Source organism: Delftia sp. WSY_16, assembly GCF_043104415.1.
In the GTDB taxonomy this organism is placed as follows: domain Bacteria; phylum Pseudomonadota; class Gammaproteobacteria; order Burkholderiales; family Burkholderiaceae_C; genus Comamonas; species Comamonas tsuruhatensis.
Window position 1 is genome coordinate 1 of sequence record NZ_JBICKS010000037.1, and the last position, 111,351, is coordinate 111,351.

Below are 111,351 nucleotides of genomic sequence, written 5' to 3' on the forward strand. Positions count from 1 at the left end.
TCGAGCAAGGGCGGTGCCGCAGGCGCGGGCATGAAGAACGGCCCGGGCGACGCCAACGCCATCCGCTTCGAGGACAAGGCCGGGCAAGAACAGCTGTGGCTGCATGCGCAAAAGGACCAGCTCACCGAGGTCGAGAACGACGAGGACAAATGGGTGGGCAACGACCGGCGCAAGACCATCGACCGGGACGAGACCAGCGTCATCCACCGCGACCGCACCGAGACCGTGGACCGCGACGAGACCATCACCGTGCACAACAACCGCACGGAGCGGGTGGACCACGACGAGAAGATCAGCATCGGCGACAACCGCAATGAAGACGTTGGCATCGACGAGAACATCTCCATCGGCAAGAACCGCAGCAAGACCATCGGCAAGACCGAGACCGACAAGATAGGCCAGAACTGGCACGTCACGGTCGGCCTGCTCAAGACCCAGACCATAGGCATGGCCTACATGCAGAACGTGGGTGGGATGAAGATGATGAACATCGGCGTCAACTACATGGAAAACATCGGCGTGGCCATGCAGACCCATGTGGGCATGAACCAGAGCCTCACCGTGGGGCAGGAGCGCCAGGTCAAGGTCGGCAGCAAGCAAAGCACCGAAGTGGGCTCGAAGTATTCGCTGACCGTGGGAGGCGGAGGTGGCGGCGGCGCGGGAGGCGGAGCCGGTGGCGGCATGGCCATGAACATCACGGCGCCCGGTGGCGGTGGCGGTGGCGGTGGTGGAGGCAAGGCCTCCCAGCTCACCATGGATGGGCAAAGCATTGAGCTCAACGCCGCCAAGATCCGGCTCGAAGCCCAGCAGGAAATCCTGCTGACCTGCGGCGAAAGCACCATCCGCATCACGCCCGGCGACATCCAGATCCTCTCGCCCATGGACCGGCTCAACTGCTGAGGCCCGCATGTCCTGCAGCCCCTGCATTCCCCGCATCTTCCGCATCTTCCGCATCTTCCGCATCTTCCGCATCCGCCGTCCCGTTCTCTCTCACCTCTCCAGGAGCAGCCTCGCATGAGTGGCCAACCCGCAGCCCGCATCACCGACAGCGTCGTCAAGGGCAAGATCGTCACCGGCTCGCGCACCGTGCTCATCGGCAGCCAGGGCGGCCTGGCCTGCTCCGTCTGCCCGGACGGCATCACCGTCGGATCCCCCGTCAACCCCCAGCTGGGCGCCAAGGTCCTGCTGGGCGCACAAGACCTGGACTTTGCCCTGCCCTCGGCTGCGCTGCCCGTGGCCTGGCAGCGTCAATACAGCAGCTACGTCAACCCCGAGCACGGCGCGGCCTGCGGCCTGCTGGGCCATGGCTGGCACCTGCTGCAGGAGCTCAGCATCCGCTTGCAGGAAGAGTCCACCTTGCTGCTGGATGCCAGCGGCCGCGTCATCACCTTCGACCAGCCCCTGGCCCCGGGCGGCCAGCTGCACAGTGCCAGCGAAGACATCTGGCTGCTGCGCGGCGGCAGCCCGGAGCCGGACGGCGGCACAGCGCCCTGGGCTGCGAACCCGCGCTGGTCGCATGTGGAGGCGGCGCTGGCGTGCAATCCCGAGGCCATCCTGGCCTTTAGCGGCGATGGCGACACCCTCTGGGGCTTTGGCCCCCCGCCCGGTGAGTCGGTCGATGGCCCCTGGCGCCTCATGGCCCAGATCGACCGCTTCGGACGCCGCCAGCTCTACCACTACAGCGACGGCAAGACCACGGCCCCGGACGTCAACGGCAGTCCGGAACCGCTGCCCGCAGGCCGCCTGGTCTCGCTGAGCGACGGCACAGGCCGGCGCTACCGGCTGCTGCACCAGCGCATCCATGGTGGCAGGGATGCGCAGGGCCTGAACGGACTGTGGGGCGCCGACGACGGCTGGCGAGTCACAGGCGTGGACCTCACACAGGACCCGTTGAACCCCCTGTCCGCGCCCATCGCCCTCGTGCGCTACGGCTACAGCAGTGCAGGCGATCTCATCACCGTCCACGACCGCGCAGGCCAGCTCGTGCGCGAATTCGAATGGGACCACCACCGCATCAGCGCCCACCGCCATGCCAGCGGACCCTGGCACCGCTACCGCTACGAGAGCGCCCAGCCCGGCGCCCGCGTCATCGAACACAGCAACCAGGAAGGGCTCAGCTACCGCTTCGACTACCTCAGCCAACCGCCGGGCCCGGACGGCCAGCCGCGCGCGGCCACCCGCGTCAGCGACAGCCTGGATCGCATCGAGACCTACTACTTCGAAGGTGCGGCGGGCCTGTCGCGCCTCATCGCCCACCACAAGGCCGACGGCAGCCGCTGGCTGCAAAGCTACGACAGCTTCGGCCGCCTGGCCTCGCGCACCGACCCGCTGGGCCGCAGCGTCCACCTCAGGCGCGACGGCCAGGGCCGGCTCATCGGCGTGCAACTGCCCGACGGGCGCAGCACCCAGCAGGAACACGACGAAGCCACGGGCCGCCTGCTCGCCTCCACCGACCCGGCAGGCGCCACCACCGGCTACCAATACGACGCCTGGGGACGCCTCACCCAGATCACCCAGGCCGACGGCAGCACCGAGCGCTACCACTACCCCGACCCCCAGGAAGCGCCGCTCACCTGCGACAGCCCCCGGCGCATCGAAGACGCCCAGGGCGGCAGCAAACAGCTGGCCTGGAGCGACGCGGGCCAACTGCTCAGCTACACCGACTGCTCGGGCCACAGCACGCACTACCACTACGACCGCTGGGGTGCACTCATCGAAGTGGGCAACGCCCTGGGCCAGCGCCAACGCCACCAGCGCGACGGCCAGGGCCGCATCGTGGCCAGCGAACTGCCCAACGGCCAGATCGAGCGCTACCACTACGACAGCGCAGGCCACCTCACGCGCATCGAACCGGCCCAGCCCCCGCTCACCCCTCTCATGGGGGGGCAAAGCCCTGCTGCACCGGCCGCCGACCCCAGCATCCACCTGCGCTACGACCTCTGGGGCAGGCTGGTCCAGCGAACACATGGCGGCCTCACCCTGGCCTTCGAATACGACAGCGCCGGCCGCCTCACGCGTCTCGTCAACGAAAACGGAGCCCAAAGCCGCTTTGCCTGGGACGCGCTGGACAGGCTCGTGCAGGAAGAAGGGTTCGACCAGCGGCTGCAGCGCTACCGCTGGGATGCGGCAGGCCAGCTCATGGAAGCCACGGACGGCAACGCCGCACGGCAAAGCAGCAGCCACTACCGCTGGGACGAAGGCGGCAGATTGGTCGAACGCCAGCTGCCCGCCACGGCCCATGCGCCGGCCCAGACCCACCGCTACGAATGGGATGCGGCCGGACGCCTCATGGTCGCCAGCGTCTGGCAGCACACCGTCGAGAACACCGCGGAGAACACCACCCAACTGCAAAGCCGCATAGCACTGGAACGCGATGCCCTGGGCCGCATCACGGCAGAAGTGCAGCAGCTGTACCGGCCCGGCAAGCACAGCAACGGGGGCGGCGGCGCAGACCAGATCGAATACGAACACCGCATCGCCCACAGCCTGGATGCGCTGGGCGCACGCCAGCACAGCCAGCTGCAAGGCCTGGGAAAGATCGCCTGGCTCACCTACGGCTCAGGCCATGTGCACGGACTGCAGCTCAACGGCGCCGGCCTCATCGACTTCGAACGCGACGCCCTGCACCGCGAAGTCCGCCGCAGCCTGCACCCACCCACCCCCGCAGCAGAAGCAGATGCAGACGCACACCACCCCCTGCAGGTGCAACGCCAATGGGACAGCATGGGCCGCCTCACGGCCCTGGGCACCACAGGCCTGCAAAGCATGGAAGGCAGGGAACACCTCGTCCAGCCCCTCATCGGCCAGATCCTTGGCCGCCGCTACCACTACGACAGCCTGGGCCAGCTCGTTGCCATCGAACAGGCCGGCGCCCCGGGCCAGGCCGCACAACTGCTGCGCTACGGCTACGACAGCGCCGGGCGCCTCAGAGCGGCCACCGACAGCCAGCAGCCCCAGACCACCACCCGCTGGCAGATCGACCCTGCGGGCAACCGCCTGCCCGCACCGGGCACACCGGGTCAAGCCAGCCCTCAGGACAGCTGGGCCGCCCAGGTCCACGCCCACTGGCGGCACACCGACTTCAACCTCATGGGCCTGGGCCACCTTGCAGGCCAGCGGCAAGGCCCCGTGCAGCGCTGGGAAGACAACCGCATCGGCTTCAGCGAAGACCGCGTCTGGCGCTACGACCCCTGCGGCAACCGCATCGCGCAAATGCAGGCAGACCACAGCCAGCAGCAACTGCACTACGACGGAGCACACCAGCTCATTGCCGTGTGCAGCAGCCAGATCCAGGGCAACGCCGAGCAGTTGCGCCACCACAGCCGCTACACCTACGACGCCCTGGGCAGGCGCCTGAAGCAGCAGGTCGAAAGCGCGGACTCCACAGAATCCACCCGCACCCACTACTACGGCTGGGACGGCGACCACCTCATCCACACCGAACGCCTGCAGCACGGCAGCGACACGCGCCACATAGAGCACACCATCTACGAACCCGGCAGCTTCACCCCCCTGGTGCGCCTGAGCACCACGGCCAGCGGCGACCCCCAAGACGAGCCCCACCTGCTGGTGCAAGCCATCACCGCAGGCCTGCCCGACCCGGACGACCCCAACCACGCGCCGGCCCTGGCCCTGATGCAAACCATGCTCGACGCCATGCCGCGCGACATGCAGCAAGACGCGGCCCGCCACCTGCGCCACACCCTGGACCACGGCCTGCCGCCCGGCGCCCAGGCCATGCTGGGCGAACAGGCAGACAGCACCGCACGCCTGCTCACCGGCATGCAGACCCAACTGCAGAAACAGGAAAAAGAACAGCACGCCCTCATCGCCATCCACCACTACCACTGCGACCACCTGGGCACACCCATGGCGCTGACCGACCAACGGGGGCTAGTCACCTGGGCGGCCAAGCTGGACGCCTGGGGCAATGTGCTGCAGGAGTACAACCCGCAAGGCATCCACCAGGCGATCCGGCTGCCAGGGCAGCACCATGACAGGGAAACGGGGCTGTATTACAACCGGCATCGGTATTACGATCCGGTGGTGGGGAGTTATGTGAATCAGGATCCGATCGGGTTAGCGGGGGGATCTCATAATACTTCATACCCAAAATCACCAACTATCGCTATGGACCCTCTCGGTCTTTTTGATATTGCAGGAGGCGCTTTAGATTTGTGGGGTGTTGTTTCCGGAAGGAAATCCGCAAAAAAGAGATCGTGTAAATGTGATGCAATTTTAAAGAGAAAGCAGGCATATGAAGAGTTGGTAGCAAAACTCTCGCGAGGTACCCCGATGAGTGAATGGGATAACGAGGCACTAAGATATTTAGACAAACAAAGAAAAATAGATGCACTCACGGCCGCAGAGATCGGGTTTGAGTTTGGCTCAGACGCATTGATCGCTGCGGGAACTTCTGGTGGATTATCGGGAGCGAAAGCTGTTGCCGCGGAATACGGCGCAATGGTTAGCGCCACACCCAAAGGTTATGACAATTCAGCTCATGCAGCAGGGCGAGGGAATTGGACCATTTCAACATCTGATGAATGTGAATAAAATGAAAAAATATATTGCTGGTATTTTGCTGACTTCTTTCACGGTCACGGGTGCTATATATTTCTTTTACTCAAATACCAAAACCTCCGAATTCTGCATACCCAATAGCAAAAAATGCATAACCGTAAAAGGCAAATGGACTCTGCCTACTCAATTCGCAGGCAAAGAATCACTACTTATTGTGAGCACACCATTTTTCAGCAAAAAGAATAGAAAAACTCTCGATATATATTTTCCTGCAGGAGAATTTGGCGGGCTTCTTGAAAGAAAAGACGCATTGATTGACTACAAATCCTATGACTGGGGAAGAGTTATGCAGTTCAATTTAAAAAACGAAGCCGTAAAAAATTTTAATTCAAGCGGCTTCTTTGAAGGAAAATTTTATGTGAAAGACAAACACGTAGTATTATCGTGCAACAACAATGACTGCTTGAACGATATAGTCTCTATTCACAATCCGAAATTGACAAAATAATTAATCAGCCTGCCTTCGCTGAACAAGCCCCAAGCATTCCAGGATGAACATGCTAATGCCGCATGAACCTCAGTCATACAGTTGCCCAGCAAAAATTGCTTATCCATAACATACGCAATTGAATTTCTGAATAATTTATTTACCATGCTGGTCGATAATTAATCGCATGGAGCCTGGCGCTCACCATTCGATGCCGAATTTATCTTGATGGATATATTGTCTTGAGAAAGACAAATATATCTAACATTGATTTTGAAAATTTTTGAATAACACATTCCATTTCCAAGAGGGACGCACATGGCCTCCAACCCCACCCAAACCCTGATCCGCATCCTGCTCGCAACCCTGTCTCTCTCCGCAGCCACTGCCACTTACGCCGCGCAGTGCCCGCTGATTCCCGATGGCAATGCCACTCTGGAAGAGTCCGAGAGGGCTGCACTGCTCAGCGAGTTCAAGTTCGAGGCGCTGGACAAGGAACTGGCCCGCAAGCACAAGAAGAATCTTTCTTCCTCGGGCGGGGACTTGTTGACCATGCGGGATCTGCTGGGACTGCAGCAACTGAGCCTGCAGGAAGAGAACGTGATGCGCATGTGGGCGGATCAGCAGCCCAAGTCGTTCTTTGCCCAGCTCAATGCGGGCCTCTATTACGGCAACAAGGCATTTGGCGCCCGTGGCGAGGCGCCGGCCTCCAGGGTGACGGGCAGCCAGTGGAACAGTGTCAAGCAGCTCAGCGCGAAGGCCCAGCCGTATCTGCAAAAGGCCATGGCGCTGGATGCCCGCTCGGCCTTGCCGCAGACGATGCTGATTGGATTGGCCGCGATGGAAAACCAGGTGGGTGGGCGTACTGCGGCGCAGTGGCTGCAGGCGGCCGATCAGGCCGATCCCAAGAACCTGGCGGCCCGCGTCAATGCCCTCAATTACCTGAGCCCGCGCTGGGGCGGGTCCTTGGAGGGCCTGGACCAAATGGTGTCACAGGCCGTGAAGTCGCTGCCATCGGCCAGCGCCGGCTATCTCCAATACAACCTGGTGCTTGCCAAGGCCAGCCATTACGAAGTCGTCGACAAGGACAAGAGCAAGGCCCAGGCCCTCTACAAACAGGCCAAGGACATGTGCGACAACTCGGAGGCCGCACGGGCGGGCATGGTCAGGACGTACCAGTAATCAGGAAACAAGGCAGGCCCAAAGGCCTGCCTTGTTTTATCGCCCACAGCCTGCGGGCACACACACCCTCAAAACGTCGCCGAAGGCAGATCCTGCCGACTGAACACCAGCGACACCTTGGCTTCTTCCGGAATGGGCGGCAGTGACGCATCCCATTGCTGCCAAGCCTGGCGCAGCTCAGCCAGGCGCTGGGGCTCGCGGTCGCGCAGGTTGGCGCGTTCGCGCGGGTCCTGGGCGACGTTGAAGAGGTATTCCACGCCTTCGATCTGCAGGTATTTCCAGTCGCCGCGCACCAGGGCGCGCTGGGCGCGGTGCTTCATGCGCCAGCACAGGTCGCGCTCGGGGTTCCAGGTACCGTCTTCCATCAGGGGCAGCAGGCTGACGCCGTCCAGCGGGTAGTCGGCGTGGCCGTCCACGCCCGCGGCGGCCAGGAAGGTGGCCGACCAGTCCATGGTCAGGTTGGGCGTGTCGCTGACGGCGCCTGCCGGCATGCGGTCAGGCCAGCGAGCCAGCAGGGGCACACGGATGCCGCCTTCGAGCAGGTCCATCTTCTGGCCGATGAAGGGCCAGTTGTTGGAGAAGCGTTCGCCGCCGTTGTCGCTGGTGAAGACGATGAGCGTGTTCTCGGCCATGCCCTTTTTCTCGAGCGCGTCCAGCACCCAGCCAATGCCTTCGTCCATGTGGTGGATCATGCGCTGGTAGGTCTCGATGGTGCCGCCGTCGGTGTGCTTGCCGAAGCCGCCGATGCGCCGCGATTCCGCCAGGTCGTCGCGCGTGAGCCAGGGCCAGTGCGGGGCGCTGTAGTGCAGGGACAGGTAGAAGGGCTTGTCGGCCGTCTGGCGCTCGACGAAGTCCACGGCGCGGCGGCTCAGCAGGTCGGTGAGATAGCCCTCTTCCTCGTGCGGCTCCTCGTTGATCCAGAAGTCGGGGCGGCCACGCGGGTCGCAGTGGGCGAAGTAGTCGGCGCCGCCTGCGTGAAAGCCGTAGAACTCCTCGTAGCCCGACATGCGCGGGCCGAAATGCGGCGGGTAGCCCAGGTGCCATTTGCCGACCAGGGCGGTGGCGTAGCCGGCGTCGCGCAGCAGCGAGGCCACGGTGGGATGGTCGGGCGGCAGGCCCAGCACCTTGTCGCCGTGGACGCTGGCGATCGGCTCCTCGGCCGCGCCGCGCAGGCGGTACTGCCAGCGGCCCGTGGCCAGGGCAAAGCGTGTGGGCGAGCACACGGCCGAGTTGGAATAGCCGCGCGTGAAGCGCATGCCCTGCGCGGCCATGGCGTCCAGGCGGGGCGAGACATCGGTGGCGCGGCTGTGCGCATCGCGCGCGCCCGTGCAGCCGAGGTCGGCATAGCCGAGGTCATCGGCCAGGATGAAGATCAGATTGGGGCGCTGGGTTGCCATGGGAGCCAGGAGACAGTGGATGCGTTGGGAAAGGGAGTATCGCCAAAACGGCGGTGCCTCAGGGCCACAGGCCCTGGTGGCGGCTTCAGTCGTTGGTCAGGTGGATGCGCTTGACCAGGGCGGCCCACTGCGCGGACTGTCCCTTGGCACGCGCCTGGGCCTCGGCCACGGTGGAGCCGACCATCTCGATGTCCAGGGCCTTGGCGCGTTCCTTTTGCTCGGGTGCGCGGATGGCCTCGTTCATGGCGTCGACAAAGCGCTTTTGCACGGCAGGCGGCACGCCCTTGGGTGCGGCCAGCAGAATCCAGAAGGTGCCGTCGAACTCGGGAAAGCCCGACTCGGCAATGGTCGGCAGCTCGGGCGCCAGCGCCGAGCGCGTCTTGCCCGAGGTGGCCAGGGCGATCAGCTTGCCGCTCTGGACCTGGGGCAAGACCGTGGGGCCGGCCAGGAAGCCGCAGTCCACCTGGCCGCCCAGCAGGTCCTGCATGGCCGGCGCGGGGCCCTTGTAGGGCACATGGACCATCTTGGCGCCCGAGGTAGCCAGCAGCGATTCCATGACCAGGTGGCCCGGCGAGCCCGCGCCGCCCGAGGCATAGGTCAGCTCGCGCGTCTTGCTGGCGGCCACCATATCCTTGACGGACTTGAAGCCCGTGCCCGGGCCGCAGACCAGGGTCTGCGAGAAGCGCGCGGCCACGACCAGGGTTTCCAGCGCGTCGGCCTTGTAGCCCATGTTCTTGTAGACATGGGGGTTGACGGTGAGCACGGGGTCCATGGCCCACAGCCAGGTGTAGCCATCGGGCGCGGAGCGCGCGACCTCGGCCGCGCCGATGTTGCCGTTGGCGCCCGGCTTGTTGTCCACGACCACGGCCTGGCCCAGCGCCGCCTGCATGGCGGCGGCCACGGGGCGCAGCGAGATGTCGGACGGGCCGGCCGGCGGATTGGGCACGACGATGCGGATGGGCTTGGCCTTGGGCCATTCCTGGGCCAGGGCGGGCGCCGCGCACAGGCCGGCGGCGACCAAAGCCAGGGCGGCACGCGCCAGGGCTGCGAGGGGGCTGGGCATACTTGTCTCCTTGTCGTTGTCTTGCGGCCAATGTACGCAGGCCGCCGACAATGCATCTAATCCATCATCCCTAGCGTAAACCCGAAACCGGCCCGCGAGTCCATGACCGACCTCCACCGCTGGCGCCACCCCGCCGTGCTCGACGACATGTTCCTCTACCACCTGGCGCGGCTGCAGGCGGCCGCTGGCAGCCGCGTGGTGCGCCTGTGCGAGGGCCGCTACGGCATCACGCGGCGCGAGTGGCGCATGCTCTGCCTGCTGGCCGAGGCCGGGCAGCTGCAGCCCTCGCAGCTGGCCGAGCAGGCGCAGCTGGACCGCACGCGCACCTCGCGCGCGGTCACGGCGCTGCTGGCCAAGGGCCTGGTGTGGAAAGAGAGCCAGGTGGGCGATGCGCGCCGCGCACTGCTGCGCCTGAGCGACACGGGCCGCGCCCTGCATGCCGAGCTGTTCCCGCAGGTGCAGGCCATCAACCGCGAGCTCATGGACGCCGTGCCCGAGCCAGAGCTGCAGGCCATGGCCAGCGCCTTTGCGCGCATCCGCGCCCGGGCGCGGGAGCTGGAGGCCAGCAGCCCGCCGCCCAAGGCGCCGCGCAACCGCAAGCGCACGGCCTCGACCTGACAGGGCCGACAGACAAGCATGCTCCAATGGCACGCAGATCAACTCTGCGGCCTTTCCCATGAAAGCTCTACTCCTCGGCCTGGCGGCCGCCATCTGCGCAAGTACCACCATGGCCGCACCGGCCACGGCCGTCCTTGGCGAAAAGCCGCTGCAGGCAACGGGGCCACTTGACCCACTGCGGGGTGTTCTGCTGATGCCGAGCCAAAGCGCGCCGCCGGTCGTACTGATCGTCCCCGGCTCAGGCCCCACCGACCGCAACGGCAACAGCCCGTTCGGCCTCAAAGCCTCGACCTACCAACTGCTCGCACAGGAACTGGCCACCCAGGGCATTGCCACCGTACGCATCGACAAACGTGGCATGTTCGAAAGCTACAAGGCCGTGGAGGACCCCAATGCCGTGACCATCCAGGCCTATGCCGAAGATGTGCACCACTGGGTGGACGCCATCCGCAGCGAGACCGGTGCCCAATGCGTCTGGGTGCTGGGACACAGTGAAGGTGGACTGGTCGCTCTGGAGGCTGGTCAGGGCCGCTCCGATATCTGCGGACTGATATTGGTAGCAGCTCCTGGTCGCCCAATGGGGCAGACGCTTCGGGAACAGCTCAAGGAAGACCCCGCCAATGCACCGATCCTGGACCAGGCGTTACCGGTCATCGATGCTCTGGAAGCAGGCAGGCGCGTGGATACCCGCCAGATGGACAGGCCGCTCAACACCATGTTCCATGCCAGCGTACAAGGCTTTCTCATCAACACCTTCGCGCTGGACCCCGCTCGCCTGATAGCGGGCTATTCCAAACCCGTGCTCATCATTCAAGGTGAGCGCGACCTGCAGATCAAGCCAAAGGATGCTCAGCGTCTGGCCAAGGCTGCACCGAACGCCAAGCTTGTGCTGTTGCCCGCCACCAACCATGTGCTCAAGAAGGTGGAGACCAACGATCGCGCTGCCAATCTTGCAACCTATGACAAGGAGGGGCTGCCGCTAGTGCCCGGGGTTTCCAGCACCATTGCCCGGTTCATAACGTCAGCCACCGTGAAGCGATAGGCGAGCCGTTGGCTCACCCCTGCAGGTACACCACGTGCGTGTGCGTGTACTCGTACAGGCCGTGCTTGCCATCAGCCCCGCCCACGCCCGACTTGCGCACGCCCGCATGGAAGCCCTGCATGGCCTCGAAGTTCTCGCGGTTGATGTAGGTCTCGCCGAAGTCGATCTCGCGCATGGCCTGCATGGCCTTGGACAGGTCGCGCGTGTACAGAGAAGAGGTCAGGCCGTACTCGCAATCATTGGCCAGGGCGATGGCCTCGTCCAGGTCTTCCACCACCTGGATGGGCAGCACGGGGCCGAAGATTTCCTTGCGCATGATCTCCATGCCGGCATGGCAGCCGGCCAGCACCGTGGGCTGGAAGTGAAAGCCCGCGCCCAGGTCTGCGGCCTGCCCGCCCGTGACCAGTTGCGCGCCGTCGGCGATGGCCTGGCGCACCTTGGCCTGCACGCTGTCCAGGCCCTTTTGGTTGATCAGCGGGCCCATTTCCACGTCGGGCCGCGCAATCGGGTCGCCGTAGCGCGTGGCGGCCATGGCCTGGGCGATGCGGGCCGTGAACTCGTCGGCCACCTGGCGCTGCACGTAGACGCGTTCGGCGCAGTTGCAGACCTGGCCGGTGTTGATGATGCGCGAGTCGCGGATGGCGCGCACGGCCAGGTCCAGGTCGGCATCGGCCAGCACGATGGCCGGGGCCTTGCCGCCCAGCTCCAGGTTGAGCTTGGTGATGTGGGACGCGGCGGCTGCGGCGATGCGCTCGCCCGTGGCCACGCTGCCCGTGAAGCTGACCATGTCCACGCCCGCATGGCCGGCCAGCGCAGCGCCCGTGCCGCCCTGGCCATAAACCACGTTGAACACGCCGGCCGGCAACTCGCACTGGGCCAGCAGCTCGGTGAAGGCGTGGCAGTTGATGGGCGTTTCCTCGCTGGGCTTGATGACGATGGTGTTCCCAGTGAGCAGGGCCGGCGCCATCTTGCGGGCGATCAGGAAGAAGGGGAAGTTCCAGGGCAGGATGCCCGCGACCACGCCCAGCGGCTTGCGCAGCAAAAAGATCTGCTCGTTGGCCCGGTCGCTGGTGATGACTTCGCCCTCGATGCGGCGCGCCCATTCGGCCATGTAGTCCAGATAGTCGGCGGTGAAGTTCACCTCCACCTCGGCCAGGCCCAGGACCTTGCCCTGCTCCTCGGTGATGGTGCGCGCAATGCGCGCGGCGTTGTCGCGGATGCGGGCCGCCACGCGGCGCAGGTACTGCGCGCGCTCCACGGCCGGGCGGCGCGCCCAGGCCTTGTGGGCGCCGCGCGCGGCGGCGATGGCGCGGTCCACATCGGCCTGGCTGGACAGGGGCGAGCGCGCCAGCACCGCGCCCGTGGCGGGGTTGGTCACCTCATGCAGTTCGGCGCTGTCGGTGAAGCTGCCGGCGATGAAATTGCGCAGCACGGTAGGGGATGCCATGGAGTTCTCCTTGGGTTCAGTAGGTGCGGGATGCAGGGGGGGCCGCCTGGTCCGTGGCTTGCGTGGCGCGATAGCGCCCCAGGTTGGCCAGCGCGGCCTGGCGCAGCAGGCTGATGTCTATGCCCACGGCGATGAAGCGGCAGCCCCAGTCCGCATAGCGGCGCGCATCCTCCTCGCGCGGCGCGAGGATGCCGCAGGCCTTGCCGGCGGCCAGCGTGGCCTGGACGGTGCGGCGTATGGCGTCCTGCACCTCGCCCTGGCTGGCGTCGCCCGCATGGCCCATGCCCGTGGACAGGTCGGCGGGGCCGATGAAGACGGCGTCCACGCCATCGACGGCCGCAATCTCGGCGGCATTGGCCACGCCCCGGGGCGACTCGATCTGCACGATCAGGCACAGCTGTTCATGCGCCGTGCGGATGTAGTCGGGCACGGCATCCCAGCGCGTGGCCCGCGTCAGGCCGCCGCCCACCCCGCGCACGCCATGGGGCGGGTAGCGCATGGCGTGCACGAGTTCGCGCGCCTGCTCAGCCGTCTCCACCATGGGCACCATCAGCGTCTGCACGCCCACGTCCAGCAGTTGCTTGATGAGCACGGTGTCGCCCTGCACGGCGCGCACCACCGGGTGCGTGGCGTAGGGCGCCACGGCCTGCAGCTGGCCCAGCAGCGTGGGCACGGTGTTGGGGGCATGCTCGCCATCGACCAGCATCCAGTCGTAGCCCGTGGTGGCGATGATCTCGGCCGCATAGGGCGTGGCAAAGCCGGCCCAGATGCCGTACAGCGGCTCGGCGCGCCGCAGCGCGGCCTTGAAGGGGTTGTCAGGCAGTTGCATGGCGGACTCCTTCAGTGCGTGTACGGGCGGTGCAAGGCGCACTCGGGATTGAGCTCCACGCCGAAGCCAGGCCTGTCCAGCGCCGACAGGCGCATGCGGCCGTTGACGGGCACGGGCTCGCCCAGCAGCTGCGGATGGAACATGGGCACGACCTCGTCGGCCTTGGGGGCCATCATCAGGAACTCGGCAAACGGGCTGTTGTGGCGCGTGGCCACGAAGTGGTAGCTGTAGACGCTGGAGCCATGCGGGATGACCAGGGCCTGGTGGGCATCGGCCAGGGCCGAGATCTTGAGCAGCTCGGTGATGCCGCCGCACCAGCCCACGTCGGGCTGGATGATGTCGCAGCAGCCCATCTCCAGCAGCTGGCGAAAGCCCCAGCGCGTGGCCTCGTGCTCGCCCGTGGTCACCAGCATGCCGGTGGGCACGTTCTTGCGCAGGGCCGCGTAGCCCCAGTAATCGTCGGGCGGCAGGGCCTCCTCGATCCACTTGAGGCCATGGGCCTGCGCACCCTGGGCCAGGCGCGTGGCGTAGTTCACATCCAGGCTCATCCAGCAGTCCAGCATGAGCCAGAAGTCCGGGCCCACGCGCTCGCGCATGGTGGCCAGCTCCTGCAGGTTGCGGCGCAGCCCTTCCTCGCCCTCGGCCGGGCCGTGGTGCAGCGGCATCTTGCCGCCGATGAAGCCCATCTTCTGTGCCAGGTCGGGCCGCGCGCCCGTGGCGTAGAACTGCAGCTCGTCGCGCACGGCGCCGCCCAGCAGCTGGTGCACGGGCTCGCCGCGCACCTTGCCCAGCAGGTCCCACAGCGCCAGGTCCACGCCCGAGATGGTGTTGATGACGATGCCCTTGCGGCCGTAGTACAGGGTGGACAGGTACATCTGGTCCCAGATGCGCTCGATGTCGGTGACCCGGGCGCCTTCGAGGAAACGCGCCAGGTGCTTTTCGACGATGTAGGCCGCAGGCTCGCCGCCCGTGGTCACGGCAAAGCCCACGCGTCCGGCGCTGTCCTCGATCTCCACCACCAGCGTGCCCAGCACGTTGATGCCGAAGCTGCGGCGGCTTTGCCGGTACTCGGGGTACTTGGCCATGGGCGTGGCGATGTGGTCGTCGATCCAGTGGCCGTCGGACTGGTCGTGGTAGTCGGCGCCGCCGCCCTTGAGCGTGAAGGCGCGCACCTGCTTGATGGTGGGGATCTGTGTCATGGGATGGTTGTGCTCCGTGTGCAAGTGGTTCAGGCGGCCGACGGTGCGGCCAAGGCCGGCGCCAGGCGTGCGCGCACGCCCAGCACCAGGGCCGCAGCCAGCAGCGTGGTGCCGGCCAGCAGGTACAGGCCGGCCGCCGGGGAGTGGAAAAAGCCCTCGGCCCAGTTCTTGACGATGGGGGCGATGAAGCCCCCCACGGCGCCGAGGGAGTTGATGAAGGCGATGCCGCCAGCGGCCGCAGCGCCGGCCAGCGTGTTGGCAGGAAAGGTCCAGAACACGGGCTGCACGGCGATGAAGCCGGCCGCCGCCAGGCACAGCGCGGCCACACCCAGCAGGGGGCTGGAGAAACTCACCGATGCAGCCATGCCCACGGCAGCCATCACCAGCGTCAGGCTGGCGATGCCGCGCGGCTGGCCTGTCCGCTCGGCATGGCCCGGAATCCACCACGCGGCCAGCAGCGCGCACAGCCAGGGAATGGCCGAGACCACGCCCACCAGCAGGCCCACCTTGGTGCCCAGCAGGCCCGCCACCTGGCTGGGCAGGTAGAACACCACGCCATAGACGCTGGCCTGGATCAGCAGGTAGATCAGCGCCAGGTAGAGCACGCGCGGCTGGCACAGCGCGGCCAGCAGGCTGTGGCCGTGGCCGCCCTTGGCGCGCTCTTCGCTGTCGAGGATGTCCTGCAGCAGCGCCTTGTCCTCGCGGCTGAGCCAGGTGGCGTCGGCGGGGCGGTTGTCCAGGTGGAAATACGCCCAGATGCCCACGGCCACGGCCATCAGCCCCTCCACCGCGAACAGCCACTGCCAGCCGTGCCAGCCACCGATGCCGTCCAGCTCCAGCAGCAGGCCCGATAGCGGGCTGCCGAAGATGAAGGCCAGCGGCGCGCCGAAGTAGAAAAAGCCCATGGCCTGCGCGCGGTGCGCTGCCGGGAACCAGTAGGTCAGGTACAGGATGACGCCGGGGAAGAACCCCGCCTCGGCCACGCCCAGCAAAAAGCGCAGCACATAGAACGTTGTCTGGTCGTGGGCGAACATCATGGCCGCCGACACCAGGCCCCAGGTGACCATGATCCGGCACATCCACATGCGGGCGCCCACGCGGTGCATGATTAAGTTGCTGGGCACTTCCAGCAGCGCATAGCCTGCGAAGAACACGCCCGCGCCAAAGGCGAAGGCCGCATCGCTGATGCCGGTATCGGCCTGGAAGGCCACCTTGGCAAAGCCCACGTTGGCCCGGTCCAGGAAGGCCATGATGTACATGAGCAGCAAGAAGGGCAGCAGGCGCCAGGAGATCCTGGCGAGCAGGGGAGCGGGGAGTTTTTTCATGACTTTCCTTGCAGGCAATGAGAGGCCGTCACGCCCGGTCGTCCGGAGCGCTGAAGGCGTGCTTTGATGAAGGTGCGAGCGCGGCCGCGGCGTTGGTGCCGGCCGCGTCGGCGCGTCATGAAACAGGCGATGGGCTGTGCATGTCTTGTCTCCTGGATTGGGTCTGTTTTTTCTTGTCGCAGGGCCAATGTACGGCGCATGATCGATGCTCAACAAATCGAATTTCGGTCACATCCGATACCTTGCGCTTATGCCTGACAAGCCGCCCGAATCCGCCCCGCCCGTGCTGCACCGCAGCCTGCTCAACCGTCTGCGCTACAAGCACCTGCACATGCTGGTGGCGCTGGGATCGAGCCTGAACCTGCACCGCGCATCGCTGAGCCTGGCCATGTCCCAGCCTGCAGCCACGCGCATGCTGCGCGAGATCGAGGACATGTTCGGCTGCCAGCTCTTCGAGCGCCTGCCGCGCGGCATGCGGCCCACGGCGCTGGGCGCGCAGCTGGTGCGGTTTGCCGAGGCTTCGCTCAACAGCCTGGACCGCTGCGCCGAGGACCTGGCCGCGCGCCGCCAGGGCGGCTACGGCTACCTGTCCATCGGCACCATCATGGGCGCAGCACCCGACCTGGTGATGACTGCCGTGGCCCGCATGAAGGCGCAAAGCCCGCAGCTGCGCCTGCGCATCATGGGCGACACCAGCGACCAGATCCTGCGCCTGCTGGACCAGCGGCGCATCGACCTGGCCATTGCACGGCGCAGCCCCACGGCAGACAGCAGCGGCTACGGCTTCGAGGAACTGGGCAACGAGCGGCTGCTGCTCGTCGTGCGCAGCGGCCATGCGCTGGCGCGCCGGCGCAAGCTCGACTGGGAGGAACTGGTGCGCGACTGGCCCTGGATCCTGCAGCCGGCCACCAGCCCCGCGCGCATCGCGCTCGACCAGCTGCTGCAGCGCCTGGAGCTGCCCGCGCCGGCCGACATCATCGAATGCAGCTCGGTGTACTCCATGCAGCAACTGGTGCAGCTGACCGATGCCGTGATGCTGCTGTCCGAATCCGCGCTCAAGGACTATCTGCGCATGGGCCTGGTCAGGGCGCTGCCGGTCTGCATCGACGTGCCCATGGCGCCCTTCGGCATCCTCACCCGCACCGACGACGCGCCCACGCAGGAGCAGCAGCGCTTTATCGCGCTGCTGCGTGCGCAGGCCCGGGGGCTGGCTCAGGCGGGTTGAGCCAGCACCGCTCGCGTTTCGACCTGCAATCTCGCATGGCGCAGGGGAACGGCAGTTGCCGGGCCTGCTCGGCGGCCTGCCGTCACGCGGCCTGGGTTTCAACACCGGCGTGCAGTTCATGGGCTACTACACGGCCGTGCTGAGCGTGCCGGCGCCGGTGAAGCTGTTCTGATTTTTGCGCTGCAAGGGTCAGAACATTCTGAGATTTGGGTTCAGCGCCGCGCCCGCCGTCCACAAGGCCCAAGGCCGTTGCCATACTGGGTTACCGAAGCCGCCGCACCGCTGGCGGCTTCTTGCTTTGTGTGGCTTTGTGTCTGTCGTTCCTGCGAGGTGCCCATGGGTCTGGCCCTGGTTCAAAGTCGTGCGCTGCTGGGGCTGGCCGCCCCGCGTGTCACCGTGGAAGTGCATCTGGCCAACGGCCTGCCGTCGTTCACGCTGGTGGGTCTGGCCGATGTCGAGGTCAAGGAAGCGCGTGAACGCGTGCGCTCGGCGCTGCTGAACTCCGGGCTGGAGTTCCCGAGCAACAAACGCATCATCGTCAACCTGGCACCCGCCGACCTGCCCAAGGATTCGGGGCGCTTCGACCTGCCGATTGCGCTGGGCATTCTCGCGGCCAGCGGCCAGATCAATGGCGATGCGCTGGCCGACTATGAATTCGCGGGCGAGCTGTCGCTGTCGGGCGCCCTGCGGCCCGTGCGCGGCGCGCTGGCCACAGCCCTGGCCCTGCACCGCCAGCAGGACGGCGCCCGCCTGGTCCTGCCGCCGGGCAGCGCGCAGGAGGCGGCCTTCGTGCCGTCGGCCCAGGTGTTCTGCGCGCACCACCTGCTGGACGTGGTGCGCCGCTTCATCACACGCTCGGCCAATGCCCTGGTGCAGGCGGAGCAGGAACCGGACGATACCTGCTGCAGCGACGAAAGCGAGGACACCGAAGAGACCGACGAAACCGACGCCTTGCCGGCAGCAGGCGACACCCAGACATGCCCCGGCCCGGGCTGGCATGCGGTGCAGCCGCAGCCCGCCGTCGCCGTGCGCAGCAGCCTGGACCTGGCCGAGGTGCGCGGCCAGGCCCAGGCGCGGCGCGCGCTGGAAATCGCTGCGGCCGGAGGCCACGGCCTGCTGCTGGTGGGGCCGCCGGGCTCGGGCAAGTCCATGCTGGCCCAGCGCTTTGCCGACCTGCTGCCGCCCATGAGCGATGACGAGGCGCTGGAGGCCGCCGCCATCGCCAGCCTGGCCGGCCGCTTCACGCCCGAGCGCTGGCGCCAGCGCCCCACGGCCAGCCCGCATCACACGGCCAGTGCCGTGGCCCTGGTCGGAGGAGGCTCGCCACCGCGCCCCGGCGAGATTTCGCAGTCCCACCACGGCGTGCTCTTCCTCGATGAATTTCCCGAGTTCGCGCGCAGTGCGCTGGAGGCGCTGCGCGAGCCGCTGGAGACAGGCCAGATCACCATCGCCAGAGCCGCCCAGCGCTGCGAATTCCCCGCGCGCTTCCAGCTCGTCGCGGCCATGAATCCCTGCCCCTGCGGCCATTGGGGGTCGACGGTGCAGCGCTGCCGCTGCACGCCCGACAAGGTGGCGCGCTACCAGGCGCGCATCAGCGGCCCGCTGCTGGATCGCATCGACCTGCATGTGGAAGTCGGCGCCCTACCCCCGCAGGAGCTGCTGGCCGCGCGCTCTGGCGAGGCCAGCGACACCGTGCGCGAGCGCGTGGTCCAGGCCCGCGCGCTGGCCCTGCAGCGCCAGGGCAGTGCCAACCACCAGCTCCAGGGCCAGGCCCTGGACGACCACCTGGGCCTGTCGCCCGAGGCCCTGGCCTTCGCCCACAAGGCCGCCGCACGCCTGGGCTGGTCGGCCCGCAGCACCCACCGCGCGCTCAAGGTGGCGCGCACCATTGCCGACTTGGCCGGCAGCGCGGCAGTGGAGACCGGGCATGTGGCCGAGGCCATGCAGTATCGGAGGGTGTTGCGGTTGCCTTCATGAGGATCTGCGTTGGGCGCGGTTGCCTGGTTTGTTGGAACTGTTTCTGAAATTCCGAAATTTCCGGCGTTTCAACCAGAAATTTGACTGAATTTCGGAATTCCATAAATCACTCGGATCCTCCCATGCCATCTTTCCAACGCCCCCAAACTCCGGCCCATGAGGTAGCTATACCCCGTGGCGCCGAAGTCATCGTGAGCTTGCAGGGACTCGGCGCCCTGATCCGCTCCATGCGCAAGGCGCAGCATCTGCGCATTGATGACACGGCCGCCCTGTGCGGCGTATCCCTAGACTTGCTTTTTCGCCTCGAAAAAGGACAGGGCGGTGTGGGCTCTGACAAGCTGCTGACCGTTCTTGATGGACTGGGCCTCGCCATGATCATTGCGCCCAAGCAAGATTCGTTGATGGCAGGACTCCCTCAAGCCTGAATTTCCGTGGAGGTGTGTATTGGGCTCAACTATGCTGGTGGACATCGCCCAAAAGGCAGCAGCCTTGCCTTCCGACCTGTTCTGAGTCTCAGGCAGACGCTGCCGGGACGGCTTCCATGCCCAGGGCCTCTTCGCCCTGCACACCCTCGATCCCCAACACCTCCACGCACGCATGCAGCGCAGGCGACCAGCCCTGGCGCGCGGGCACGACGAACCAGGTTTCCACGCGGGCGACTTCCTGGGCGAGTGCCCCGGGCAAGGCCGTGATGTGCACGCCGAAGCGGTGCTGCTGGGCCTGGACCACGCTGCGCGGCAGCAGGCCGTAGCCCATGCCGGCGGCCACGCAGCCGAGGATGGCGTCCAGCGATCCCATTTCCATGATGCGTGCGGCCACGCCGCGCGTGGCCAGCAGCAGTTCGATGCGCTGGCGGTAGCTGCAGCCCTGGCGGAAGGCCAGGAAGGGCACGGCGCTGAGCTGGGCGGCATCGGGAAAGCGCGGCAGCGCGAATGCGGTGACCAGCACCAGTTCCTCCTCGAAAACCTTCCAGCCCTGCAGCCGCGACTGGGGCGGCATGCCCGAGACGAAGGCGCAGTCCAGCCGCCCTGCCAGCAGGTCAGCCAGCAGCTCGGCCGTGGTGGCCGTGCGCAGCTCCAGGTCCAGGCCGGGCCGGGCCTGGTGCAGGCGCGCCAGCAGCGGCGGCAGGCGCAGCGCGGCCGTGGTTTCCATGGAGCCTATGCGCAGCGCGCCGGCGGCCCGGGCGCTGCCCTGCAGCAGGGCCAGCGCCTCGTCATGGTCGGCCAGCATGCGCCGCGCGTATTGCTCCAGCAGGCGGCCGGCAGGCGTGGCGTGCACGGGAGCGCTGCGCTCCAGCAGTTGCACGCCGGCCTCGTCCTCGAGCTTTTTCACATGGGCCGTCACGTTGGACTGCACGGTGTGCAGTTGCTGCGCGGCAGCGCCGAAGCTGCCGCTGTCGCAGACGGCCAGGAACATGCGCAGGGACTTCAGTTGCATCGCGGCTCCAGTGGCATTCATCTTCAATCGAGATCGACGCCATCATTTTGAATCATTGGACATGATGACTCCGGCGGCTTAAGGTATGCCCATCCTCCCCGCATGGCGCCCACTCCCGTGATCCAACGCAACGAAACTTCCCTGCTGCTGACCGGCTTCATGGCCACGCTCAGCGGCGTCGGCCTGGCGCGCTTTGCCTACACGGCGCTGATGCCGCAGATGGTGCATGCCGGCTGGTTCAGCGGCGAGCAGGTGGCCTACCTGGGCGCGGCCAATCTGCTGGGCTATCTGATCGGGGCGCTGGCGGCCGCGCCGCTGGCCGAACGCCTGGGCGCGCTGCGCGTGCTGCTGTGGTGCTGGGTGGCCCTGGCGCTGAGCTTTGCGGCCTGCGCCTGGCCGCTGCCCATGCCCTGGTTCTTTGCCTGGCGCTGCATCTCGGGCATTGGCGGCGCCATCCTGATGGTGCTGGGCCCCTCCGTGGCCCTGGCGGCCACGCCCGTGCAGCGGCGTGCGGCCCTGGGGCCGCTGATGTTCTGCGGCATAGGTGCCGGCGCCCTGCTGTCGGCCACGCTGATACCGCTGCTGGCGCGCCAGAGCCTGGGCGCCGTCTGGTGGGCGCTGGCGGCGGTCTGCGCCTGGGCCGGCTGGCTGGGCTGGCGCCATGTGCGGCGGCTGCCGGTGCCTGCGCCCATCGCCATCACGCCCCATGCCCGGCCCGTGCCCGCCGCGCCCCTGTGGACGCTGCCCGTGGTGCTGGTGATGCTGGCCTATATGACGGACGCCTTCGGCTTTGTGCCGCACACGGTGTTCTGGGTGGACTACCTGGCGCGCGAGCTGCAGTTGGGCGATGCCTACGCCTCCACGCAGTGGGCCGTGTTCGGCCTGGGCGCCATTGCCGGGCCGCTGGTGGCCTCGCTGTGCGCCACGCGCTTTGGCTGGTGGGGCACGACCACGGGCGCCTATGCGGTCAAGACCCTGGCCATTGCCATGCCGCTGTTCTGGGTGGGATTTGCGGGGCATGCGACCTCGTCCTTCCTGGTGGGCGCGCTGTCGCCGGGCATGGCGGCCATCACCTCGGGCTACCTGATGCAGCTGATCGGCCCCGTGCAGCACAAGCGCATGTGGGGCTATGCCACGGCGGCCTTTGCGCTGATGCAGGCCGTGTCGGGATATTTCATGGCCTGGAGCTATGCGGGCCTGGGCTCGTACCAGCGCCTGTTCGTCATCGGCAGCGTGTCGCTGCTGCTGGGCACGCTGATGATCGCCGCCAGCCGCGCCAGCGCACGCCGGCAGGCCGCCGCATGAGTGCGCGGATTCGAGGCAGGAAACAAGGAGTCGTATGAGCACCGCAAAGACCGCGTGGATGGCCCGACTGGGCATGCGCCATCCCATCATCCAGGCCCCCATGGCCGGCACGTCCACGCCCGCGCTGGCGGCCGCCGTCACCGAGGCCGGCGGCCTGGGCTCGCTGGGCATTGGCGCCAGCGGCACGGAGCAGGCACGCCAGCAGATCGTGCAGACGCGCGCGCTGACTTCGGGCGCCTTCAACGTCAACCTGTTCTGCCACCGGCCGGCCCGGGCCGATGCGCAGCGCGAGGCCGCCTGGCTGGCCCATCTGGCGCCCGAGTTCGCGCGCTTTGGCGCCACGCCGCCTGCCACGCTCAACGAGATCTACGCCACCGCCGTCGGCAACGCCGCGCTGCAGGCCATGCTGATGCAGGAGCGGCCCGCCGTGGTGAGCTTTCATTTCGGGCTGCCTGAGCAGGGCTTCATCGACGCGCTGCGCGCAGCCGGCGTCGTGACCCTGGCCAGCGCCACGTCGCTGGACGAGGCGCGCCAGGTGGAGCAGGCCGGTGTCGATGCCATCGTGGCCCAGGGCGTGGAGGCCGGGGGGCACCGCGGCACGTTCGATCCCGCGCAGGACCGCATGATGGGCACCTTCGCCCTGGTGCGCGTGCTGGCCCGCAACACGGCCCTGCCGGTGATCGCGGCCGGCGGCATCATGGACGGCGAGGGCATTGCGGCCGCGCTGGGCCTGGGCGCCTGTGCGGCGCAGCTGGGCACGGCCTTCATCCTCTGCCCTGAATCGTCCGCCAGCCCGGCCTACCGTGCCGAGCTGCGCAGCGAACGCGCCCACCACACAGGCATCACCGCCGCCATCTCGGGCCGGCCGGCGCGCGGCATGGTCAACCGACTGCATGCGCTGGGCGCCAGCCATGGCCAGCCCCTGCCCGACTACCCGCGCGTCTACGACGCAGGCAAGGCCCTGCACCAGGCGGCGTCCGCCCAGGGCAGCTCCGACTACGCAGCCCACTGGGCCGGCCAGGGTGCGCCGCTGGCGCGTGAGATGCCGGCCGCTGCGCTGGTGCAGACGCTGGCCGGCGAACTGGCGCGCGCTCAGAGGGCCTGATCGCTCAGGCAGGCATGTCCAGCGCCGCCAACCCCTGCTCCAGGTCGGCGATGAGGTCGCGCGGCGACTCCAGGCCGATGTGCAGGCGCACCACGGGCCCGCGCGCACTCCAGTCGGTGACGCTGCGCGCCTGCGCCATGTGCGCGGCCGTCGCCAGGCTCTCGTAGCCGCCCCAGGAGGCGCCGATGCCGAAGAGGCGCAGGCCGTCGATGAAGCGGTCCACGGCGGCCTCGGCGGTGCCGGGCTGCAGCTCCAGCGACACCAGGCCGTTGGTGCCCTGGCAGTCGCGCAGCCACAGCGCATGGCCGGGGTGCGTGGGCAGCGCGGGGCAGAACACGGTGGCCACGGCCGGGTGCTGCTGCAGCCAGTGCGCCACCTCCAGCGCATGCGCCTCGTGCATCTGCAGCCGTGCGGCCAGCGAGCGCATGCCGCGCAGCACCAGCCAGGCATCGTCGGGGCTGACCGCCATGCCGAAGGCATCGCAGCGCGCGGCCAGCGGCTCCCAGGCGGCCTCGGTGGTGGCCACGGTGCCCATCATCACGTCGGAGTGGCCTGACAGGTACTTGGTGGCTGCCATCACCGAGACATCGGCCCCCAGCGCCAGCGGCCGGTACTGGCAGCCCGATCCCCAGGTGTTGTCGGCCACGACCAGAGCGCCGCGCGCATGGGCCATGGCCGCCAGCGCGGGCAGGTCGCACATTTCGTAGACCAGCGATCCCGGGCATTCGGCATAGACCATGCGGGTGTTGGGGCGCATGCGCGCCTGGGCGTCGCTGCCATCGGCCGCGAAGAAGTCGTACTCGATGCCGTAGGGCCGCAGCCATTGGCCGGCCAGGTGGCGCACAGGCTGGTAGGCGCTGTCGGTCAGCAGCACATGGTCGCCGGGGCGCAGGTAGCTGAGCAGGGCCATGCCGATGGCCGCCAGGCCGGTAGGCAGCAGCCGCGTGCGGTGGGCGCCTTCCAGCTCGCTGACGGCATCTTCCAGCGCAAAGCCGGTGGGTGTGCCGCGCGCGCCGTAGCTGAAGATGCGCTCGCCGGCGCGGCGCTCGCGCATCTCGCGCTGCTGTGCCGTGCTCTCGAACAGCACGGTGCTGGCGCGCACCAGGGGCGGGTTGACGGCCGTGCCGCCCGCATAGGTCGGGCGCTTGCCCGCATGCAGCAGCCGGGTCTGCAGGTCCAGCGCGGGGGCGCCAGAGGCCGATGATCCAGGCACGGGGGCGTGTTCGGCAGCCATCAGTCGATCTTCGCGCCCGAGAGCTTGACCACGCGCGACCAGCGCTCCATGTCCTGGCGCAGCTGGGCGGCAAAGGCTTCGGGCGTATTGGCCACGACTTCGCTGCCGCCATCGACGACCAGCTTGGTCACTTCCGGCAGTTGCAGGGTGCGCACGATGGCGTCGTGCAAGAAGGCCACGCGCTCGGGCGGCGTGCCGGCGGGAGCGAAGAAGCCGTACCAGTCCTCGAAGCGCGCATTGCGCAGGCCCAGTTCCTCCAGCGTGGGCACCTTGCCGAACACGCCGATGCGGCGCGGGCTGGTGACGGCCAGCGCACGCACCTGGCCCGCCTGGATCATGCCGGCCACGGACGAGGTGGAGGTGATCAGCACATCGACCTGCTGGCCCAGCAGATCGTTGATGGCCGGCCCCGCGCCCTTGTAGGGCACATGGGTCATGGGCACGCCGTTTTCCTTGGACAGCACCACGCCCACCAGGTGCGACAGCGTGCCGTTGCCGGGCGTGGCATAGGTGACGCGGCCCGGCTCGCCCTTGCTGCGCGCCACCAGGTCGGCAAAGCTCTTGAGGGGCGAGGCCGAGGCGACCACGATGGCCAGCGGCGCCGCGTTGATCTGCGTGATGGGCACGAAGTTCTTGAGCGGATCAAACCCCGGCGCGCTGTACAGCGCGGGGTTCACCGCCATCAGCGAGACCTGGCCCGTGAGCACGGTGTAGCCATCGGGCTTGGCCTCGGCCACGGCCTTGGCGCCGATGTTGCCGCCTGCACCGCCCCGGTTTTCCACCACGGAGGGCTGGCCTGTGGCCTCGGTCAGCCGCGTGGTGACCCAGCGCGTGCTGGCGTCGTTGCCGCCGCCCGGCGGGAAGGGCGAGATGAAGCGGATCGGCTGGGCCGGATAGCCGTTGCGTGCGGCCAGCGGCTCGGCCGTGGCCTGCGAGAGCATGGCCAGGGCCGCGAGGCTGGCGGCCAGCATCCTGGCCAGGGTGGGGATTGCGAACATGTCTTGTCTCCTGTCGTTATGTGATCTGATTTATGTCGCTCTACGGCAAGTCAGCGATATATGGCGCTGCCTTTGCAACTGACGTGACTTTGGCCAGGGGCACCAAGCAAGGGCCGCCCCCGCAGCGAGGGTGCCGTCCCCCTCCCGCGCAGCGAGAGAGGGGGAAGCGGCGAAGCCGCTCAGGGGGAGCTTCATGCACTCGGCAGGCGGAAGGCGGCCAGTTCCTGGGCATCGAGCTGCGGCACCAGGCCCGTCTCCCAGGCCAAGTAGCGGCGTGCCGCTTCCTTGTTGCCGTCGTGGCGGTCGTGCACGAAGAACAGGTAGTCGATGCACTCGGCGTCGGTGGGGCTGTCGGGCGTGGCCTCGACGGGCAGGCCGGCCTGCTGCCATGCGGCCAGGCCGCCTTCGAGCAGCAGCGGCGCGGCGCCCTGCAGTTCCAGCGCGGCCCATTGCGCCATGCCGTGCTCATCGGCCACCAGCACGATCTGGCGCGTCTCGCCGGACAGATCGCTGGCCAAGCACGGGCGGATGGACCAGCGGGCCCCGGCGATGTGGCCTGCGCGGTACTTCATGCCCGCGCGCAGATCGACCACGGCCACCTCGCCCTGGCGCATGCGCTCATGCAGGGCCTGCGCCGTGATGCCTGCCAGTGCGGGGGCCTGGGGCGGCTGGGCCGGTGCCAGGTCCAGGCCGCTGTGCAGGCCGCCCCGCAGCACGCAGGCGTCATGGCCGAGCTGGCGCAGCCAGCTGGCCACCACGGGGGCGCGCACGCCATCGCTGTCGAACAGCACCAGGCGCGCACCGCGCACGCCCACGTACTGGTCGCCGGCCTGCATGAGCTGGCCGCCGGGCGTGTGCTGGGCGCCGGGCAGCGAGCCGGCCTTGAATTCCTCGGGCGTGCGCACATCGCACAGGAACAGCGTGCGCGCAGCATCCTGGCTCCAGGCGCGCACGGTGTCGGCATCGACCTCGGGCACGTCGAAGCGTTCGGCCAGGGCGCGGGCCTGTGCTTGCAGCGCGCTGCTGGCCGAGTCGTCGCCATAACGCTGCGTGCCGCCGTGCTCCAGCGGCAGGTCGGCCAGGTACCAGCCCTGGGTGCCGTTTTCCAGCGCGTAGACGGGGTTGGGAATGCCCAGGTTGATCAAGGTCTGCGCGCCGATGATGGAGCGCGTGCGGCCCGCGCAATTGACCACGATGGGCGTGGCCGCATCGGGCACCAGGCGGCTCACGCGCAGCGCCAGCTCGCCATTGGGGCAGCAGATGGCGCCGGGGATGTTCATCTTGTGGAACTCGGAGACGGGCCGGCCGTCCAGCACCACCAGGGGCAGGCCCGCCGCCTGGCGCGCCGCCAGCTGCTGGGCCGTGATGCGCGGCGTGCCGTAGGCGTGTTCGGCCAGTTCGCCAAAGGTCTTGGAGGGCAGGTTCACGCCGGCGAACAGCGTGTAGCCCGCAGCGCTCCAGGCCTTGGCACCGCCTTCGAGCACGGCGACCTGGGTATAGCCCAGGTCTTCGAGGCGGCGCGCGGCACGCCCGGCCACGCCCGCGCTGGCATCGCCCTCGCCACCGTCGTAGGTGACGACGCGCACCTGCCTGCGCGGCACCAGGCGGGGCACATCCAGCTCCAGCCGGCTGTAGGGCAGGGGCGTGGCGTAGAACAGGTGCGACTCGCCGTACTGGCCGTGCTCGCGCACGTCGAGCAGCGCGATCTCCTGGCCGTCGTGCAGCCAGGATTTGAGGGTGTGGGCGTCAATGGATGCGGTCATTGCATGCGGTCCGGGAAAAAGATCGGCAAGGAATTTCGGGCAAAGCCCTGCCACGCGCGCCCCGTGGGGCGCGCTGCGGCACGGACAGTGAAAAGGCAGGAAGCGGGAGGTAGCGGCCGGAAGGCCGGGGCTCAGCGGCGCGTCTGCACGCCGATGGCCATGGTCTGGCAGGTGCCGGCGGCCAGGTCGTAGCTGGTGCGCTCGTTGAGCGTCTCCAGCGCGCGGCCGTACATGTGCAGGTGGCGGATGACCTGCTCGCCCTGGATCTCCACGGAGTGGATGTTCTCGGGCATGAGGGCGATGCCCTGGCCTGGCGCCACCACCACGAGATCCGTCTCACGCAGCGTGGCCTTGCCGGGGACGGAGCCGTCGTCGGTGCGCTCGTAGACGCGGTTGTGCTCCGTGCCTTCCACGGCGGCAATGCAGGCCCAGGTCGTGTGGTTGTGCGGCACGATGCGCTTGCCCGGGCGCATGACGTTGAGGTACAGCGCATAGCTCTGGTCGGCGTCCTCGGCGATCAGGTAGCGAGCCTGGTGCTCGCCCTCTTCGGGCGCGGCGTAGTCGGCCTGCTGCCAGAAGTCTCGGCGCGCGGCCAGGCCCAGCAGCTGCTGGAGCACGGCGTCCAGGCTGGCGCGCGTGGCAGCGCCTTCGCCAATGGCCTGCTTCATGTGGTCGATGGCCGCTGTCACGGCGGCGCTGCGCTGTTCGGTGATGGTGGTGGTAGTGGTGGTGTTCAAAGGGGACTCCTTGTCGTCGTTGAAGCCCACTGTAGTGAGGCGTCCGGCCCGCAACAATCCACGCACCCTCAACAAATACTTCAATAAAATTGAAGTATGGAGACGCTTGACCTGGACCTGCTGCGCACCCTGGCCGCCATTGCCAGCCACGACAGCTTTGCCGCCGCCGCCGTGCAGATGGGGCGCACGCAATCGGCCATCACCCAGCAGATGCAGCGGCTGGAGGAGAAGATCGGCCACGCGCTGTTCGAGAAGCAGGGCCGGCAAAAACGCCTCACCGACCACGGCCAGCGCCTGCTGGGCTATGCGCGCCACATGCTGGCCATCCACGACGAGGCGCTGCGCAACCTGCAGCACCGCCAGGTGCAGGGCCTGGTGCGCATTGGCGCGCCCCACGACGCGGCCGACAACATGCTGCCGCCCGTGCTGCAGGAGATCGCGCTGAACTTTCCGGGCATGCAGATCGACATCCATGTGGGGCGCAGCCCGTTCCTGATGGAGTCGCTCAAGCAGGGCGAGCTGGACCTGGCCATCTCCAACCGGGAGGATGAAGGCTTCGAGGGCTTTGCCCTGCGCTCCACACCCACGGTGTGGCTGTGCGGCGCGGGCTATGCCCATGACCCGGGCAAGCCCGTACCCCTGGTCATGGCCGACGGGCCCAGCATCTTCCGCCGCCTGGGCTGCGATGCGCTGGATGCGGCCGGCATCGCCTGGACGCCGCGCCACACCTGCACCAGCCTGGTGGGCATACGCGCGGCGCTGCGCGCCGGCCTGGGCGTGACGGCACGCGGCGTGGAGCAGCTCGACCCGGGCCTGCGCGTGCTGGGCGCGGGCGACGGCATGCCGCCGCTGCCGGACCTGGTCTACCGCCTGTACATCCGCAGCCATGTGATCAGCCCCGTGACACGCCAGATCTTCGAGAACCTGCAGGCCCGCATGCGCCAGCCGGCGGGCTGAGCGCCGGGGCGCTTGGCGCGCGGCAGCGCTGGATGTGGCGGCGCACTTGACTGAACCGCTTGTAATGGGACTTATTCTCAAATAACATCCGCGCCACCGCCGCCCCCTCCAGCCGGCGTTTTTCGAGCCTTTCCAGGCCCCGTGCCATGCCATCTCCCACTCTTGCCCGCACCCATGACTGGTTCCGTGACTGGTTCCGTGACTACGGGCCGCTGATCTCCCGCATCCTCGCCGCGCTGTTTGGCGGCTACGCCGTGGCGGCGCTGGCCAGCGTGGCCGTTGTGGCCCTGCCCGCAGACCGCACGCAGGCGGCGATCTCGGGCACCTTGCTGAGCTTTGCCGTCTACGCGGGCGCGGTGATCTGGGTGTTTGCCGTGCGCAGCGCCACGCGCGCCTGGGCCGGCCTGCTGGTCGCCGCCCTGGTGCTGGCGCCTGCCGCGTGGTGGACCTGGGGCAAGGGGCTGGGCGCATGAACACGAACGCCACGAACACCACGGACACCACGAACACGGCCGGCAAGTCTGCCAAGCCCGGGAAAGCCGCCAAGGCGCCCGGCATCCGCCAGACCATGTCCGACCTGCACACCTGGGTCGGCCTGCTGCTGGGCTGGTTCCTCTACGCCATGTTCCTCACGGGCACGGTGAGCTATTTCAGGAACGAGATCACGCAGTGGATGCAGCCCGAGCAGCCGCACCAGAGCCAGGCGAGCGAGCCCGCGCTCGTGGCCCAGCGGATCGGCGACGCCATGGCGCATGTGGCGCCGCAAAGCCCGCAATGGCTGATCAACCTGCCCGATGCGCGCAGCACGGTGGCCACGGTGTTCTGGAGCCCGCCGCAGACCGAAAAGGGCGCCAGGCGCCGCTTCGAGAACGGCCGCTTCGACCCGGCCACCGGCACGCGCCTCGAAGGCCCGGTGCGCGAGACGCGCGGCGGCGAGTTCTTCTACCGCTTCCACTTCCAGTTCCACTACATGCCCGTGCTCTGGGGCCGCTATCTGGCGGGGCTGTGCGCCATGTTCATGCTGGTGGCCATCGTCAGCGGGGTGATCACGCACAAGAAGATCTTTGCCGACTTCTTCACCTTCCGCTGGGGCAAGGGCCAGCGCTCCTGGCTGGACGCGCACAACGCGCTGTCCGTGCTGGGCCTGCCCTTCCACCTGATGATCACGTACACCGGCCTGGTGACCCTGGCCCTGATGTACATGCCCTGGGCCAATCTGGCCACGACCATGACGCCCGAGCAGCGCGTGGTGGCAGGCCAGCAGCTCAGCGCCTTCGTTCCGGCTGGCAAGCCCTCGGGGCAGGCCGCGCCCCTGGCACCGCTGGCCGACATGGTGCGCCAGGCCGAGCAGCGCTGGGGCGCGGGCCAGGTGGAGCGCCTGAACGTCAATCTGCCCGGCGATGCCAAGGCCAGCGTGGTCGTGGTGCGCGGCGACAACGGCCGCGTCTCCATCAGCCCGCAGTTCATGACGTTCGACGGCGTCAGCGGCCAACTGCTCAAGGCCCAGGACAGCGTGGGCGCCGCCGCCGAGACGCGCGGCGTGCTCTATGCGCTGCACATGGGCCGCTTCGGCGACCTGCCCACGCGCTGGCTGTACTTCATCGTCAGTCTTGCGGGCACGGCCATGGTGGGCACGGGACTGGTGCTGTGGAACGTGAAGCGGCGCAGCAAGCTGCCCGACCCGGAAAGGCCGCATTTCGGCTTCCGGCTCGTGGAACGGCTGAACATCGCCACCATCGCCGGCCTGTCCATCGGCATGGCCGGCATGCTCTGGGCCAACCGCCTGCTGCCGGTGGAGATGGCGCAGCGCGCCGAGTGGGAGGTGCACGCCATGTTCATCGCCTGGGGTGCCACCCTGTTCTGGGCGATGGGCCGGCCCGCCAAGCGGGCCTGGATCGAGTTGCTGTGGGCCGGCGCCGCCGTTCTGGCCCTGCTGCCCGTGGTCAACGCGCTGACCACGGATCGCGGCCTCTTGGCCAGCCTGCGCGCGGGCGACTGGGTGTTTGCCGGCATGGACCTCATGCTGCTGGCCCTGGCCGCACTGCATGCCCATCTGGCCCTGCGCACCCAGCGCCACCAGCCCAAGGCCAAACCGGTGCGCGCCGCCCGGCCCGCGCCCAAGTCAGCCGCCACTGCAGCAGCCGCCACTGCAGCAGCCACCACGGCAGTGGCCGCCGCAGCAGCGGCCGCCGCAGCGGAGACCAGCGCATGAGCATGGCCCATCTGTTCTGTCAGCTGCTGGCCCTGGGCGCCTTCGCCTGCCTGGCCCTGGCCATGGACCGCCACCAGAGCGACCTGTTCGGCAAGGAACTGCCACCCGCCCGCACACGGCGCCTGCGCGCGGCCGGCTGGGTGCTGCTGGCGCTGTCGCTGTGGGCGGCGCTGCAGGTGGAGCCCTGGTCGCTGGGGCTGGTGGCCTGGTTCGGCCACATCAGCGCAGCCGCCGCCATCGTGCTGCTGTCCATGGTGGCGCGCGAGCGGCTGCGCTGACGCCCCTCCCGGCGCCTTCAGAGAAACATGCCGCCCGAGGCCTCGATGCGCTGACCCTGCACCCAGCCCATGCCGGGCTGCAGCAGGGCGGCCATCACGGGGCCGATGTCGTCGGGCTGGCCCACGCGGCCCAGCGCCGTCTGGCTGGCCAGGGCGGCGCCTACCTGTGCATCGTCGCGCACACGGCCGCCGCCAAAATCCGTGGCAATCGCCCCCGGCGCCACCGTGTTGACGCGAATGCCGCGCGCCCCCAGCTCGCGCGCCAGGTAGCGCGTCAGCACCTCCACGCCGCCCTTCATGGCCGCATAGGCCGCATAACCGGGCTGGGTGAAGCGCGTGAGCCCGCTGGACAGGTGGATGATGCTGCCGCCGTCGCGCAGCAGGGGCAGCAGGTGCTGGCTCAGGAAGAACGGCGCCTTCAGGTGGATGGCGACCAATTCATCGAACTGCGCCTCGGTGGTGGTGGCGAATGGCGCATTGATGCCGATGCCGGCGTTGTGCACCAGCGCATCGAGGCGGTCGGCCTGCCAGGTCTCGGCCAGGGCCCGGCGCACGCGGGCCGCAAAGTCCGCAAAGCCCGCGCTGCGCGCCACGTCCAGCTGCAGGGCGGCGGCCCGCCCGCCCAGCGCCTCGATGGCGGCCACGGCGGCCTGGGCCTGGTCGGCACGCTCGCGGTAGGTCAGCACCACGTCCAGGCCCTGGCGCGCCAGGTGCTCGGCCGTATTGCGGCCCAGGCCGCGGCTGCCGCCCGTGACGAGGACGATGCGGCGGGCGGCAGGGGAAGAAGCGGTCGAAGGAGAAGCTGTCATGGCGGACCTCGTTAGGTGGTTTGCAATGACAGCGACTGTATTGAAGGTCTATTTTTGGATAAATTGGCTGTTTCTGATTTATTTGTTCTCCCCATGCAAACAATCAAGCTTCTGGAGCAGATGCAGATCTTCAGCCGCGTGGCCGAGATGGCCAGCTTCACGCGTGCGGCCGACAGCATGGGTTTGCCCAAGGCCAGCGTCTCCCAGGCCGTGCAGCAACTGGAGGCGCGGCTGGGTACGCGGCTGCTGCACCGGACCACGCGGCGCGTGCAGCTCACCCAGGACGGCCAGGCCTGCTACGAACGCTGTCAGGACCTGCTGGCCGACGTGGACGAATTCCAGGGCCAGTTCCAGCAGGCCGGCGACGCGCCGCTGCAGGGCAAGGTGCGGCTGGACATGACCACGGGCCTGGCGCGCCACGTCGTCATGCCCTTGCTGCCGCAACTGCTGCAAAGCCATCCGGCGCTGGAGCTGGAACTGAGCTGCACCGAGCGCCGCGTGGACCTGGTGCGCGAAGGCTTCGACTGCGTGCTGCGCCTGGGCCCCGTGGACGAGCCCGGGCTGGTCGCCCGCCCGCTGGGCCGGCTGGCGCTGGTCACCTGCGCCAGCCCCGGCTATGCGCAGGCCCACGGCCTGCCGGCCACGCTGGCCGACCTGGGCGGACACCGGCTGGTGCACTACCAGCGCACGCTGGGCGCGCGGCCGCTGGGCTTCGAGTACGAAAAGAACGGCCAGGCACTCAGCCTGCCCATGGCGGGCGCGCTCACCGTGAACAACGCCGAGGCCTATCTCTCGGCCTGCCAGGCCGGCCTGGGCCTGATCCAGGTTCCGCGCCTGGCCGTGCAGCCGCTGCTGGATGCCGGGGAGCTGATCGAGGTGTTGCCCCGCCATCCGCCCCCGCCCATGCCCTTGCACCTGATCTATGCCCACCGCCGCCAATTGCCACGCCGCGTGCGCGTGCTCATGGACTGGCTGGCACAGGCCATACAGCCCTGGACACTCGACGCTGGCCTGCCCGAAAAGCAATAGGCGATGGCCCGCCGGACTCGGCCAGCGTCATTTTGCTTATCACTAATCCGTATCAAGACAAAGGTTCGCGCCTGCCCCTTTTGACGCCATTTACCGGACAATAGCGACCTTGCCCCGGTCACCGGCCGCCACGAAGCAGCGGCAACGCGCACACCGCGCCTGCCCCCTGCGCTTCCCGCCACCGCGTGCCTGCATGGCACTGACCTCTCATTGCAACGTCCCGGCGGGCACTGTCCGCCCCGAATTCACCGTATTGCCAACATGAGTGCTTTTCTTGAAGAACGCGTGCTGTCCGTCCACCACTGGACCGACCGCCTTTTCTCCTTCACCACCACCCGTGACACTGCGCTGCGCTTTTCCAACGGCCATTTCACGATGATCGGCCTGAAGGTCGACGGCAAGAACCTGCTGCGCGCCTACTCCATTGCCAGCCCCAATTACGAGGAGCACCTGGAGTTCCTGTCCATCAAGGTGCCCGACGGCCCGCTGACCTCGCGCCTGCAGAACATCAAGGTGGGCGACACCATCATCGTCGGCAAGAAGCCCACGGGCACGCTGCTGATCGACTACCTGCTGCCCGGCAAGAACCTGTACCTGATCGGCACCGGCACGGGCCTGGCCCCCTGGCTGGCCGTGGCGCGCGACCCCGAGACCTACGAGCGCTACGAGAAGGTGGTCGTGGTGCACGGCGTGCGCCATGCCAACGAGCTGGCCTACCAGGAGCTGTTCGAGAAGGAACTGCCCGAGCACGAGTTCCTCGGCGAGATCGTCAAGGACAAGCTCATCTACTACCCCACGGTGACGCGCGAGCCCTTCCGCAACCAGGGCCGCATCTCCAACCAGATCACGGCCGGAACCTTCCCGCAGAACATCGGCCTGCCCGAGCTCAACCCCGAGACCGACCGCGTCATGCTGTGCGGCAGCCCCGCCATGCTGAACGAACTCAAGGAGCTGCTGGAGCACCGCGGCTTCAAGGAAGGCAACACCACCACGCCCGGCGACTTCGTGGTCGAGCGCGCCTTCGTCGAGAAGTAAAGCCCACGACACCCCGTGGCGGGGCGGCTGCCGATAATCGGCGCATGCCGCCCTCCTCCCTTCCTTCAGCCCCGCCAGGCGACGAAGACCGCAACTTCATCGTCGCACTGGCGCGCGGGCTGGACGTGCTGTCGTGCTTTCGCTCCGGCGAGAAGCTGCTGGGCAACCAGGACATCGCCAGGCGCTGCGGACTGCCCAAGTCCACGGTCTCGCGCCTGACGCACACGCTGACCACGCTGGGTTACCTCATCCATGTGCCCGAAGAGGGCAAATACCGCCTGGGCACGGCCACGCTGGCGCTGGGCAGCGCCATGCTCTCGCGCCTGGACGTGCGCCAGATCGCGCGCCCGCTGATGCGCAAGCTGGCGGCCGCCACCGATGCCGAGGTGGCCCTGGCCACGCGCGACCGGCACAACATGGTCTACATCGAGCACTGCCCCAGCGCGCGCTTCATGCACCGCGACCTGGACATGGGCTCGCGCATTCCCCTGGCCACCACGGCCGTGGGCCGTGCCTGGCTGGCCGCCAGCCCCGCGTCCGAGCGCCAGCGCGCGCTGGACTATCTGCAGTCTCACGCGCCCGAGCAATGGGCCGCCGCACAGGCCCAGCTGCCGCTATGGCCGGAGGCAGGCAACCAGCCCCAGCCCTGGCTGTCGCGCTCGTTCGGCGACTGGCAGCCCGAGGTCAACGCCATCGCCCTGGCCTTCTCGCCGGGGCGCGGCCTGCCGCTGATGGCCGTCAGCCTGGGCGGACCCTCGCGCTTCGTCACGGCCGACGCGCTGCGCCAGGACGGCGTGCCCGCGCTGCAGCGCATGGTGCGTCGGCTGCAGCAGGACATCGACAGGGCCTGAACGCCTATCCCGCAGGTGCCCGCGCGGTACCGCTCAGCACGGCGCAGCACGGCAAAGTAGCCAAGACGACAGCGTGCACGGTGCCGGCGCCCTAGCATGCAGGTGTTGCTCAACCACCAGAAACCCAAGCCAGGAGACATACAGCATGAGCGTGAAAGCATTGTTCGACCTCACGGGCAAGACCGCCCTGATCACCGGAGGCTCGCGCGGCCTGGGCCTGCAGATGGCCGAGGCGCTGGGCGAGATGGGCGCCCGCCTCGCCATCACGGCGCGCAAGTCCGATGAACTGGCCGAGGCCAAGGCCCACCTGCAGGGCCTGGGCTACCAGGTCGAGACCTTCACCAACGACCTGCAGAAGTTCGACACCATCCCCGCCCTGGTCGAGGACGTGCTGGCGCGCTGCGGCGACATCGACATCCTCGTCAACAACGCGGGCGCCACCTGGGGCGCCAAGGCCGAGGAATACCCGGACGAGGCCTGGAACAAGGTCATGAACCTCAACGTCTCCGCGCCCTTCTTCCTCACCCGAGAAGTGGCCAGGCGCGTGATGATCCCCAAGGGCCGGGGCAACGTGATCATCACGGCCTCGGTCGCGGCCTTCAAGGGCACGCCGCCCGGCATGAACACCGTGGCCTACAACACCTCCAAGGCGGCCGCCGTGCACCTGGCGCGCACCCTGGCCTCGGAATGGGGCCACTACGGAATCCGCGTCAACTCCATCTGCCCGGGCTTTTTCCCCAGCAAGCTGGCCAACGGCCTCATCGACAAACTCGGCGACCAGCTCATCGCCCGCGCCCCGCTGCGACGCATCGGCGGCGAGGAGGACCTCAAGGGCGCCGTGGTCTACCTGGCGTCCGATGCGTCTCGGCACATGACGGGGCAGGCGTTGGTGCTGGATGGTGGAGCGAGCTTGTTGTAAACAACGCAGCCCTGCCATGAGAAAGGCCCCTGTACCGCGGTGCAGGGGCCTTTCTTACGTGAGCCGCTGCGCAGCGACTCAGCATGTCTTCTTCAAGCCTGCAGAGCAAAGGGCTCGATGGACTCCAGGTCGTCGCCTATGGCCTCGCGCGCGATATCGGCGTCGTACTGGCTTTGCAGATTCATCCAGAACTCCACGGACGTGCCAAAGAAGCGCGCCAGGCGCAGCGCCGTATCCGCCGTGATGGAGCGGCCGTTCTTGACGATGGCCGCGATGCGTGTCTGCGGGACATGGATGGCCTGGGCCAGGCGGTATTGCGTCAGGCCCATGGGCTCCAGGAATTCAGTGGCCAGGATTTCGCCTGGCGTGGGGAGGTTCAAAGGTTTGTTCATGGTCAGCACTCCTGCGCCAGATCCAGGATCAACGCTTTCGCTTCAGTGGTAATCGACGATCTCCAGCTGACTCGGGCCTTCATGGGTCCACACAAAGCACACGCGCCACTGGTCATTGATGCGGATGCTGTGCTGCCCCTTGCGGTCTCCGTGCAGCGCCTCCAGCCGGTTTCCGGGCGGGACCCTCAAGTCCTGAAGCACATGAGCGGCATGCAGCATCCGAAGCTTGCGCAGCGCAACCACTTCAATGCTGCTCCACCGACGCACCCGCCTCTGCTGGAACAGTTGCTCGGTGTCGGGGCACTTGAATGACTGGATCGTCATGGAAGCAAATAATAACGTGCCGCGTCAGTAACGTCAAACGCAAGTACCGGACAACTGAGTCCACAAGAAAGCGCCTGGGCCAGATCAAGCTGGCACCTGGCGCTTTCGGTCGAAAAACTGAGCGGCGCTCTACTTGTTCGCCACCGTCATCACCGCCTCGATCTTGCCGTCGCGCACAGCGGCGCCGCGCTCCGTGGTCAACGTGCCGCCGCGATCATCCACGCCCTTGACGCCGCCGGGGTTCACGTCGGGGCGCAGGGATTTGTAGGCCTCGTCGAGCTTGGCGTGGATGGCCTTGGTGTCCGAGGCCGAGCCGGCCAGCTGCATGGCCTTGACGGTGGCGTGCACGGCCGTGTAGTTCCACTGCGCCTCCGAGCCCGGGATGCGGCCCGGGTAGACCTTGCCGAAGCGTTCGACGAAGGCCTTGTTCTCGGGCTTGGTGTCCTCGGAGACGGGCATGACGCCGATGGCGCCTTCCAGCGGCGCATAGCCGCCGACCACACGGGCCATTTCGTCGAGCTTGGCCTGGTCCATGACCACGAAGCCGCCCTTGAAGCCCAGCTCGCGAGCCTGCTTGACGACCAGGGCCGTGGGCTCGGAGGCTCCGCCCACGAAGAGCACGTCGGGCTTCTCGGCCAGGGCCTTGCTCACGCCGCTGTAGAAATCGGTGGCGCGGTTGTAGCTCATGGCGTTCTCGGCCACCACGGTGCCGCCCAGCTTTTCCCAGCCGGGCTTGAAGGCGGCGACCCAGGCCTTGGCGTAGTCGTGGTCGGCGCCCACCAGGGCCACCTTCTTGCCGAAGCGGCCCATCACGTACTTGGAGAACGGGTCGATGTACGAGGTGAACTCGGGCGGGATGCGCAGGGTCAGCTTGTTGCCCCGGTTGGTGATCTGCGGCACCGAGCTGTAGGCCAGCACGATGAAGTTGCTGCGCTCGTTGGTGGTCTGCAGCGCGAAGATGCCGCCCGAATGCGGCACCAGGATGGCCGCCGTCTTGTGCTGCTGCACCAGGCGCTGGGCGTTGATCGCGGTCTCGGACGGGTTGTACTTGTCGTCCAGCGGAACGATCTCGATCTTGACCTTCTTGCCACCGATCTCGGGCGCTGCGGCATTGATCTCGGAGACGGCCATCTGCATGCCGTCGAGCACGTTCTTGCCGTACTGGGCAGCGCCGCCCGACAGCGGGCCGGAGTAGCCGATCTTGACCACCTCCTGCGCCAGCGCGGGGCCGGCGGCGGCCACGGCGGCGCAGGCCAGGGCCAGCGTGCCCACCCTGCGGCGGGTCAATGGTGCGAATGCTGTCATGTCTGTCTCCTTGGATCGTTGGTGGTGGTGGCTTGGGTAGAGGCAAGAGGCGGCGTCATGCGCCGATGTAGGCCTTGCGGATGGAGTCGTCGGCCAGCAATTCGGCGGGCCTGCCCTCGCGCACGATGCGGCCGCTTTCCATCACATAGGCGCGGTGCGCGATCTTCAGCGCCGCATAGGCGTTCTGCTCGGCCAGCAGCACGGTGGTGCCGGCCGCGTTGATGCGCTGTATGGCCTCGAACATCTGCTTGATGACCAGGGGCGCCAGGCCCAGCGAGGGCTCGTCCAGCAGCAGGGCCTGGGGCCGGCCCATCATGGCGCGGCCGATGGCCACCATCTGCTGCTGGCCGCCCGACAGCGAGCCGGCCGGGTCGTGCTGCTTCTCGCGCAGGATGGGAAACAGCTCCATCACCTCCTGCAGCGTCTTCTGGCTGGGACCGGGGTCGCGGCGGTGCACATAGGCGCCCAGCTGCAGGTTGCGCAGCACCGACATCTGGGGGAACAGCTTGCGCCCTTCGGGGCACTGCACCACGCCGGACTGCACGATGGCCGAAGGCTTGCGCCCGGCCAGCTCCTGCCCGTTCCAGACGATGGAGCCGCCCGCGGCCTTGTGGATGCCGCTGGCCGTGAGGAACAGCGAACTCTTGCCTGCGCCGTTGGCGCCCAGCAGCACCACCAGCTCGCCCCGGTCGGCATGCAGGCTCACGCCGTCCAGCGCCAGGAAGCTGCCGTAGCGCAGCGACACGTTCTCAAACTTCAGCATGCTCGCTCCCCAGGTAGGCATCGATGACGGCGGGGTTGCGGCGTATCTCCTCGGGCGTGCCCTCGGCGATCTTCTCGCCGTAGCTGAGCACCAGGATCTTGTCGGCCAGGCTCATGATCATGCCCATCTTGTGCTCGATCAGCGCCACCGTGATGCCGTGGCGCACCAGCTTGCGGATCAGCTCGGCCAGGCCCTCGGTCTCCTCGGGGTTGACGCCGCCGGCGGGCTCGTCGAGCAGCATCAGCTTGGGGTCGGTGGCCAGGGCCAGCGCGAAGGCCACGCGCTTGCGCTCCTCCTGCGTGATGTCGCCCGCAATGCGGCCGGCCACATGCGACAGGCCCACGAAGTCCAGCGCGTCGCGCGCCTTTTCGCGGCACACGCGCTCTTCCTCGCGCAGGCGGCTGGAGCCGCGCAGCACGTCCCACAGGCCTGAGCGCGTGCGCAGCCGGTGGCCCACGATGAGGTTGTCCAGCACCGTGGCGCGGTCGAACAGCGCCGTGGTCTGGAAGGTGCGCGCCACGCCCAGTTTCGCCACCTGGTCGGTGCGCAGCGAGGTCACGTCCTGGCCATTGAAGGTGATGGTGCCCGAGGTGGGCTTGTGCACGCAGCTGATCAGGTTGAAGAACGTGGTCTTGCCCGCGCCGTTGGGGCCGATGATGGCGTTGATGCGGCCTTCCTCGATCACGGTGCTGACATCGCTCACGGCGGCCAGTCCGCCGAACCGCTTGGTCAGGTGGTCAATCTTGAGCATGCGGCTTGCCCTCCTTGGCATTGCGGCGCGCGCGCCAGGCGGTGACGCTGCCCACCACGCCGTAGGGCATGAAGATCACCAGCATCACGAGAATGGGGCCGAAGACGATGAAGCGGTAGTCCTGCAGGAACTGCAGGTACTGCGTGATCCAGGGCATGCCGATGGCGCCCAGCAGCGGCCCCAGCACCGTGCCCATGCCGCCGACCATGGCGAAGATCATCATGTCGAAGGTGTGGTGCACGCCCGCCATGTCCGGCCCGATGAAGCGCACGAAGCCGGCGTACAGGCCGCCGGCCACGCCCGCGTAGACCACGCTCAGCATGAAGGCCAGCACCTTGTTGCGCATGAGGTTGATGCCCAGGGCCTCGGCCAGCTCGTCGCTGTTGCGGATGGCCATGAAGGTGCGGCCCAGCAGCGACCGGACGATGCGCCGCATCACCCAGACCGAGGCCACGAGGAAGGCCAGCACCAGGTAGTACAGCGCCAGCGGCGTCTCGAAGCTCAGCGCACCCAGGGCCTCGGGCGCGGGGATGCCCATGATGCCCACCGTGCCGTGGGTCAGGCCCTCCCACTTCTCGATGACGAGGAACATGATGTAGCCCACGCACAGCGTGAAGATGGAGAAGTAGTGGCCCTTGAGCCGCAGCGAGACGATGCCGATCAGGTAGCCCAGCACCGCGCACACCACGCCCGACATCACCAGCCCGCCCCAGAACGGCCAGCCATGGTCCACCGTGAGGATGCCCACGGTATAGGCGCCCGCGGCCATGAAGCCCGCATGCGCCAGATTGAGCTGGCCCGTGTAGCCCGTGATCAGGTTCAGGCCCAGCGTGGCGATGGCGAAGATGTAGGCCGTGCTCATCACCGTGAGGTGGTAGTCGTTGCCCGCCAGCCAGGGAAAGGCGATGCCGGCGGCCAGCAGCAGGCCCCAGGCAACGCGGGAGTCGATGAATCCGTTCATTCAATGACTCCTCTTGGCGAACAGGCCCTGAGGGCGCAGCGACAGGATCACCACCAGCAGCACGAAGGCGATGATGTCCTTGTAGTCGGTGGAGATGTAGTAGGCGCCGAAGCTCTCGGCGAAGCCGATGATCAGCCCGCCCAGCACGGCGCCCGGGATGCTGCCCATGCCGCCCAGGATGATGATCACGAAGGCCTTGGTGATGACCAGGTGACCCATGGCCGGATAGACCAGGTTGATGGGCGCATACAGCGTGGCCGCCACGGCCGCGAGCACGCCTGAGATGGCAAAGGTCAGCATGGATACGCGGTTGGCGTCGATGCCCACCATCGATGCGCCCTCGCGGTTCTGGGCCATGGCGATGATGGTCGAGCCCGTGGTGGTGCGCGTCAGGAACAGGTGCAGCGCCACCATCAGCGCAAAGGCCGCGACTATGATCAGCAGGCGCTGCGCAGGCGCCGTGATTCCGCCCATCTCCACGATGGAGGTATAGGGCGTGGGCATGCGCTGGAAGTCCGCGCCCCACAGCGCCTGGGCTCCGGCCTCCAGGAACAGCAGCAGCCCGATGGAGGCGATCTTGGGATGCAGGGGCGAGGCCTTGCGCAGCGGATGGAAGATCAGCCGCTCGCTGACGATGCCCAGCACCGCCACCGCCACCGCCGCCACCAGCATGGCCGCCCAGTAGCCCCAGCTCCAGGCCACCATGGCCTGGAAGGCCACGAAGGCGCCGATCATGTAGAAGCCCCCGTGCGCGAAGTTGGGCACGTGCAGGATGCCGTAGACCAGGGTCAGGCCCAGGGCCACGAGGCCATAGATGCCGCCCAGGGTCAGTCCGTTGAGCACTTGCTGCAGGAAGACGTCCATCACCGCCTCCCGCCTGCCGCCGCCGGTGGCCGCCACCGGACCAGGGTCTGTTCTCGCATTGCCTTGCCTCCTTGTTTGCTGTGAACCAGCTTAGGAGGCGGTGCCGTGCACCATCAACCCGAAGATTCCGCACAGCGGAATTCACCTGGGAAACCCCGAGGCGCAAACCGCTGCGGCAGTAACCTAGATGACAGGCGCAGGCCGGCAGGAGCGGGGAACGCTAGATGGACAGCGCCGGCAGGTTCTCGGGCAGGCCCTGCATGGAGCGCTGCGTGTGCTCGGCCACGAAGTCAAGGAAGCTGCGCACGCGCGCCGGCATGAACTTGCGCGTGGGCAGGGTGGCGTAGAGCGTGAATCGGCCCGTGGTCCATTCGGGCAGCACATGGCGCAGCCGGCCCGAGCGCAGGTGGCGCGCGATCAGGTCCAGCGGCTGGGTGCTGATGCCCGCGCCGTCCAGCGTGGCGCGCAGCAGCGTGCCCGTGTGGTTGGCCACCAGCACGGGGCGCACGGCCACCTCGACCTCGCCCGCGTTGCCGTCGAGCCGGCGCATGCGCAGCATGTCGGAGCGGCCCTGGATGCGCCGGCGCAGCAGGCACTGGTGGCCGGCCAGGTCCTCGGGCACGACAGGCACGCCATGGGCGTCCAGGTACTCGGGCGCGGCGCAGGCCAGGCCGCAGGTGGTGACGATGGGCCGGGCCACCACGTTGCCGTCGTAGCCCTCCTCGGCATTGACGAAGGTGATGTCGTATTCGCCCACGGCCGCCTCGCTGGCCGACTCCACGAAGACCTCGATGCAGATGCGCGGATGCAGGCGGTGGAAGTCCGCCACCAGCGGCGCCAGCACATGCTCGGCGAACACGGGCGGCGTGAGCACGCGCACGGCGCCAGACAGCTCCAGCGTGTGCGCCTGGGCCAGGCTGAAGGCATCCTCCACATCGGCCAGGATGCCACGCACGCGCTCCAGGTAGGCCTCGCCAGCCTCGGTCAGCGAGACGCTTCGCGTGGTGCGCTGCAGCAGCCGCGTGCCCAGGTGCTGCTCCAGGTCGGCCACCAGGCGCGTGACCGTGGGCACGGACATGTCCAGGCGCCGCGCCGCCGCCGAAAACCCGGCCTCGTCGGCCACGGTCTGGAATACCCGCATGGTCTGCAATCGGTCCATCTTGTCCTTGGCCCCCGGCCTTGGTGCCAGGGGACTTTGCTGCATTGTTCCATTGCCCAAACGCCTGCGCCGCGGCTTTGCGGGCCGCGGCGCAGGCGTTCATCTTCGTCGAAATGCGGGAACTCAGCCCTTGCCGCCCGGAGTGTCCCCGGCGCTGGCCGCCTCGGCGGGCGGCGCCCAGCGGATAGGGTGGGTGAAGCGCACGCCGGCATCGCTGAAGGCCTTGGCCGTGGCGGCCGACAGCAGCAGGATGGCCGAGGAAAAGTAGATCCACATCAGCAGCACCACCAGCGAGCCCGCCGCGCCATAGGCCGAGACCACGGCCGCCGTGGCCAGGTACCAGGCCAGGGCCTGCTTGCCCAGCGTGAACAGCAGGGCGCCGATGATGGCACCGAAGATCAGATAGCGCAGCCGGGGCTTGGGGCCGCCGCCTATGCGCATCAGCCCCACAAAGAGCAGCACGGTGATGCCGAAGGACACGCACTCGTTGATCAGGCTGACCAGCGGCCCCAGCGGCTGCATCTGCAGCTTGGTGCCGGCCCAGTTGGTGATCAGCTGGATGGCCGTGGACAGGGCCATGGACACCAGCAGCAAGAAGCCCAGCGCCAGCACATAGGTCAGGCCGCGCAGCCGCAGCGCGGCCATGCGCCACCACACGGCCTTGGGCGGCGGCGGCTCGCCGTTGGAGGTCCAGAGCCTTTCCAGCGCGGACTGCAGCTCCACGAAGACACCTGTGGCGCCCGACATCAGCAGGATGAAGCCGAACAGCGAAGCCAGCCGCCCCTCGTCGGGCCGCTGGGCGCTTTCCAGCGCGCCGCGCACCACCTGGGCGCCGCGCTCGCCGATCACGTCCTGCACCTGATCGATGAGCTGGTGCTCCACATAGCTGCGGTCCACCCACCAGCCCAGCACGCCGACCAGCAGCAGCAGCAGCGGCGCCAGGCTCAGGATGCCGTAGAAGGACATGGCGGCGCTCATGCGCAGGCCATCGGCGTCCAGCCACAGCTGCACGGCGTTCCACATGGCGCGCAGCGGGTTCAGTTCCAGCAGCCGGTCCAGGCGCGCGGACCAGGACGAGGCGGGGGGAGTTTCCGGGGTATCTGAGGGCATGGCCCCCATTGTGCGCAGCGGCGCACCGGCGCCCTGTCAGCCTGTGCCGACAGGGGCCTGTGCGCGCGGCTCAGGTCACGGGCGCTGGATTGAACAGCACCAGGGCGTTGTGCAGCTTCCACTGCTCGGCCCAGGTCTTCCTGCGGCCGCTGGCCACGTCCAGCATCAGGCGGAACATCTCCCAGCCCACGTCCTCGATGCTGGCCTGGCCCTCGGCAATGCGGCCCGCGTTCACGTCCATCAGGTCATGCCAGCGCCGCGCCAGGTCGCTGCGCGTGGCCACCTTGATCACGGGCACCTGGGCCAGGCCGTAGGGCGTGCCCCGGCCCGTGGTGAACACATGCAGGTTCATGCCGGCGGCCAGCTGCAGCGTGCCGCAGATGAAGTCGCTGGCCGGCGTGGCCGCGTAGACCAGGCCGCTTTGGATGCCCCGGTCGGCCAGACGCTGGCCCGGCGACAGCACGCCGGTGATGGGCGCCGTGCCGCTCTTGATGATGGAGCCCATGGCCTTCTCGACGATGTTGGACAGGCCGCCCTTCTTGTTGCCCGGCGTGGTGTTGGCGCTGCGGTCCACGCGGCCCTTGTCCAGGTAGGCGTCGTACCAGGCCATCTCCTCGATCATGGCCTGGGCCACCTCGGGGCTGGAGGCGCGCGAGGTGAGCTGGTCGATGCCGTCGCGCACCTCGGTCACCTCGCTGAACATCACGGTGGCGCCTGCGCGCACCAGCAAATCGGTGCAAAAGCCCACGGCCGGATTGGCCGTGACGCCGCTGAACGCATCGCTGCCGCCGCACTGCACGCCCACCACCAGGGCGCTGGCCGGCACGGTCTCGCGCCGGCGCGCGTTCAGCCGCTCCAGATGCACCCTGGCGCTGCCCATGATGGAGTCCACCATGGACATGAAGCCCACATGCGCCTCGTCCTGCAGGCAGACCACGTCCAGCGCGGGCTCTCGCTCATCGACGATGGGGAAGGACCCCGGCGGCAGCAGCCGCTCGGGCTGCAGCTTCTCGCAGCCCAGGCTCACCACCATCACCTCGCCGCCGAAATTCGGGTTGTGGCTGATGTTGCGCAGCGTGCGCTGCGGAATCTCGGCGCCCACGGCATCGATGGCCACGCCGCAGCCATAGCTGTGCTCCAGGCCCACCACATCGTCCACATTCGGATAGCGCGGCAGCAGCTCGGCCTTGATGCGGCCCACCGCGAAATCCAGCACCCCGGCCACGCACTGCACCGTGGTGGTGATGGCCAGGATGTTGCGCGTGCCCACCGTGCCATCGGCATTGCGGTAGCCCTCGAAGGTGTAGCCCGTCAGCGGCGGCAGCTCGGGCGGCTGCACCGTGGCGATCGGCAACCCCTCGAGAGACAGCGCCCCCGGCATGCGCAGCAGCCGCTCATGCACCCAGCTGCCCGCGGCAATGGCCTGCAGCGCATAGCCGATCACCACGTTGTAGCGGCGCACCTCGCCGCCCTCGGCAATGTCCACCAGCGCCACCTTGTGCGCCTGCGGCACCTTGTCGACCAGCACCAGCCCCCCGGGCATCACCGTGCCCGCAGGCAAACCCCCGTCATTGGCCACGATGGCCACGTTGTCGGCCGGATGCATGCGGATGGAAAGAGGAAGTGGGGTACTCATGGCAATGTCTCAATTTTCTAGGGGCCTGTCGCAATCGGAGTGCGGCCCTCGCAACCGTCACGTCCCAACTCAGGAACGCCGAGCAAGAGCCGCCTCGCGGCGGGGGCGCCCAGCCGAAGGCGTTGTCCCCCTCCGCGAAGCGAGAAGGGGGAAGGCGCGAAGCGCCTCAGGGGGTCACTCTGCTTTAATTCCAGCAGCCTTGATCACCTTCCCCCACTTGACCACCTCGGCCTTCTGGAACTCGCCCAGCTCGGCCGGTGTTATCTGCGAAGGCAGCATGCCGAAGTTCTTCAGGCGCGCCTGCACCTCGGGCGTGGCGACGATCTTCATGATCTCCGCATGCAGCCGGTCCACGATGGGCCCCGGCGTGCCTGCGGGCGCGAACACGGCCTGCCAGGAGCCCATGTCGAAGCCCTTCTCGCCCGCCTCGGCGATGGTGGGCACATCGGGCAGCGACTCCAGGCGCCGCGAGCTGGTCACGGCGATGGGACGCAGCTTGCCGGCCTGCACATGGGGGCCGACGACCAGGGCGGTGTCGAACATCATGTCCACCTGGCCACCGATCACGTCCTGCACGGCCGGGCCACTGCCCTTGTAGGGCACGTGGGTGAACTTCACGCCCGTCTGGTAGCCCAGCAGCTCCAGCGCCATGTGGTTGGAGGTGCCGCTGCCCGGCGAGGCCGAGGTCAGGCCGCCCGCCGCTGCCTTGGCCTTGCTGGCGGCCAGCACGTCGGCCAGCGTCCTGTAGGGGCTGGAGGCCGGCACCACCAGCACCAGCGGGCCCGAGCCCAGCATGGCCACCGGCGTGAAGGACTTGACCGGGTCGTAGTCCAGCTTGGCGTACAGGCTCACATTGATGGCGTGCGAGCTGATGGTGCCGCCCAGGATGGTGTAGCCATCGGCCGGTGCGCGCGCCGCGATGGCCGAGCCCACGCTGCCGCCCGCGCCGCCCTTGTTCTCGATCACCACGGGCGTGCCCAGGGCCTTGCTCAGCGGCTGGGCGATCACGCGCGCCAGCGTATCGGTATTGCCGCCAGGCGGGAACGGCACCAAGTAGGTGATGGGCTTGCCCGTGGGCCAGTTGCCCTGCGCGGCGGCGGGCATGGCAGCCAGGGCCGTGCCCAGCAGCAGGGCGCTGGCGAGGGAATGTTGGATGAGTGTGCGGCGTTGCATGGTGCTTGTCTCCGGGAAGGGCTTGTCGTTGGAATGGTGTGAAAGCGGGTTCAGAAGCGCGGCTGGTGGCCGGTGAACGCGGGGTCGTACTTGCGCATCTGCCCCAGGTCGTCGCGGTTGCGGATGCCGCAGTGCAGGTAGTTGTCGTGCAGGCGGGCCAGGGCCTCGCGGTCCAGCCGCACACCCAGGCCGGGCGCCGTGGGCACGCGCAGGCTGCCCTGCTCGAACTGCAGCCGGCCGCCCTCGACCACTTCCTCGTCCTGCCAGGGGTAATGCGTGTCGCAGGCATAGGTCAGCAGGGGCACGCTGGCGCACAGGTGCGTCATGGCCACCAGGCTGATGCCCAGGTGCGAGTTGCTGTGCATGGACAAGCCCAGGTCGAAGGTGCGGCACAGCGTGGACAGGCGCTGCGTGGCGCGCAGCCCGCCCCAGTAATGGTGGTCGCTGAGCACGATCTTCACGGGGCAGCCCATGTCGGCGTTGCGGCGGAACTCGGCAAAGTCCGTCACCACCATGTTGGTGGCCAGGGGCACATCGCACTCGCGTGCCACGGCCGCCATGCCGTCCAGGCCGGGCGCCGGGTCCTCGTAGTACTCGAGCACGCCCTGCAGCTGCTGCACGATCTTCAGGCTGGTCTCCACCGTCCAGTTGCCATTGGGATCGATGCGCAGCGGCGTGCCTGGAAAGGCCTCGGCCAGCGCCAGGATGCCGGCCGCCTCCTGCTCGGGCGGCAGCGCGCCGGCCTTGAGCTTGATGCTCTGGAAGCCGTACTGCGCAATCATGCGCCGCGCCTGCTCCACCAGCTGCTGCGGCGCCAGGGCTTCGCCCCAGGCGTCGGGCGAAGAATCTGGCCCATAGGGCCTGTCGATGTGCTCGGCGTACTTGTAGAACAGGTAGGCCGAGAACGGCACGCTGTCGCGCGCCGCCCCGCCCAGCAGGTCCACGATGGGCGCCCCGGCCATCTGGCCCTGCAGGTCCAGCATGGCGACCTCGAAGGCGCTGACCACCTTGGCCACGGTCTTGGACACATGCGTGCCCGGCGCCAGCGACACCTGCTGGCCCAGGAACTCCGACGCCGTCAGCGCAGGCGGCGCCACCAGGGCCGCGACGCGGGCCTCCATCTCGTTGAGCGCCCAGGGCGACAGCCCCACCAGCGCGGGCGCGGCCTTGGCCAGCGCATCGAGCATGGGCTGGTCGCCGTAGCTTTCGTTGATGCCGACCAGGCCCGAGGCCGTCTCGATCTCGATGATGGAGCGCAGCGCCCAGGGCTCGTGGATGCCGGCCGCATTGAGCAGCGGCGGATCACGGAAGGCAATGGGCGTGATGCGGACGTGGCGGATCGCGTGGGTCGCTTGGGAGGTGCTCATCTGGACTGCGGACGGGGTCGGAAAATCGGAAAAATCTGCGAAAGCGTTGACGTCTTGTGATACGTTGTCGTACAACTTGGAGCGATTATGATCAGCACCATGGAAAGTTCGGCAAAGGGATTTCCCGCATCACCCCCAACGATCGAGCTTCCCCTGCGAGGAAAGTCCGGTCGCAGCGGCCGCAATCTGGCCGCCCTGCTGTTCGACGAGTTCGCGAGCAAGATCCGCAACGGCCTGTTGGCCGAAGGCGAGAAGCTGCCTACGGAATCGTCGCTGGTGCAGACCTACGAAGTCAGCCGCACCGTGGTGCGCGAGGCGCTGTCGCGCCTGCAGGCCTCGGGCCTGGTGGAGACGCGCCATGGCATAGGCACCTTCGTGCGCGCCGCCCAGCCCGCATCCACGCTGATGCTCAATGCCGACGAGCTGACGGCCGCCGTGGACGTGATGGCCGTGCTGGAGCTGCGCATCAGCCTGGAGACCGAAAGCGCCGGCCTGGCCGCGCTGCGCCGCAGCCCCGAGCAGCTGCAGGGCATACGCATGGCGCTGCAGGCCTTCGAGATCGCCTTTGCGCGCGGCGAGGACACGGTGGCCCATGACCTGGCCTTCCACACCCAGATCGCCGAGGCCACGGGCAACCGCTACTTCGGCGACATCCTGCGCCACTTCGGCGCCCAGCTGATTCCGCGCACGCGCATCGCCTCCATCCACCAGCCCCAGCGCGACCCCGACTACCTGCGCCGCGTCAACCGCGAGCATGAGGAAATCCTCGCCGCCATCGAGCGCCAGGACGCCGACTCGGCCCGCGCGGCCATGCGCATCCACCTGACCAACAGCCGCGAACGCCTGCGCCTGGCGCAAAAGACCAGCGCCTCCTGACGCCTTCTGTGCATCCTGGACCGCCCCGCGCCCTGCGGGGCAGATGGCGCCGGCACAGGAATTCAGACAACCAAGGGAAAACCCTTTATCACGGCATGCATGTCTCGGTTGAAAATTCGCTCCAGTTGTACGACAACTGACAACATAAAACCCGGAGACAAGAGCATGACCCTGAGCCGAAAGCAATTCCTGCGCGCCGCTGGCGCCACCGCCCTCGTGGCCACCGGCGCCGGTGCGCTGGCCCAGAGCAACTGGCCCACGCGGCCGCTGCGCCTGGTGGTGCCCTACCCGCCGGGCGGCAGCTCGGACATCATTGCGCGCGCCATCGGCCCGCTGCTGTCGGCGGAACTCAAGCAGCCCGTGGTCATCGAGAACAAGCCTGGCGCCAACGGCAACCTGGGCGCCGACATGGTGGCCAAGGCCCAGCCCGACGGCCACACGCTGATGCTGTGCGACCTGGGTGCGCTGGCCATCTCGCCCTCGCTCTACACCAAGCTGTCCTTCGACCTGTCCCGGGACCTGCGCGGCACGGCCATGCTGGCCTACTCGCCGCACCTGCTGGTGGTCCATCCCTCGGTGCCGGCCAACAACCTGCAGGAGCTGGTGGCCCTGTCCAAGAAGGAAGACCTGAGCTTTGCCGTCACTGCCACGGGCAGCGCCCCGCACCTGGCCGGCGTGGAACTGGCGCGCGCCACGGGCGCCCGCTGGGAATACGTGCCCTACAAGGGCGGCGTGCAGTCCATCCAGGACACGGTGGCAGGCCAGACCCAGGTGCTGATGAACGGCATGCTGGCCACCTACCCCCATGTGCAAAGCGGCAAGCTCAAGCTGCTGGGCCTGTCCAAGGGCACGCGCATGCCGCTGGCCGCCAACGTGCCCACCATCGCCGAGCAGGGCGTGCCCGGCTTCGAGACCGGCACCTGGCAAGGCGTGGTCGTTCCGGCCAAGACGCCCGAGGCCGTGGTCCAGCGCCTGCATGAGGCCCTGATCACCGCCATCCGCTCGCCCGAGGTGCGCGCCCGCCTCACGGGCCAGGGCGCCGAGGTCGTGACCATGAACCCCGCCGAGACCGCGCGCTTCCTGGCCACCGAACGCCAGCGCTGGCAAAAAGTGGTTCAGACAGCCGGTTTGAAGCTCGACTGATTCCACCCCTTTTTCTTTCTTCCCCACCCTTGTTCCCGAGAGCACCATGACCCCCCAAGACCTCAAAGACGTGATGAGTTCCGGCCTGCTGTCCTTCCCCGTGACGGACTTCGACAGCAACGGCAACTTCAATGCCAAGGGCTATGCGGCCCGCCTCGAATGGCTGGCCCCCTACGGCGCCAGCGCGCTGTTCGCGGCTGGCGGCACGGGCGAGTACTTCTCGCTGTACGGCGAGGAATACGGCCAGATTATCAAGACCGCCGTGGACACCTGCCGCGGCAAGGTGCCCATCATCGCGGGCGCCGGCGGCCCCACGCGCACGGCCATCGCACACGCCCAGGAGGCCGAGCGCCTGGGCGCCCACGGCGTCCTGCTGCTGCCCCACTACCTGACCGAAGCCGGCCAGGAAGGCCTGATCGCCCATGTGGAGCAGGTCTGCAAGAGCGTGAAGTTCGGCGTCATCGTCTACAACCGCGACCGCACCCGCTTCACGCCCGAATCGCTGGCCATCCTGGCCGAGCGCTGCCCCAACCTGGTGGGCTTCAAGGACGGCATGGGCAACATCGAGACCATGTCCTCCATCTTCATGACGATGGGCGACCGCTTCGCCTACCTGGGCGGCCTGCCCACGGCCGAGGTCTATGCGGCCGCCTACAAGGCCCTGGGCACGCCGGTGTACTCCTCGGCCGTCTTCAACTTCATCCCCAGGACGGCGATGGCGTTCTACGAAGCCGTGCGCACCGACGACATGGCCACGCAGCACAAGCTGCTCAAGGAATTCTTCATGCCCTACCTGAAGATCCGCAACCGCGTCGAAGGCTACGGCGTGAGCATCATCAAGGCCGGCGCCAAGCTGGTGGGCCACGACGCCGGCCCCGTGCGCGCCCCGCTGACGGACCTCAAGCCCTCCGAGCTGGAAGAGCTCAAGGCCCTGATCGACAAGCTCGGCCCCCAATAAGCCACAAGACCGGGCGCAGGGGCCAGTCCGGCCCTTGCGCCCCCCAGGAGACAAGAACATGAAAAAGATTCTGATCGCGCTGAGTGCCGCACTGGCCCTCACGGCGCAGGCGGCCGGCAGCTTCCCGGACAAGGCCGTCAACATCATCGTGCCCTTCCCGGCCGGAGGGTCCACCGACACCGTGGCCCGCGCCATGGCCCTGAGCATGGGCGAGCAGCTGGGCAAGCCCTTCGTGGTGGAAAACCGCCCCGGCGCCACGGGCACCATCGGCGCGGGCGCCGTCAAGCGCGCACCGGCCGATGGCTACACCCTGCTGGTGGCCTCGCTGGGCCCCTTCGTGGTCACGCCGCACCTGGTCAAGAACGTGCCCTATGACGCAGGCAAGGACTTCGACTACATCACCATCCCCGTGCAGGCGCCCAACGTGCTCGTGGCCAGCCCCGCGCAGAAGGCCCGCACCGTGGCCGAGGTCATCGCCGCGCTCAAGGCCAACCCCGGCAAGATCAGTTTCGCGAGCTCGGGCAACGGCTCCTCGGACCATCTGTCGGCCGAGCTGTTCTGGCAGCAAAGCGGCACCGAAGGCATGCACGTTCCCTACAAGGGCGGCGCCCCGGCCATCACCGACCTGATCGGTGGCCAGGTGGACTTCTCGTTCCAGAACGTCAACGCCGTGCTGCCCCATCTGCGCAGCGGCAAGCTGCATGCGATTGCCGTGACCGGCAGCCAGCGCTCGCCCGTGCTGCCCGATGTGCCCACGCTGGCCGAGGCCGGCGTCAAGGGCGCCGAGGTCTATTCCTGGCAAGGCCTGGCCGCACCCAAGGGCCTGCCCGCCGATGTGAAGGCCAAGCTGGCCAAGGCCGCCATCGCCTCCGTGCAGCAGCCCGACATCCGCAAGCGCTTCGTGGAGCAGGGCCTGGAGATCGTGGGCAACACGCCCGAGGAATTCACGCGCTACCAGGCCCAGGAATCGGAGCGCTGGAGGCAGCTCATCCAGACAAGAAAGATCACGGCAGATTGAGCTGGAAACAACGGGCCGGCCCCGGGGCCTTTGCCCGCCGGCCTTTGCCCGCTGGCCTGCGCACCGCAGGCCCTTTTCACCGGGGCTTGCAGCCCCTGCAAGTTCCAAGGATTCCAAGGCATGGCGACCTCCCGTCCACGCGTTCTCCAGTTCGGCAAGATGCCGCTGCCCCAGCTCGATGCCGAGCTGGCCCAGGCCTATGAGGTGACGCTGCTGTCCGAGCAGCCCGACCGCGAGCGCTTTCTCGCCGAGCACGGCGCGCAGTTCGAATACCTGGTCACCTCGGCCGCCATGGGCGTACCCGCGAGCGTGGTGCAGGCCCTGCCCAGGCTGCGCTTCGTGAGCAGTTTCGGCGTGGGCTTTGACGCGCTGGACCGCGAGTCCCTGCTGCGCCAGGGCGTCCGCGTGGGCTACACGCCCGGCGTGCTGGACGACTGCGTGGCCGACATGGCCTTCGCCCTGCTGCTGGACGCCGCGCGTGGCCTGAGCGAGTCCGACCGCTTCGTGCGCCGGGGCGACTGGAGCCAGGGCCGCTTCGGCATCCGCACGCGTGCCAGCGGCAAGCGCCTGGGCATCTTCGGCATGGGCCGCATCGGCTCCACCGTGGCGCGCCGCGCGGCCGGCTTCGACATGGAGGTGGCCTACCACAACCGCCGCCCGGTCGAGGGATCGCCCCACCTCTACCAGCCCTCGCTGCTGGAGCTGGCGCGCTGGGCCGACTTCCTCGTCATCACGGCCGCAGGCGGCGACGGCACGCAGCACCTGGTCAACGCCGAGGTGCTGGACGCGCTGGGCCCGCAGGGCTTTCTGATCAACGTGGCGCGCGGCAGCGTGGTCGACGAGGCCGCACTGGTCCAGGCCCTGCAGCAGGGCCGCATCGCGGGCGCGGGCCTGGATGTGTTCGAGGACGAGCCCCGCCCCCATGCCGAGCTGCTGTCGCAGGACAACGTGGTGCTTGCGCCCCACATCGCCAGCGGCACGCATGAAACCCGCCGCGCCATGGCCGACCTCGTGCTGCGCAACCTGGCGCAGTTCATCGCCACGGGCCGGCCCGAGGCCGAAGTGCCCTGGTCGGCCGCGCAGCAGCCGGCCACCGCCACCACCGCATAGCCCTTTTTTTCCCAGAGACCGATCCAACGATCCAAGAGCACGCCATGTCCTCCACCCCGACCATCACCGAGATCGAAGTCATTCCCGTCGCCGGCCGCGACGGCATGCTCATGAACCTCAGCGGCGCGCATGCGCCCTACTTCACGCGCAACATCGTGCTCATCCACGACAGCGCGGGCCACACCGGTGTGGGCGAAGTGCCTGGCGGCGAAGGCATACGCAAGGCGCTGGAGGACAGCAAGGCCCTGCTCATCGGCCAGTCCGTGGGCAACCACCTCAAGCTGCTGCAAAACGTGCAGCAGGCCCTGGCCGGCCGCGACACGGGCGGGCGCGGCCTGCAGACCTTCGATCTGCGCATTGCCGTGCATGCCGTCACCGCCGTGGAGTCGGCCCTGCTGGACCTGCTGGGCCAGCACCTGGGCGTGCCCGTGGCGGCCCTGCTGGGCGAAGGCCAGCAGCGCGACCGCGTGGAGATGCTGGGCTACCTGTTCTTCACCGGCCCCACCGACAGGACCGACCTGCCCTACGTCCAGCCCGGCGAAGACCAAAGCGGCAGCGACGACTGGACGCAGGTGCGCCACATGACCGCCATGGACCCGGCCGCCATCGTGCGCCAGGCCGAGGCGGCGCACGCGCGCTACGGCTTCAACGACTTCAAGCTCAAGGGCGGCGTGCTGGCCGGCGAGCAGGAAGTGGAGGCCGTCACCGCGCTGGCCAGGCGCTTCCCGCAGGCGCGCGTCACGCTGGACCCCAACGGCGGCTGGCTGCTCAAGGACGCCATCCGCCTCATGCGCGACATGCACGGCGTGCTCGCCTATGCCGAAGACCCCTGCGGCGCCGAGAACGGCTTCTCGGGCCGCGAAGTCATGGCCGAATTCCGCCGCGCCACCGGCCTGCCCACGGCCACCAACATGATCGCCACCGACTGGCGCCAGATGGTGCATGCGCTGTCGCTGCAGTCCGTGGACATCCCGCTGGCCGACCCGCATTTCTGGACCATGGCCGGCTCCGTGCGCGTGGGCCAGACCTGCCGCGACTGGGGCCTGACCTGGGGCTCGCACTCCAACAACCACTTCGACATCTCGCTGGCCATGTTCACCCACGTGGCCGCCGCCGTGCCCGGCAAGGTCACGGCCATCGACACGCACTGGATCTGGCAGGACGGCCAGTACCTCACCCAGAACCCGCTGCAGATCAAGGGCGGCTTCGTCGAAGTGCCCAAGACCCCGGGCCTGGGCGTCACCGTGGACCGCGCCGCGCTGCAGCGCGCCAACGCCCTGTACCTGGAGCACGGCCTGGGAGCGCGCAATGACGCCATGGCCATGCAATACCTGATCCCGGGCTGGACCTTCGACAACAAGCGCCCCTGCATGGTCCGCTGACCCCTTCCTTCCGTTACCCCTTTCCCGGAGCACCTCATGTCCCGCTACGACAACCTCATCAACGGCCAATGGAAGGCCGCCGACGGCTACAGCGCCAACACCAACCCCAGCGACCTGTCCGATGTGATCGGCGAGTACGCCCAGGGCAATGCCGCCGATGTGGAAGCCGCCATCGCCGCGGCGGCCGCGGCCTTTCCCGCCTGGAGCACCTCGGGCATCCAGGCCCGCCACGACGCCCTGGACAGGATCGGCAACGAAATCCTGGCCCGCAAGGAAGAGCTGGGCGACCTGCTGGCGCGCGAGGAAGGCAAGACCCGCCCCGAAGCCATTGGCGAAGTCGGCCGCGCAGGCCAGATCTTCAAGTTCTTCGCGGGTGAATGCCTGCGCCTGGCCGGCGAGACCCTGCCCTCCGTGCGCCCCGGCATCGGCGTGGAAATCACGCGCGAGCCCGTCGGCGTGGTGGGCCTGATCACGCCGTGGAACTTCCCCATCGCCATTCCCGCCTGGAAGATCGCCCCGGCCCTGGCCTTCGGCAACTGCGTGGTCCTGAAGCCCGCCGACCTCGTGCCCGGCAGCGCCTGGGCGCTGGCCGACATCATTCACCGCTCGGGCATTCCGGCCGGTGTCTTCAACCTCGTCATGGGCCCGGGCCGCGTCATCGGTGATGCCCTGGTGCGCCACAGCGACGTGGCCGCCATCAGCTTCACCGGCTCCGTGGGCGTGGGCCGCGGCATTGCCCGCGCCTGCGTGGAAAGCGGCAAGAAGGTGCAGCTGGAGATGGGCGGCAAGAACCCGCAGATCGTGCTGGACGACGCCGACCTCACCCAGGCCGTGGATCTGTCCGCGCAAAGCGGCTTCTACTCCACGGGCCAGCGCTGCACGGCATCGAGCCGCCTCATCGTCACCGACAGGATCTACCCCGCCTTCATCGAGGCCCTGCAGGCCCGCATGGCCAGGATCAAGGTGGGCGACGCCCGCGCCGCAGGCACCGACATGGGCCCCGTGGTCAGCCAGGCCCAGCTGGAGCAGGACCTGAGCTACGTGGAAATCGCCAAGGCCGAAGGCGCCGTGCTGGCTGCCGGCGGCGCAGCCGCCGCCTGCCACACCGGCAGCGGCAACAAGGGCTACTACATGGCGCCCACCCTGTTCGTGGACACCCAGGCCGCCATGCGCATCAACCGCGAGGAAGTCTTCGGCCCCGTGGCCAGCGTCATCCGCGTGAAGGACTACGAGGAAGCCCTGGCCGTGGCCAACGACACGCCCTTCGGCCTGGCCGCAGGCATTGCCACCACCAGCCTCAAGCACGCCACCCACTTCAAGCGCCACAGCCAGGCCGGCATGGTCATGGTCAACCTGCCCACGGCCGGCGTGGACTACCACGTGCCCTTCGGCGGCCGCAAGGGCAGCAGCTACGGCCCGCGCGAACAGGGCCGCTATGCGCAGGAGTTCTATACGACGGTGAAGACCGCCTACACGCTGGCCTGAACAGCATCCGGCTGACGAGAAAAAAGCACCTTTCGAGGTGCTTTTTCATTGGGCGGATTCCGGGAGTCAACAGCCCGGGGCGCCCTGGCAAGCGGACCAGCGAATCAGCGCTGGAACGCCACCGCAGCAGCCGCCATCCGCCGCAGATACGCCGGGTCTTCCTGCAGGCAATGCACGTGGTTGACCTCGTCCTCCACCAGCTCCTCCATCCGCTGCGCGGCCCCGCAAATGGCCTGCAGCGCATTGGCCACCACCTCCAGATTGCGGTAGCCCTCGGGCCGCTCCAGCCAGGCCAGCGCCAGCTGGCCCAGCGAGTACACCTCGCTGCTGCCTTGCAGCGTCAGCCGGCCGATTTCGGTCACGGCATGGCTCAACTGCTGCGGTGTGGGCTGGGTGGGGATTGTGGATGCGGTATTCATGGCGCGACCTCTCTCATGGCAGGCACGCCTGGACGGCGCGCACACTGGATGGAGAAGGCCGAGAGAAAAACGGCGTACATGGTTTCGTGCTCCTTGCTGAGATCGAACCCACCGACCCGTGTTCTTACGCACAGACAGGTGGACGGGATGTTAAGAACACAGAGCAAGCCGTGCGGACGCCCTTGCGGGTAGCCCCATCCCGCCCAAAACCGCATGGACGAGCGGGCGCTATGCCCACTCTTTCCGAGTGATCAGACGTGACAAGGCCTCGCTAACGGGGAGGCAGCGCCGCTTACTCTAAAGGTGTTCTTACGCACCAGCCCCTGAACAGAGGGCCGCCGCAATGATAGAGGCATTCAGGAACGCAAGCGCCCCGAAGCCCCAGGCCGAGCGCAGCGAAGGCCCGCACCCACTCCCCGTATGTCCGCGCCTGCGCCGTGGCGGTTGCGGGGTTGCAGTCCTGCCGAAGGACAGGACTGCTTCGTCATCTGACTCGCCGTGATTGTTTGAACGTAGCTCGCAGAGCGAAGTGAGTTTCACGGCGAACCCCGCAACCGCCACGGCGCAGGTTGCCCCGCAGCGAAGCGAAGGGGTCGCGGACATTCGGGCGCTTTTCTTTGCTCACTTTCTTGTAGCGAGACAAGAAAGTGAGTCGGCCGCCGGGCCGAGACCCGGCCTCGAAAAACAACCACCTGGCAGGGGCAAAAAATGCACCTAAGCCAAAAGCAAACAAGGTGGGCGGGAGTCAAGACCATGTGCAAGGCATGCGGACGCCCTCACGGGCAGCCCCATCCCGCCCCAAACCCAAAGACAGCCGGGTCCCCAAAAACCCCAGCCATCAAACCTCGGTCACGGATGGCAGCTCCCGCATCACTTCAGCAAATCACTTCAGAAAAACAGCACCCTCACCCAAGGCGCCACCACCACATTCAACGCCCCCGCAATCATCATCACCAACGAAGCAACCACCGCCTGCACATCCCCAAACTGCCGCGCCTTCGCCACCCCGCTGCCATGCGCGGCACCACCCAGAATGGCGCCCGCAGCCAGCTTGCTGCGCACGTGCGGCAGCAGCCGCAGGATGGTCTCGCCCATGAGCATGCCGCTGACGCCCGTGAGCAGCACGAACAGCGCGGCCAGGTCGGTGGGCCCGCCCAGCACGCGCTCGGCCTCGATGGCGAAGGGGGTGGTCACCGAGCGCACGGCCAGGCCCTTTTGCAGGTCCACGGGCAGTCCGAAGGCCTGTGCGAACCAGATGGTGGTGGCAATGGACACGCCACTGGCCACGAGCACGCCGGTGGCGATCGACATCCAGTGCTTGCGCAGCAAGTGGCGGTTTTCGTGCAGGGGCAGCGCAAAGGCCACCGTGGTGGGGCCCAGCAGCCAGACCAGCCAGTGCGTCTGGGCGATGTACTGCGGGTAGCGCACATGGGTCAGCAGCGCCAGCGCGATCAGCACCATGGGCGTGGCGACGATGGGCATGAGCAGCGGATGCGGATGGCGGCGGTACACGCGCTTGTTGGCCGCATAGCAGGCCAGCGTGGCCAGCAGCGACAGCAGGCCTATCGTCTGGTCGGACATGGCGTTCATTCCTGCTCCCTGTGCAGCCCGGCGCGCGTGGAGCGGCGCCGGGCCAGCCACAGCTCCAGCCGGTAGACGCGGTCCACGGCCAGCGCCGTGGCGGCCATCACGCAGGCCGTGCTGGCCACGATGACGCCCAGGATGCGCAGGCCCTGGTGCTGGATCAGCTCGGTGTATTCGGTGACGACCAGCATGGCGGGCACGAAGAACAGCAGCATCTCGGCCAGCAGCCAGTTGGTGCCGCCCTGCAGCCAGCGGGCCTTGACCAGCCCGCTGAACAGGCCCGTGGCCAGCAGGGCGAAGCCGATCAGCCCGGCCGGCATGCCCCAGCCGAAATGGGCGCGCACGGCCTCCATGGCCACCCACAGCGCACTGAGCAGCCCCACCTGCAGCACGCCGCGCAGCAGCGGCCAGCAGCGGTGCTGCAGGCCCTGAAACACCTGCGGCCGCAGGACGGGCATGGCGGAAATCTTTGACATGGGGCAATCCTAGGGTTTCCACTCAGATTCGTAAAATGAATAATCTCCATTTTTCCCATGCACAAAAGGAATCCTCATGGACCTGCGCGCGCTGCGCTACTTTGTCGAGGTGGTGCGCTGCAACAGCTTCACGCGTGCGGCCGAGGCGCTGCATGTGACCCAGCCCACCATCAGCAAGATGGTGCGGGCGCTGGAGGAGGAGCTGGGCGGCCCGCTGCTGCTGCGCGAGGGGCGAGGTGTGCAACTGACCGACGCAGGCCAGGTGGTCCATGCGCGCGGCCTGCAGGTGCTGGAGCAGTCACGCCAGCTGCTGCAGGAGGTGGCCGAGGTGGACGGCATTGCGCGCGGCAGCCTGAGCGTGGGCATCATGCCCACGGCCGGGCACTACATGGCGCCCGTGATCGCGCGCTTTCAGCAACTGCATCCGGGCGTGGAACTGCATGTGCAGGAGCAGGGCGCACGCGCCCAGCGCCAGCTGCTGCTGGACGGCAAGCTGGACATGGCGCTGGGCCTGCACGGCGCGGGCGAGGCGGGTGGTGACCTGGCCGGAGAGGGCCTGGAGTACTGCACCATCGCCCACCAGAAGACACGCGTGGCCTTTGCCGCGCACGAGGTGCCCGACCCGGACGCACCCGTGCACTGGAGCGAGCTGGCCCGGCGGCCCTTTGTGTTCTACACCTCGGACTTCGCCCTGCACCAGGCCGTGCTGGAACATTGCGCGGCGGCAGGCTTCAGCCCACAGGTGCGGCTGCAGACGCGCTACTGGGACTTCATCGGCGACCTGGTGGCAGAAGGCGTGGGCGTGGCCGTGATGTTCGAGCACGTGATCGCGCGGTTCGACCCCCGGCGCGTGTCCAGCCGCCCGCTGGTGGGGCCTGAACTGCACTGGGACGTGGTGCAGCTGTGGCGCAGCGGCTATCTGTCACGCGCGGCGAGGGCCTGGCTGGAGTGCGTGCGTGCGGTCTATCCCGACGACAATCGCTGAGTCCATGCAACCCAGAAAACGCCCTCCCTCGCGCTCCTTTGCGGGCCCATCCCGGCGCCTGCAGACCGCCTTCGCCGACCGGCCCGACACCGGCCCCTCACGCCTGCTGTGCTTCAACAAGCCCTACGGTGTACTCAGCCAGTTCACCCCCGAGGGCCGCTGGCGTGGCCTCAAGGAATACATCGACGTGCCGGGCGTGCATGCGGCAGGCCGGCTCGACGCCGACAGCGAAGGACTGCTGCTGCTGACCAATGACGGCCCGCTGCAGGCGCGCATCGCCGATCCGCGCTTCAAGATGGAAAAGACCTACTGGGTACAGGTCGAGGGACTGCCCGACGAGGCCGCGCTGCAGGCCCTGCGCCAGGGCGTGCAGCTCAACGACGGCATGACGCTGCCCGCGCAGGCGCGCCGGCTGGAGCCGCCGCCCGTGCTGTGGCAGCGCGACCCGCCCATCCGCGTGCGCCAGAACATTCCCGACTGCTGGATCGAGCTGGTCATCCGCGAAGGCCGCAACCGCCAGGTGCGCCGCATGACGGCGGCCATTGGCCACCCCACGCTGCGGCTGGTGCGCGCGGCCATCGGGCCCTACACGCTGGACGGCCTGGAGCCCGGCCAGTGGAAGGATGTGGAGCCCGCCTAGGGCTCCGGATTGTCGGGGGGTGCCACAGCCTGCCAGCGCTGCAGGCCGAGCCACGGATGAAAGCGCCGCGCCTCGCCCACTTCCACGCGCTCCACGCTGCCGGCCAGCAGCGGCCACAGGCGCTGCAATTGCGCCGAGCGCTGCTGCGTGCAGCGCCGCGCGCGGGCCAGCAACTCGCTGCCCTGGCCCAGCAGGCGCGACAGCTCGCGCAGGCGCGGCGGCGGCAGGCATTGGGCGCTGGCCAGCATCAGCCAGGACGGTGCCTGGCCCGCCTGGGCGGGGCCGCTGGCGGCGAACTGCTCCAGCAAAGCGACATGGGCGCTGAGCAGGGGCGCGGGCGGCTTCTCGGCCAGCATGACCTCCAGCAGAGTGCCCTCGATGCGCCAGCGGGCGGGCACCACGGCGTGCTCTACCGAGTTGCCGAAGCGCGTGGACTGGCGATGACTGACGGCACGGCTGCCCTGCTCCAGCAAGGGCTGCAGCAGTTCGGCCAGGGCCTGCTCGCGCTGCGCCGTGGGCGCTTCGGCCAGCGTGATGCGCAGCGGCACGGCCTCGTAGCCGCGCAGCTGGTCGCGCCAGGCCATCCAGCCCGCCGTGTCGGGGCCGCCCAGCAGCAGGGCGAGGAAGGCGCCCAGGCCGGCCAGGGCCGACCCGGTCCACCAGGACACCGGCACAGGCTGCCGCCCGGCGATCAGCCAGCCCGTCAACCAGACCAGCGCCCCGGCGCAGATGGCTGCCAGCAAGCCCATGCCGAAGGCGAGGAAGGGCGCGCCATCGAGCCGGTCGGGCAGCAGCACCAGCATGGCCACGCAGGCCGCGCCGGCGCACAGCGCAACGGCCCACCAGCCCGCCACGGGCAGGGTGCGCGCGGTGCGGCCAGTGAGACCCGTGAGACCCGTACGGCCGGCCAGTGCCAGCAGCAGCAGTGCCACCACCGCGCCAGCGGTCAGCGCAATGAACAGGGGCGCAAACACCCACAGCGCCAGCAGCCCGAGGACCGCCGATACCGCAAGCGACAGCGCCAGCATGCTCAGGCCTTCTTGAGGAACTCCGACTTGAGCAGCATGGAGCCCAGTTCGGTCTTGCAGTCCACGTTGTGGCCGTCGGCGCCATCGACCAGGCGGATGCCCTTGATCTTGCTGCCCTTCTTGAGCACGGTGGACGAGCCCTTGACCTTGAGGTCCTTGACCAGGATCACGGCATCGCCGTCGGCCAGCGCATTGCCGTTGGCGTCGCGCACGATGCCGTCGCCAGCGGCGGCTTCGCCGGACTCTTCTTCGGCCTGCATGGGCCATTCGAAGGCGCAGTCGGGGCAGATGTAGCTGGTGGCGTCGGGATAGGTGTTTTCAAGGCCGCACTGGGGGCAGGCGGGAGTGGTCTGGGGCATGGGATGGACAGATTCGGTGAAGACAAAGAGCGCGGCGGGCGCGCCGTACCTGGCGATTGTCGCCCCTGCCCCCGCAGGCATGCCCCGGCAAACCCGAGCGGCCTGCTACGCTGCGCGCCACTCTTTGCTTTTTCCCCATGGATACGCTGACCCCCTTGCGCGCCTTCCGGCGCATCGTAGAACTGGGCTCCATCGCCAAGGCGGCCGACGCGCTGGAGCTGTCCTCGGCCGCGCTGAGCAAGCAGCTGCGCGCGCTCGAAGCCCATCTGGGCGCCGTGCTGCTGCAGCGCACCACGCGCCGCATGAGCCTGACCGACACGGGCCAGGCCTACTACGCCGAGTGCTGCCGCCTGCTCGATGAATTCGATGCGCTGGAGCAGTCGGTGCGCGCGCAGTCGCAGCAGGTGGCCGGCCGGCTGCGCGTGAATGCGCCGCTGTCGTTTGCGCTGAGCACGCTGTCGCCGCTGCTGGCGCGCTTCATGCAGCGCCATCCGCAGCTGCAGATCGACCTGTCCATGGAAGACCGGCTGGTGGATGCGGTGGGCCAGGGCTTCGATGTGTCCATCCGCCTGAGCGCGGAGCTGGCGGACTCCTCGCTGATCGCGCGGCGCCTGGCCTCGCTGTCGCAGATGCTGTGCGCGGCCCCGTCCTATCTGCAGGCGCATGGCCGCCCGGCCAGTGCCGCCGGGCTGCGCGGCCATGCGCTGCTGAACTACAGCCTGGCGCATGCGCCCCGCGAAGCGGGCGAGAGCCCACAGGCGCCGTCCGAGGCGCGCGCCAACGTCAACAACAGCCTGATGCTGCGCGACCTGCTGGTGGCGGGCCTGGGCATTGGCGCCCTGCCCTCGTTCCTGGCGCGGCCGGCGATTGCGGCAGGCCAGCTGGTCGCACTGGACCTTGCGGACCAGGCCGCGCAGGCCCGCCATGTCTACGCGGTCTATCCCACGCAGCGCCACCTGCTGCCCAAGGTGCGCGCCTTCGTGGACTTCCTGGCCGAGGAGCTGCCCGCCGCCATGGGCGAGGATTGTTGACGCCGCGTTAAGAGTTCCTCAAGCGCGCGCCCCTTTTTCGCGCCGGGCCTGCGGCCTACGCTTGCCGTCCATCACAGCCATGAAGGACACAAGCATGACGCAATGCAATGATTTTTCCTGCGCCCTGCCCGCGCAGGATGCGGCGGCCGCCTCGCCGCAGCAGGCCCTGCAGGCGGCGCCCGCAGCGGCGCCTGCGGTCGCCCCCGCCATCGACTTCTTCCATGACGTGGTCTGCGGCTGGTGCTACGTGATGTCGCCACGCCTGCGCCAGGTGGCGCGCGAGCTGGGCCTGCGCGTGCGCCACCGCAGCTTCGTGCTGCAGGCCTCGCGCGCCGAGATGGTGGCGGCCTTCGGCTCCATGGAGCGCGCCAAGCAGGTCATCCTGGAGCACTGGCAGGCCTGCGCGCAGCATGACGACGAGGACCGCATCGACATCGAGGGCATGCGCCGCGAGGCCTTCGAGTACCCCAGCGGCATGGCCGGCGCACTGGCCTGCCAGGCGGCCCAGATCCTGGGCGGCGATGACGCGCACTGGGATCTGTTCGACGCCATCCAGCATGCCCACATGAGCGAGCACCGCAACATCGGCGACGCCGAAGTGCTGCTGGACATCGCCACGCGCACGGGCTTCGAGCGCAACGCCTTCGCAGGCTGCATGGAAGGCGCCCAGGCGCTGGAGCAGGTGCGCCAGGACCGCGCTCTGGCGCAGCGCATGGGCCTGCGCTCCATTCCCACGCTGATCGCGCCGGGCCTGCCGCCGCTGCAGACCCAGTCGCTGGCTGCGCTGCGCGAACGGCTGCACTTCCTGGCGGCCTGAGCGCCCCCGTCTTTGCTTTTTTTCATCGGCGTTTTCCGCCTTCCCTTGCGCGCGGCATGCGCGCCCTTTATCAGCAGACCAAGGACTCTTGCATGACTCTCCAACGCTTCGCTCGCCGCATGGCGCTGCCCTCTCTCGTGATCGCCCTGGCCGCCGCCTTCGCGGGCACCGCAGCCCAGGCCCACGGCGGCCACGAGCCCCCGGCCGGCGCACGCCAGGACGTGGGCACCAGCCCCTGGGGGCCGGCCGATGAGATCGGCCGCCTGAACCTGATCACGCCGGCCTCGCGCGCGGCCATCCTGCAGCGCATCACGGGCGGGCAGGTCTATGACCTGGCCACCGAGTACTACGTGGGCATGCCCAGCTGGCAGGACGCGGGCGATCCGCACTACCAGTTCTGGATGACGCACACGCCGCGCGGCACCGTGGTGGACGACCCGATGAACGTGGGCAAGGACATGAACGCCACGCGCAGCTACACGGGCACGGCGTTTTCCATGTACAGCCATACGGGCACGCACATCGATGCGCTCAACCACTTCGGCATCCGCGGCAGGATCTGGAACGGCTTCAGCGCAGACCAGCACCTGGGCGACCGGGGCTGGCAGCGCACGGGCATCGAGAAATTCCCGCCGCTGGTGGCGCGCGGCGTGCTGATCGACGTGGCGGCCGCCAAGGGCCTGGAGATGCTGCCCGACCAGTACCGCATCACGCGCCAGGACCTCAAGGATGCGCTGGCACGCCAGAAGGTGACGCTGCAGGAGGGCGACATCGTGCTGGTGCGCACGGGCCGCATGAAGCTGTACGGCCAGCCCCAGGCCTACATGGCCAAGCCGCCGGGCCTGGGCCTGGATGCCGCGCGCTTCCTGGTGGAGGAAGGCGGCGCCATGATCGTGGGCGCCGACAACCTGAGCCTGGAGACGTTCCCGTCCGAGGTGGACGACGACTACGTACCGCTGCACAGCTACCTGCTGGCGCAAAAGGGCGTGCCCATCATGGAGCTGGTGGCGCTGGACGATCTGTCGCGCGACAAGGTCTACGAGTTCGCCTTCATCGGCGGCCCGCTCAAGATCCGCGGCGGCGACGCCGCGCCGCTGCGGCCCATCGCCATCCCGGTGCGCTGAGCGGGGCAAGACGAGATTTCTTGAGCTTGACCTCGAAACTCCCGCGCCCCCAAGGCGAGGGACACCGAGCAAGGGCCTACGCCGGCCGCGCCGCCCCGCAGCAAGGGTGTCGCCGGCTGCCCGTACGCCCCCCTCCGAAGAGAGGGGGAAGGCGCGAAGCGACTCAGGGGGTGATCACAGACTCGTGCCCATTTTGCTGAGGAAGCGCTCGCAGGCGTCGAGCTGGGCCAGCTCGACGAACTCGTCGGGCTTGTGCGCCTGCTCGATGGAGCCGGGGCCGCAGACCACGGTGGGAATGCCGGCGTTGTGGAACAGGCCGGCCTCGGTGCCGTAGGCCACCTTGCGCTTTTCCTGGTCGGCGGTCAGCGCGCGCACCAGCTGGGTGATGGCGGCTTCTTCCGAGGCTTCCAGCGCGGGCGCGCTGGCGCCGGTCTCGATCTCGATGCGCGCGTCGGCGAACTCGGCGCGCATGCGCGGCAGCAGTTCGTCGCGCACATAGGACTCGACCTGGGCCTGGATGCCGTCCACCGACATGCCGGGCAGGTTGCGGAATTCATAGGCGAATTCGCACAGCTCGGGGATGGTGTTGACCGCGATGCCGCCCTGGATCTGGTTGGTGGTCATGGTGGTGAAGGGCACGTCGAAGAATTCGTCGTAGGGGCCGTGCGCCTTGAAGTGGTCGGCGATGTCCCGGATGCGACAGATCAGCCGCGCCGCGTATTCGATGGCATTGCTGCCGCGCGGCGTGAGCGACGAATGCGCGGCCTTGCCGTGCACGCGGCAGCGGTAGAGGTTGATGCCCTTGTGCGCCACCACGACCTGCATGCTGGTGGGCTCGCCGACCACGCAGCCGTCGAAGCGCGCGCCCTCGGCCTTGAGCTGGTTGATCATCACGGGCGCGCCCGCGCAGCCGATTTCCTCGTCGTACGAGAAGGCCAGGTGCACGGGCCTGGCGCGCTGCGTGGCCAGGAATTCGGGCACCAGCGCCAGCGAGGCGGCGATGAAGCCCTTCATGTCGCAGCTGCCGCGACCATAGAGGCGCCCGCCCTTTTCGGTGAGCGCAAAGGGGTTGGTGCTCCACTGCTGGCCATCGACCGGCACCACGTCGGTATGGCCGGACAGCACGATGCCACCCTGCGTTTCGCCATTGCTGGCCGGCAAAGTGGCGAAGAGATTGGCCTTGGCGCCGTCCGGAGAGTGGAACAATCGGGCACTCACGCCCAGCGTGGCCAACTCATCGCGTACACACTCGATCAGCGCCAGGTTGGAGTTGCGGCTGGTGGTGTCGAATGCGACCAGTGTTTCCAGCCAGTCGCGGGTGTTTTTCCAGGTAGTCATGTGGTTCCATCTGCGCCATGGCCTGCGCCGCCCTTCGTGGACGACGCAGGCCATGGCATAGGCATTGCATATGGCGAAGCAGTGTACGCCCGGGTTGCGGCCCGGGCAGGCACGCCGCCCCATGCCCCGGGCGTGACTGCCGTCTTTTCAATCCCTTTTCGGAAATGGACCCTGCTTTGACCAAGCAAACCGTCTCGACCCGCAACATCGTGGCTGCCGTCATCGGCAACGCGCTGGAGTGGTATGACTTCCTGGTGTTCGCCTTCATGACACCCATCGTCGCCAAGCTGTTCTTCCCCAGCAATCCCGACAATCCGGACGACAACATCAACCGCATCCTGATGACCACGGCCGTGTTCGGCGTGGGCTTTTTCATGCGGCCCGTGGGCGGCATCCTGCTGGGCCTGTACGGGGACCGCAAGGGCCGCAAGGCGGCCATGGTGATGGTGACCGGCCTGATGGCCGTGGCCATCGCGCTGATCACGCTGGCGCCCACGTATGCGGCGGTGGGCATCCTGGCGCCGCTGTTCATCGTGCTGGCACGGCTGCTGCAGGGCTTTGCGGCCGGCGGCGAGTTCGGCACGTCCACGGCACTGCTGATCGAGCTGGCACCGCCCGGCAAGCGCGGCTTCTATGGTTCCTGGCAGATGGCCGGCCAGATGCTGGCCCTGCTGATCGGCGCGGCCACGGGCACGCTGATCACCGAGATCTTCACCGAGGAGGAACTGATGGCCTGGGCCTGGCGCGTGCCCTTCGCCGTGGGCCTGCTGATCGTTCCCGTGGCGCTGTACATCCGCCGCCATGTGGAGGAGCCCGAGGTCTTCAAGGAAATGCAGGCCGCGCAGGCCAGCGGCAAGGCGCGCCAGATCGGCATCATGGAGATGCTGCGCACGCATGCGCGCGAGACGCTGGTGGGCATGGGCCTGGTGGTCACGGCCACGGTGTCCATCTACATCACCTTCACCTATCTGGTGACCTATGCCACGGTGACGCTGAAGCTGCCCATGCGCGATGCCTTCATGGTGCAGATGGCCGGGGCCGCGCTGATGGTGGTGATCATGCCGTTCTTCGGCGCCCTGTCGGACCGCGTGGGCCGCCGCATGCTGACCATCGGCTCGCTGATCGGCTACCTGGTGGTGCTCTACCCGCTGTATGCCTGGCTGACCGACGGCCCCACGGTGCAGAAGCTGCTCATCACCCAGCTGGTGGTCTGCGTGTTCGTGGCCGTGTTCTTCGGCGTGTTCAGCACGGTGATGGCCGAGCTGTTCCCGCCCCAGGTGCGTTCGGCCGGCATGTCCATGGCCTACAACGTGGCCGTGATGATCTTCGGCGGCTTCGCGCAGTTCATCGTGACCTGGCTGATCCGCTCCACGGGCTCGCCCATGGCGCCGGCCTTCTATGTGATGTTCGGCGTGACGCTGGGCCTGCTGGCGGCCTTCTTCATCAAGGACCGCGCGATGGAGCGCAACCTGCGCTGATCCCCCCGGGCGGCGCGCCCTGCGCCGCCCTCGCGCATGCCCCGGCACGGGGCCTGCGCAGCCTTGCCGCACGCCGCGCGCACCATGCGCGGGCATGCCGGCCCCCGCCCTGCACCACGGCGGGGAGGCCCACCCGCATCTGCCGATTTCATGCAGAAAAGTCAGGGCTGAACTTCTCTGGAGTGCCGCAAATCCGCAGGGAATACCCTCTGCTGGCACGCGTTTCGCTTGTCTACATTCTTGCATGCAAGTTGCAGAGCCACTTGCATACAAGATTCCACAACTTGCGAAAGACGACTATGCGCCGCTTTGCCAGATCACTGTTCGGACAGGTGGTGATCGCACTCATCCTGGGTGTGCTCGCCGGAATATTGGCCCCTGAATGGGCCGTGAAGCTCAAGCCCCTGGGAGATGGCTTCATCAAGCTCATCAAGATGATCATTCCCGTGCTGGTGTTCTGCGTGGTGGTGCACGGCATCGCGGGCGCGGGCGACCTCAAGCGCGTGGGCCGGGTCGGCGTCAAGTCGCTGATCTACTTCGAGGTGCTGACCACCATCGCCCTGGTGCTGGGCCTGGTGCTGGCCTTCGTGTTCCAGCCCGGCGCGGGCATGAACGTGGACCCGAGCAAGCTCGACGCCTCGGCCATGAGCGCCTATGCCAGCAACGCCGACAAGCTGACCAGCGGCGGCACGGTGGACTTCCTGATGAAGCTCATCCCCACCACCGTGGTGCAGGCCTTTGCCACGGGCGACGTGCTGCAGGTGCTGCTGTTCGCCGTGCTGTTCGGCTGCGCACTGACCATGCTGGGCGAGCGCGGCGCGCCCGTGCATGCGCTGATCGACACGCTGTCGAACGTGCTGTTCAAGATCATGGGCATCCTCATCAAGCTGGCGCCGCTGGGCGTGCTGGGCGCCATCGCCTTCACCGTGGGCCAGTACGGCATAGGCTCGCTCAAGCAGCTGGGCATGCTGGTGCTGCTGTTCTACGTGGCCGTGATCTTCTTCGTCTTCGTGGTGCTGGGCCTGGTGATGCGCTTTTCGGGCTTCAGCCTGATCAAGCTGCTGCGCTACCTGCGCGAGGAGCTGATGGTGGTCTTCGCCACCACCTCCTCGGACAGCGTGCTGCCCCAGATCATGGCCAAGCTGCGCAACCTGGGCGTGCGCGACTCCACCGTGGGCCTGGTGATTCCCACGGGCTACTCGTTCAACCTGGACGCCTTCTCCATCTACATCACGCTGGCGGCCGTGTTCATCGCCCAGGCCACGAACACGCCCATCGGCATGGCCGACCTGCTGACCATCCTGGCGATTGCGCTAGTGACCTCCAAGGGCGCCCACGGCGTGCCGGGCTCGGCCATCGTGGTGCTGGCGGCCACGCTGCATGCGATTCCGGCCATCCCCGCCATCGGCCTGGTGCTGGTGCTGTCGGTGGACTGGTTCATGGGCATTGCCCGCGCGCTGGGCAACCTGATCGGCAACTGCGTGGCCACGGTGGCCATCGCGGCCTGGGAAGGTGACATCGACCGCGAGCGCGCCCATGCCGTGCTCAACGGCCTGGCCGACAATCAGGGGCCCGACGCCGAGCCCTCCGGCGCCGCCGCCGTCCCCGCAACCGTGACTCCTGCCCACCCTGCAACGCAATGACACCTGTAAGCCCCCAGCACATCGCCGAGCGCGTCGTCGAAGCCATCCTGGCCCAGAAACTGGCGCCCGGCGAACGGCTGGGGGAGCAGGAACTGGCCGACAACTTCGAGGTCAGCCGCACCATGGTGCGCGAGGCGCTGATGCAGCTGCAGGCGCGCGGCTTCGTGCAGGTGCAGCCCCGGCGCGGCTGGTACGTGGTCCAGCCCTCGGCCGAGGAGGCGCAGGACGCCTTCGCGGCGCGCCGCATCATCGAGACCGGCATCCTGGGCGAGGCCGGGCGCCCCCTGCAAAGCGTGATCGGCCAGCTGCGCCGCCACATCGCCCAGGAGCAGGAAGCCATTGCCGGCGCCGACGCGGCCACGCGCGCCTTCCTGCTGGCCGACTTCCACGTCTGCCTGGCCGAGCAGATGGGCCACCGGCTGCTGGCGCTCACCCTGCGCGACCTCACGGCGCGCACCACGCTGGCGGCCACATTGTTCCAGTCCACCCACAGCGCCAGCCAGTCCTGCGCCGAGCACGAGCGCATCGTCGAGGCCCTGGAGCGCGGCGACACCGAGGGCGCCAAGGCCCTGCTGCTGGAGCACATCGGCACGGTGGAGCGTTCGCTGGAGATCCGCCCGAGCGAGGCGCCCGACGCCGGCGACCGCCTGCGTGCCACGCTGGCGCCCCTGTTCGGGGATAACCCTGTGTCGGTGGGTCGGCAAATTTCCACCGACCGTCGCTAAAACGCCAATCCGGGCCCTACGGGGCGCACTGTCATGGTGCCGACACGGCTGACTGCATACGCTGCTGAGCTGGCGCATTGCGCGCCGTTCATCAACCCACCACTGCTTCGGATATGACCCAACGTCCTATGTCCTTTTCCCGCACTCCCCTGCTCGCGTCCCTGTGCGCGGCTGCAGTCCTCACGGCCTGCGGCGGCGACGGCGGCTCGTTCTACCTCACGCTCGACGGAAAGCAGCCCCAGGTGATCGCCCACCGCGGCTTCTCGGGCAAGTTCCCGGAGCAGACGCGCATGGCCTACGAGGCCGCCGCCGACGCGGGCGCGGACATGCTCGAACTCGACATGCACCTGACGAAGGACTGCCAGCTGGTCGCCCGCCACAACGCCTGGCTCAGCGACAGCACCAACGTGGCCGACGTGGCCAAGACCAATGCCGAAGTGGCGCGCCGCCAGCGCACTGCGGCCGGCGTGCTGGTCAACGTGAAGTACCCCGCCGTGCCTGCCAACGGCCCCTCGCAATACCTGAGCGACCAGCTCGATGCCAACGATCCCAAGTCCGTGCTCAAGGCCCTGGTGGTCGATGGCGAGGACCACCGCAACGACTGGTCCATCAGCGACTTCACGATGCAGGAGCTGCGCACCTGGCTGGGCGGCACGATCCTGGACAACCGCAGCGAGCGCCCCACCGAGTGGAACGGCAAGCTGCCCCTGATCAGCGCCCAGGACGTGCTGGACATCGCCGCCGCCAAGGGCAAGGCCCTGGGCCGCACCATCCCCGTCTACGCCGAGACCAAGAACCCGTACTGGAACAACCAGCAGGCGATCGCCAACGGCTGCGGCGCGCCCGGCTCGCGCCCGTTTGAAGACGCGGTGATCAAGCTGCTGGACCAGAACAAGCTCAACGCCAAGGATTCGCCCATCTACATCCAGAGCTTCGACCCGGCCAGCCTCAAGTACCTGCGCCAGGCCGGCATGAAGGCCAAGGGCGTGCAGCTGATCGACGGCAACGACTTCAATCTGCGCGACGGCTCCATGGTCTACATCACCAACGATGAGTGGACCTTCATCAGCGGCCGCCCCTACAGCTGGACCCTGGCCGGCGACGCGCGCACCTTCGCCACCATGCTCACGCCCGCAGGCCTGGCCGAGATCAAGACCTATGCCGACGGCATCGGCCCCTGGAAGCCCCAGGTCCTGGCCCACTCCGTCGTGCCCTACAAGGACGGCGCCGGCCTCAAGGACGTGAACACCGTCAAGGACACGGGCCTGATCCGCGACGCCCACAAGGCCGGCCTGATCGTGCACAGCTTCACCTTCCGCAACGAGCCGGGCCGCCTGGCAGGCCTGTACAAGGGCGACCCCGTGCAGGAATACCTGGCCTACTACCGCCTGGGCATCGACGGCGTGTTCACCGACTTCACGGACACGGCCGTTGCGGCGCGCAAGGCGTACAACAAGGAAATCGGGCTCTGATCGAGCGCTGAATGCCGCTGCGGCGGCGTCCATAAAAAAGCCAGGGCATGCCCTGGCTTTTTTCTTGCAACGCGCGGCACCAGTCCGCGCGGACAAACGTTCTCACCCCAGATTCGGCGCCAGCAACCGGCGCAGTTCCTCGATGTCCATGCCCCGGCGCGCGGCCATGTCGGCGAGCTGGTCCTCGCCGATCTCGCCGACGTTGAAGTAGACGGAGTCGGGGTGGCCGATGTAGAAGCCGCTGACGCTGGAGGCCGGGTTCATGGCCAGGCTTTCGGTCAGGCTCATGCCGATCTCGTCGGCCTTGAGCACGGCGAACAGGTCGGTCTTGGCGCTGTGGTCGGGGCAGGCCGGGTAGCCAGGCGCGGGGCGCACGCCCTTGTACTGTTCCTTGATCAGCGCTTCGTTGCTGAGGTCCTCGTCGGGCGCATAGCCCCACAGGTCCTTGCGCACGCGCTGGTGCAGGCATTCGGCGAAGGCCTCGGCCAGGCGGTCGGCCAGGGCCTTGAACATGATGCCGGAGTAGTCGTCCAGCGCGTCTTCGAACTCCTTGTCCTTCTTCTCGGCGCCGATGCCGGCCGTGACGGCGAACAGGCCCGCGTAGTCCTGGATGCCCGATTCCTTGGTGGCCACGAAGTCGGACAGGCAGCGGCTGGGGCGCATCACGGGCTGGCCATCCGGGCCTTCCACCATCTGCTTTTCGGTTTGCTGGCGCATGCCGTACCAGGTCATCAGCACCTGGCTGCGGGACTCGTCGGCGTAGAACTCGATGTCATCGCCCACGCGGTTGGCAGGGAACAGGCCGATGGCGCCGTTGGCCTGCAGCCAGCGGCCTTCGATGATTTTCTTGAGCATGGCCTGGCCGTCGGCCAGCACCTGGCGGGCCTGCACGCCCACGATCTCGTCGTCGAGGATGGCCGGATAGGGGCCGGCCAGGTCCCAGGTCTGGAAGAACGGGCCCCAGTCGATGTATTCGGCGATCTCGGCCAGGTCGAAGTTGCGGAACACGCGCCGGCCCAGGGCGCGCGGCGCCACGGGGGCCTGGGAAAAGTCCACGGGCGTGGCGTTGGCGCGGGCCTTGTCCAGCGGCCACAGCGGCGTCTTCTTCTTGTTGGCGTGCTGGGTGCGGACCTTGTCGTAGTCGGCCTGGATCTCGGCCAGGTAGTTGCCCTTGTTCTCGCCCAGCAGGCTCTGGGCCACGCTGACGCTGCGCGAGGCATCGGGCACGTAGACCACGGGGCCTTCGTACTTGGGCGCGATCTTGACGGCGGTGTGCACGCGCGAGCAGGTGGCGCCGCCAATCAGCAGCGGAATCTTCTTGATGCGGAAGTAGTCGTCCTTGTGCATCTCGCCGGCGACGTATTGCATCTCTTCGAGGCTGGGCGTGATCAGGCCCGACAGGCCGATGATGTCCGCGCCCTCGGCCTTGGCCTTGGCCAGGATCTCGTGGCAGGGCACCATCACGCCCATGTTGATGACCTCGAAGTTGTTGCACTGCAGGACCACGGTGACGATGTTCTTGCCGATGTCGTGCACGTCGCCCTTGACGGTGGCGATGACGATCTTGCCCTTGCTGGACACGTCCAGGCCCGCCGCTTCCTGCTGGCGCTTTTCCTCTTCGATGTAGGGCACGAGGTGGGCCACGGCCTGCTTCATCACGCGCGCCGACTTGACCACCTGGGGCAGGAACATCTTGCCGGCGCCGAACAGGTCGCCCACGATGTTCATGCCGTCCATGAGCGGGCCTTCGATCACGTGCAGCGGGCGGCCGCCGCCCTGCACCACGATCTGCTGGTAGGCCTCTTCGGTGTCGACGACGATGAAGTCGGTGATGCCGTGCACCAGGGCGTGCGACAGGCGCTCGCCCACGGTCTTCGGGTTCTCGGGCGTGCCGCGCCATTCGAGCTTCTTGCTGTCGTCCTTGGCGGCGCCCTTGGCGGCGTCGGCAATCTCCAGCAGGCGTTCCGCAGCGTCAGGGCGGCGGTTGAGCACCACGTCTTCCACGCGCTCGCGCAGTTCGGGCTCCAGGTCGTCATAGACGCCGACCATGCCGGCGTTGACGATGCCCATGTCCATGCCCGCCGAGATGGCGTGGTAGAGGAACACGGTGTGGATGGCCTCGCGCACGGGGTCGTTGCCGCGGAAGCTGAAGCTCACGTTGGAGACGCCGCCCGAGACCTTGGCGCCGGGCAGGTTCTGCTTGATCCAGCGCACGGCCTCGATGAAGTCCACGGCGTAGTTGTCGTGTTCCTCGATGCCGGTGGCCACGGCGAAGATGTTGGGGTCGAAGACGATGTCCTCGGGCGGGAAGCCCACCTCGTCCACCAGGATGCGGTAGGCGCGCTCGCAGATCTCGATCTTGCGCTGGTAGGTGTCGGCCTGGCCCTTCTCGTCGAAGGCCATGACCACGGCGGCCGCGCCGTAGCGCTTGATCAGCCGGGCCTGGCGCTTGAATTCATCCAGGCCTTCCTTCATGGAGATGGAGTTGACGATGCCCTTGCCCTGCAGGCAGCGCAGGCCGGCCTCGATGACCTCCCACTTGGAGCTGTCCACCATGACCGGCACCTTGGCGATGTCGGGCTCGGAGGCGATGAGGTTCAGGAAGCGCACCATGGCGGCCTTGCTGTCGAGCATGGCCTCGTCCATGTTCACGTCGATGACCTGGGCGCCGTTTTCCACCTGCTGGCGCGCCACGGACAGCGCTTCCTCGTACTGCTCGTTGAGGATCATGCGCGCAAAGGCCTTGGAACCCGTGACGTTGGTGCGCTCGCCCACGTTGACGAACAGCGTGCCCTCGCCGATGGTCACCGGCTCCAGTCCGGACAGCTTCATGGGAGGGGGAGTGAAAGAGGACGACATCAAGCTCACCTGCAAAAACGGCATGGCAACAGGTGAGCGTCGTTGGCACCGTGGGCGCGGTCCGGCCGGGAACCTGCACCTGGCCCAAGCCTGACGCGGCACGCGATCCGGTGTACGGATGGGCGGGTGCCGCGCTGCAACGCTCCTCGGGCCAAAGCCCGGGATTCTACGGCGGCTGGCGGCGGCCTGCAGTGCGGGTTTTACGCCCGCATTCGGGGCAGGCCTGCACAAAGCCATGCGGCACTGCACCAAAGCGCGGCAGCGCGGGCCGCTGGCGGCGCCTTCGGGACGGATTGTCTATGCCCCATCGCCCCGGATTCTTTGCAATGCCTGAGGACAACGCTCCTTTTTTTGCATCTGGCACGCAATTCGCTATCTGCTGGGTACGTGGTCTGACCAGTCAGGCCAAAACCCTCCACCCGCGCCAGCCCATGCAAAGCATTCCGATCTCGATGGCCCAGACGCTGCAGCAGCACATCCTGAGCGGCCACTACCCCGGCGGCAGCCAGCTGCCGCCGCAGCGCGAGCTGGCCCGGCAGCTGGGCATCAGCCGCGCTTCGCTGCGCGAGGCGCTGTCCATGCTGGAGGCCCTGGGCCTGGTCGAGATCCAGCCGGGCAAGGGCGTGCGCATCAACGGCCCGCACAGCGGCCGTGCACGCATGCACCGCGCCTATGCCACCCCGGCGCTGGGCACGCTGTCGCCGCGCCAGCTGATCGAGCTGCGCCTGGTGCTGGAGCCCGGCTGGGCCGCGCTGGCGGCCGTGCGCGCCGACGACAGCGGCCTGCGCCAGCTGCAATGGACCCAGTCCCAGCTGGCCCACGCCCTGGACCGCAGCGACCTGCTGGCCGCCGCCGACGCCGATCTGCAGTTCCACCTGCTGCTGGCCCAGCTGTCGGGCAACCCGGGCCTGGTGGCCATGGCGCGCCAGCTGGAGCTGGCCATCAGCCACAGCCTGCGCCTGCCCTTTGCCTGGAGCGGCGCCGACGACCAGCCGGTGCGCGAGCACGACGCCATCGTGCAGGCCGTCTGCGCAGGCGATGCGCCGGGCGCGGCGGGCGCCATGCGCGCCCACCTGCTGTCGGCTGCCAGGCGCAGCGGCATCGATCTCGACACACCGGACGACGCGGCGGCGCCCGACGCGACGGCGCCCGACGCAACGGCGCCCGACGCAACGGCGCCCGATACATCTGCGCCCGACCCTGACCCGCTTTCCTTTCGCCTCATCCCACCTTCCGAAGGAGCTTTCGCATGACTTCCCCCCTGACACCCCGCCGCGCATTCATCCGCACCGCCCTGGCGGCCGCCACCCTGGCCGCTGCCGGCCTGGGCGGCGCCGCTCATGCCGATATGCTGGCCAACATCCAGAAGGCCGGCGTGCTGCGCGTGGCGATTCCGCAGGACTTCCCGCCCTTCGGCTCGCTGGGCACCGACCTGAAGCTGCAGGGCTATGACATCGACATGGCGGCCCTGGTGGCCCAGGAGCTGGGCGTGAAGGTGGAGCTGGTGCCCGTGACCAGCACCAACCGCATCCCCTTCCTGACCACGGGCAAGGCCGACATCGTCATCTCCAGCCTGGGCAAGAACGCCGAGCGCGCCAAGGTGATCGACTTCACCCAGGCCTATGCGCCCTTCCCCAAGAGCGTCTATGGCCCCAAGGACATGAGCATCAAGGCCCCTGCCGACCTGGCCGGCAAGACCGTGGGCGTGACGCGCGGCTCCACCGAGGACCTGGCCCTCACGCAGGTGGCGCCGGCCTCGGCCACCATCAAGCGCTACGAGGACAACAACGCCACCGCGCAAAGCTACCTGACGGGCCAGGTGCAGCTGGTGACGCTGGGCAACATCGTGGCCAACGCCGTCAACGAGCGCACCAGGCTGCGCCAGCTGGACGTGAAGTTCGCGGTCGAGGACACGCCCTGCTACATCGGCGTGGCCAAGGGCGAGCCGGCGCTGCTGCAGAAGGTGGACGCCATCATCACCAAGCTCAAGGCCGACGGCCGCCTGACCGGCCTGTCCCAGCGCTGGATGAAGATGCCGCTGCCCGCCACCCTGTAACCGCTGCGCCCCTGCTCCCGGAAATCCTTCCATGGCCTATCAATTCGACTTCGGCGCCGTGTTCGACTACAGCGGCCTGCTGGCACAGGGCGCGGGCTTCACGCTGGCGCTGACGGCGGCGGGCGCCGTGCTGGGCGGCGCCATCGGCGTGGCCGGCGGCGTCAGCCGCGCCTGGCGCATTGCGCCGCTGCACTGGCTGTTCAAGGTGTACGTGGAGGGCATACGCAACACGCCCTTCCTGGTGCAGCTGATGTTCGTGTTCTTCGGCCTGCCTTCGCTGGGCGTGCAGATCAACGAATGGCAGGCCTGCCTGCTGACCACGGTGATCAACCTGGGCGCCTACATCACCGAGATCGTGCGCGCCGGCATCCAGGAGACGCCGCGCGGCCAGCTGGAAGCCGCTGGCGCGCTGGGCATGGGCCGCTGGGCGGTCTTCCGCCATGTGGTGCTGCGCCCTGCGCTGCAGCGGGTCTGGCCCTCGCTGAGCAGCCAGATCGTGATCGTGATGCTGGGCACCTCGGTGGTCTCGCAGATCGCGGCCCAGGACCTGACGTTTGCGGCCAACTTCATCCAGTCGCGCAACTTCCGCGCGTTCGAGACCTACCTGGTGGTGACGGCGGCGTACTTCGTGCTGGCCCTGGCACTGCGCCAGTTGCTGGCCTGGATAGGCCAGCGCTTCGTGGTGGGCCGCCGCACGCCGCGTGCAGCCAGGCCCGCTGCACCCGCTGCACCTGCAACCACTGCCGGAGACGCCGCATGATTGCCGACATTCCCCTGCTGCCCATCCTGGCCAAGCTGGCCGAGGGCCTGCTGGCCACGCTGGCGCTGTCGCTGCTGGCCTTCGTGCTGGGCGGCGCCACCGGATTGCTGGTGCTGTTCGCCCGCGTGGGCCGCAGCCTGAACCTGCGCCGCCTGGCCAAGGCCTATATCCAGGCCTTCCAGAACACGCCGCTGCTGATGCAGATGTTCATCGTGTTCTTCGGCTCGTCCATGGCCGGCCTGGACATCTCGCCCTGGACGGCGGCCGCCATCGGCCTGACGCTGTACACCAGCGCCTACCTGGCCGAGGTCTGGCGCGGCTGCGTGGAGTCCATTCCCCGCGGCCAGTGGGAAGCCTCGTCCAGCCTGGCCATGGGCTACCTGCAGCAGATGCGCCATGTGGTGCTGCCGCAGGCGCTGCGCCTGTCGATAGCGCCCACGGTCGGCTTCTCGGTGCAGATCATCAAGGGCACGGCCGTGGCCTCGATCATCGGCTTCAGCGAGCTGACCAAGCTCGGCTCCATGCTGGCCAACGCCACCTTCCAGCCCTTCCTCATCTACGGCCTGGTCGCCGCAGGCTACTTCCTGCTGTGCTGGCCCCTGTCCCTCTACGCATCCCATCTGGAGAAGAAACTCTATGCCGCTCGTTGATGTGCGCGCCGTTCACAAGCATTACGGCAACAACCATGTGCTCAAGGGCGTGGACCTGAGCGTGGACAGCGGCCAGGTGGTCGCCATCATCGGCCGCAGCGGCTCGGGCAAGAGCACGCTGCTGCGCTCCATCAACGGGCTGGAGGCCATCCAGTCCGGCCAGATCGTGGTGGACGACGCCGTGCTCAAGGGCTCGGAGGGCAGCGCGCCCTCGCCCGCCCAGCTGCGCGCGCTGCGCCTGAACGTGGGCATGGTGTTCCAGCAGTTCAACCTGTTCCCCCACCTGACGGCGGGCGAGAACGTGGCCCTGTCGCCCACCGTGGTCAAGGGCGTGAAAAAGCCCGAGGCGGCGGCGCTGGCGCGCCAGATGCTGGCCAAGGTCGGCCTGGGCGACAAGTACGACAGCTACCCCGACCAGCTCAGCGGCGGCCAGCAGCAGCGCGTGGCCATCGCACGCGCGCTGGCCATGCAGCCCAAGGTGCTGCTGTGCGACGAGATCACCTCGGCCCTGGACCCGGAGCTGGTCAACGAGGTGCTGGCCGTGGTCAAGCAGCTCGCCGCCGAGGGCATGACGCTGATCATGGTCACGCACGAGATGCGCTTTGCCCGCGACGTGGGCGACCAGCTGGTGTTCATGCACCAGGGCCTGATCCACGAAAGCGGCCCGGCCAAGCAGCTGTTCGCCAGCCCGCAGACGCCGGAGCTGGCCGGCTTCATCGGCGCCGTGCACTGAGCGGTACGGCCAGGCAGGACAAAGGCCCGCGTCGCGGGCCTTTTTTGCATCGGTGCGGCGCAGGGGCCGCGGTCAGTGGCTGATCATCCAGGGCCGCTTGGTCGGGAAGGTCTTGGCGCCGTTGGGCGCCGTGACCGTGGAGCCGCGCTTGCTGGCGCCGCTGCAGCAGCCGCAGCCCGAAGGGTGGCGCATGCGCGCGTAGCTGCCCTCGGCCACATCGCGTGAGCGCCTGGGCTCGTGCCGTGCGCGCTCGTTGGTGTCGTGGGCGCGGCGCTGCTCGGGGCTGGTGCAGGCCAGGCGCGGCGCGCTGACGAAGACGCGGGGCGAGGCCGCCTCGCAGATGGGGCAGGGCGCGGGCTCGTTGCGCTGCGAGAGGCTGCGCAGCGCGTCGAAGCCGCCGCATGCGGCGCAGTGGTAGTCATAGGTGGGCATGGGCGGCCTCTGGCGGATGGTGGATGGCGGGTGTCGTATGCCGGGCTTACTTGTCCTGGGCGATGGGCAGGTCCACCCCGCCCGTGATGATCTTCTGTGGTCCCTCGGCCGTGGGATTGATGTCGAAGTCGAAGATCTCCGTGGGCAGCCACAGCGTGGCGCAGGCATTGGGCACGTCCACCACGCCGCTGATGTGGCCCTGCACGGGCGCCGTGCCCAGCAGCGAGTAGGCCTGGGCACCGCTGTAGCCGAATTTCTTCAGGTACTCGATGGCGTTCAGGCAGGCCTGGCGGTAGGCCACGGTCACGTCCAGGTAGTGCTGCTTGCCCTTTTCGTCCACCGAGATGCCTTCGAAGATCAGGTAGTCCTTGTAGTTGGGCGTCATGGGGCTGGGCTTGAAGATGGGGTTCTTGATGCCGTACTTGGCCATGCCGCCCTTGATCAGCGAGACCTTCATGTGCACCCAGCCGGCCATCTCGATGGCGCCGCAGAAGGTGATTTCGCCATCGCCCTGGCTGAAGTGCAGGTCGCCCACGCTCAGGCCCGCGCCGTCCACGTAGACGGGGAAGAACACGCGCGAGCCGCGCGAGAGGTCCTTGATGTCGCAGTTGCCGCCATGCTCGCGCGGCGGCACGGTGCGTGCGCCTTCGGCGGCGGCCTTGTCGCGCGCCTCGCCCTGCATCTGGCCCATGTGGGCGGTGGTGGCGTTGGGCGGGTTGGCCAGGCCGGGGATGCGGTCGGGGTCGGTGGCGATGAGGCCGGTCTCGCGCTCATTCCAGCTGGCCAGCATCTTGGGGTCGGGCAGGCAGCCGATCAGGCCCGGGTGGATGAGGCCTGCGAAGTTGACACCGGGGATGTGGCGGCTCTTGGTGAACATGCCGTGGAAGTCCCAGATGGACTTCTGGGCCAGCGGGAAATGCTCGTCCAGGAAGCCGCCGCCATTTTGCTTGGAGAAAAAGCCGTTGAAGCCCCAGAGGCTGTCGTCGCGCGCGCCGATGTCCAGCAGGTCCACCACCAGCAGGTCGCCGGGCTCGGCGCCCTTGACGCCCACGGGGCCGGACAGGAAGTGGACGGTGGACAGGTCCACGTCACGCACGTCTTCGGCGCTGTCGTCGTTCTTGATGGCGCCGCCGGTCCAGTCATAGGTCTCCAGCTTGAACTCCGCGCCCGGCTCCACCCAGACCGCCATGGGGATGTCGGGATGCCAGCGGTTGTGCACCTGCGGGTTGTCGTAGGGGGACTGGTTGAGATCGACCTTGATCAGGGTTTCGGCCATGGTGTGCTCCTTGCGATGGCAGTGGGAAAAAACGGATCAGACGGAGAGGTAGGACTTGATGCGCTGTTCATCCGTATCAGCACGGGCCGTCTCATGGACCAGGCGGCCACCCTCGATGACGAACAGCCGGTCGGCCACATCCATGGCGAAGGAAAGCACCTGCTCGCTGACCACGATGGTGATGCGGCGCAGCTTGCGGATCTCGTTGAGCGCCTTGGCGATGTCCTTGATGATGGAAGGCTGTATGCCCTCGGTCGGCTCGTCCAGCAGCAGCACCTTGGGGTCGGTGACCAGGGCGCGCGCAATGGCCAGCTGCTGCTGCTGCCCGCCCGAGAGGTTGCCGCCCTTGCGCCGGCGCATGTCCCAGAGCACGGGGAACAGGGCGTAGATGTCGTCGGGCACCTGTCGCGACTTCGCGTTCTCCAGGCCCGTCTGTATGTTCTCCTCCACGGTCAGCGTGGGGAAGATCATGCGGCCCTGGGGCACGTAGGCAATGCCCTTGGCCACGCGCCGGAAGCTCTCGTCCTTCGTGACGTCCTGGCCGGCCACGGTGATCTGGCCGCTCTTGGCGGGCATGACGCCCATCAGGCTTTTGAACAGCGTGGTCTTGCCCATGCCGTTGCGGCCCATGATGGCCACGGTTTCGTTCTCGCGGCCCTCGAAGCTGATGCCGTGCAGCGCCTCGCTCTGGCCATAGGCCACGTACAGATCCTTGACTTGCAGCATGTGAATTCCTTGTGCGTGCCTCAGTGGCCGAGGTAGACGTCGATGACCTTGGGGTCGGCCTGCACCTTGTCCATGGGGCCCTCGGCGAGGATCTTTCCCTGGTGCATGACGGTGACCTTGTGCGCGATGCGCGCCACGAACTCCATGTCGTGCTCGATGACGATGACGGAGCGGTTCTTGCAGATGCGCTGCAGCAGCTCGGCCGTCAGCTCGCGCTCGCGGGCGCTCATGCCGGCGATGGGCTCGTCCAGCATCAGCAGCTCGGGCTCCTGCATGAGCAGCATGCCGATCTCCAGCCACTGCTTCTGGCCATGGCTGAGCAGGCCGGCCTCGGTGTCCAGGCGCTCGTCCAGGCCGATGTCGGCGGCCACGGCCTGCACGCGATCGCGCACCGCCTCCGTGCACTTGAAGGCCAGCGCGCCGAAGACCGAGCGGCCTTCGGGGTAGGAGACCTCCAGGTTCTGGAAGACCGACAGGTTCTCGTAGATGGACGGCGTCTGGAACTTGCGCCCGATCCCCAGGCGCACGCGCTTGTGCTCTGCCATGCGCGTGAGTTCCTCGTTCTTGAACTTGATGCTGCCGCCCGTGGCGCGGGTCTTGCCGCAGATCAGGTCCAGCAGCGTGGTCTTGCCCGCGCCGTTGGGGCCGATGATGACGCGCAGCTCGTTCCTGTCGATGTACAGGTTCAGCGCGTCGATGGCCTTGAAGCCGTCGAAGGAGACCGTCAGGTCTTCCACGGCCAGCGTGAAGTCGGTATTGCTCATGGTGTGCTCCCGCTGTGGTTCAGGCGCCCTGGCGGCCCATGCCTTCGGACAGGGCGGACGTGGGCTTGGTGGCGGCCGGGGCAGGTGCTGCCTGGGCTCCCTGCGCTGCGGCAGGCGCTGCGGCCGGTGCCGCGCCCTTGCGGCGGCTGTTCCACCAGGGAACGATGCGGCTTTCCCACAGCCCGGCCAGCCCCATCGGGAAGGCCATGGTCACGCCGATGAACAGGCCCGCCATGAGGAACAGCCACAGGTCCGGGAAGCTCTCCGAGAAATAGGTCTTGCCCGCGTTGACCAGCAGCGTGCCGTACACGGCGCCCACCAGGCTCATGCGCCCGCCCACGGCGGCGTAGATGACCATCTCGATGGAGGGCACGATGCCCACGAAGCTGGGCGACATGAAGCCCACCTGCAGCGTGAACAGCGCGCCGCCCACGCCCGACAGCGCAGCGGCCAGGCAGAACACGAAGACCTTGAAGTTGGCCACGTCGTAGCCGGAAAAGCGCACGCGGTCTTCCTTGTCGCGCATGGCCAGCAGCAGGGTGCCCACCTTGCCCGTCTGAATCCAGCGGCACAGCACGATGGCGCCGATCAGCAGGGCCACGCAGACGTAGTAGAGGATGTACTTGGCGCTGTCCGTGCGCGTGTCCCAGCCCCACAGGGTCTTGAGGTCGGTCATGCCGTTGACGCCGCCCGTGTAGCCCTGCTGGCCGATGATGAGCACGGTGACGATCAGCGCCACGGCCTGCGTGATGATGGCGAAGTACACCCCGCCCACGCGGCGCTTGAACATGGCGAAGCTGATGAGCCAGGCCAGCAGCGTGGGCACGGCGATGACGGCGGCCAGCGAGAACGGCAGGCTCTTGAAGGGCAGCCAGAACGAGGGCAGCTCGGTCAGCTGGTTCCAGTCCATGAAGTCGGGGATGCCGGGCGTGGACTGGATCTTGGTGCTGATGGGGTCGGACGCCTCCAGCTTCAGGAACATGGCCATGGCGTAGCCGCCCAGGCCGAAGAACACGCCCTGGCCCAGGCTGAGCACGCCGCCATAGCCCCAGACCATGACCAGGCCGATGGCGACGAAGGCATAGGTCAGGTACTTGCCGACCAGGTTGAGGCGGAAGATGTCCAGCGCCAGGGGCAGCACCACCGCCAGCAGGACGGTGAGCAGCACCAGGCTGGCGAGCTGGTAGCGCTGTATCCAGGCTTTGAGGGCTTGCATGGAATGACTCCGGTGAACTCAGGGGAAATCGGGGGAACGCGGGGGAATTCGTGGACAGGGCCGGCGCCGGGATCAGCGCCGCACCTTGGACGCGAACAGGCCCTGGGGACGCAGCATCAGGATGAAGACGATCAGCGACAGCGTGATCACCTTGGCCATGGAGCCCGCGAGGAAGAACTCGGTGATGGACTGCGTCTGCGCAATGCCGAAGGCCGAGACCACGGTGCCCAGCAGGCTGGCCGCGCCGCCGAAGGTGACCACCAGGAAGGCGTCCACGATGTACAGCGAGCCCGAGGTGGGGCCGGTGGAGCCGATGGTGGTGAAGGCCGCGCCCGCCACGCCCGCGATGCCGCAGCCGATGGCAAAGGTCAGGCGGTCGGTCTTCTTGGTGTCGATGCCGATGGCGTTGGCCATCACGCGGTTGCTGACCGTGGCGCGCACGCGCAGGCCCCAGCGGCTCTTGTGCAGCGCGATCAGCACGCCGGCCGTGACGGCCATGGTCAGCGCCAGCACGAACAGGCCGTTGATGGGAATGTCCAGCCCCTCGGCCGGCGCCCACGAGCCCATCAGCCAGTCAGGCAGGGTGGGGCTGACTTCCTTGGGGCCGATGAAGGTGCGAAAGCACTGCTGCAGCGCCAGGCTCACGCCCCAGGTGGCCAGCAGCGTGTCCAGCGGCCGCTTGTAGAGGTGGCGGATCAGCCCCCATTCCACCAGCCAGCCGGCCACGAAGGCGAACAGGAAGGCGGCCACGATGGCCAGCGGGAAGTAGTAGGGCATGAACTCGGGCGCGTGCTGCGCCGTGAGCGTTGAGCCCAGGTAGATGGTGTAGGCGCCAATGGTCATGAACTCGCCATGCGCCATGTTGATCACGCCCATCTGGCCAAAGATGATGGCCAGGCCCAGGCCCATCAGCAGCAGCACGGCGAACAGGCTCAGCCCCGCGAAGCCCTGCATCAGGCCGATGTTCATCATGTCGGAAAAACTCATGGTGCTGCTCCTGCGCGCAAGCCAATCGGGAGAGGGGGAAACGATTCACGCGGCAGCCCGCCCACCAGGCCGCAGGCCGCCGCGCATCACCTGCCTGAACGGATCAGGGCTTACTGGTAACCCTTGGGGAAGGGATCGGGTTTGATGAGTTCAGGCGACTCCGAGACCACCTTGAACGTGCCGTCCGGCTGCCCCACGGCAATGCGCGACTTGCTCCACAGGTGGTGGTTGGCGTCCACCTTCACGTAGCCTTCGGGCGCGGTCTTGAGTTCCAGCCCCGGCGATGCGGCCACCACCTTGTCCACGTCGAAGCTCTTGGCCTTTTCCACGGCGGCCTTCCACAGCCAGGGGCCCAGGTAGCCGGCCTGGGTGACGTCGCCGATGACGGCGTTGGGGCCGTACTTGGCCTTGAAGGCGGCCACGAACTTCTTGTTGTTCTCGTTGTCCAGCGTCTGGAAGTACTTCATCGAGGAGTAGAAGCCCGTGAAGTTCTCGCCGCCCACGCCGGTCATCTCGTCCTCGGTCACCGACAGCGTGACCAGCAGTTGCTTGTCACCCGTGATGCCCGCTGCCTTGAGCGCCTTGTAGAAGGCCACGTTGGAGCCGCCCACCACGGCCACGAAGATGCAGTCCGGCTTTTGCAGCTTGATCTTGTTGACCAGCGAGCCGAAGTTGGTGCTGCCCAGCGGGTAGTACTCCTCGCCGACGACCTTGCCCTTCTGGAAGTTCTCGATGTGCTTGCGCGCGATCTTCATCGAGGTGCGCGGCCAGATGTAGTCCGAGCCGATCAGGAAGAAGGTCTTGGCCTTTTTCTCGGCCTTGGCCCAGTCCAGGCTGTACAGGATCTGCTGCGTGGCTTCCTGGCCCGTGTAGATCACGTTCTTGGACTGCTCCAGGCCTTCGTAGAAGGTGGGGTAGTACAGCAGGCCGTTTTCCTTCTCGAACACGGGCAGCACGGCCTTGCGCGAGGCGCTGGTCCAGCAGCCGAAGACGGCGGCGCAGCGGTCGTTGATGAGCAGTTTCTTGGACTTCTCGGCGAAGGTGGGCCAGTCGGAGGCACCGTCTTCCTTGATCACGCGGATCTTGCGGCCCAGGATGCCGCCCATGGCGTTGATCTGGTCGATGGCCAGTTGCTCGGCCTGGATGGAGCCGGTCTCGGAGATCGCCATGGTGCCCGTGGCCGAGTGCAGCTGGCCCACGACGACCTCGGTGTCGGTCACGGCCAGCTTGGTGGTGTTGACCTGGGCCGTGGGCTGGGCGAAGGACCAGGCCGGCAGCCCGGCCACCGAGGCGGCGCCAAGCGCCTGCAGGACGCGGCGGCGGCCCATTTCCGTGCCGGGGGAACCAGGTGTGCGGGGGTCGGAGGGGTGGCTCATGATGACTCTCCTGTAAGGATCGGTTGGGTGATCTGCAAGTGGCTGAAAACTGGCGTTGCGGTTACGGCTTGTTTCCGCGTTGGGTCCAAGATTAGGAAGAACCCTTGCCGCCGCCCATACGTCAATTGACGTAGCCACCTGCGTACGCACCCCGGCTACCCCTCTTGCAAGCCGCGCCAGCATTGGCCCCGCACGTTTCTTGCTAGACCTGGGAATGCACTCCGCCCCCCCGCCCGACAGCCCCACCGGCACCGCAGCCGCGCCGCAGACCATCTTCCGGTTCCGGCGCGAGTACAACGCCTGGGTGGCCGACGAGACCATGGAGGACTACGCGCTGCGCTACACGCCGCGCAGCTTCCGGCGCTGGAGCGAGTTCCGTGTGGCCAACACGGCCTTCGGCTCGCTGTCCTTCCTGGCGCTGGAGGCCATCGGCGGCGCCATTGCGCTGAACTACGGCTTCGCCAACGCCATGTGGGCCATCGTCACCGTGGGACTGGTGATCTTCCTGACGGGGCTGCCCATCGCCGTCTGCGCCGCACGCTACGGGCTTGACATGGACCTGCTGACGCGCGGCGCGGGCTTCGGCTACCTGGGCTCGACCATCACCTCGCTGATCTACGCCGTCTTCACCTTCATCTTCTTCGCGCTGGAGGCGGCCATCATGGCGCTGGCCCTGCAGCTGGTGGTGGACTGGCCGCTGCAGTGGTGCTATGCGCTGTCGGCCCTGGTGGTGCTGCCGCTGGCCATGCGCGGCATCACGCTGATCTCGCGCCTGCAGGCCTGGACGCAGCCGCTGTGGCTGTTCCTGCTGGTGCTGCCCTTCGTGTGGATGGCGCTGGCCCAGCCGCAGCTGTACCGCGACTTCGCCAGCCTCACCGGCCTGCGCTCGGGCAGCAGCCAGTTCGATCCGCTGATGTTCGGCGCGGCGGCAGCCGTGATCTTCGCGCTGGTGGTGCAGATCGGCGAGCAGGTGGACTTCCTGCGCTTTCTGCCGCCGCGCACCCAGGCCAACCGGCTGCGCTGGTGGGGCGCGGTGCTGGTGGCCGGCCCGGGCTGGGCCGTGATGGGCATGCTCAAGATGGCGGGCGGCGCCTTTCTCGCCTTCGCGGCCATGCAGCTGCAGGGGGTGGACGCCTCGCGCGCGGCCGAGCCCACGCAGATGTTCCTGGCAGGCTTCCAGCAGGTGCTGCAGGCCCTGGGCCTGCCGGGGCTGGCCGTGGCGGTGACCGTGGTCTTCGTGGTCATCTCGCAGGTCAAGATCAACGTGACCAATGCCTACGCGGGGTCGCTTGCCTGGTCCAACTTCTTCGCGCGCATCACGCGCAGCCATCCGGGGCGCGTGGTCTGGATGGTGTTCAACGTGGTCATCGCCACCTTGCTGATGACGCTGGGCGTGTTCGGCGCGCTGGAGAAGGTACTGACCATCTACAGCAACGTGGCCATCGCCTGGGTGGGCGCGCTGGTGGCCGACCTGGTCATCAACAAGCCGCTGGGGCTGAGCCCGCCGGGCATCGAGTTCCGCCGCGCCCATCTGTACGACTTCAATCCCGTGGGACCCGTCGCCATGCTGCTGGCCGCCGCCGTGGCCTGCTGCGCCTATGCGGGCCTGCTGGGCGAGACGGCGGCCGCGTTCTCGCCCTTCATCGCGCTGGCGCTGTCCATGCTGCTGTCGCCGCTGCTGGCCTGGCTGACGGGCGGGCGCTACTACCTGGCGCGGCCCGCAGGCAATCTGTGGAAGCCCGGCGAGACGGTGCGCTGCGCCGTCTGCCAGAACCAGTTCGAGTCCGAGGACATGGCGCGCTGCCCGGCCTACGGCGCGCCCATCTGCTCGCTGTGCTGCTCGCTGGAGTCGCGCTGCCATGACCGCTGCAAGACCGGCTCGCGCGCGGGCGAGCAGCTGCGCGCGCTGGCCTCGGCCATGCTGCCGCCGCGCTGGGCCACCAAGGTGAACTTCCGCGCGGGCCAGTACCTGGTAGTGATGCTGTCGCTGTGCGCGGTGACGGCCTTCATGGTGGGCGTGGTCTACATGCAGGAAAGCCTGCAGGCAGGCAGCGTCGATGGCGGCGCGCTGCGCATCCCCTTCCTCAAGGTCTTCGCGCTGCTGGCCCTGCTGTGCGCCGTGGCCGCCTGGTGGGTGGTGCTGAGCACGGACAGCCGGCGCATGGCCCAGGACGAGTCCGAGCGCCAGAACCAGCTGCTGCTGCAGGAGATCGCCGCCCACAAGCGCACCGATGCCGAGCTGCAGGCCGCCAAGGACCATGCCGAGCAGGCCAGCCAGGCCAAGACCCGCTATGTGGCGGGCATGACGCACGAGCTGCGCTCGCCGCTCAACAGCCTGCTGGGCTATACGCAGATCCTGCTCAAGAGCCCGCAGGTCGATGGCTGGGTGCGCGAGACCCTGTCCACCATGCAGCACAGCGGCCAGCACCTGCGCGCGCTGATCGACGAATCGCTGGAGCTGGCCAGCATCGAGGCCGGCCGCCTGCGCCTGGACCTCGCCCCCCTGCCCCTGCCCGCGCTGATCGACGGCATCGAGGCCATGATGCGGCCCCAGGCCCAGGCCAGGGGGCTGCAGTTCTCGGTCGAGACGCTGGGCACCATGCCGCGCTGGGTGCGGGCCGACGCCAAGCGGCTGCGCCAGATCCTGATCAACCTGCTGTCCAACGCCGTGCGCTTCACCCAGCACGGCGAGGTGCGGCTGCGCATGGATTTCCGGCCCCATGTCTCGCGCATCGAGGTCATCGATACCGGCATCGGGATCGAACCGCAGGACATGGAGCGCATCTTCGTGCCCTTCGAGCGCGGCAGCGCGGGCCGGCGCGTCAGCGAGGCGGGCACGGGCCTGGGGCTGACCATCACCCACCTGCTGACCGAGCTGATGGGCGGGCAGCTCACCCTGAGCAGCACGCCCGGCGAGGGCAGCTGCTTCACCGTGCGCCTGTACCTGCCCGAGATGGCGCCCGACGCGTCCTGGGTGCCCCCCGGCGCCGCCGCCACGCTGCACACCGTCATCGGCTATCTGCCGCCCCGGCGCACCCTGCTGGTGGTGGACGACCAGCCGCTGCAGCGCCAGCTGCTGGCCGGCCTGCTGCTGCCGCTGGGCTTCGAGATCCGCGAGGCCGCCAGCGGCCGCGAGTGCCTGGAGATCGTGGAGCAAAGCCTGCCTGACCTGGTGCTGCTGGACATCAGCATGGACGACCTGGACGGCTGGCAGACCGCCGCCCTGCTGCGCGCGCGCCGGGATGCGCAGCAGCTTCCCGTGGTCTTCGTCTCGGCCAACCTGTTCGACAACGACCCGCCGCGCCTGGCCGATGCGCATTGCCAGGGCTTTGTCGCCAAGCCGGTGATCGAGTCCGAGCTGCTGCAGGTGCTCGAGCGCGTGCTGCGGATCGAATGGGTGCATGACAACCGCCCGTTGCTGCTGCCGGCGCCGCGCGCGGAGCAGGCAGAGGCAAAGGCAGCGCAGGCGCCGGCAGCCGCCCCCTTCCCGCCCGACCTGCGCGAAGACCTGGCCCGGCTGGCGCGCTCGGGCCAGGCCACGGCCCTGCGCGAGCGCCTGCGCCAGGCGCGCCAGCAGGCGCCCGCGCATGCCGCGCTGCTCGATGCGCTGCAGGCCTGCGCGAACCGCTTCGACTTCGATGCGCTGGCGCGCCTGCTGCCGCAGCCCCGGGAAGAAGACGAACAGGAACAGGAGGAGACAGATGAATGAACATCCAGGAGGGCAGGAAATGACCGCCACCACCACCGCCACCAGCCGCAGCAGCCATGGCAACAGCGCCCATGTGATCCTCGTGGTGGACGACGCGCTGGACAGCCTTCGCATGCTGTGCGATGCCCTGGCCGCCGAAGGCTACGTGGTGCTCGCCGCGCGCGATGCCGACGAGGCGCTGCAGCGCTTTGCCCTGACCGTGCCCGATGGCGTGCTGCTGGACGCCGTCATGCCCGGCATGGACGGCTTCACGCTGTGCCGCCGGCTCAAGGACACGCCGGCCTGGGCCCACGTGCCCGTGGTCTTCATGACCGGCCTGTCGGACACGGACCAGATCATCCGCGGCTTTGCCAGCGGCGGCGTGGACTACGTGGTCAAGCCGCTGCGCATCCCCGAGGTGCTGGTGCGCCTGGCCACCCATGTGCGCAACGCCCGCGCCACGCGCCAGGCGCAGGAGGCCGTGGACGTGGCGGGGCTGGGCGTGGTGGTGCTCGACGGCCAGGGCCGCGTGGCCTGGCGCTCTCCCCAGGCAGCGCGCTGGCTGGAGGAGGCCTTTGCGGACCAGCCCTTCCCCATGGAGGCGGCCGGGGACTGGCTGGCCGGTGCCCACCAGCCGGACCAGGCCGGTCACCAGGATCTGGCGCTGGCCCTGGCCGATGGCCGCCAGTTGCTGGCGCGCCACATGGGCGCCAGCGGCCTGGGGGAGTCGATGGTGCTGCTCAGCCACGAGGCGCCGCAGGCGCCCGCCGCGCGCCGGCTGCAGCAGGTGGCGCTCACCCCGCGCGAGACCGAGGTGCTGTCATGGCTGAGCAAGGGCAAGACCAACCGCGACATCGCCGACATCCTGGGCATGAGCCCGCGCACGGTCAACAAGCACCTGGAGCACATCTTCGAGAAACTCGGCGTGGAGACCCGCACGGCCGCCGCCGCCGTGGCCGGTCAGCTGCTGCAAGCCGGCTCGCCCTGAGCACGGGGTGCCACCGCAGCGGATGCCGAGGCCGAGGCCGGCAGGCCGAACACATGGTCGAAGCACCAGTTGAAGACATAGGTGTAGACCAGGAAGAAGACCAGCAGGCCGGCCTCCATCACCGTGGCCTCCCACAGCGTGACGCCGAACCACCAGGCCATCAGCGGGATCAGCACCATGGCCAGCCCGCCCTCGAAGCCCAGGGCGTGCACCACGCGGCGCATCACCGAGCGGCCCTTGACGCTCTGGCGCGCCTCCCATTGCTCGAACAGGTGGTTGAAGGTCAGGTTCCAGACGATGGCCAGCGTGGAAGCGGCAATCGCCATGCCGCCAGAATGCCCGGCGCTCTGGCCGATGGCCATGAACAGCAGGCTGGAGGCGAGGATGGCGATCAATTCATACAGGGTCACGAAGACCACTTTGCGCTTGGGCCCCTGGAGGCCCTTTTTGTGTGTCTGCAAGGTCATAGGGAGCGCAGTCTATATGCCGACAATTGAACGTTAAAGTCAGATTCTTTCAATAAATCTGACAAGTCCCCACCATGTCCTTTCCAGCCGACCAGGTGCCGCTGTTCATTGCCGTGCTGGACCACGGCTCGTTTTCCGCCGCCGCGCGCCAGCTGGGCCGCGTGCCCTCGGCCGTGAGCATGGCCATCGCCCAGCTGGAGGCCGAGCTGGACCTGCAACTGTTCGACCGCAGCGGCCGCGAGCCCCGGCCCACGGCGGCGGCACGCGCACTCGAACCCCAGGCCCGGCTGCTGGCCGCCCAGCTGCAGCAGCTCAACCACCAGGCGCTGGCCCTGCACCAGGGACTGGAGGAGCGGCTGACCCTGGTGATCGCGCCCGAGCTGCTGTCCACGGCCTGGGCCGCGCCGCTGCAGCCGCTGGTCGAGGAATTCCCGGGTCTGGAGGTGGAAGTGCTGGTGGCCGCCCAGGTCGATGCGCTCAAGGAACTGCATTCGGGCCGCGCGCATCTGGCCCTGGTCTTCGAGCGCCCGGCCATCGACGGCCGCGAGGATTTCCAGGAGATGGGCCAGGAAACCATGGTCGCCGTGATGGCGGCCAGGCACCCGCTGGCCCGGCAACTGGGCGTGGACGGGCAGCAGCGCCTGGACGTGGGCCAGCTGGCCGGCGCGCGCCAGATCCTGCTGGCCAGCCGCGACCTGGCCCATACCGATCCGCGCTTCGTGTTCTCGCACCAGCTGTGGCGCACGGACAGCCACCTGGCGGCCCTGTCGCTGATCTCGGCCGGCCTGGGCTGGGGGTGGCTGCCCTTCAGCGTCGCCGAGCCCCTGCTGCAGACGGGCGCGCTGCTGCGCATTCCGCTGTGCAACATCAGCAACGGCACCCAGCTGTTCGTCGACTGGGTGTGGTCCAAGGAGCGCCCGCTGGGGCTGGCGGCGCGGCGGTTCGTGGAGCAGTTGCAGGTGCCGGTGCGGCCGTTGCCGGACAGCGATGCGGATCGCATCGGGTAGCATCTCTCGCCATATCGGACCAAAAATCCACATCTCCAGCAGCAGGTCACACAAGAGGAAGGGAAAACATGTTCTTTGATCATCATCACAGCAAGACCGCCATCGCACTGGCCCTGGGCGCCGTTCTGGCCGGTTGCGGCGGAGGTGGAGGCGGCGGCCCGTCCGGCCCGTCTTCGCAGTTGACCGCCGCCTGCTCGGGCACGGCCTGCGGCGCGGCCAATGCCACCACCTATTCGGGCCAGGGCGTGGGCGTCTGGAGCTACACCAACACCACGCAGGCCGAGCAGCAGATCCCTGTGGGTCTGACCAACCTGGGCAGCAAGCAGGTCACGCTGATCTACACCAACAACGGCGACGCCAGCGTGCCCATGCCCGCCCTGACGCTGACTCCGCCTGCGGCGACCACCGCCACGGCCCAGAAAAGCCTCAGCGCCGCACCCACGACGGTCAACCGGATTCCCGAGCGCATCCGCAACTTCAAGCCCCGCCTGACGGCAGCGGACATGCAGGCGCGGCAATCCATCAAGCCGCAGGCAGCGGCGATCCTGCCCGTGGGCAGCCAGCGCAGCTGGTTCGTCCAACCCGGCGACTCCCGCATCGAAGCCCGCCAGGCCACGCTCAGACGCCAGGCCAGCGTGCCCACGCCCACCGGCACCCGCACCATCAACGTCTGGCTGGAAGACAGCGAGTACGACGCTGCCAAGGTCAGCGATGCGATGCTCGACACGCTGCTCCAGCGATTCACCAGCGGCTCCGACGCGGTCTATCCCCTGATCACGGGGCTGTCGGGCGAGCCCTGGGGCGCTCACTCCTACAGCGACCTCATCGACCCCGAACAGCCCCTGGACATCGTGTTCGTGAATTTCGTTCCGGACCGCACTCCGTACGGGCTGCTGGGCTATTTCTGGTCTCTGAACAACTTCAAGCAGGACCCGGCGAACCCCGACCTCAAGTACAGCAATCAATCGCTGTCGTTCTACATGGATACGGAAACGCTGTACCTGGATCCTGCCGAAGGCATGACCAACCAGATCAGCACGCTGTCCCATGAGTTCGTCCACATGACGAACTTCTACCGCCGCAGCGTCCAGCTGTCCAAGCCGGGAACCGACTACGCGTTCGACACCTTCCTGGAGGAAATGAGCGCCATGATGGGCGAAGACATCGTGGCCCAGCGCGTCACGCCCGGCTTCAACTCCATCGCCAATGGACGCGTCCCTTCCTGGCTGTCCCGCTCGGGCTTCAACTGCGACCCCGCCGCCTGGAGCGCCGACACCGCCGCGCCCTGCTTCGGCTACGACGTCAACGGCAGCCTGGGCGCCTATCTGGTGCGCCAGTACGGCGTGGGCTTCTACAAGCAGCTGCTGAGCAACACCACGTCCACCGATTCGCTGCAGGTCCTGGGCAATGCCATACAGCAAGCGGGCGGCCCCACGCTGCCGGTCGCCATCCAGCGCTGGGGCGCCAACATCGCACTGCTGCCCGGCGATGTGCCCAGCGGCTATGGCTGGCCCGCGCGCACGGAGCAGGGCTTTACCCTGGCCGCGATCAACGGCAGCAGCCTGGCGTCTTCCCGGGTCCTGCCCACCACGGTACCGGTGAACCTCAATGCGCGCGGCCATTTCCCCTTCCTGCGTCAGCCTGATGCGCAAGGCACCTACCAGGAACAGCTGCGTGTTCCGGCAGGCAGCACGCTGACAGCCGTCGTACGCTGAACGCCATGAACCACGCACACCCGACTGCTTCCGCCCGCGGCCTGCGCCGCAGTCTGCCGCTGCTGCTGGCCAGCGGCCTGGCCCTGCTGAGCGCCTGCTCGGCCCCGGCTTCGCCCGCCGCCAGCGCGGCTGCGCCGGCCTCGGGTGCGGCGGCTGAACCAAGCCAGCCCCTGACCCTGCAAGGCCGTCTGGTGCTGCGCGGCAATGCGCCCCATGAGCAGCCCGTGCTGCAGACCACCTCCGGCGAGACCTGGCAGCTCCAGGGCCTGAGCGCCGAGCAGATCACGCAGTGGCAGCGGCAGAACGTGGAAGTCCGGGGCCAGCCCGGCCCCAGGCCCGCCGCTGGCGCCGCGCCTTCGATGGCGCAGCCGCAACTGCAGGTGCAATCCATTCGCGCCCGGCCCTGACATTCCACCTCACCCACCGCTCTATCCATGGACGCCTCCAACCCTTTCTCCAGCCGCGATGCGGCCGTGCAAAAGCTCTGGGAACAATGGCAGCCGCGCTCCGCCAGGTCCGACAAGGACAAGGACAAACCCATTGCCCTGGCCGACTTCGACCCGGGCGCCAAGCCCTTTTCCAATGGCAACGGCAAGGCCGAGGACAAGGTCGCCGTCGAGGCCCTGGCCGAGGAGCTGGATGCGCTGCAGAACCTGCTGTACGCCGACCGCCGCTACAAGCTGCTGGTCGTGCTGCAGGGCACGGACACGGCGGGCAAGGACGGCACCATCCGTGGCGTCTTCGGCCGCATGAGTGCGCTGGGCGTGCACGCCGTGGGCTGGAAGGCCCCCACCGAGGCCGAGCGCGCCCATGACTACCTGTGGCGCATCCACCAGCAGGTGCCTGCCGCTGGCGAAATCACGGTCTTCAACCGCAGCCATTACGAGGACGTGCTGGTGCCCGTGGTCAACGGCTGGATCACACCCGAGCAGCAGCGCCAGCGCTTTGCCCACATCAACGACTTCGAGCGCATGCTCAGCGAGACGGGCACCGTGGTCGTCAAGTTCCTGCTGCACATCAGCGCCGACGAACAGCGCATGCGCCTGCAGGAGCGCCTGGACGACCCGGCCAAGCACTGGAAGTTCGACGAGAACGACATGAAGGTGCGCACGCAGTGGAAGGACTACCAGCAGGCCTACGGCCAGCTGCTGGGCGCCACGCATACGCCCTGGGCGCCCTGGACCATCGTGCCGGCCGACTCCAAGACGCACCGCAACCTCATGATCGCCACCTTGCTGCGCGAGGTGCTGCGCAACCTGGAACTGCGCTTTCCGCCCGGCGATCCGGCCCTCAAGGACTACAAGATCACCTGATCACTCGATGGCCTGCCTGAAGCCTCACAGCTGCAGGCGGGCCTCGGCGATGCCGTCCAGCTCGGCCACCACCAGGTCGCCGGCCTGGGCAAAGGCCAGGCCATTCCATGTGCCCGTGGTCACCACCGTGCCTGCGGGCACGTTGCCATAGCGGCGCACCAGCTCCTGCAACCAGCCGGCCAGCAGCCACAGCGGATCGCCCAGCGGATGCGTTCCGGTGAACGCCTGCAGCGGCGCCGCACCCACGCGCAGCCGGCAGACCTGGGCAGACCAGTCCCGCGGCGACTCGCGCGGCAGCAGCCGCGAAGCGTCCTGCCACGGCCCCAGCACCAGGGCGCCATGGCACAGACCGTCGGCGGCCAGCAGCAGCGGCGGCGCCTTCAGGTGCTGGCGCCAGCGCGTATCCACCACCTCGATGGCGGCGGTGATGCCGTCGATCAGCTCCAGCCCATCGCCGGGCTGCAGCGCGGCAGCCATCTCGGCCGTCACCTCGCGGCCCAGGCGCAGGGCGATCTCGGCTTCGATGCCACGCAGGTGCAGCGGCGCGCCACCGGCCACCGAAGGGCTGGCCCAGACGCCTTCTTCGGGCAGCGGCGCATGGGTCAGCGGGGCATCGCGGCGCGGCGCGCCAGACTTCCAGTAGCCCGGAACGCGGCCCGGTCCCTGCTGGCTGCCGGCCACGCGCCAGCCCAGGGCGGGCGCCATGGCGGCCTGCACGGCCTGCGCATCTGCGGGCGTGCGCACCACGTCGGCCCAGTCGTCGGCATCCAGCAATTCGCCGCTGTGGCGCGCCTGGAGCAGCGCATGGGCCAGGTCTGTGGGAGTGCGGGGGTTGTTCGTCATGGAGCGGCTTTCTTGGAGTGCATCGGAGGGTCGCAAGCGGCCCCGATTGTCCGCTGGACAAGGCGATCCCATGGTTATGCATTAAATGCATAAGGCTCTCGCGCATAAGGCGTTGGACAGCGCATAGCCCCGGGAATAAGCTCAAAACCCTCAGACAACTCTTGTGTGGAACCACCATGCAGCAACCCGCTTCGGCCGGCGTTACCAACCACGCCATCCCTTCCTACCTGCAGGCCGATCACCTCGGCCCCTGGGGCAATTACCTGCAGCAGGTCGATCGCGTCACCCCCTACCTGGGCCATCTCGCCCGCTGGGTCGAAACCCTCAAGCGCCCCAAGCGCATCCTGATCGTCGATGTGCCGATCGAGCTGGACAACGGCACCATCGCCCACTACGAAGGCTACCGCGTGCAGCACAACCTGAGCCGCGGCCCCGGCAAGGGCGGCGTGCGCTTCCACCAGGACGTGACCCTGTCCGAAGTCATGGCCCTGTCGGCCTGGATGTCGGTCAAGAACGCGGCCGTCAACGTGCCCTACGGCGGCGCCAAGGGCGGCATCCGTGTCGATCCCAAGACGCTGTCACGCGGTGAGCTGGAGCGCCTGACGCGCCGCTACACCAGCGAGATCGGCCTGCTGATCGGCCCCTCCAAGGACATTCCAGCGCCTGACGTCAACACGAACGGCCAGATCATGTCCTGGATGATGGACACCTACTCCATGAACACCGGCGCCACCGCCACCGGCGTGGTCACGGGCAAGCCCGTGGACCTGGGCGGCTCGCTGGGCCGCGTCGAGGCCACCGGCCGCGGCGTGTTCACCGTGGGCGTGGAAGCGGCCAAGCTGACCGGCCTGTCGGTCCAGGGCGCGCGCATTGCCGTGCAGGGCTTCGGCAACGTGGGCGGCACGGCCGGCAAGCTGTTCGCCGACGCGGGCGCCAAGGTCGTGGCCGTGCAGGACCACACCGGCACCATCCGCAACGCCAACGGCCTGGATGTGACGGCCCTGCTGGCCCACGTGGCCGCCAAGGGCGGCGTGGGCGGCTTTGACGGCGCCGAAGCCATGGACGCTGCCGATTTCTGGGGCGTGGACTGCGACATCCTGATCCCCGCCGCACTGGAAGGCCAGATCACCAAGGACAACGCCGGCAAGATCAAGGCCAAGATGGTGATCGAGGGTGCCAACGGCCCCACCACCACCGAGGCCGACGACATCCTGACCGAAAAGGGCGTGCTGGTGCTGCCCGACGTGCTGGCCAATGCCGGCGGCGTGACGGTGAGCTACTTCGAATGGGTGCAGGACTTCTCCAGCTTCTTCTGGAGCGAGGACGAGATCAACGCCCGCCTGGTGCGCATCATGCAGGACGCCTTCGCGGCCATCTGGCAGGTGGCCCAGCAGCACGGCGTGACGCTGCGCACCGCCACCTTCATCGTGGCCTGCCAGCGCATCCTGCATGCCCGCGAAATGCGGGGACTGTATCCCTGATCACGCCCTGAGGCGCTGACGCGCCTTCCCCCTCTCTGCTTGCTTCGCAAGGGAGGGGGACGACACCCTCGCGGCGGGGCGGCCCTTGCTCGGTGTCCCTGACTTGGGCCGCGCCAGTTTTTGGCGCTGTGCACCACACGGTCAATGAAAGGCGCTTCGGCGCCTTTTTTCTTTGGCTCTTTTCTGGTGCTGGCAAGGGGTTAGCACCCGTTCCAGTGGGCCTAAGCGCGGGTTTCCGAATGGCGAAGCGGATCTCCAGTCAAACCCTGGTGCCCTGTGGCCCAGGGTTTTCTATCGTTGCGGGCAGTGAACTGGAGACTGCCCATGACCGTCCGCCGCAGCATGCTGGCCCTGCTGGCCTCTTTGCCTTTTTTCTCCCTGGCTCCTGCCGCCGCGCTGGCGGCGGCCTGGCCTGAACGCCCCATCACCATCGTGGTGCCGGCCGCCGCTGGCGGCACCACGGACATTGCCGCGCGCGTGCTGGCCGAGAAGATGGGCAAGGACCTGGGCACCTCGGTGGTGGTGGAGAACAAGGGCGGTGGCGGCGGCAGCATCGGCACGGCCCAGGTGGCGCGCGCCAGGCCCGATGGCTACACGCTGCTCATGGGCAACATCGGCCCGGTGGCCATCAATTTCAGCCTGTACAAGCAGCTCAGCTACAAGGAAAGCGACCTGCGCGGCATCACCAATGTGATCTCCGTGCCCAACATCCTCGTGGTCCATGCCGATTCGCCCGTGCGCAGCGTGCGCGAGCTGGTGGAGCTGGCCAGGACCCGGCGCCTGAACGTGTCCACGTCGGGCGTGGGCCAGTCGCCGCACATGTCCTCGGAGATGTTCCGCCAGAAGGCCGGCATCGAGGTCACGCTCGTGCCCTTTCCCGGGGCCGCGCCTGCGGTCACGGCGCTGCTGGGCCAGCAGGTGGACTACATGATCGACAACCTGCCCAGCTCCATGCCGCACATCAGGAGCGGCAAGTTCCGCGCGCTGGCCATCACCAGCGCCACGCGCTCGGCCCAGTTGCCCGAGGTGCCCACCATGACCGAGGCCGGCGTGCCCATGCAGGTCACGGCCTGGTTCGGCCTGCTGGCCCCTGCCGGCACGCCCGATGCCGTGGTCGAGCGCATCCAGCAGTCGGCCCGGCGCGCCATGCAGACGGCCGAGGTGCGCCAGCGCTTTGCCGACCTGGGCGGCGTGCCCGGTGGCGAGACACCGGCCGAGTACGACGCCTTCATCGCCCAGGAACGCAAGAGCTGGGCCCAGATCGTCAAGGCCGCAGGCCTGTCGCTGGAATAGTTCTCCCCTCCCGTCCGTGCCTCCCCTCCCATGCAAGAAGACATCGCCGCCCTGCTGCGCCAGCCCTTTGGCTCGCTGCCCGAACTCGTCGCGCTGCAGGCCAGCCAGCGCCCCCGCCACACCGCCCTGGCCATGGACGGCCGCAGCCTCGACTACGCCGCGCTGCGCCTGGGCATGGACCGCGTGGCCCTGCGCCTGCAACGCCAGGGCCTGGGCCCCGGCGACGTGGTGGCCATCTGCGCGGGCAGCTCGCCCGAGTACGTGCTGGTCTTCCTGGGCGCGTTGCGCGCAGGCGTGGCCGTGGCGCCGCTGGCCCCGTCGGCCACGGCCGGCCACCTGAGCGCCATGCTGGACAACTGCGGCGCCCGGCTGGTGCTGCGCGACGCGGAAACCGCCGCGCAATGGCCGCTGCAGGCCGGACAGGATCTGCAATGCGTGGCCCTGGACGGCGCTGCCGAGGCCGGCATGCCGTGGTCGCAATGGCTGGCTGCGGACGAAGCGGACCATGGCACGGCACCCACGCCCATCCACCCCCAGCCCGACTGGCCCTTCAACGTCATCTACTCCTCGGGCACCACGGGCGTGCCCAAGGGCATCGTCCAGTCCTGGGCCATGCGCTGGGCCCACGTGCAGCGCGCCATCCACAACGGCTACGGGCCCGATGCCGTCTCGCTGTGCGCCACGCCGCTGTACTCCAACACCACCCTGGTCGCGGCCCTGCCCACCCTGGGGCTGGGCGGCACCCTGGTGCTGATGCGCAAGTTCGACGCGGCGCACTGCCTGGAACTGGCCGAGCGCCACCGTGCCACCCACACCATGCTCGTGCCCGTGCAGTACCAGCGGCTGATGCAGTGCCCGGGGTTCGACGGCGCCGACCTGAGCCGCCTGCGGCACAAGTTCTGCACCAGCGCACCCTTCCATCCCGCGCTCAAGGCCGAGGTGCTGCGCCGCTGGCCCGGACGGCTCATCGAGTACTACGGCATGACCGAAGGCGGCGTGCGCTGCGAGCTGCACTGCCATGACTTCCCCGACAAGCTGCACACCGTGGGCAGGCCGGGACCGGGCGCCGACATCCGCTTCATCGATGAGCAGGGCCGCGAACTGCCGCCCGGCGAGCAGGGCGAGATCGTGGGCCGCTCGGCCGGGATGATGAGCGGCTACCACCGCCTGCCCGACAAGACGCAGGAGGCCGAATGGTTCGATGCCCAGGGCCTGCGCTTCATCCGCAGCGGCGACGTGGGCCGCCTGGACGAGGACGGCTTCATCGTGCTGGGCGACCGCAAGAAGGACATGATCATCACGGGCGGCTTCAACGTCTACCCGAGCGACATCGAGTCCGTGCTGCTGCAGCACCCGCAGGTGGCCGAATGCGCGGTGATCGGCGTGCCCTCCGATGCTTGGGGCGAGACCCCCGTGGCCTACGCCGTGGCGCGCCCCGATGCCACGCCCTCGGCCGCCGAGCTGCGCGAATGGCTCAACGCCCGCGTGGGCAAGACCCAGCGCGTGGCCGAGCTGCGGCTGGCCGCCAGCCTGCCGCGCAGCGAGATCGGCAAAGTGCTCAAGCGCGCGCTGCGCGAGCAGTACCAAGTCGACGCCCTGTCCACTTCATGAAACGGAGTCCCCCCATGCCCATGCCCATGCACCCACTCCCGCGCCGCCGCCTGCTGTCCTGCCTGGCCCTGGCGACCTGCGCCCTGCTGGCCCCGGCCACCCATCTCGCCCATGCTGCCGATGCCTGGCCTGCCAAGCCCATCCAGCTGGTCATTCCCTATCCACCCGGCGGCAGTGCCGACCTGCTGGGCCGCCCGCTGGCCGTGCAGCTGCAGCAGCAGCTGGGCCAACCCGTGGTGCTGGAATACAAGCCCGGCGCGGGCGGCACGCTGGCCTCGCAATACGTGGCGCGCGCCAGGCCCGATGGCTACACGGTGCTCATGGTGCTGGCCGCCCATGCCATCAACGACAGCCTCTATCCCAAGCTGCCCTACGACACCCGCCGCGACTTCGCGCCCGTGTCTTTGGTGGCCAACCTGCCCATGGTGGTTGCCGCCAGCAGCAAGCTGCCGGCCAGGAACATCCAGGAACTCATCCAGGCCGCCAAGGCCAACCCCGGCAAGCTCACCTTCGGCTCGGCGGGCAACGGCAACACGGGGCATCTGGCGGCCGAGTACTTCGGCTCCATGGCAGGCGTGCGCATGACCCATGTGCCCTACAAGGGCAGCGCGGGCGTGGTCAACGCCATGCTGGCCGGCGACATCGACCTGACCTTCGACAGCATCTCCACCTCCATGCCCCACATCCGCAGCGGGCGCATGCACGCGCTGGCCGTCACCAGCCCGCAGCGATCGGCGCTGGCGCCCGAGGTGGCCACCATCCAGGAGCAGGGCATCGCAGGCTTCGACGTGACCGGCTGGTACGCCGTCATCGCGCCGGCCGGCACGCCCGCCGAAGCCACCCAGCGCCTGAGCCGCGAGATCGCCTCCGCCCTGCGCCAGCCCGCGCTGCAGGCCCAGCTGGCCGCCGGCGGCTACGAGCCCGTGGGCTCCACGCCCGAGGCGCTGCAGGCGCATATCGACAAGGAAATCACGCGCTGGGCCACTGTCGTCAAATCGACAGGTGCACGGGTGGATTGAAAGTCACCCCCTGAGCGGCTGCGCCGCTTCCCCCGTGTGCACGGCGCCCTCTCTCGCTTCGCGGGAGGGGGGCATCCGGGCAACCGGCGGCACCCTCGGTGCGGGGCGGCGCGGCCGGCGTAGGCCCTTCCTCGGTGCCCCGGAGTCGGTACACGCCAGTCTCGAGCGCCGCGCCCAATGCGATGATCATGTCCATGAATACACCCATCAAAGAACACCCGGCCAACCCCTTCGAAGGCGAGGCGCCCGGCATCCTCTTCGGGCTGCCCATGCCCATGGCCCGCGCCATGAAGCTCAGCGGTGAACGCATCGGCGATGACCGCGCCCAGATCCGCATGGGCTTTCAACCGGACCAGGCCAACAGCCGCGGCGACGTGCACGGCGGCGCCATTGCCTCGCTGCTGGACTGCGCCCTGGCCTCGGCCTGCCGCTCGCATGACCCCACGGCCTTCGGCGTGGCCACCATCGATCTCACGCTGCACTACGTCTCCGCCGGCAGCGGCGATCTCATCGCCACCGCCCACTGCGAGCGGCGCGGCCGCTCCATCAGCTTCGCGCGCGGCGAAGTGCGTTCCGAGGACGGCACCCTGGTGGCCCTGGCCACGGGCACCTTCAAGCTGATGGCGCGCAGCCCGGCACAGGCCTGAGCGCAGGGCACACGCGGCGCCGGATGGCGCCGGACGGCACTTGCGTGCCGCCGCGTCGTCAGAGCCGCTTTTCCTTGGCCTCGATCAGCTTTTGCATCAGTTCGCAGACCTGCCTGGCCTGCTCCTGGGTGATGTCGATGTTCTCGATCACCGAGCGCTTGAACTGGATGCCGTTGACTGCGCCGCTGTTCTCGATGAAGCCCAGCGTCAGGGTGCGGTTCAGGAAGTAGATGACGGCCGCGATGCCCCAGCCGATCAGCATGACCACCAGGCCTGCAAAGAAGCTCTGGGCCATCATCGACCCGCCCATGAACAGGGACAGGGCACCGATGCCCAGCGCCGTCTTCCAGGGCTTGTGATAGCCGTAGTAGGTGGAGCAGATGCCCTGCAGCGGGATCAGGCGCGACTGGGTGCCCGACAGCGAGGCGCTGCTGAACTCAAGGCGCTCGCTGCCCACGCGGATGGTGGTGGTGGGATCGATGTTGACCTTGGACAGGATCCAGGCGACCAGGCCGCCTTCGCGGCCTGTGATGGCAATGTGGTTGCCCTTGTCGTCTATGGGTTGCTCGCTGGCTTTCCAGGCCTTGATGACCAATGCACTCACGGTAATACCCTCTCTTGAATGTTTGAGAAACCACGGGCTGTCCCGCCATGGCATTGCACCACGGGGGCCGCCTGAGGAGGGGCGATTACAGCACAGGGCATGAGTGCAGCCTTGGGCAACCAGGGCCGCTGTGCGCCATCAACCGGGTTGCACCCCCGCCGACTGCAGCAGCCGCCCCCAGACCGGAGCCTCCTGTGCCCAGGCCTTGCCGAAGCGCTGAGGGCTGTCGTCATCGACAGGGACGAAACCGGCCGCGATGATGCGGGCCGTGCCTTCGCGGCTGGCCACTGCGCGGTTGGAGATCTCGCCCCATTGCCGCGTGAGGTCGGCCGGCAGGCCCCTGGGGCCGGCGATGGCCAGCCAGCCGGACAGTTCCATGGCCTCGTGGCGGTAGCCGGCCTCGGCAAAGGTGGGCACCTCGGGCAGCAGGGGCACGCGGCGCGTGCCGGTGACGGCCAGGGCGCGCAGCTTGCCTGCATCGATATGGGGCTTGAGCGTGAGCAGGCTGCCCATGCCGATGGGGATGCGCCCGCCCAGCATGTCCTGCACCATCAGCGCCTCGCCCCGGTAGGCCGCATGCGCCATGCCGGCACCGGCCATGTCGCTGAGCACGGCGCAGGCCAGGTGGCCGTGCGAGCCTATGCCGTAGGAGCCATACGAGAGCTTGCCCGCGTTGGCCTGGGCCCAGGCCATGAATTCGCGCAGGTTGGAGGCGGGCACGTCGGCCGTGACCACCAGGGCGATGGGCGCCATGCACACGCGCGACAGGGGCGTGAGGTCGGTCAGCGGGTCGTAGGCGGTCTTCTTGTAGAGGTATTTGTTGGTGAGCATGGTGGAGGTGGTGCCCAGCAGCAGGATGAGCCCGTCGGGCGCCGAGCGGACCACCATCTCGCCGCCGATCAGTCCGGCCGCGCCGGGCTTGTTGTCCACCACCACGGTCTGGCCCAGCTGCTGGGCCATGCGCTCGCCCAGGATGCGCGCAATCACGTCGGTGGCGCCGCCCGCCGCAAAGGGCACGACGATGCGCACGGGCCGCGTGGCAAAGCCGGCCTGCGCCAGCACGCTGGCGGGCCCTGCCGCCACGGCGCCGGCCGCCAGGGCCAGCGCCTGGCGCCGATTCAATCGGTTATCCAGTCGGTCTTCAAGTCGGTCATTCAACTGGCCGTTGAATCCGCTGTTCGATGCCGTCCCCGAGATCACTGCCATCACACGCTCCTTTGCCTGGGTGCCACCGTGGGTGGAGACACCGGATCAAGAAACCGCCGTCTCGAAATCAATCGAGTTGGCCAAGCGTATTCGAGGCAGATGGATTCACCATCAGGGAAATCATTGGACTGCTTGCACCAGAATCAGAAAACTCTGAGTGCAAAACGGCCTTTCAGTCTCATTTTCATCAAGATCGTGCTGCAGATCTCTGTTGCGCCCAGGCATGGCGCAGCAGCACCTGTTCGGCCTGCTTGAGCACGGGCGCATCGACCATGCGGCCGTCCAGCACGCAGACGCCGCCTCCGGCCTCGGCCAGGGCCTGACGCAGGCGCTGCGCGTGGGCCACGGCCGCTGCATCGGGGTCGAAGACGGCGTGCAGGGGCTGGACCTGGGCCGGGTGGATGCACAGCTTGCCGCCAAAGCCCATGCGCCGCGCGCGTGCCGCGTCCTGGGCCAGCCGCTCGGGGTTGCGCGTGTCCACCGTCACGCCGTCCACGGCCGCGCCGATGCCGGCGCGGCGCGAGGCCAGAACCAGGGCCATGCGCATGGGCAGCAGCTCTTCCTCGCCCTGCTCGCAGGCCATGCCCGCATCGACCTGGAAGTCCAGGTGGCCGAAGGCCAGGCGCACCACCTGGGGCGCGGCAGCCAGGGCGTCGGCCGCGTCCAGGCCGGCCACGCTTTCGATGAGGGGCAGCACGGCCGCCCGTGCGCCCGCAGCCTGGGCCACCGCATGCAGTGTCTGGGCGCGCTCGGCCTTGGAGACCATGGCGCCGGCCACGCCCTGCTCCACCAGCTGCGCCAGCGCGCGCAGGTCATCCGCATGCCAGGGCGTGCCTTCGGCGTTGATGCGCACCAGCAGGCGGGCACGGGCCGGGCCTTCCAGCGCACCCACGGCCTGGGCCAGCGCCTGGCGGGCGCCGTCCTTGTCGGCCGGGGCCACGGCATCCTCCCAGTCGGCGATGACCATGTCGGCGCCGCTGTCCAGGGCCTTGCCCAGGCGCTCGGGCCGCGTGGCGGGGACGAAGAGAAAGGAAGTGGCCTGTCGCGCCAGATCGTGCATGCGGATGTCCTTGGGAGAGCGGTTTATTCGGCCGAGACGCCTGCGGCCTTGATGACCTTGTCCCAGCGCGCCACCTCGGCCTGCAGGTGGGTGCGCAGGCCTTCCGGCGTGGCCTTGTCGGGCGTGACCAGGTCGGAGCTGAGTTCGGCGATGCGCTTTTTGACGTTCTCGTCCTTGATGGCCACGTTCAGCGCCTTGTTGATGGCCATGACCACCTCCTTGGGCGTGCCCTTGGGCGCGTACATGCCGTGCCAGACCTTGACGTCGAAGCCCTTGAGGCCCTGCTCGTCCAGCGTGGGGATGTCGGGCAGCGAGGACAGGCGCTTGGGCGTGGTCACACCGAAGACCTTGGCGCGCTGGCCGTCCTTGATCACGGGCACGGTCTGCGTGGTCTGGTCGCACAGCAGGTCCACCTGGCCGCCCATGAGGTCGTTCATGGCCGGGCCTGCGCCCTTGTAGGGCACGGTGGTGAGCTTGACGCCCGCCTGGTGCATGAACAGCATGCCGCACAGCTGGGAGACGGCGCCGATGCCGGCATTGGCCAGCGAGACCTTGTCCTGGTTCTTCTTCACGTAGTCCAGCAGCTCGGCGAAGTTGTTGGCCGGGAAGTCCTTGCGCGACAGCAGGGTCATGGGCACGTCCAGCACCTGGCCGATGTACTCGAAGTCCTTGAGCGGGTCATAGGGCAGCTTCTTGTACAGCGCAGGCGCCGTGGCCATGCCCATGTGGTGGATGAGGATGGTGTAGCCGTCGGCCTTGGCCTTGGCCACGCGGTTGGGCGCAATGGTGCCGCCCGCTCCCACGGTGTTCTCGACCAGCACGCTCTGGCCCAGCACCTGGCCCATGGGCACGGCCAGCAGGCGCGCCACCACGTCGGTGGGGCCGCCAGCGCTGTAGGGCACGACGAGGACGACGGGCTTCTCGGGCCAGGCCGCTGCCAGGGCGCCGGTGGTCGTCCCGCCGGCGGCAAGGGCGCAGGCGGCGGCCGCTGCGTAAACGAGGCGGCGGCGGAAAGAAGTGGTGCGTTGCATGGTTTGTCTCCTGTGCACTTTGGTGGAAGCGGGAGGCGCTCTGTGGTGGCGCCTTTCCCATGGATTCGCCGGCCGGGGCCGGCGCGAAAACTCAGTCAAGAACTCAGTCAAGCAGGCGCTGCACGCGCGGCCAGTGCGCGATCTGCCACAGCCGCGCTACGGCGGCCTGGGCGGGGTCGTCCTGCAGGGCACCGCCATAGGCGATCAGTCGCAGCGCCTTGGCCGTGATCTCCTCGCGCGACAGCGTGTTGCCCGGATCGCCCTTGGGCTCCTCGACACGGCCATGCAGCGTGCGGCCATCGGTGGTGAGCACGGTGACCTTGCCGATCCAGCGCTGCGGGTAGGCGGCATCGACCTCGGGGTCCAGCACCATGCCCACCTTCTCGCGCAGGGCCACCGTGGTGGCTGCCAGGTAGTCGTTGTCGAACTCGTCCAGGCCCGCATGGCCGTGGCGTGCGGCCAGCGCCAGCACCGTGCCCATGGAGAACTTGCTCTGGTGCACGCTGGCCGGATCGACCACGGGGCCCAGCACGTCGATGGCGCCCTGGTGCACGTGGCAGGTGACCTGCGCCAGGTCGGCGGGGGCCAGGCCGTGGTCCTGCATGACCTGCAGCAGCGCGTCGGCGGCCGGGTGCGTGTGGCGGCAGGAGGCATGCCATTTGAACGAGGTCTCGGCCGTGGCCCAGCGCGTGCCCAGGCCGTCCGTGAGGCGCGTGGGATCTGCATCCGTGGACATGCCTGCCGCCAGGCCCTGCGGTCCCGTGAAGATGTCCTGCGCGCCCGTGAATCCGTCCTTGGCCAGGTAGGCCGACATCAGGCCCGCCGCGGCCGCATGGGCCGTGTGCAGCTGCTTGCTGTCGGCCGCGGTGCGCAGGAATTCCCACAGCCCCGCCGACTGCGTGCCGGCCGAGCCGAAGGCATGCTGCATCTGCGCGGGCGTGAGGCCCAGCAGCCGGCCCACGGCAGCGGCTGCAGCCAGGGTGCCGGCCGTGGCCGTGGTGTGGAAGATGCGGTAGTGGCTGCGGCCCAGGAACTCGCCCACGCGGATGCCGACCTCGTAGCCGGCCACGCATGCGGCCATGAGTTCGGCGCCGCTGGCGCCGATGCTCTGCGCCACGGCCAGCGCGGGCGGGAAGACCACGGCCGCGGGGTGGAAGACCGAGCCGTTGTGCACATCGTCCTGCTCGGCCACATGCGAGGCGGCGGCATTGGCCAGGGCAGCCATCATGGGCGAAGTGGCGGCGTCCTGGCCCAGCACCTCGCTGGGGCCGCCGGCCAGCCCCTGGGACAGCGCAAAGCGCGTGATGCTCTGCACGGGGCGCGCGCCCTGGCCTGCGAGCACGGAGCCGAACCAGTCCACCCAGAGGTCTTCGGCGCGCTGCTGCACGGCGGCGGGAACGTCGTCCCAGCGCAGCGTGGCGGCGAACTGGGCCAGCGGATGGATGCTCACTTGCGGATCATGTTTCATGAGGGGGGTCTCCGGCGCATTCTGCGCATGCGCCCAGGTTTCAGGGAGTGGGTTTTCCAGACTGCGTACACAAAGCCTGGATGCGCTCGGCGCTCCAGCCCAGCTCGGCCAGGATGGCGGCGCTGTGCTCGCCCACGCCGGGCACGGCCTCCATGCGGTAGTCGAAGGCGCTGTTGGCGCCGGGCGGCAGCAGCGCCTGCACCGGACCGGCCGGCGTGTCCACGCTGCACCAGCGCTGGCGTGCGGCCAGCTGCGGATGGGCCCACAGGCCGGCCATGTCGTTGACGCGCGCATTGGCAATGCCGGCCGCATCCAGACGCTGCACGACCTGGGCAGCATCGAGCGCGTTGAACACGCCCAGGATCAGCGCGCGCAGCTCCTCGCGGTTGGCGTTGCGGCGCGCATTGCTGTCAAAGCGCGCATCCGTGGCCAGCGCTGGCTGCAGCAGCACCTGTTCGCAAAAGAGCTTCCACTCGCGTTCGTTTTGCAGGCCCAGCATCACCGTCCCGCCGTCACCGGCCTCGAACGGCCCGTAGGGATAGATGCTGGCGTGCGAGGCGCCGGTGCGCGGCGGCGGCGGCGCGCCGTCGAAGGCGTAGTACATGGGATAACCCATCCACTCGCCCAGCGCCTCCAGCATGGACACGTCGATGTGGCTGCCCTCGCCCGTGCGCCCGCGCAGCAGCAGGGCCGACAGGATGTTGGTGTACGCATACATGCCGGCCGCGATGTCGGCCACCGAGATGCCGGCCTTGGACGGCACCTCGGGCGTGCCCGTGACCGAGAGAAAGCCCGCCTCGCTCTGGATCAGCAGGTCGTAGGCCTTCTTGTCGCGGTAGGGGCCGTCAGCGCCGTAGCCGCTGATGTCGCAGACGATGAGGCGCGGAAAGCGCTCGCGCAGCGCCGCATAGGACAGGCCCATGCGCGCGGCCGCGCCGGGCGCCAGGTTCTGCACCAGCACGTCGGCACCCTCCAGCAGCTGCAGCAGCGCCTGCATGGCCTCGTCCTGCTTGAGGTCCAGCGCCAGGCTCTGCTTGCTGCGGTTGATCCAGGTGAAGTGCGAGGACTGGCCCTGCACGCGCTGGTCATAGCCGCGCGCAAAGTCGCCGCTGCCGGGCCGCTCGACCTTGATCACGCGCGCGCCCAGGTCGGCCAGCTGGCGCGTGCAAAACGGTGCGGCCACCGCATGTTCCAGCGAGACGACGGTGGTGCCGTCAAGCGGCCGAAGACTTTGCTTTTTCATCTTGGAAATCCATTGCACTTTGGCGAAACCCACGACCCGACCAACTGGCGCGCTCCAAGCCAGGGACAGCAAGCAAGGGCCGCCCCCGCAGCGAGGCTGTCGTCCCCCTTCCAGGGGGAAGGCGCGAAGCGACTCAGGGGGTTTTCCATTTCAGAACGAACGCGGCAGACCGAGGATGTGCTCGGCCACGTAGGAATAGATCAGGTTCGTGGAGATCGGCGCCACCTGGTACAGGCGCGTCTCGCGGAACTTGCGCTCCACGTCGTATTCGCAGGCAAAGCCGAAGCCGCCGTGGAACTGGATGCAGGCATTGGCCGCCTCCCAGCTGGCCTTGGCCGCCAGGTACTTGGCCATGTTGGCCTGGGCGCCCATGGCCTGGTTGGCGTCGAACATCTCGCAGGCCTTCCAGCGCATGAGGTTGGCGGCCTCGACCTCGATGAAGGCATCGGCAATGGGGAACTGCACGCCCTGGTTCTGCCCGATGGGGCGGCCGAACACGTTGCGGTCGCGCACATAGTTGGTCACGCGGTCCAGGAACCAGTAGCCGTCGCCAATGCATTCGGCTGCAATCAGCGTGCGCTCGGCGTTGAGGCCGTCCAGGATGTACTTGAAGCCCTTGCCTTCCTCGCCGATCAGGTTCTCCTCGGGGATTTCCAGGTTCTCGAAGAACAGCTCGTTGGTCTCGTGGTTGACCATGTTGGGGATGGGGCGCACGGTCAGGCCGCTCTTTTGCGCCTCGGCCAGGTCCACCATGAAGATGGACATGCCCTCGCTCTTTTTCTTCACCTCGGCCAGCGGCGTGGTGCGCGCCAGCAGGATCATCCAGTCGCTGTGCTGCACGCGGCTGATCCAGACCTTCTGGCCGTTGACCACGTAGCGGCCATCCTTCTTGATGGCGCTGGTCTTGATCTTGGTGGTGTCCGTGCCCGTGGTGGGCTCGGTCACGCCCATGGACTGCAGGCGCCATTCGCCCGAGGCGATGCGCGGCAGGTACTTCTCCTTTTGCGCCTGCGAGCCGTGGCGCAGCAGCGTGCCCATGTTGTACATCTGGCCATGGCAGGCGCCGGAGTTGCCGCCGCAGCGGTTGATCTCTTCCATGATCACGCTGGCCTCGGTCAGGCCCAGGCCCGAGCCGCCGTACTCCTGCGGGATCAGCGCGGCCAGCCAGCCGGCCTTGGTCAGCGCGTCCACGAAGGTCTCGGGATAGGCGCGCTGCTCGTCGATCTTGCGGAAATACTCGTCGGGGAACTCGGCGCACAGCGCACGGATGGCGTCGCGGATCTCGGGGAAATTGTTGGAAAGCGTTTGTTCGATCATGGTGGTCTCAAGGCTCGGTGTTCAGGGGGTCTCAGGCCAGGGTGGCTTTTCCGGTCATGGTCAGCCAGCCTTCGTGGTCCTGGGCCCAGAGTTCGACGGTCTTGCCGTCTGCAGAAGGCTTGCCGTACACGCTGAAGGCATGCAGGTCGAAGGTGGGGCGCACGGCCTTGAACTCGAAGGACAGCACGCGCGCCTGGGGCAGCTCGCGGCGCAGCAGGTCCAGCAGCAGCGTGGCGATCAGCGGGCCGTGCACGATCAGGCCCGGATAGCCCTCCACGCCCGTGACGTAGCGGCGGTCGTAGTGGATGCGGTGGCCGTTGAAGGTCAGGGCCGAGTAGCGGAACAGCAGCACGTCGTCGGGAACGATGGTGCGCGACCAGGCTTGCTGGCCGTCCAGCGGCGGCTTCTGCGGCGTGGGCGCGGGATCGCCGGGCTGGGCAGCGGCGCGGTAGACGATGTCGTGCTCCTCGGTCAGCGCCAGGCCATGGTCGTTGCTGTAGGCATGCTCGACCAGCACGAACAGCAGCTCGCCCGAGCGGCCGCTCTTGTGGCTGACCGAGCCGATGGTGGAGCGGCGCTGCACCTTCTGGCCCACCTGCAGCGCGTTGCCTGCCTCCCAGCGCAGTCGCCCGCCGGCCCACATGCGGCGCGGCAGCGGCACGGGCGGCAGAAAGCCGCCACGGCGCGGGTGGCCGTCGGGGCCGATCTCGCTTTGGCGTGCATGGGGCAGGAAGTACATCCAGTGCCACAGCGGCGGCAGCGCCGTGCCGTCGGCGGGCTCAGGGTCTTCCCGGTCCAGCGTGGCCGACAGCGCGGCCACGGGCGCGGCCGTGATGCTGTCTGCCAGGGTTTCGCTGCGGCCCTGCCAGGACTGAAGGTGCGCCAGCGCGGCGGCGTCGAGGGTGTCGGTAGCTTGCTTGTCTGTCATGGCCGCCATGGTCGGTGCAAGCGCGGCGGCCCGCAATCCGCGTTTTCTTAAGCAAGCCTTTGGCCGCGCTGAAGGCTGGGCCGGCGCGGCCTGCCCGCCGCTGCTTTCATTCCCGCGAAGTCCGCCCTTGTGATTGGCGAATGGCGCGGTGCGGCGTTTGCCGGCATCCTTGGTCCCGACTTCTTTCCAACGAACACTGAACGGGGACGACAGGCCATGGCGCAGAAAATGATGCAGGACAAGGTAGTGGTGGTGACGGGTGCCGGCGGCGGCATCGGGCGCGACATGGCGCTGGCCATGGCGGCCGAGGGCGCCAAGGTGGTGGTCAACGACATAGGCACCTCCACCACGGGCGAGGGCACGGACGCCGGCCCGGCGCAAAAGGTGGTCGATGAGATCAAGGCCGCAGGCGGCCAGGCCGTGGCCAACACCGACAGCGTGGCCGAGGCCGCCAGCGCGGGCCGCATCGTGCAGTGCGCCGTGGACAGCTTCGGCCGCATCGACGGCGTGGTCAACAACGCCGGCATCCTGCGCGACCGGTTCTTCCACAAGATGAGCCTGGACGAGTGGGACGCCGTCATCAAGGTCCACCTGTACGGCAGCTACTACATGAGCCGCGCGGCCGCCAACCATTTCAAGGAGCAGGAAAGCGGCGCCTTCGTGCACATGACCTCGACCTCGGGCCTGATCGGCAACCTGGGCCAGGCCAACTACAGCGCGGCCAAGCTGGGGCTGACGGCCCTGTCCAAGTCCATTGCGCTGGACATGCAGAAGTTCAACGTGCGCTCCAACTGCATCGCGCCGTTCGCCTGGAGCCGCATGATCGGCTCCATCCCCACCGACACGCCCGAGCAGCAGGCGCGCGTGGCCAAGATCCAGCAGATGACGCCCAACAAGATCGCCCCGCTGGCCGTCTACCTGCTGTCCGACGCGGCCCGCGACGTGAACGCCCAGGTCTTCGCCGTGCGCAACAACGAGATCTTCGTCATGAGCCAGCCGCGCCCGCTGCGCTCGGTGCACCGCAGCGAAGGCTGGTCGCCCCAGTTCATTGCCGAGCACGGCATGCCGGCGCTCAAGGCATCGTTCGTGCCGCTGGACCGGTCCGCCGACGTGTTCAGCTGGGATCCTGTCTAGAAAAGCACCCCCTGAGCGGCTGCGCCGCTTCCCCCTCTCTCGCTTCGCGGGAGGGGGACGGCGCCCTCGCCGCGAGGCGGCTCTTGCTCGGCGCCCCTGGGTTGGGGTGCGCCGGTTTTGAAGGCTGTTGGTATTGCGCCAGCGCAATCAATTACCGAGATGACCCGTTCCATGACCATTCGCTACGACCACCTGAAACAGCGCCCCTTCGAGCCCGTGCGCCAGCACTATGGCGAACGCGACACCATGCTCTATGCATTGAGCCTGGGCCTGGGCAGCGATCCGCTGTGCGCCGACGCCCTGCCCTTTTTCTACGAAGGGGCGCCGGGCGGGCTGCGCGCCCTGCCCTCGCAGGCCGTGGTGCTGGGCTACCCGGGCTTCTGGGCGCGCGAGGCCGATACGGGCATCGACTGGGTGAAGCTGCTGCATGGCGAGCAGCGCATGCGGCTGCACCGCCCGCTGCCGGCCAGCGCCGACGTGGTGGGCCACAACCGCATCACGCACCTGACGGACAAGGGTGAGGGCAAGGGCGCCATCATGGTCACCGAGCGGCGCCTGGAGACCGCCGGGGGCG

The 111,351-nt window shown here is 68.1% G+C and carries 100 protein-coding genes, 1 pseudogene and 1 riboswitch (1 of these 102 only partly in view); of the genes and pseudogenes, 53 read left to right on the plus strand and 48 right to left on the minus strand.

Translation table 11 applies throughout. From position 1 onward, the window contains the following. The 4 genes and pseudogenes from ACF8O7_RS18005 to ACF8O7_RS18020 form a co-directional block, all read left to right on the plus strand. Positions 1 to 900: pseudogene (locus ACF8O7_RS18005) on the plus strand (type VI secretion system tip protein VgrG); the annotation flags it as partial. A 114-nt stretch (positions 901 to 1,014) separates the two neighbouring features. Continuing rightward, entirely contained in the window at positions 1,015 to 5,556 is a 4,542-nt protein-coding gene (locus ACF8O7_RS18010) for an RHS repeat-associated core domain-containing protein (RefSeq protein ID WP_392443950.1), read from the plus strand. A 1-nt stretch (position 5,557) separates the two neighbouring features. After that, the gene (locus ACF8O7_RS18015) at positions 5,558 to 6,031 is read left to right on the plus strand and encodes a hypothetical protein (protein WP_155524707.1); all 474 of its coding nucleotides are present in this window, start codon (positions 5,558 to 5,560) and stop codon (positions 6,029 to 6,031) included. Positions 6,032 to 6,328: 297 nt separating this feature from the next. Continuing rightward, complete coding sequence (locus ACF8O7_RS18020) at positions 6,329 to 7,192, plus strand: DUF4034 domain-containing protein (RefSeq protein WP_034368739.1); 864 nt, start codon at positions 6,329 to 6,331, stop codon at positions 7,190 to 7,192. Between the two features lie 68 nt (positions 7,193 to 7,260). On the opposite strand, the gene ACF8O7_RS18025 is transcribed toward ACF8O7_RS18020, so the two are convergent. Next, the gene (locus tag ACF8O7_RS18025) at positions 7,261 to 8,589 is read right to left on the minus strand and encodes a sulfatase (RefSeq protein ID WP_280048472.1); all 1,329 of its coding nucleotides are present in this window, start codon (positions 8,587 to 8,589) and stop codon (positions 7,261 to 7,263) included. An 85-nt stretch (positions 8,590 to 8,674) separates the two neighbouring features. Further along, positions 8,675 to 9,652, minus strand: a complete 978-nt coding sequence (locus ACF8O7_RS18030) for a tripartite tricarboxylate transporter substrate binding protein (protein WP_016448605.1) — start codon at positions 9,650 to 9,652, stop codon at positions 8,675 to 8,677. 102 nt (positions 9,653 to 9,754) lie between these two features. Here ACF8O7_RS18030 and ACF8O7_RS18035 point away from each other — a divergent pair, with 102 nt between their 5' ends. Both ACF8O7_RS18035 and ACF8O7_RS18040 read left to right on the plus strand, forming a co-directional pair. Next, entirely contained in the window at positions 9,755 to 10,270 is a 516-nt protein-coding gene (locus tag ACF8O7_RS18035) for a MarR family winged helix-turn-helix transcriptional regulator (protein ID WP_016452095.1), read from the plus strand. A 58-nt stretch (positions 10,271 to 10,328) separates the two neighbouring features. Further along, positions 10,329 to 11,312, plus strand: a complete 984-nt coding sequence (locus ACF8O7_RS18040; protein ID WP_016452096.1) for an alpha/beta hydrolase — start codon at positions 10,329 to 10,331, stop codon at positions 11,310 to 11,312. A gap of 13 nt (positions 11,313 to 11,325) precedes the next feature. Here the strand turns inward: ACF8O7_RS18040 and aldA are convergent, their stop codons facing one another. The 4 genes from aldA to ACF8O7_RS18060 are packed head-to-tail and all read right to left on the minus strand — an operon-like array spanning position 11,326 to position 16,112. Next, positions 11,326 to 12,759: an aldehyde dehydrogenase gene (aldA, locus tag ACF8O7_RS18045; protein ID WP_280048474.1), complete on the minus strand. Its 1,434-nt coding sequence runs from the start codon at positions 12,757 to 12,759 to the stop codon at positions 11,326 to 11,328. 16 nt (positions 12,760 to 12,775) lie between these two features. After that, the gene (locus ACF8O7_RS18050) at positions 12,776 to 13,588 is read right to left on the minus strand and encodes an HpcH/HpaI aldolase/citrate lyase family protein (protein ID WP_280048476.1); all 813 of its coding nucleotides are present in this window, start codon (positions 13,586 to 13,588) and stop codon (positions 12,776 to 12,778) included. An 11-nt stretch (positions 13,589 to 13,599) separates the two neighbouring features. Then, positions 13,600 to 14,787, minus strand: a complete 1,188-nt coding sequence (rhmD, locus tag ACF8O7_RS18055; RefSeq protein ID WP_016452099.1) for an L-rhamnonate dehydratase — start codon at positions 14,785 to 14,787, stop codon at positions 13,600 to 13,602. A 29-nt stretch (positions 14,788 to 14,816) separates the two neighbouring features. Further along, positions 14,817 to 16,112 (minus strand): MFS transporter, encoded by a 1,296-nt coding sequence (locus ACF8O7_RS18060; protein WP_034368750.1) that lies wholly within the window; start codon positions 16,110 to 16,112, stop codon positions 14,817 to 14,819. A gap of 205 nt (positions 16,113 to 16,317) precedes the next feature. Here ACF8O7_RS18060 and ACF8O7_RS18065 point away from each other — a divergent pair, with 205 nt between their 5' ends. The 3 genes from ACF8O7_RS18065 to ACF8O7_RS18075 all read left to right on the plus strand — a co-directional run bounded on the left by ACF8O7_RS18065 (position 16,318) and on the right by ACF8O7_RS18075 (position 19,739). Then, positions 16,318 to 17,337 carry a LysR family transcriptional regulator gene (locus ACF8O7_RS18065; protein WP_047219373.1) on the plus strand — a complete coding sequence of 340 codons (1,020 nt, stop codon included), beginning with the start codon at positions 16,318 to 16,320 and terminating at the stop codon, positions 17,335 to 17,337. Positions 17,338 to 17,673: 336 nt separating this feature from the next. Next, on the plus strand, positions 17,674 to 19,314 hold the full coding sequence (locus ACF8O7_RS18070; protein WP_126311625.1) for a YifB family Mg chelatase-like AAA ATPase: 1,641 nt from the start codon (positions 17,674 to 17,676) through the stop codon (positions 19,312 to 19,314). Positions 19,315 to 19,436: 122 nt separating this feature from the next. Then, positions 19,437 to 19,739, plus strand: coding sequence for a helix-turn-helix domain-containing protein (locus ACF8O7_RS18075; RefSeq protein ID WP_034366575.1), 303 nt, complete (start codon positions 19,437 to 19,439; stop codon positions 19,737 to 19,739). An 88-nt stretch (positions 19,740 to 19,827) separates the two neighbouring features. Here ACF8O7_RS18075 and ACF8O7_RS18080 read toward each other — a convergent pair whose 3' ends face one another. Then, positions 19,828 to 20,751: a LysR family transcriptional regulator gene (locus tag ACF8O7_RS18080; protein WP_016452133.1), complete on the minus strand. Its 924-nt coding sequence runs from the start codon at positions 20,749 to 20,751 to the stop codon at positions 19,828 to 19,830. A 102-nt stretch (positions 20,752 to 20,853) separates the two neighbouring features. On the opposite strand from ACF8O7_RS18080, the gene ACF8O7_RS18085 reads away from it, so the two are divergent. Continuing rightward, on the plus strand, positions 20,854 to 22,056 hold the full coding sequence (locus ACF8O7_RS18085) for a YbfB/YjiJ family MFS transporter (protein WP_043796544.1): 1,203 nt from the start codon (positions 20,854 to 20,856) through the stop codon (positions 22,054 to 22,056). A gap of 34 nt (positions 22,057 to 22,090) precedes the next feature. Then, on the plus strand, positions 22,091 to 23,161 hold the full coding sequence (locus ACF8O7_RS18090) for a nitronate monooxygenase family protein (protein ID WP_126311624.1): 1,071 nt from the start codon (positions 22,091 to 22,093) through the stop codon (positions 23,159 to 23,161). 4 nt (positions 23,162 to 23,165) lie between these two features. Here ACF8O7_RS18090 and metC read toward each other — a convergent pair whose 3' ends face one another. From metC to ACF8O7_RS18110, 4 genes are all read right to left on the minus strand, one after another. Continuing rightward, the gene (gene metC, locus ACF8O7_RS18095; protein ID WP_126311623.1) at positions 23,166 to 24,395 is read right to left on the minus strand and encodes a cystathionine beta-lyase; all 1,230 of its coding nucleotides are present in this window, start codon (positions 24,393 to 24,395) and stop codon (positions 23,166 to 23,168) included. Continuing rightward, the gene (locus ACF8O7_RS18100; RefSeq protein ID WP_016448659.1) at positions 24,395 to 25,393 is read right to left on the minus strand and encodes a tripartite tricarboxylate transporter substrate binding protein; all 999 of its coding nucleotides are present in this window, start codon (positions 25,391 to 25,393) and stop codon (positions 24,395 to 24,397) included. Before ACF8O7_RS18100 ends, metC begins: the two co-directional genes overlap by 1 nt. Before the next feature lie 191 nt (positions 25,394 to 25,584). Further along, the gene (locus tag ACF8O7_RS18105) at positions 25,585 to 27,156 is read right to left on the minus strand and encodes a rhodanese-like domain-containing protein (protein WP_392443952.1); all 1,572 of its coding nucleotides are present in this window, start codon (positions 27,154 to 27,156) and stop codon (positions 25,585 to 25,587) included. 131 nt (positions 27,157 to 27,287) lie between these two features. Beyond that, the gene (locus ACF8O7_RS18110; RefSeq protein WP_392444057.1) at positions 27,288 to 27,824 is read right to left on the minus strand and encodes a hypothetical protein; all 537 of its coding nucleotides are present in this window, start codon (positions 27,822 to 27,824) and stop codon (positions 27,288 to 27,290) included. A 165-nt stretch (positions 27,825 to 27,989) separates the two neighbouring features. Here ACF8O7_RS18110 and ACF8O7_RS18115 point away from each other — a divergent pair, with 165 nt between their 5' ends. The 4 genes from ACF8O7_RS18115 to ACF8O7_RS18130 all read left to right on the plus strand — a co-directional run bounded on the left by ACF8O7_RS18115 (position 27,990) and on the right by ACF8O7_RS18130 (position 31,340). Further along, positions 27,990 to 28,850, plus strand: a complete 861-nt coding sequence (locus ACF8O7_RS18115) for a LysR substrate-binding domain-containing protein (protein WP_123695036.1) — start codon at positions 27,990 to 27,992, stop codon at positions 28,848 to 28,850. A 146-nt stretch (positions 28,851 to 28,996) separates the two neighbouring features. Continuing rightward, a complete protein-coding gene (locus ACF8O7_RS18120; RefSeq protein WP_016452138.1) occupies positions 28,997 to 29,323 on the plus strand; it encodes a DUF3649 domain-containing protein in 327 nt (108 codons plus the stop codon). Next, entirely contained in the window at positions 29,320 to 31,062 is a 1,743-nt protein-coding gene (locus ACF8O7_RS18125) for a PepSY-associated TM helix domain-containing protein (protein ID WP_392443954.1), read from the plus strand. The genes ACF8O7_RS18120 and ACF8O7_RS18125 overlap by 4 nt, the downstream gene beginning before the upstream one ends. Further along, positions 31,059 to 31,340 (plus strand): DUF3325 domain-containing protein, encoded by a 282-nt coding sequence (locus tag ACF8O7_RS18130; RefSeq protein WP_016452140.1) that lies wholly within the window; start codon positions 31,059 to 31,061, stop codon positions 31,338 to 31,340. The genes ACF8O7_RS18125 and ACF8O7_RS18130 overlap by 4 nt, the downstream gene beginning before the upstream one ends. A 17-nt stretch (positions 31,341 to 31,357) precedes the next feature. Here the strand turns inward: ACF8O7_RS18130 and ACF8O7_RS18135 are convergent, their stop codons facing one another. Beyond that, entirely contained in the window at positions 31,358 to 32,149 is a 792-nt protein-coding gene (locus tag ACF8O7_RS18135; RefSeq protein WP_392443956.1) for an SDR family NAD(P)-dependent oxidoreductase, read from the minus strand. Between the two features lie 93 nt (positions 32,150 to 32,242). On the opposite strand from ACF8O7_RS18135, the gene ACF8O7_RS18140 reads away from it, so the two are divergent. The 4 genes from ACF8O7_RS18140 to ACF8O7_RS18155 all read left to right on the plus strand — a co-directional run bounded on the left by ACF8O7_RS18140 (position 32,243) and on the right by ACF8O7_RS18155 (position 35,983). Continuing rightward, a complete protein-coding gene (locus tag ACF8O7_RS18140; RefSeq protein ID WP_154833120.1) occupies positions 32,243 to 33,178 on the plus strand; it encodes a LysR family transcriptional regulator in 936 nt (311 codons plus the stop codon). Positions 33,179 to 33,439: 261 nt separating this feature from the next. Then, the gene (locus ACF8O7_RS18145) at positions 33,440 to 34,213 is read left to right on the plus strand and encodes a ferredoxin--NADP reductase (protein WP_016448667.1); all 774 of its coding nucleotides are present in this window, start codon (positions 33,440 to 33,442) and stop codon (positions 34,211 to 34,213) included. Between the two features lie 44 nt (positions 34,214 to 34,257). Further along, positions 34,258 to 35,064 (plus strand): IclR family transcriptional regulator, encoded by an 807-nt coding sequence (locus ACF8O7_RS18150; RefSeq protein ID WP_016448668.1) that lies wholly within the window; start codon positions 34,258 to 34,260, stop codon positions 35,062 to 35,064. A 145-nt stretch (positions 35,065 to 35,209) separates the two neighbouring features. Continuing rightward, positions 35,210 to 35,983 carry an SDR family oxidoreductase gene (locus ACF8O7_RS18155; protein WP_016448669.1) on the plus strand — a complete coding sequence of 258 codons (774 nt, stop codon included), beginning with the start codon at positions 35,210 to 35,212 and terminating at the stop codon, positions 35,981 to 35,983. 92 nt (positions 35,984 to 36,075) lie between these two features. On the opposite strand, the gene ACF8O7_RS18160 is transcribed toward ACF8O7_RS18155, so the two are convergent. The 12 genes from ACF8O7_RS18160 to ACF8O7_RS18215 form a co-directional block, all read right to left on the minus strand. After that, the gene (locus tag ACF8O7_RS18160; protein ID WP_013800141.1) at positions 36,076 to 36,375 is read right to left on the minus strand and encodes a HigA family addiction module antitoxin; all 300 of its coding nucleotides are present in this window, start codon (positions 36,373 to 36,375) and stop codon (positions 36,076 to 36,078) included. A 42-nt stretch (positions 36,376 to 36,417) separates the two neighbouring features. Further along, positions 36,418 to 36,699: a type II toxin-antitoxin system RelE/ParE family toxin gene (locus ACF8O7_RS18165; RefSeq protein ID WP_016452144.1), complete on the minus strand. Its 282-nt coding sequence runs from the start codon at positions 36,697 to 36,699 to the stop codon at positions 36,418 to 36,420. Positions 36,700 to 36,828: 129 nt separating this feature from the next. Then, positions 36,829 to 38,004 (minus strand): ABC transporter substrate-binding protein, encoded by a 1,176-nt coding sequence (locus tag ACF8O7_RS18170; protein ID WP_016452145.1) that lies wholly within the window; start codon positions 38,002 to 38,004, stop codon positions 36,829 to 36,831. Positions 38,005 to 38,059: 55 nt separating this feature from the next. After that, on the minus strand, positions 38,060 to 38,767 hold the full coding sequence (locus ACF8O7_RS18175; RefSeq protein WP_016448672.1) for an ABC transporter ATP-binding protein: 708 nt from the start codon (positions 38,765 to 38,767) through the stop codon (positions 38,060 to 38,062). After that, positions 38,754 to 39,518, minus strand: coding sequence for an ABC transporter ATP-binding protein (locus ACF8O7_RS18180; protein WP_016452146.1), 765 nt, complete (start codon positions 39,516 to 39,518; stop codon positions 38,754 to 38,756). The genes ACF8O7_RS18175 and ACF8O7_RS18180 overlap by 14 nt, the downstream gene beginning before the upstream one ends. Further along, complete coding sequence (locus ACF8O7_RS18185; protein ID WP_392443960.1) at positions 39,505 to 40,479, minus strand: branched-chain amino acid ABC transporter permease; 975 nt, start codon at positions 40,477 to 40,479, stop codon at positions 39,505 to 39,507. The genes ACF8O7_RS18180 and ACF8O7_RS18185 overlap by 14 nt, the downstream gene beginning before the upstream one ends. Beyond that, entirely contained in the window at positions 40,480 to 41,343 is an 864-nt protein-coding gene (locus tag ACF8O7_RS18190) for a branched-chain amino acid ABC transporter permease (RefSeq protein WP_016448674.1), read from the minus strand. A 220-nt stretch (positions 41,344 to 41,563) separates the two neighbouring features. Next, the gene (locus ACF8O7_RS18195; RefSeq protein WP_016448675.1) at positions 41,564 to 42,502 is read right to left on the minus strand and encodes a LysR family transcriptional regulator; all 939 of its coding nucleotides are present in this window, start codon (positions 42,500 to 42,502) and stop codon (positions 41,564 to 41,566) included. Between the two features lie 123 nt (positions 42,503 to 42,625). Then, entirely contained in the window at positions 42,626 to 43,612 is a 987-nt protein-coding gene (locus ACF8O7_RS18200; protein ID WP_046238973.1) for a YihY/virulence factor BrkB family protein, read from the minus strand. A gap of 70 nt (positions 43,613 to 43,682) precedes the next feature. Next, positions 43,683 to 45,248: a galactarate dehydratase gene (gene garD, locus ACF8O7_RS18205; RefSeq protein WP_047474984.1), complete on the minus strand. Its 1,566-nt coding sequence runs from the start codon at positions 45,246 to 45,248 to the stop codon at positions 43,683 to 43,685. Positions 45,249 to 45,422: 174 nt separating this feature from the next. Beyond that, positions 45,423 to 46,421, minus strand: coding sequence for a Bug family tripartite tricarboxylate transporter substrate binding protein (locus tag ACF8O7_RS18210; protein ID WP_392443962.1), 999 nt, complete (start codon positions 46,419 to 46,421; stop codon positions 45,423 to 45,425). 50 nt (positions 46,422 to 46,471) lie between these two features. After that, the gene (locus ACF8O7_RS18215) at positions 46,472 to 47,788 is read right to left on the minus strand and encodes a glucarate dehydratase family protein (protein WP_046986931.1); all 1,317 of its coding nucleotides are present in this window, start codon (positions 47,786 to 47,788) and stop codon (positions 46,472 to 46,474) included. A gap of 87 nt (positions 47,789 to 47,875) precedes the next feature. On the opposite strand from ACF8O7_RS18215, the gene ACF8O7_RS18220 reads away from it, so the two are divergent. The 7 genes from ACF8O7_RS18220 to ACF8O7_RS18250 all read left to right on the plus strand — a co-directional run bounded on the left by ACF8O7_RS18220 (position 47,876) and on the right by ACF8O7_RS18250 (position 55,760). Next, positions 47,876 to 48,664, plus strand: a complete 789-nt coding sequence (locus ACF8O7_RS18220) for a FadR/GntR family transcriptional regulator (protein WP_133073289.1) — start codon at positions 47,876 to 47,878, stop codon at positions 48,662 to 48,664. A 165-nt stretch (positions 48,665 to 48,829) separates the two neighbouring features. Beyond that, entirely contained in the window at positions 48,830 to 49,807 is a 978-nt protein-coding gene (locus tag ACF8O7_RS18225; protein ID WP_026062356.1) for a tripartite tricarboxylate transporter substrate binding protein, read from the plus strand. A gap of 46 nt (positions 49,808 to 49,853) precedes the next feature. Next, a complete protein-coding gene (gene kdgD / locus ACF8O7_RS18230) occupies positions 49,854 to 50,765 on the plus strand; it encodes a 5-dehydro-4-deoxyglucarate dehydratase (RefSeq protein WP_016448682.1) in 912 nt (303 codons plus the stop codon). A gap of 58 nt (positions 50,766 to 50,823) precedes the next feature. Beyond that, positions 50,824 to 51,783, plus strand: coding sequence for a tripartite tricarboxylate transporter substrate binding protein (locus tag ACF8O7_RS18235; RefSeq protein WP_046239992.1), 960 nt, complete (start codon positions 50,824 to 50,826; stop codon positions 51,781 to 51,783). A 120-nt stretch (positions 51,784 to 51,903) separates the two neighbouring features. After that, positions 51,904 to 52,893 carry a 2-hydroxyacid dehydrogenase gene (locus tag ACF8O7_RS18240; protein WP_392443964.1) on the plus strand — a complete coding sequence of 330 codons (990 nt, stop codon included), beginning with the start codon at positions 51,904 to 51,906 and terminating at the stop codon, positions 52,891 to 52,893. Between the two features lie 44 nt (positions 52,894 to 52,937). Beyond that, complete coding sequence (locus tag ACF8O7_RS18245; RefSeq protein WP_074921236.1) at positions 52,938 to 54,275, plus strand: enolase C-terminal domain-like protein; 1,338 nt, start codon at positions 52,938 to 52,940, stop codon at positions 54,273 to 54,275. Between the two features lie 36 nt (positions 54,276 to 54,311). Continuing rightward, positions 54,312 to 55,760: an aldehyde dehydrogenase family protein gene (locus ACF8O7_RS18250; protein ID WP_392443965.1), complete on the plus strand. Its 1,449-nt coding sequence runs from the start codon at positions 54,312 to 54,314 to the stop codon at positions 55,758 to 55,760. Positions 55,761 to 55,864: 104 nt separating this feature from the next. Here ACF8O7_RS18250 and ACF8O7_RS18255 read toward each other — a convergent pair whose 3' ends face one another. The 3 genes from ACF8O7_RS18255 to ACF8O7_RS18265 form a co-directional block, all read right to left on the minus strand. Then, positions 55,865 to 56,179 carry a hypothetical protein gene (locus ACF8O7_RS18255; protein WP_046239995.1) on the minus strand — a complete coding sequence of 105 codons (315 nt, stop codon included), beginning with the start codon at positions 56,177 to 56,179 and terminating at the stop codon, positions 55,865 to 55,867. Between the two features lie 888 nt (positions 56,180 to 57,067). After that, the gene (locus tag ACF8O7_RS18260) at positions 57,068 to 57,760 is read right to left on the minus strand and encodes an LrgB family protein (protein ID WP_061287476.1); all 693 of its coding nucleotides are present in this window, start codon (positions 57,758 to 57,760) and stop codon (positions 57,068 to 57,070) included. A gap of 5 nt (positions 57,761 to 57,765) precedes the next feature. Next, on the minus strand, positions 57,766 to 58,239 hold the full coding sequence (locus ACF8O7_RS18265) for a CidA/LrgA family protein (protein ID WP_016448689.1): 474 nt from the start codon (positions 58,237 to 58,239) through the stop codon (positions 57,766 to 57,768). Between the two features lie 76 nt (positions 58,240 to 58,315). Between ACF8O7_RS18265 and ACF8O7_RS18270 the strand changes: the two genes are divergently transcribed. Further along, on the plus strand, positions 58,316 to 59,224 hold the full coding sequence (locus tag ACF8O7_RS18270; RefSeq protein WP_012202182.1) for a LysR family transcriptional regulator: 909 nt from the start codon (positions 58,316 to 58,318) through the stop codon (positions 59,222 to 59,224). Positions 59,225 to 59,228: 4 nt separating this feature from the next. Further along, positions 59,229 to 59,864 carry a pseudouridine synthase gene (locus tag ACF8O7_RS18275; RefSeq protein WP_012202181.1) on the plus strand — a complete coding sequence of 212 codons (636 nt, stop codon included), beginning with the start codon at positions 59,229 to 59,231 and terminating at the stop codon, positions 59,862 to 59,864. On the opposite strand, the gene ACF8O7_RS18280 is transcribed toward ACF8O7_RS18275, so the two are convergent. After that, positions 59,861 to 60,892 carry a hypothetical protein gene (locus ACF8O7_RS18280; protein ID WP_126311609.1) on the minus strand — a complete coding sequence of 344 codons (1,032 nt, stop codon included), beginning with the start codon at positions 60,890 to 60,892 and terminating at the stop codon, positions 59,861 to 59,863. The genes ACF8O7_RS18275 and ACF8O7_RS18280 overlap by 4 nt on opposite strands. 2 nt (positions 60,893 to 60,894) lie before the next feature. Further along, entirely contained in the window at positions 60,895 to 61,251 is a 357-nt protein-coding gene (locus ACF8O7_RS18285; RefSeq protein WP_013800120.1) for a zinc ribbon domain-containing protein YjdM, read from the minus strand. 137 nt (positions 61,252 to 61,388) lie between these two features. On the opposite strand from ACF8O7_RS18285, the gene ACF8O7_RS18290 reads away from it, so the two are divergent. The 3 genes from ACF8O7_RS18290 to ACF8O7_RS18300 all read left to right on the plus strand — a co-directional run bounded on the left by ACF8O7_RS18290 (position 61,389) and on the right by ACF8O7_RS18300 (position 64,223). Beyond that, positions 61,389 to 62,282, plus strand: coding sequence for a LysR family transcriptional regulator (locus ACF8O7_RS18290; RefSeq protein WP_047218555.1), 894 nt, complete (start codon positions 61,389 to 61,391; stop codon positions 62,280 to 62,282). A 94-nt stretch (positions 62,283 to 62,376) separates the two neighbouring features. After that, on the plus strand, positions 62,377 to 63,099 hold the full coding sequence (locus ACF8O7_RS18295) for a DsbA family protein (protein ID WP_016448694.1): 723 nt from the start codon (positions 62,377 to 62,379) through the stop codon (positions 63,097 to 63,099). Positions 63,100 to 63,191: 92 nt separating this feature from the next. After that, entirely contained in the window at positions 63,192 to 64,223 is a 1,032-nt protein-coding gene (locus ACF8O7_RS18300) for a cyclase family protein (RefSeq protein WP_016448695.1), read from the plus strand. A 174-nt stretch (positions 64,224 to 64,397) separates the two neighbouring features. Here ACF8O7_RS18300 and argE read toward each other — a convergent pair whose 3' ends face one another. Beyond that, the gene (argE, locus tag ACF8O7_RS18305) at positions 64,398 to 65,561 is read right to left on the minus strand and encodes an acetylornithine deacetylase (protein WP_046984422.1); all 1,164 of its coding nucleotides are present in this window, start codon (positions 65,559 to 65,561) and stop codon (positions 64,398 to 64,400) included. Between the two features lie 164 nt (positions 65,562 to 65,725). On the opposite strand from argE, the gene ACF8O7_RS18310 reads away from it, so the two are divergent. From ACF8O7_RS18310 to ACF8O7_RS18325, 4 genes are all read left to right on the plus strand, one after another. Then, positions 65,726 to 67,039: an MFS transporter gene (locus ACF8O7_RS18310; protein WP_016448697.1), complete on the plus strand. Its 1,314-nt coding sequence runs from the start codon at positions 65,726 to 65,728 to the stop codon at positions 67,037 to 67,039. Positions 67,040 to 67,338: 299 nt separating this feature from the next. Then, positions 67,339 to 68,682 (plus strand): C4-dicarboxylate transporter DctA, encoded by a 1,344-nt coding sequence (locus ACF8O7_RS18315; protein WP_016448698.1) that lies wholly within the window; start codon positions 67,339 to 67,341, stop codon positions 68,680 to 68,682. After that, complete coding sequence (locus ACF8O7_RS18320; RefSeq protein WP_126311608.1) at positions 68,679 to 69,407, plus strand: GntR family transcriptional regulator; 729 nt, start codon at positions 68,679 to 68,681, stop codon at positions 69,405 to 69,407. The genes ACF8O7_RS18315 and ACF8O7_RS18320 overlap by 4 nt, the downstream gene beginning before the upstream one ends. A gap of 128 nt (positions 69,408 to 69,535) precedes the next feature. After that, the gene (locus ACF8O7_RS18325; RefSeq protein WP_017406328.1) at positions 69,536 to 70,879 is read left to right on the plus strand and encodes a glycerophosphodiester phosphodiesterase family protein; all 1,344 of its coding nucleotides are present in this window, start codon (positions 69,536 to 69,538) and stop codon (positions 70,877 to 70,879) included. A 102-nt stretch (positions 70,880 to 70,981) separates the two neighbouring features. On the opposite strand, the gene metH is transcribed toward ACF8O7_RS18325, so the two are convergent. After that, positions 70,982 to 73,738, minus strand: coding sequence for a methionine synthase (metH, locus tag ACF8O7_RS18330; RefSeq protein WP_227472513.1), 2,757 nt, complete (start codon positions 73,736 to 73,738; stop codon positions 70,982 to 70,984). Between the two features lie 27 nt (positions 73,739 to 73,765). After that, a riboswitch (S-adenosyl-L-homocysteine riboswitch) is annotated at positions 73,766 to 73,892 on the minus strand. A 277-nt stretch (positions 73,893 to 74,169) separates the two neighbouring features. Here metH and ACF8O7_RS18335 point away from each other — a divergent pair. Genes ACF8O7_RS18335 through ACF8O7_RS18355 form a run of 5 tightly spaced genes read left to right on the plus strand, consistent with a single transcriptional unit; the run spans position 74,170 to position 77,937 of the window. Continuing rightward, entirely contained in the window at positions 74,170 to 74,991 is an 822-nt protein-coding gene (locus ACF8O7_RS18335; protein ID WP_126311607.1) for a FadR/GntR family transcriptional regulator, read from the plus strand. After that, positions 74,988 to 75,794, plus strand: a complete 807-nt coding sequence (locus ACF8O7_RS18340) for a transporter substrate-binding domain-containing protein (protein WP_088166526.1) — start codon at positions 74,988 to 74,990, stop codon at positions 75,792 to 75,794. Before ACF8O7_RS18335 ends, ACF8O7_RS18340 begins: the two co-directional genes overlap by 4 nt. A gap of 31 nt (positions 75,795 to 75,825) precedes the next feature. Further along, positions 75,826 to 76,554 (plus strand): amino acid ABC transporter permease, encoded by a 729-nt coding sequence (locus tag ACF8O7_RS18345; RefSeq protein WP_016448704.1) that lies wholly within the window; start codon positions 75,826 to 75,828, stop codon positions 76,552 to 76,554. Then, positions 76,551 to 77,204, plus strand: coding sequence for an amino acid ABC transporter permease (locus ACF8O7_RS18350; protein ID WP_017406331.1), 654 nt, complete (start codon positions 76,551 to 76,553; stop codon positions 77,202 to 77,204). Before ACF8O7_RS18345 ends, ACF8O7_RS18350 begins: the two co-directional genes overlap by 4 nt. After that, entirely contained in the window at positions 77,191 to 77,937 is a 747-nt protein-coding gene (locus ACF8O7_RS18355) for an amino acid ABC transporter ATP-binding protein (RefSeq protein WP_016448706.1), read from the plus strand. Before ACF8O7_RS18350 ends, ACF8O7_RS18355 begins: the two co-directional genes overlap by 14 nt. 72 nt (positions 77,938 to 78,009) lie before the next feature. Here ACF8O7_RS18355 and ACF8O7_RS18360 read toward each other — a convergent pair whose 3' ends face one another. From ACF8O7_RS18360 to urtA, 7 genes are all read right to left on the minus strand, one after another. Then, entirely contained in the window at positions 78,010 to 78,369 is a 360-nt protein-coding gene (locus ACF8O7_RS18360; RefSeq protein ID WP_016452169.1) for a zinc ribbon domain-containing protein, read from the minus strand. A 46-nt stretch (positions 78,370 to 78,415) separates the two neighbouring features. Then, entirely contained in the window at positions 78,416 to 79,645 is a 1,230-nt protein-coding gene (fmdA, locus tag ACF8O7_RS18365; RefSeq protein WP_012202164.1) for a formamidase, read from the minus strand. A gap of 36 nt (positions 79,646 to 79,681) precedes the next feature. Then, positions 79,682 to 80,371: an urea ABC transporter ATP-binding subunit UrtE gene (gene urtE, locus ACF8O7_RS18370; protein WP_016450221.1), complete on the minus strand. Its 690-nt coding sequence runs from the start codon at positions 80,369 to 80,371 to the stop codon at positions 79,682 to 79,684. Between the two features lie 20 nt (positions 80,372 to 80,391). Further along, the gene (gene urtD / locus ACF8O7_RS18375) at positions 80,392 to 81,135 is read right to left on the minus strand and encodes an urea ABC transporter ATP-binding protein UrtD (RefSeq protein ID WP_043789395.1); all 744 of its coding nucleotides are present in this window, start codon (positions 81,133 to 81,135) and stop codon (positions 80,392 to 80,394) included. 19 nt (positions 81,136 to 81,154) lie between these two features. Then, positions 81,155 to 82,351 carry an urea ABC transporter permease subunit UrtC gene (urtC, locus tag ACF8O7_RS18380; protein ID WP_017407726.1) on the minus strand — a complete coding sequence of 399 codons (1,197 nt, stop codon included), beginning with the start codon at positions 82,349 to 82,351 and terminating at the stop codon, positions 81,155 to 81,157. Between the two features lie 72 nt (positions 82,352 to 82,423). Then, the gene (gene urtB / locus ACF8O7_RS18385; protein WP_016450224.1) at positions 82,424 to 83,338 is read right to left on the minus strand and encodes an urea ABC transporter permease subunit UrtB; all 915 of its coding nucleotides are present in this window, start codon (positions 83,336 to 83,338) and stop codon (positions 82,424 to 82,426) included. A 110-nt stretch (positions 83,339 to 83,448) separates the two neighbouring features. Then, complete coding sequence (urtA, locus tag ACF8O7_RS18390; RefSeq protein ID WP_012202159.1) at positions 83,449 to 84,714, minus strand: urea ABC transporter substrate-binding protein; 1,266 nt, start codon at positions 84,712 to 84,714, stop codon at positions 83,449 to 83,451. A 214-nt stretch (positions 84,715 to 84,928) separates the two neighbouring features. Here urtA and ACF8O7_RS18395 point away from each other — a divergent pair, with 214 nt between their 5' ends. Together ACF8O7_RS18395 and ACF8O7_RS18400 are read left to right on the plus strand one after the other, a co-directional pair. Next, the gene (locus ACF8O7_RS18395; RefSeq protein ID WP_047218550.1) at positions 84,929 to 88,423 is read left to right on the plus strand and encodes an ATP-binding protein; all 3,495 of its coding nucleotides are present in this window, start codon (positions 84,929 to 84,931) and stop codon (positions 88,421 to 88,423) included. Between the two features lie 19 nt (positions 88,424 to 88,442). After that, on the plus strand, positions 88,443 to 89,390 hold the full coding sequence (locus ACF8O7_RS18400) for a response regulator (protein ID WP_209670544.1): 948 nt from the start codon (positions 88,443 to 88,445) through the stop codon (positions 89,388 to 89,390). Here the strand turns inward: ACF8O7_RS18400 and ACF8O7_RS18405 are convergent. Further along, entirely contained in the window at positions 89,363 to 89,857 is a 495-nt protein-coding gene (locus ACF8O7_RS18405) for a PACE efflux transporter (protein ID WP_267178768.1), read from the minus strand. The genes ACF8O7_RS18400 and ACF8O7_RS18405 overlap by 28 nt on opposite strands. A gap of 74 nt (positions 89,858 to 89,931) precedes the next feature. Here ACF8O7_RS18405 and ACF8O7_RS18410 point away from each other — a divergent pair, with 74 nt between their 5' ends. The 4 genes from ACF8O7_RS18410 to ACF8O7_RS18425 all read left to right on the plus strand — a co-directional run bounded on the left by ACF8O7_RS18410 (position 89,932) and on the right by ACF8O7_RS18425 (position 93,892). Then, complete coding sequence (locus ACF8O7_RS18410) at positions 89,932 to 90,864, plus strand: LysR family transcriptional regulator (RefSeq protein ID WP_016452174.1); 933 nt, start codon at positions 89,932 to 89,934, stop codon at positions 90,862 to 90,864. 68 nt (positions 90,865 to 90,932) lie between these two features. Beyond that, complete coding sequence (locus ACF8O7_RS18415) at positions 90,933 to 92,579, plus strand: hemagglutinin (RefSeq protein ID WP_267178767.1); 1,647 nt, start codon at positions 90,933 to 90,935, stop codon at positions 92,577 to 92,579. Between the two features lie 5 nt (positions 92,580 to 92,584). Beyond that, positions 92,585 to 92,986, plus strand: a complete 402-nt coding sequence (locus ACF8O7_RS18420; RefSeq protein ID WP_016452176.1) for a hypothetical protein — start codon at positions 92,585 to 92,587, stop codon at positions 92,984 to 92,986. A 27-nt stretch (positions 92,987 to 93,013) separates the two neighbouring features. Further along, positions 93,014 to 93,892, plus strand: a complete 879-nt coding sequence (locus ACF8O7_RS18425; protein WP_017404944.1) for a PPK2 family polyphosphate kinase — start codon at positions 93,014 to 93,016, stop codon at positions 93,890 to 93,892. Positions 93,893 to 93,916: 24 nt separating this feature from the next. On the opposite strand, the gene ACF8O7_RS18430 is transcribed toward ACF8O7_RS18425, so the two are convergent. Next, the gene (locus ACF8O7_RS18430; protein WP_126311604.1) at positions 93,917 to 94,735 is read right to left on the minus strand and encodes a fumarylacetoacetate hydrolase family protein; all 819 of its coding nucleotides are present in this window, start codon (positions 94,733 to 94,735) and stop codon (positions 93,917 to 93,919) included. 176 nt (positions 94,736 to 94,911) lie between these two features. On the opposite strand from ACF8O7_RS18430, the gene ACF8O7_RS18435 reads away from it, so the two are divergent. From ACF8O7_RS18435 to ACF8O7_RS18455, 5 genes are all read left to right on the plus strand, one after another. Beyond that, complete coding sequence (locus ACF8O7_RS18435) at positions 94,912 to 96,216, plus strand: Glu/Leu/Phe/Val dehydrogenase (RefSeq protein ID WP_016450234.1); 1,305 nt, start codon at positions 94,912 to 94,914, stop codon at positions 96,214 to 96,216. Positions 96,217 to 96,540: 324 nt separating this feature from the next. Next, entirely contained in the window at positions 96,541 to 97,509 is a 969-nt protein-coding gene (locus ACF8O7_RS18440) for a tripartite tricarboxylate transporter substrate binding protein (protein ID WP_126311603.1), read from the plus strand. A gap of 30 nt (positions 97,510 to 97,539) precedes the next feature. Then, positions 97,540 to 99,120 (plus strand): class I adenylate-forming enzyme family protein, encoded by a 1,581-nt coding sequence (locus ACF8O7_RS18445; RefSeq protein ID WP_126311602.1) that lies wholly within the window; start codon positions 97,540 to 97,542, stop codon positions 99,118 to 99,120. 20 nt (positions 99,121 to 99,140) lie between these two features. Then, positions 99,141 to 100,139 (plus strand): tripartite tricarboxylate transporter substrate binding protein, encoded by a 999-nt coding sequence (locus ACF8O7_RS18450; protein WP_275826761.1) that lies wholly within the window; start codon positions 99,141 to 99,143, stop codon positions 100,137 to 100,139. Positions 100,140 to 100,333: 194 nt separating this feature from the next. Beyond that, on the plus strand, positions 100,334 to 100,786 hold the full coding sequence (locus tag ACF8O7_RS18455; protein ID WP_043789514.1) for a PaaI family thioesterase: 453 nt from the start codon (positions 100,334 to 100,336) through the stop codon (positions 100,784 to 100,786). 58 nt (positions 100,787 to 100,844) lie between these two features. On the opposite strand, the gene ACF8O7_RS18460 is transcribed toward ACF8O7_RS18455, so the two are convergent. From ACF8O7_RS18460 to ACF8O7_RS18495, 8 genes are all read right to left on the minus strand, one after another. Continuing rightward, complete coding sequence (locus ACF8O7_RS18460) at positions 100,845 to 101,390, minus strand: hypothetical protein (RefSeq protein WP_012202143.1); 546 nt, start codon at positions 101,388 to 101,390, stop codon at positions 100,845 to 100,847. 138 nt (positions 101,391 to 101,528) lie between these two features. Beyond that, the gene (locus ACF8O7_RS18465) at positions 101,529 to 102,596 is read right to left on the minus strand and encodes a tripartite tricarboxylate transporter substrate binding protein (protein ID WP_126311601.1); all 1,068 of its coding nucleotides are present in this window, start codon (positions 102,594 to 102,596) and stop codon (positions 101,529 to 101,531) included. A 187-nt stretch (positions 102,597 to 102,783) separates the two neighbouring features. Further along, positions 102,784 to 103,656: a CoA ester lyase gene (locus tag ACF8O7_RS18470; RefSeq protein ID WP_012202141.1), complete on the minus strand. Its 873-nt coding sequence runs from the start codon at positions 103,654 to 103,656 to the stop codon at positions 102,784 to 102,786. Positions 103,657 to 103,679: 23 nt separating this feature from the next. Beyond that, positions 103,680 to 104,687 carry a tripartite tricarboxylate transporter substrate binding protein BugD gene (locus ACF8O7_RS18475; RefSeq protein WP_074921220.1) on the minus strand — a complete coding sequence of 336 codons (1,008 nt, stop codon included), beginning with the start codon at positions 104,685 to 104,687 and terminating at the stop codon, positions 103,680 to 103,682. Positions 104,688 to 104,790: 103 nt separating this feature from the next. Next, positions 104,791 to 106,155, minus strand: a complete 1,365-nt coding sequence (locus tag ACF8O7_RS18480) for an MmgE/PrpD family protein (RefSeq protein ID WP_126311600.1) — start codon at positions 106,153 to 106,155, stop codon at positions 104,791 to 104,793. 40 nt (positions 106,156 to 106,195) lie between these two features. Next, positions 106,196 to 107,398: a CaiB/BaiF CoA-transferase family protein gene (locus ACF8O7_RS18485; RefSeq protein WP_126311599.1), complete on the minus strand. Its 1,203-nt coding sequence runs from the start codon at positions 107,396 to 107,398 to the stop codon at positions 106,196 to 106,198. A gap of 150 nt (positions 107,399 to 107,548) precedes the next feature. Next, positions 107,549 to 108,715 (minus strand): acyl-CoA dehydrogenase family protein, encoded by a 1,167-nt coding sequence (locus tag ACF8O7_RS18490; protein ID WP_126311598.1) that lies wholly within the window; start codon positions 108,713 to 108,715, stop codon positions 107,549 to 107,551. A gap of 31 nt (positions 108,716 to 108,746) precedes the next feature. Beyond that, positions 108,747 to 109,652, minus strand: coding sequence for a MaoC family dehydratase N-terminal domain-containing protein (locus tag ACF8O7_RS18495; protein ID WP_126311597.1), 906 nt, complete (start codon positions 109,650 to 109,652; stop codon positions 108,747 to 108,749). A 207-nt stretch (positions 109,653 to 109,859) separates the two neighbouring features. On the opposite strand from ACF8O7_RS18495, the gene ACF8O7_RS18500 reads away from it, so the two are divergent. Beyond that, positions 109,860 to 110,777, plus strand: a complete 918-nt coding sequence (locus ACF8O7_RS18500) for an SDR family NAD(P)-dependent oxidoreductase (protein WP_016452187.1) — start codon at positions 109,860 to 109,862, stop codon at positions 110,775 to 110,777. Positions 110,778 to 110,948: 171 nt separating this feature from the next. Then, a protein-coding gene (locus ACF8O7_RS18505) for a MaoC family dehydratase (RefSeq protein WP_126311596.1) crosses the window boundary here: on the plus strand, positions 110,949 to 111,351 show its 5' portion. The gene runs 491 nt beyond the window's last position; only the first 403 of its 894 coding nucleotides appear in the window; it begins with the start codon at positions 110,949 to 110,951; the stop codon falls past the right edge of the window.

Coding starts and splice junctions, on each gene's coding strand:
- ACF8O7_RS18125 (WP_392443954.1), top strand. CDS start 29,320: ATGAACACGAACGCCACGAACACCACGGACACCACGAACACGGCCGGC.
- ACF8O7_RS18475 (WP_074921220.1), bottom strand. CDS start 104,687: ATGCAACGCACCACTTCTTTCCGCCGCCGCCTCGTTTACGCAGCGGCC.
- ACF8O7_RS18085 (WP_043796544.1), top strand. CDS start 20,854: ATGGCGCCCACTCCCGTGATCCAACGCAACGAAACTTCCCTGCTGCTG.
- ACF8O7_RS18190 (WP_016448674.1), bottom strand. CDS start 41,343: ATGGACGTCTTCCTGCAGCAAGTGCTCAACGGACTGACCCTGGGCGGC.
- ACF8O7_RS18415 (WP_267178767.1), top strand. CDS start 90,933: ATGTTCTTTGATCATCATCACAGCAAGACCGCCATCGCACTGGCCCTG.
- ACF8O7_RS18335 (WP_126311607.1), top strand. CDS start 74,170: ATGCAAAGCATTCCGATCTCGATGGCCCAGACGCTGCAGCAGCACATC.
- ACF8O7_RS18395 (WP_047218550.1), top strand. CDS start 84,929: ATGCACTCCGCCCCCCCGCCCGACAGCCCCACCGGCACCGCAGCCGCG.
- ACF8O7_RS18155 (WP_016448669.1), top strand. CDS start 35,210: ATGAGCGTGAAAGCATTGTTCGACCTCACGGGCAAGACCGCCCTGATC.
- ACF8O7_RS18320 (WP_126311608.1), top strand. CDS start 68,679: ATGACACCTGTAAGCCCCCAGCACATCGCCGAGCGCGTCGTCGAAGCC.
- ACF8O7_RS18285 (WP_013800120.1), bottom strand. CDS start 61,251: ATGCCCCAGACCACTCCCGCCTGCCCCCAGTGCGGCCTTGAAAACACC.
- ACF8O7_RS18255 (WP_046239995.1), bottom strand. CDS start 56,179: ATGAATACCGCATCCACAATCCCCACCCAGCCCACACCGCAGCAGTTG.
- ACF8O7_RS18435 (WP_016450234.1), top strand. CDS start 94,912: ATGCAGCAACCCGCTTCGGCCGGCGTTACCAACCACGCCATCCCTTCC.
- ACF8O7_RS18025 (WP_280048472.1), bottom strand. CDS start 8,589: ATGGCAACCCAGCGCCCCAATCTGATCTTCATCCTGGCCGATGACCTC.
- ACF8O7_RS18495 (WP_126311597.1), bottom strand. CDS start 109,652: ATGGCGGCCATGACAGACAAGCAAGCTACCGACACCCTCGACGCCGCC.
- metH (WP_227472513.1), bottom strand. CDS start 73,738: ATGTCGTCCTCTTTCACTCCCCCTCCCATGAAGCTGTCCGGACTGGAG.
- ACF8O7_RS18295 (WP_016448694.1), top strand. CDS start 62,377: ATGACGCAATGCAATGATTTTTCCTGCGCCCTGCCCGCGCAGGATGCG.
- aldA (WP_280048474.1), bottom strand. CDS start 12,759: ATGGCATCCCCTACCGTGCTGCGCAATTTCATCGCCGGCAGCTTCACC.
- ACF8O7_RS18310 (WP_016448697.1), top strand. CDS start 65,726: ATGGACCCTGCTTTGACCAAGCAAACCGTCTCGACCCGCAACATCGTG.
- ACF8O7_RS18225 (WP_026062356.1), top strand. CDS start 48,830: ATGACCCTGAGCCGAAAGCAATTCCTGCGCGCCGCTGGCGCCACCGCC.
- ACF8O7_RS18260 (WP_061287476.1), bottom strand. CDS start 57,760: ATGTCCGACCAGACGATAGGCCTGCTGTCGCTGCTGGCCACGCTGGCC.
- ACF8O7_RS18410 (WP_016452174.1), top strand. CDS start 89,932: ATGTCCTTTCCAGCCGACCAGGTGCCGCTGTTCATTGCCGTGCTGGAC.
- ACF8O7_RS18450 (WP_275826761.1), top strand. CDS start 99,141: ATGCCCATGCACCCACTCCCGCGCCGCCGCCTGCTGTCCTGCCTGGCC.
- ACF8O7_RS18425 (WP_017404944.1), top strand. CDS start 93,014: ATGGACGCCTCCAACCCTTTCTCCAGCCGCGATGCGGCCGTGCAAAAG.
- ACF8O7_RS18105 (WP_392443952.1), bottom strand. CDS start 27,156: ATGACCGCATCCATTGACGCCCACACCCTCAAATCCTGGCTGCACGAC.
- ACF8O7_RS18350 (WP_017406331.1), top strand. CDS start 76,551: ATGATTGCCGACATTCCCCTGCTGCCCATCCTGGCCAAGCTGGCCGAG.
- ACF8O7_RS18150 (WP_016448668.1), top strand. CDS start 34,258: ATGCCGCCCTCCTCCCTTCCTTCAGCCCCGCCAGGCGACGAAGACCGC.
- ACF8O7_RS18405 (WP_267178768.1), bottom strand. CDS start 89,857: ATGACCTTGCAGACACACAAAAAGGGCCTCCAGGGGCCCAAGCGCAAA.
- kdgD (WP_016448682.1), top strand. CDS start 49,854: ATGACCCCCCAAGACCTCAAAGACGTGATGAGTTCCGGCCTGCTGTCC.
- ACF8O7_RS18440 (WP_126311603.1), top strand. CDS start 96,541: ATGACCGTCCGCCGCAGCATGCTGGCCCTGCTGGCCTCTTTGCCTTTT.
- ACF8O7_RS18080 (WP_016452133.1), bottom strand. CDS start 20,751: ATGCAACTGAAGTCCCTGCGCATGTTCCTGGCCGTCTGCGACAGCGGC.
- ACF8O7_RS18355 (WP_016448706.1), top strand. CDS start 77,191: ATGCCGCTCGTTGATGTGCGCGCCGTTCACAAGCATTACGGCAACAAC.
- ACF8O7_RS18210 (WP_392443962.1), bottom strand. CDS start 46,421: ATGCAACGCCGCACACTCATCCAACATTCCCTCGCCAGCGCCCTGCTG.
- ACF8O7_RS18245 (WP_074921236.1), top strand. CDS start 52,938: ATGTCCTCCACCCCGACCATCACCGAGATCGAAGTCATTCCCGTCGCC.
- fmdA (WP_012202164.1), bottom strand. CDS start 79,645: ATGGCCGAAACCCTGATCAAGGTCGATCTCAACCAGTCCCCCTACGAC.
- ACF8O7_RS18140 (WP_154833120.1), top strand. CDS start 32,243: ATGCAAACAATCAAGCTTCTGGAGCAGATGCAGATCTTCAGCCGCGTG.
- ACF8O7_RS18265 (WP_016448689.1), bottom strand. CDS start 58,239: ATGTCAAAGATTTCCGCCATGCCCGTCCTGCGGCCGCAGGTGTTTCAG.
- ACF8O7_RS18235 (WP_046239992.1), top strand. CDS start 50,824: ATGAAAAAGATTCTGATCGCGCTGAGTGCCGCACTGGCCCTCACGGCG.
- ACF8O7_RS18480 (WP_126311600.1), bottom strand. CDS start 106,155: ATGAAACATGATCCGCAAGTGAGCATCCATCCGCTGGCCCAGTTCGCC.
- ACF8O7_RS18220 (WP_133073289.1), top strand. CDS start 47,876: ATGATCAGCACCATGGAAAGTTCGGCAAAGGGATTTCCCGCATCACCC.
- rhmD (WP_016452099.1), bottom strand. CDS start 14,787: ATGACACAGATCCCCACCATCAAGCAGGTGCGCGCCTTCACGCTCAAG.
- urtE (WP_016450221.1), bottom strand. CDS start 80,371: ATGCTGCAAGTCAAGGATCTGTACGTGGCCTATGGCCAGAGCGAGGCG.
- ACF8O7_RS18165 (WP_016452144.1), bottom strand. CDS start 36,699: ATGACGATCCAGTCATTCAAGTGCCCCGACACCGAGCAACTGTTCCAG.
- ACF8O7_RS18215 (WP_046986931.1), bottom strand. CDS start 47,788: ATGAGCACCTCCCAAGCGACCCACGCGATCCGCCACGTCCGCATCACG.
- ACF8O7_RS18270 (WP_012202182.1), top strand. CDS start 58,316: ATGGACCTGCGCGCGCTGCGCTACTTTGTCGAGGTGGTGCGCTGCAAC.
- ACF8O7_RS18325 (WP_017406328.1), top strand. CDS start 69,536: ATGTCCTTTTCCCGCACTCCCCTGCTCGCGTCCCTGTGCGCGGCTGCA.
- ACF8O7_RS18010 (WP_392443950.1), top strand. CDS start 1,015: ATGAGTGGCCAACCCGCAGCCCGCATCACCGACAGCGTCGTCAAGGGC.
- metC (WP_126311623.1), bottom strand. CDS start 24,395: ATGGCTGCCGAACACGCCCCCGTGCCTGGATCATCGGCCTCTGGCGCC.
- urtD (WP_043789395.1), bottom strand. CDS start 81,135: ATGAGCAATACCGACTTCACGCTGGCCGTGGAAGACCTGACGGTCTCC.
- ACF8O7_RS18400 (WP_209670544.1), top strand. CDS start 88,443: ATGACCGCCACCACCACCGCCACCAGCCGCAGCAGCCATGGCAACAGC.
- ACF8O7_RS18145 (WP_016448667.1), top strand. CDS start 33,440: ATGAGTGCTTTTCTTGAAGAACGCGTGCTGTCCGTCCACCACTGGACC.
- ACF8O7_RS18200 (WP_046238973.1), bottom strand. CDS start 43,612: ATGCCCTCAGATACCCCGGAAACTCCCCCCGCCTCGTCCTGGTCCGCG.
- ACF8O7_RS18015 (WP_155524707.1), top strand. CDS start 5,558: ATGAAAAAATATATTGCTGGTATTTTGCTGACTTCTTTCACGGTCACG.
- ACF8O7_RS18360 (WP_016452169.1), bottom strand. CDS start 78,369: ATGCCCACCTATGACTACCACTGCGCCGCATGCGGCGGCTTCGACGCG.
- ACF8O7_RS18035 (WP_016452095.1), top strand. CDS start 9,755: ATGACCGACCTCCACCGCTGGCGCCACCCCGCCGTGCTCGACGACATG.
- ACF8O7_RS18500 (WP_016452187.1), top strand. CDS start 109,860: ATGGCGCAGAAAATGATGCAGGACAAGGTAGTGGTGGTGACGGGTGCC.
- urtB (WP_016450224.1), bottom strand. CDS start 83,338: ATGAGTTTTTCCGACATGATGAACATCGGCCTGATGCAGGGCTTCGCG.
- ACF8O7_RS18315 (WP_016448698.1), top strand. CDS start 67,339: ATGCGCCGCTTTGCCAGATCACTGTTCGGACAGGTGGTGATCGCACTC.
- ACF8O7_RS18195 (WP_016448675.1), bottom strand. CDS start 42,502: ATGGACCGATTGCAGACCATGCGGGTATTCCAGACCGTGGCCGACGAG.
- ACF8O7_RS18180 (WP_016452146.1), bottom strand. CDS start 39,518: ATGCTCAAGATTGACCACCTGACCAAGCGGTTCGGCGGACTGGCCGCC.
- ACF8O7_RS18430 (WP_126311604.1), bottom strand. CDS start 94,735: ATGACGAACAACCCCCGCACTCCCACAGACCTGGCCCATGCGCTGCTC.
- ACF8O7_RS18240 (WP_392443964.1), top strand. CDS start 51,904: ATGGCGACCTCCCGTCCACGCGTTCTCCAGTTCGGCAAGATGCCGCTG.
- ACF8O7_RS18170 (WP_016452145.1), bottom strand. CDS start 38,004: ATGACAGCATTCGCACCATTGACCCGCCGCAGGGTGGGCACGCTGGCC.
- argE (WP_046984422.1), bottom strand. CDS start 65,561: ATGACTACCTGGAAAAACACCCGCGACTGGCTGGAAACACTGGTCGCA.
- ACF8O7_RS18090 (WP_126311624.1), top strand. CDS start 22,091: ATGAGCACCGCAAAGACCGCGTGGATGGCCCGACTGGGCATGCGCCAT.
- ACF8O7_RS18115 (WP_123695036.1), top strand. CDS start 27,990: ATGGAGACGCTTGACCTGGACCTGCTGCGCACCCTGGCCGCCATTGCC.
- ACF8O7_RS18290 (WP_047218555.1), top strand. CDS start 61,389: ATGGATACGCTGACCCCCTTGCGCGCCTTCCGGCGCATCGTAGAACTG.
- ACF8O7_RS18175 (WP_016448672.1), bottom strand. CDS start 38,767: ATGCTGAAGTTTGAGAACGTGTCGCTGCGCTACGGCAGCTTCCTGGCG.
- ACF8O7_RS18465 (WP_126311601.1), bottom strand. CDS start 102,596: ATGGCAGTGATCTCGGGGACGGCATCGAACAGCGGATTCAACGGCCAG.
- ACF8O7_RS18120 (WP_016452138.1), top strand. CDS start 28,997: ATGCCATCTCCCACTCTTGCCCGCACCCATGACTGGTTCCGTGACTGG.
- ACF8O7_RS18275 (WP_012202181.1), top strand. CDS start 59,229: ATGCAACCCAGAAAACGCCCTCCCTCGCGCTCCTTTGCGGGCCCATCC.
- ACF8O7_RS18160 (WP_013800141.1), bottom strand. CDS start 36,375: ATGAACAAACCTTTGAACCTCCCCACGCCAGGCGAAATCCTGGCCACT.
- ACF8O7_RS18300 (WP_016448695.1), top strand. CDS start 63,192: ATGACTCTCCAACGCTTCGCTCGCCGCATGGCGCTGCCCTCTCTCGTG.
- ACF8O7_RS18470 (WP_012202141.1), bottom strand. CDS start 103,656: ATGCACGATCTGGCGCGACAGGCCACTTCCTTTCTCTTCGTCCCCGCC.
- ACF8O7_RS18060 (WP_034368750.1), bottom strand. CDS start 16,112: ATGAAAAAACTCCCCGCTCCCCTGCTCGCCAGGATCTCCTGGCGCCTG.
- ACF8O7_RS18490 (WP_126311598.1), bottom strand. CDS start 108,715: ATGATCGAACAAACGCTTTCCAACAATTTCCCCGAGATCCGCGACGCC.
- ACF8O7_RS18280 (WP_126311609.1), bottom strand. CDS start 60,892: ATGCTGGCGCTGTCGCTTGCGGTATCGGCGGTCCTCGGGCTGCTGGCG.
- ACF8O7_RS18075 (WP_034366575.1), top strand. CDS start 19,437: ATGCCATCTTTCCAACGCCCCCAAACTCCGGCCCATGAGGTAGCTATA.
- ACF8O7_RS18340 (WP_088166526.1), top strand. CDS start 74,988: ATGACTTCCCCCCTGACACCCCGCCGCGCATTCATCCGCACCGCCCTG.
- ACF8O7_RS18420 (WP_016452176.1), top strand. CDS start 92,585: ATGAACCACGCACACCCGACTGCTTCCGCCCGCGGCCTGCGCCGCAGT.
- ACF8O7_RS18030 (WP_016448605.1), bottom strand. CDS start 9,652: ATGCCCAGCCCCCTCGCAGCCCTGGCGCGTGCCGCCCTGGCTTTGGTC.
- urtC (WP_017407726.1), bottom strand. CDS start 82,351: ATGCAAGCCCTCAAAGCCTGGATACAGCGCTACCAGCTCGCCAGCCTG.
- ACF8O7_RS18020 (WP_034368739.1), top strand. CDS start 6,329: ATGGCCTCCAACCCCACCCAAACCCTGATCCGCATCCTGCTCGCAACC.
- urtA (WP_012202159.1), bottom strand. CDS start 84,714: ATGAGCCACCCCTCCGACCCCCGCACACCTGGTTCCCCCGGCACGGAA.
- ACF8O7_RS18070 (WP_126311625.1), top strand. CDS start 17,674: ATGGGTCTGGCCCTGGTTCAAAGTCGTGCGCTGCTGGGGCTGGCCGCC.
- ACF8O7_RS18065 (WP_047219373.1), top strand. CDS start 16,318: ATGCTCAACAAATCGAATTTCGGTCACATCCGATACCTTGCGCTTATG.
- ACF8O7_RS18250 (WP_392443965.1), top strand. CDS start 54,312: ATGTCCCGCTACGACAACCTCATCAACGGCCAATGGAAGGCCGCCGAC.
- ACF8O7_RS18050 (WP_280048476.1), bottom strand. CDS start 13,588: ATGCAACTGCCTGACAACCCCTTCAAGGCCGCGCTGCGGCGCGCCGAG.
- ACF8O7_RS18130 (WP_016452140.1), top strand. CDS start 31,059: ATGAGCATGGCCCATCTGTTCTGTCAGCTGCTGGCCCTGGGCGCCTTC.
- ACF8O7_RS18485 (WP_126311599.1), bottom strand. CDS start 107,398: ATGAAAAAGCAAAGTCTTCGGCCGCTTGACGGCACCACCGTCGTCTCG.
- ACF8O7_RS18445 (WP_126311602.1), top strand. CDS start 97,540: ATGCAAGAAGACATCGCCGCCCTGCTGCGCCAGCCCTTTGGCTCGCTG.
- garD (WP_047474984.1), bottom strand. CDS start 45,248: ATGAGTACCCCACTTCCTCTTTCCATCCGCATGCATCCGGCCGACAAC.
- ACF8O7_RS18455 (WP_043789514.1), top strand. CDS start 100,334: ATGAATACACCCATCAAAGAACACCCGGCCAACCCCTTCGAAGGCGAG.
- ACF8O7_RS18110 (WP_392444057.1), bottom strand. CDS start 27,824: ATGAAGCAGGCCATTGGCGAAGGCGCTGCCACGCGCGCCAGCCTGGAC.
- ACF8O7_RS18040 (WP_016452096.1), top strand. CDS start 10,329: ATGAAAGCTCTACTCCTCGGCCTGGCGGCCGCCATCTGCGCAAGTACC.
- ACF8O7_RS18185 (WP_392443960.1), bottom strand. CDS start 40,479: ATGAACGGATTCATCGACTCCCGCGTTGCCTGGGGCCTGCTGCTGGCC.
- ACF8O7_RS18100 (WP_016448659.1), bottom strand. CDS start 25,393: ATGTTCGCAATCCCCACCCTGGCCAGGATGCTGGCCGCCAGCCTCGCG.
- ACF8O7_RS18135 (WP_392443956.1), bottom strand. CDS start 32,149: ATGACAGCTTCTCCTTCGACCGCTTCTTCCCCTGCCGCCCGCCGCATC.
- ACF8O7_RS18345 (WP_016448704.1), top strand. CDS start 75,826: ATGGCCTATCAATTCGACTTCGGCGCCGTGTTCGACTACAGCGGCCTG.